This is a genomic window from Sphingobacterium sp. JUb20 (assembly GCF_004342035.1).
GTDB classification, from domain to species: Bacteria; Bacteroidota; Bacteroidia; order Sphingobacteriales; family Sphingobacteriaceae; genus Sphingobacterium; species Sphingobacterium anhuiense.
In genome coordinates, this window is record NZ_SLYV01000014.1 from 57,672 (window position 1) to 163,129 (window position 105,458).

Below are 105,458 nucleotides of genomic sequence, written 5' to 3' on the forward strand. Positions count from 1 at the left end.
AAAAAGAATTTTTGCTTTAGTAATCATTTTCATTGTTATTGCAGCAATATGGACAAATCCGAAAAAGGAACAACATGAACTTGTTGTGAAGGAAAAAGCCGAATATTTATTAAAAAATCAATTAGGTAAAAAAGAACAGAGCTTATTTGATATCGGCATGCAGTTATTCGGAAATAATGCAGTCGAAGATTTTGTTTCGAAAAACGTTCTCGTTGAAAACTTCTATCTTTTTTCATTAACAAAAATTAAATGGCAAGGTAAGGAGAACCCCATAGGTGTCGGTGCTTTCGGAAAAATATGGTTAAGCCCTAAGATTGACGAAAAAGCGACCGAAATAATCGATGCTATAAAGAACAATTAATCCAACATGTTAGAAATATTATATCAAGACGAAGATATCATTGCGATTAATAAACCACATGGTTTACTTGTACACCGTTCATCTATCGCGCGCGATGCTTCCGAATTTGCCCTTCAGCTCTTGCGTGATCAAATTAATCAAACGGTATACCCTGCACATCGCCTTGATCGAAAAACAGCTGGAATCCTCTTATTCTCTTTAAATAAGGATATGGATAAGGAATTGCAGCAGTTATTTCAGAACCAACAGGTCGATAAAAAATATCTAGCGATATTACGTGGCCATGCGCCCGAAGAGATGCACATTGACTATCCCCTGAAAAAAGATAACGGGGTAATACAGGAAGCACAAACCGATTTCAAAACAATCGCTCATACAGAACTTCCTTTTCCTTCAGGAAAATTTCCAACATCCCGTTATAGCTTAGTTGAAGCAAATCCTACAACAGGAAGGATGCATCAGTTAAGAAAGCACTTCGCACACATCTTCCACCCGATTATAGGTGATCGCCCTCATGGTTGTAATAAACAAAACAAGTTTTGGAAAGAGCATTTTGAAATGGACACCATGATGTTGCATGCCTCTGAAATAACATTTAAGCATCCCAAAACACAAAATAATATCATCATCAACGCAGGACTACAACCGGAATTTAAACGTGTCCTCGAGATCTTAAACATGGAGAACTCAATATGAAGAATATCATACTGGATTTTTTTCTAACCATCACCGGTATCAGTGCCGCGTCAGGGTTAGTACATCAAAATAATCACCTTTTTCTAATCGCTGATAACAGTCAATACTTGTACGACTTTGGACTAAATGACCGACTTCTAACAAGAATTCAACTTGACAAAAACACATCAGATCTAGAGAATATAGCGAAAGCTAGAAAACCAGATTTTGAATCCATAACTTTCGATCAGGATAAATATTATATTTATGGTTCAGGATCAACGCCAAACCGTAACCTTCGCATTACCTACCAAAAAGAGGTTCTAACCGAAGATTTTTCCAAAATATATCATCGCTTACAGCAGAAATTTCTAGTCGATCAGGACAATTTTAATATTGAAGGTGTTATTCATACGGAAGATGAGATTTGGTTATTCAATAGAGGTAATGGTCAAAAAGCTCAAAACGGAATCTTCAAAATCAACAAGTTCAACACTGAAAAATCCAGTTTTGATGCGATCAAATTACCGCTCATAGATCAAGTACAAGCAGGTTTTACCGATGCCATTCTGGTTGGTGACTTCGTTTATTTCATTGCTGCGGCCGAAGCATCAAACTCAACTTATTTAGATGGGGAAATTGCGGGCACAATACTTGGAAAATTTAATCGTAAAAATTCTCAAAGTATTGAAACTATCCGTATTCCGGGAAAGCACAAATTTGAAGGCATTACCTTAAAAGAGCAATCAGAAGATCAGATCACTTTTTTTCTTTGCGAAGATAAAGATGATGATAAAATGGAAACCACGATTTATTCTTTGACAATCGATCAGTAAATCGATTGCATAAATGCTAATCTTTAGGCTAAAATCCATGTTTATTTTGTAAATTTGTAAATAAATAAAACTTATCGTATTATGATCAAAAATACTGCCCTTACGGATACGCATATCGCTTTAGGAGCGAAAATGGTACCTTTTGCAGGTTTCAATATGCCTGTTCAATATTCGGGCATCAATGATGAACACGAAACTGTTCGTACAGGTGTAGGTGTGTTTGACGTTAGTCACATGGGCGAATTCATTCTAAAAGGAGAAAAAGCGCTAGACCTTATTCAGATGGTGTCTTCAAATGACGCATCTAAATTATATGATGGTAAAATACAGTATGGTTATCTTCCAAATGAAACTGGAGGGATAGTAGATGACTTTTTAACTTACCGCATCGACGAAAACACATATTTCTTAGTTGTCAATGCTTCTAATATAGAGAAGGATTGGAATTGGATTTCCAAATACAATAGTTTTGGCGTTGATATGAAAAATATTTCAGACGAAACTTCACTATTTGCGGTACAAGGGCCTAAAGCTGCTGATGCTTTACAATCTTTGACAGATATTGAACTAGCATCTATGGAATACTACTCTTTTGCTAAAGGTACCTTTGCTGGAGTAGAAAATGTGCTGGTATCAGCTACAGGTTATACTGGTGCTGGTGGTTTTGAAATCTATGTTGCTAACGAAGATGCTCAAAAAGTTTGGGATGCTATATTTGAAGCTGGAGCAGCTTACGGTATTAAACCAATCGGTTTAGGCGCGCGTGATACGCTTCGTTTAGAAATGGGCTTCTGCTTATATGGCAATGATATTGATGATACAACTTCTCCTTTAGAAGGCGGTTTAGGATGGGTAACAAAATTCACGAAGGAATTTGTTAACTCGGCGAATCTAAAAGCGGAAAAAGAAGCTGGTATCAAGAAAAAACTAGTAGGATTTGAAATGATTGACCGTGGTATTGCACGTCATGATTACGAAATCGTAGATGCTGAAGGAAACAAAATTGGTCGTGTAACTTCAGGAACACAATCTCCAACATTGAAAAAATCAATCGGTTTAGGCTATGTAGATAATGCTTTCGCTAAAGAAGGCACTGAAATCTTCATCAGTATCCGTAACCAAAGTATAAAAGCAAAAGTGGTAAAACCACCATTTGTTAAGTAATAATAAAAAGGGGGCAATTGAAAAATTAGCCCCCTTTTTATTGCTTGTTCTTTTCTAATCTTCTTCGCTCTTCCTCTTTCTTTAAATCAATCCTAACTTTCTTAATTAGTACACGTTTAAAGAAAATAAAGACGACCAATAGCGCGATCGAAATACCACAGACTAAAATGTTTCCTGCTTCATAAGACTTATAGCCATAATAAACTGCACCTACTATCAGTAAGTTGATTAGAATATTTAAAATAAAATTTTTTGTCATAAGATTACTTTTTACCAATTACCTTCTCCCTAAATTTGAAGAAATAAAATAGACCCGCTACTATATTGAAAAATATAATAAATAAAGCCAAGAGCATCCGCTCTGTATTTGAAATTCGACCAGAAAAAATGATTTCTCTCAGTACCAATACGACCCAGATTAAAGAGAGTAACAAAGATATACTAAAGAGAATAGGAAAAATTTCAAAATAAAAGAATTTTGATATTATTGAAATGCAATAAAAAGCAAGACTAAACAAAAAAGCTTGTTTAGTCTGATGCTCTAAGTTTTTCATTAAATACGATTGTTGATTGTAAACCTATTCGGTTATTGATTATCGATATTAAAAGTATAACCTTGATGGATGTATATTAATAAACATCGATCTCAGGATCGATCTCCTCTTTCCAAGCAAGGATTCCACCTTTTAAATTTGCTAAATTATCAAAACCTTGTTGCTCTAACATCATTACTGCTTGCGCAGAACGTTTTCCTGAACGGCATTGTACCACGACAGGTTTATCTTTAGCGATTTTATCTACTTCAATTAAGATTCCAGATAAAGGAATATTTAATCCTCCTAAATTAGAAACCTCATATTCAAATGATTCACGAACATCAATTAATTGAAAATCTTCGCCATTATCAATTTTTGATTTAAGCTCTTCTACTGTTACTTCTTTCATGATGATTACTATTTATATCAAACTTAGATAAATTGATTTTTATATGCAACATAATTTTGTCACATATAAAAACAATTTATGTTCTCTCCTCTGCCATTAAAAGCTATTAATTCATAGAGGAAATATACTACTTAATTACGAAAATAAACCGTTAAAGCGTGAGGTCTTTTTGCATAACATAATCATCCAAAATATAACCATAATAAGGGATGTCAACAACTTCCGTTACAACAAAACTCTGCTTTAAATAAAAATGATAAGCCGGATTACCCCGATTTACATTTAGCTCTAAAAGCTTTAGATCTCTTGATTTAGCCAGATCAGCTACAAAATTTAAGAACTTCGTTCCATAACCTTTTCCCTTATCTTCAGCTAACAGATAAAGTTTTTCTATTCTCAAAATCGATTGTTCCTTATTTTGAACAGCAACAAATCCTTTGGGCACAGCATCTTCATACAATAAATAAAAATCTTGACCACTGTCCATTAAAGCCTGAATTGCATCAACAGTGTAATTTTTATTCAACATAAAATCAATTTGTTCTTGCGTTAGAATAGCAGGATAAGTTTCATTATAACTTTGCCGTCCAATTTTACTAATAAATGCCGCTTCGTCCTTTCCTGCGGATTTAATAATTACTGCGCTCATAGTTTTTCTGTCAATAAACAATATTTTGGTGATGAAAATTCTAACCTAAAAAAACCATCTTCAATTGTTTTAAAGTGATTTTCTCCGATCGCTTGCAAACCACTTGTCTTCAAGTCATTCAGTACAGAACCTATAAAAAGCTCATCCCCAGCAGGCATCCATTTCTCAAATCCCGATTGAACAAAGATAGTTCGCGTTTCGTGATGCAACCATACAATATCAATCCTTGCTGCAAAATGTTCCAATACTGTCTGATCAAATCCAGATCCTAATATATTTACAGCTTTGTACCCCTCCTCAATAAGATAACTCAAAGCACTGGCTATAAAATTTTTTTCATAAATAACAGCCTTTACATGCTCCTGCGGGAAATCCATGAGCCCCGAAGTGAAGATGATATCGACCTTATAGGCCTGAGAAGTAACCGCTTCATAAGAGTTGACATCCGTAACGATCGTTGGAGACCATTCTAAAAGCTGTCCAACCAACTCTTTGTCAATACTATAAATATCCGTTATCAGTAGTGCCGGCTCTTGCCTTTCTCGAACAATATGATGTGACGACATAGACTTTACTGACCTAAACGTCTTAATGTCATATAAGCCATAAGACCAATGCTCAATTGTAATGCATCTTCATCAATATCAAAAGATGACGTATGAACAGCAGACTGGATACCCTTCGACTTATTTCCTGTGCCTAAACGGTAGAAGCAGGCATTTACTTCCTGCGAGTAATAGGAAAAATCTTCTGCCGCAGGCCAAAGATCTAAGTCTAAAACATTTTCTTTACCTAGATATTCTTCAGCATAACCTCTTGCTGCTTTTGTCAGTTCAGGATTGTTAATTAAGAACGGGTATCCTTTACGTACATCAAAATCACAAACCGCACCCATACTCTCTGCAATACCTGTTGCCATTTTAACCATCTTTTCATGAGCCTCAGCGCGCCAATCTTCATCAAACGTACGAAAGGTTCCTTCAAGATAAACTTCGTCAGGAACGATGTTTGTAGCTCCATTTGCAATGATCTTTCCGAAAGAAAGAACTGTAGGGGTTTTTGGGTCGGCAAATCGGCTCGCAATCTGTTGCAGTGCCGTTATGATATGCGCTGTGATAACAATTGGATCAATATTTTGATGCGGATGGGCACCGTGACCTCCTTTACCTTTTACTGTCACAAAAAGTTCATCACAAGAAGCCATATACTTCCCCTCTCTAAAGCCAACTTTACCTGCCTCAATAAAAGGCATAACATGTTGTCCTATAATGGCTGAAGGAATAGGATTTTCTAAAACTCCTTCTTTAATCATGAGGGATGCTCCACCCGGAAGACGTTCTTCTCCTGGTTGGAAAATCAATTTTACAACTCCTCCAAATTCCGATTTCAATGCGTGCAATATTTTGGCCACACCTAATAAAGATGAGGTATGCACATCATGTCCACAGGCATGCATGACACCCGGATTTTGAGAACCGTAAGTCCTGCCTTCCACTTCTTGGATAGGCAAAGCGTCCATATCAGCGCGTAAAGCAATCACTTCATCAGAAACGATGTCACCCGTTAAATAGGCAACTACACCCGTATCAGCCATTTCTTCAAAGGGAATTCCAATAGCATTCAAAACAGACTTGACATATGCCGAAGTATTATACTCTTCAAAAGAAAGTTCAGGGTGCTGATGAAGATGTCTCCTCATTTGAACTGTTTCTTGAAAAAACTGTTGGGCTAAGGCATTAACTTTATCTTTAATACTTGCCATTTTAATAAGATTATTGGTAAACAAAAACGTTTTCAGAGAATACGAAGACGTTCTTAAATTGTTGACGCAGCAAATTCATAAAATTATTTGCTTCAGATCGACTCCTAAAATCTCCTACTTTAACCCTATAATTAGGTTCATCGTAATTAATATAGGTATCAATATCTTTATACATATTTCTAAATCGCGCCTGCTCTGAGAAAGCACTGTTACGATCACTGCCTGCAAATATCTGAACCCTAAAACCACGAACCGTAGTACGCGTAGCCGCGCTTCTTACAGTCGGTTTAGTTGGTACAGCAACAGGTTTGCTTTCGACAGGATTGATACCCATATTTGCCCTAACGTGTTGTAATAGCGTAATTAATGTATCTTTTACGACAACTACATTTTCATTTTGTTGCGCCTTTACTTTCGAAAAAGTAAAAGCAACTAAAGCAAAAACAACTATCAATCCTCTCTTAAGCATTATTATATTTTTTTAAAACACTGCCTAGCTATTAACGCCGTGACAGTTTTTGTATTTCTTACCAGAACCACAAGGACAGTCATCATTGCGGCCAATTGCATTTTCATTGCGGATAGGCTGTGTAGGGCCCAAATCACGGGTATCTACATCCTCAGCACTTACTCCAATTGGAGATTCCAGCTCTGCTTTTGTCGCTTTAACCTGTACCGGAGCAGCTTGAACAGAACGTTCTGGAACACTTTGCATATTTTGTCCAGGGATCTCACCTTTAAAGATAAAGCTTACAATATCCTTATTCATGGTCGCTAGCATCGACTTAAATAAGTTGAATGCTTCCATTTTATAGATGATGATCGGATCCTTCTGTTCGTAAACAGCATTCTGAACAGATTGTTTTAAGTCATCCATTTCACGTAAATGCTCTTTCCAAGCTTCATCAATTAATGCTAAAACAATACCTTTTTCAAAAGATTTGAAAACTTCTCTTCCTTCTGTTTCTATTGCTTTCTTCAAATTTGTAGCAACTTGAATGCCACGAAGACCATCGGAGAAAGGAATAACAACATTTTCGACAACATTACCACGCTCTTCAAATACATTTTGCAATACTGGCATCGTATGTGCCGCTACCGTATTTAATTTAGTGTGGTACGCATTGATTATCTGATCAAACAAACGATCTGTTAACGCTTCGATCTTTAGACTTGTGAATTCTTCTTCCGAAATCTCTGGATTTACAGCAAATATACGGATTACTTCAATTTGAAAATCTTCATATGAACCGCCTTCTTTAGCATCAACAACAATTTCTTCAACAACATCAAAAATCATATTGTTCAAATCGACGTCTAAACGTTCTCCGAACAATGCATTCTTACGCTTTGTGTATATAACTGTACGCTGTGAGTTCATCACATCATCATACTCCAATAAACGCTTACGAATACCAAAGTTGTTTTCTTCTACTTTACGCTGTGCTCTTTCGATTGACTTTGTCAACATACTATGTTGCATCACTTCACCTTCTTCAACACCCATTTTAACCATGATGTTAGAGATACGCTCAGAAGCGAAAAGACGCATTAAGTTGTCTTCCAAAGAAACAAAGAACTGCGATGATCCCGGATCCCCTTGTCGACCAGCACGACCACGTAACTGACGGTCAACACGACGAGATTCGTGACGTTCTGTACCGATGATCGCTAAACCACCTGCAGCTTTCACCTCATCTGTTAATTTAATATCCGTACCACGACCAGCCATGTTTGTCGCAATAGTTACCTGTCCAGGTTGACCTGCTTCCGCAACAATATCGGCCTCTTTTTGGTGTAATTTTGCGTTTAAGACATTATGCTTTACCTTACGTAATTGAAGCATACGGCTTAATAATTCAGAGATCTCAACAGAAGTTGTACCGACCAACACAGGTCTTCCCGCTTCAGTTAACTTTTGGATTTCTTCCGCAACGGCATTATATTTTTCACGAGCAGTACGGTAAATAAAATCTTGACGGTCATCACGTAAAGCAACGCGGTTTGTAGGAATTTCTACAACATCCAATTTATATATTTCCCAAAGCTCACCAGCCTCAGTAGAAGCTGTACCCGTCATACCCGCAAGTTTGTGGTACATACGGAAGTAATTTTGTAAGGTAATCGTCGCATAAGTCTGTGTAGCATCTTCTACTTTCACATTCTCTTTTGCTTCGATTGCCTGGTGTAATCCATCTGAGTAACGGCGACCATCCATGATACGTCCCGTTTGTTCATCTACTATTTTAACTTTGCCTTCGTCAACAATATATTCAACATCATTTTCAAATAAAGTATATGCCTTTAACAATTGATTGATTGAATGAATACGTTCAGCTTTGATAGAATAATCACGTAATAATTCCTCTTTACGAGCAGCTTTCTCCTCTAAAGGAATATCCGCTTTTTCGATATCCGCAATTTCAGAACCTACATCTGGCAAGATAAAGAATGAAGGATCTTCTCCCGAAGCAGTAATAAGCTCAATACCTTTTTCCGTTAATTCTACTTGATTATTTTTTTCATCAATTACAAAAAACAATTCAGCATCAGCTTTAGGCATATTTTTATTCTGCTCTTGCATATAGTAGTTTTCCACTTTTTGCAAAATCTGACGGTGATTATCTTCACTTAAGTATTTGATCAAAGCTTTATTTTTCGGCAAACCGCGATAAGCTCTAAATAATGCTAAACCACCTTTTTCTGGATCGATATCTCCAGCTTTTACAGCTTTCTTAGCTTCATTCAATACCGTATTGATATATGCTTTTTGTGCATTTACCAAACGTTCGATACGTGGTTTTAATTGGTAGAACTCATGTTGATCACCACGTGGGATAGGACCTGAAATAATCAATGGCGTACGCGCATCATCAATCAAAACTGAATCGACCTCATCCACCATTGCAAAATGTAACTTACCCTGTACCAAAGCATCGGGTGTCTGCGTCATGTTATCACGCAAATAATCGAAACCAAATTCATTATTCGTACCGTAAACAATATCAGAAGCATAAGCTTTACGTCTTTGCGGCGAGTTTGGTTGGTGTTTATCAATACAATCTACGCTCAATCCATGAAATTCAAAGAGTGGTGCATTCCACTCCGAGTCACGACGTGCCAAATAATCATTCACTGTAACAATATGCACACCATTACCAGCTAATGCATTTAAATAAGTAGGAAGGGTTCCAACTAATGTTTTACCCTCACCAGTTGCCATTTGTGCAATTTTACCCTGATGCAAGACAACACCACCAATTAATTGCACATCATAATGCACCATGTTCCAAGTTACTTCAGTTCCTGCAGCTAACCATACATTTTTCCAAGTTGCCTGATTTCCTTCAATAACCACATTTTGCTTTTGCGCAGCAAGTTCTCTATCAAAATCTGTCGCAGTAACGACTAATTGTTTATTTTCTGCCAAACGTCTTGATGTTTCTTTTACCACAGCAAATGCTTCTGGTAAAATATCCATTAAAACCTCTTCTAATTTTTTATCACGGTCTTTCGATAATTTATCTACACTTTCGTATATCGCTGTCTTTTGTGACATGTCCAAATTATCATCTTCAGCTTCAGCCTTTAGAGTAGAAATCTCTTTATCAATATCTGCTAAATATCCTTTTATTCTATTTTTGAAATCAGCGGTTTTGCCACGCAATTCATCATCACTTAACGGCGAAAGTTGTTCGTACTCCGATTTGATTTTTTCTACAATTGGCTGGACCGCCTTAATATCTCGCTCGGATTTACTTCCAAATAATTTACTTAAAAATTTTAACATAATATTCTTTTCTATCTCAATTTATGACTTTCATTCAATAATGACTCCAAACTAAAATTGCAGACAAATTGACACTAATCGGGCAAATTTAGTTATTAGATATCATATCTAACACACTATATCTATATTTTTTACTATTTTTTATGACAAAAATAAATTCTTTTCCGTTTTAGGGATAAAGCCCATATCTTGAGCCTTCTTAAACATGATTTCAATCGCCGAACGCCCCTCTTTTCCAAGTTCTACAGAGTACTTATTGACATAAAGTTCAATGTGTTTATACATCACCTCGATGCTCATCTCCTGAGCATGCGATTTGATAAACTCGAGACCTGATGTCGGGTTTGCAAAAGCATATTCGACACTCGCTCTCAAAACGCGGTTCAATTTTTCTTTAATATCTTGAGGAATACTTCTTTTAACAACAATACCACCTAAAGGAATAGGACAATTTGTCGTTTTTTCCCAATAATCACCCAAATCAACCACTTTAAATAAGCCCTTTTCCTGATAAGTAAAGCGGTTTTCATGAATGATCAATCCCAAATCTATAACACCGGCTAACAAAGCACCTTCAATTTCTGAAAAAACAAGTTCCTTTTTATTTTTCAATTCAGGAAATGCCAAACCCAATAAAAAATTAGCTGTCGTATATTTCCCGGGATAACCGACCCGTAATTCTGCTAGTGCTTTCGTTAATACCGTTTTGGATGACAATAGTTCTTGAAGCTCTTTAGCCAGCTCTTCATCTTTCGTAATTAACATGGGTCCTACTCCAAAACCTAATGCACTACCGGCGTCCAATAGCTCATAATCTTCAACAGCATAAGCAAAAGCGTGGTAACTTAATTTTGTGACGGCCAAGTCTCCCCTAAAGGCTTTTAAATTCAAGGTTTCGACATCTTCATATACAATGTCAAACTCTAGTCCTTCTGTATCTATTTTATGATGAATAAGTGCATCAAAAATAAAAGTATCATTCGGGCATGGTGAAAAACCCAATGTCAATTTCATATGGATAATTTATGTGTAAGTATATAAAGTATGGTTGCTATAAATGTAGCGACCAAGACTCCTTTTGCTAAGGCACCTTTTTCTCCTTTAAACAAAAAACGTATAACCAATAAGTTCATAAATACCGCTATGGCATAAATTAACATCGGCTTTTCCGATATCGTTTTTTCAAAAAGCGTTGTATAGGTAGAAAGTAAATAAGCGATCATGGGTGCAATGGCACCCAACAAAATCCCTATGCCTAAATTGTTTTTCATATTAACTATCGAATCCCCAAGAATTTAATTCAGGAATAACATGATGAGCAGTCATATCAAACTGTGTGGGTACGATAGCAACATAACCTTTGCTTAATGCGTATGAATCAGTATCCTCTCCACGATCTTCCAACTCAAACCTGCCAGTCATCCAATAATAATCCCGATCTCTAGGATCGACACGCTCATCAAACTCTTCAACATAATGTCCACCTGCCTGACGACAGATCTTTATTCCTTTGGCTTCATCTTTAGGAAAATTAACATTCAACAAAGAACCTTTTGGAAGACCATTTGCCAACACCTGCTTGGTGATTGATACCAGATAGGATCTACAATGAGAAAAATCTGCATCGTAATCAAAATTATCTAAAGAAAATCCAATAGACGGAATTCCTTCTATTGCTCCCTCAACCGCAGCGGACATCGTTCCTGAATATAAAACATTGATCGAATGATTGAGCCCATGATTAATACCAGAGACACATACATCAGGCTTACGCCCCTTAAAGATCTTATTTACGGCCAATTTGACGCAATCTACCGGAGTTCCAGAACATTTATACATCTCAACCCCTTCATACAGATCAATACGGTCTAAACGCAAAGGTCGCCCGATCGTAATGGCATGTCCCATACCCGATTGCGGACTATCGGGAGCAACGACCACCACATGGCCAATTTTTTGCATTTCTTCAATTAAAACTTTAATCCCTGGAGCTGTAATGCCATCATCATTCACAACCAAGATGGTTGGTTTCTTCTTTGTCATGATGCTAATTTAGGAAGAAAAATAGAAAAGCGTTAGCTTTTAACCTATTGCTTTTTCTTTTTATACATTAAAAAGACCTTAACTCATATTTTTTAAAGGACATCTGATGCACATATAGGTATCTCATTAAATATTTTAGGAGATTTATATCAGGTATTATTTAGGTTTTATAGAGGGTTTCTATAGATTTACCTCTATGAACCCTCTAGAAACCCTCTATTACTCCTGTAGTATCACTACAGGAAATTATAATATGTTCAAAATATAATTGCCATATATCTACCAGCAGAACTGCATTAAAAAAAGATGATTTTTATCCGATATATATTCTAAAAAATATAAAGTAAATTTCTCTTTTGAGTAACTTCGACCATTCATATCGTTTTCCAATTAAAAATGGTCAATTTTATACTTATTATATTCTGTGTCTGTGCTGGTATGCTATTTAAGCATTTTAGATTAATTCCTGAAAATGCTTCAAAAAGCATTAATATATGGGTTTTATATATCGCCTTACCTGCCGTATCTTTTAAATATATTCCCCAGATCACCTGGAGTACGCAACTTTTTTTCCCTGTCCTATCCCCTATACTTGTTGTTGCGGGGAGTTGGCTCTTTATGGAACTGTATTGTCGCTATAAAGGCTATAGTCAGCGGTCAAGAAGTACGCTGGAATTGTCGTCGGCATACAGCAATACCTCTTTTATTGGTTTTCCTTTAATTATTGCCTATTATGGGGAGCAGAATCTAAGTATTGCTATTATTTGCGATCAGGTAAATTTCATGCTATTGTCTACCGTTGGGATTATTTGTGCCATCAAGGGAGACCGGAGCAATAATGAAGGGATTAAGGTTGGTGCCCTATTAATAAGACTTGTTACTTTTCCTCCTTTTATCGCCTGCATACTTGCCCTCGTATTGGCACAATACGTGGATTTGAGTGTTACCGAACCATTTTTTGATAAGATCGCATCTACAGTAGCGCCCTTGGCATTATTTTCTGTTGGGTTGCAGTTGCAATTTAAAGGCATGAAGAGAGAGATTTCTCAAATTTCGATGACCTTATTGTATAAATTGATGTTAGCGCCTGCGATTGTTCTTATCGCCGCATTGTTACTCAATGTTAAGGGGGATATCGCCCGTGTGAGTATTATGGAAGCGGCTATGCCGACTTTAATTACAGCCAGTATGGTGGTACAACAATTTAGGCTAAACACGAAATTAATCAATCTCATTATTGGCTTAGGAATTATCTTAAGTCTATTGACAACAGCCATCTGGTCTTATATCATTTCAATATTTATTTAAAGTCTCCGATATCGATTGCGAAGATTATTGTGGCTTATGATCTATTTATATGTTATTTTTAGCATGTTTCTTAAATACGCTAGAATATGAAAATGAATTATGAGTCGCGCTACTCAATTAGCCCAAATGAATGTAAAACACTTGATACAAAGTCTTTAAGAGAGAACTTTTTAATAGAAAATATTTTTGAAGCAGATCAGATACATTTTACTTACTCACACTATGACCGCTACATGGCTGGAGGTGCCATGCCGGTTGCTGAAAAAATAAAATTGGAAACGATTCCAGCATTGTTGAAAGAACCTTTCTTTCTCAGCAGAAGAGAGCTTGGAATTATTAATGTTGGTGGAGCTGGAAAAGTAGAAGTTGATGGTACCACCTACGAATTAGGCTACAAAGAGGCCTTATATATCGGAAAAGGTGTTGAAGATGTTTACTTCAATAGTAATGATCCCTCGAATCCAGCAAAATTCTATCTAAATTCAACTCCTGCTCACCATACTTTCCCCACAAAAAAAGTAACGAAAGAGTCGGCTAATAAAATTGAACTCGGATCTCTTGAGACAGCAAACCATAGAACAATCAATCAGATGTTACTGAATAAGATTGTTGATACCTGTCAACTTCAGATGGGTATGACAGAGCTAAAACCAGGATCTGTTTGGAATACGATGCCTGCACACACCCATGACCGTCGAATGGAAGTTTATTTCTACTTTGAAGTTCCCGAAGGTCAAGCGGTATCACATTTTATGGGTCCAGTAGATGAAACACGCCATATTTGGATGAAAAATGAACAAGCTGTGATTTCTCCCCCTTGGTCAATTCACGCTGGAGCAGGTACCAGTAACTATACTTTTATCTGGGGAATGGCAGGAGAAAACCTCGACTACGACGATATGGACAAATCTGCAATTACAGATTTAAAATAAATACTATGAAATCATTATTATCGGTGGCATTATTACTCGGTATTACATCTAGTTTATCTGCCCAAAATAAGAGCTCATTACTCATCCACAATACTTCTTCTTTTGAGAGAAAAGAAGTCGTGAGTATTCCTTACGAAAAATTTAAACAGCACTTTGAACTAAAAGACACCGTTTTTTCGATTTTGGAAGAAGAATCGAAAAAACCGGTCATCTATCAACTGGAAAAACGCGGAAAATCAACACCTCAAAATGTACTGATTGCGGTTCACATTGCTCCGAAAGCAAAAATTGAACTTGCAGTTACCGCCACTGCACCTGTAAAGACAGCAAGCAAAACATATGCGCGCTATGTTCCTGAACGAAAAGATGATTTTGCATGGGAAAACAATGTTGTAGCTTTTCGAGCATATGGTAAAGCTTTAGAAGGGACTTCTGAAGATGCACAAGGTTTTGATTTTTGGTCAAAACGGACCAACGATCTAATTATTGATGAGTGGTATAAAACAGGTGATTATCATGCCGATCACGGTAAAGGTCTCGACTATTATTCTGTAGGACAAACCCTTGGGGTAGGTGATATGGCACTATACTTTAATGGTCAAATTCAATACACAAAACACTACCGTCGATCAGAAGTCCTGGACAATGGTCCTATACGCAGTACTTTCAAATTAATTTATGAGCCTCAAGAAATAGAAGGTCAGATGATCAGTATTGAAAAAGAGATATCAATTGATGCCGAAAGTCAGTTAAGTAGAATTAATGTGAAGATGCATAATGCAACCGCTACTGAGACACCTATCGTATTGGGTATCGCCAAGCGAAAAGAAGCAAATCCTAATTACACGATTTATAAAAAAGAAAACTTCTTTGCTTACTGGGAACCAGAGAATAAAGGCAATATTACGGGAACAGCGATCATTTTACCACATGTAAAGAAAGATTTTATTGATACCCCAACTCAATTTTTATGGAATATAGCGGCTAAAAATAATCAGACCCTGACATATTATATTGGCGCAGCCTTCAACAAAGCCGGAAAAATTGAAAATATGGATGCTTGGAAAGCTTATTTGCAACAAGCATCAGAACAAATACAAAAACCATTAACCATTAGCTATAAAAAATAATGTCCATACTACAATCATTTGATTTAACAGGTAAAATAGCCCTTGTGACAGGTTGCAAAAGAGGAATTGGCAAAGCTATGGCCGAGGCATTAGCTGAGGCTGGAGCAGATATAATTGGTGTATCTGCAACATTAGAACTAGAAAATTCTGCTGTTCAAAAATCTATTGAATCTTTAGGTAGAAAATTCCATGCCTATCAATGTGATTTTTCAAAGCGAAATGACTTGTATGCATTTATTACTAAGGTAAAAGAACAACATCCTGTCATTGATATATTAGTCAACAATGCCGGTAATATCTTACGAAAACCCGCAGCAGAACATCCGGATGAGTATTGGGATGAAATTATCGAGATCAATCAAAATGCTCAGTTTATCTTAACCAGAGAAATAGGTAAAGACATGATTTCACGTGGAACAGGAAAGGTCATATTTACAGCATCTTTACTCTCTTTTCAAGGCGGAATCAATGTACCTGGATATGCGGCTTCTAAAGGTGCGATTGCATCGCTCACGAAAGCTTTTGCAAATGAGTGGGCCTCCAAAGGTGTCAATGTGAATGCTATTGCTCCTGGATATATTGCAACAGATAATACTGAGGCATTACGCGATGATCCGGAGCGTTCTGCTTCTATCTTAGGTCGAATTCCTGCCGCAAGATGGGGAGAACCTCAAGACTTCAAAGGACCTATATTATTTCTGAGCTCTGAAGCGTCTAACTACGTTCATGGAACAATTCTGACCGTAGATGGTGGCTGGATGGGTAGATAACAAATAGATGTAGAGAGATTTCTTTTTATTAGATCTCTCTACATTTTCTTAACTACTCGAAATCCAAGATTACTAAAAGATGCATTTGGATTGACCGAACCTATGTATTGCGAATTAAAGGATGCGCAACTATTTTTACTGCACCACCACGATCCCCCGCGTGCATGGGCAACTTTCCTACCTTTATCACGTTCTAATGCGCCTTCACAAAATTCAAACACATTACCATATACATCATATAAACCTAAAGGATTTGCTTTAAATGTTTTAATCGGTGATGTATAGAGATAACCATCCGTGGTATCGGCTACCAAATGATTTCTGCCATGCCATATATTGGCATAATTGATGATTTTTTCTAAATCTACCCCTTCAAAATACTTTGTCTCCGAACCTGCTCTTGAAGCCACTTCCCATTCATCCAATGAGGGTAAACGAACCCCTGCCCATTCGCAGTAAGCGACTGCATCCCGATAGGATATACAGGTAACAGGATGATTCATTTTATCTTTAATCCCGCCTCTACTTATTCCGTTTGGAAACCGCCAATATGCCGTACTATCCTGTATCCATCGAAATTCTTCTAATCCGGGTTCAAAGACCATTGCATTACGAAATCGTTCTGCCAATGTGACATAATGCGTAGCAGAAACAAATGCAGCAAATGCTTCATTTGTTAATTCGGCTTCAGCAATAGCAAAAGCTGGAATTGAAACGGATCTTTTAGGGTTATCCAAACTGATTGTATCACCTAAAATATAAGTACCTGCCTCCACCGCAATAAACTTTTGTTCTTGGGCAAAAGAAGTATTCATGTATAAAAAAAACCCAATCAATAATATCCGAATGCTCTTCATCATTTTGAAATTTTCTGATTATAATAGTCCTGTGCCGTAGATAAGAGAAATTGTTCGTTTGCTGTATTGAAACGAACTGATGTCATATAATTAGCATCGCCCAAATACAATTTTCCATACATCTTAGATTTCAGGTAAGGCGTGTACTGTTCTTTTTTTAATATTAAAGATAATACCGTCAAAACATCCCTATCTTTCCTATTTGTTTGATAATAGCGAATCATAGCCGGGATACTTTCCCATGCAGATATTTCCAGAAGGGCCGATTTTAAATTGACACCCATATGTTTCTTTACAGCTATGGTTTCAAAAATCAATGTCTGTACTGTATCGCGATTCTGTTTGAGAAACTTATATTGATCCGCGCTCCAGTCGACTCCTGAAAGACGAAAGGTAAGTAACCCAAAGATCTTTTGATCTTCACCCCGACTTGTCATATCATCTATACAAGCCTGACTATATACTTCTGGATGAATCATAACATAGGTAAACTGTTCTTTTAAATTCAATCGCTTAAATTCGTCCTTAGAAATAGCCGCGATGTAATCTGCAATCATGCCATCATCTTCTGGTTCTTTAATTTTTTTGATTAAAGATTCAACTTTTCTCAAACCAAACTCAGGTTTTGTCTCCTCCTCGCGGTATGCCCTATAGTTTCGATCAGCCTGCGTCGGTTCAACATAAACATGCTCTTGTGCAACTAATGTTGTACATAGACAAATCATAAAGAGGCTGACACTAATTATTCGCTTCATATTATTTCTTTTTTACTTTGTAGTAACGATTTGCCCGCTCACAAATTAAATCCTCATTTGCTTTATTATAGTTCAAGTAGGCATAATAACCAGCATCTGTACCATACAATTTCTGATAGGATACTGAATTGAGGAATTCTTCATATTCGCCACGTTTCATTAATAGCATCAGTAAGGTTAGTGCATCTTTATCCTTTGGTGTATTTTTAACATACGTAATGATAAAAGGAATCATGTTCCAAGCATTCATTTCTAAAATTGCTTCTTTGTAGTTAATGCCCATCCATTTGCTCCGTCCAACTGATTCTTGAATGAGTTTCAATACCGAGTCTCGATTTTCAAGAAGAAAGTCAGCTTGTCTCTGGCTCCAGCTCGCCTCATTAAATCCCGTTTCAAGCTGTCCGAAAATGCGTTTCTGAAGATCATTTTGATATTCTGGAATAGCACAATTCTGTTGAGAAAGTTCTGCATGGATCATTACATAAGTAAATTTCTCTCTTAGGCTCAGTCCATTAAACTGCGAAGCACTTATCGCCTCAAAACCTCCATCAGAGCTTCCTTCTGGATCTTCTTTAAATGTAATATTTGATATTAACGTCTTGATTTTCGTCAGTCCGTACGGCGGTATAGTCATTTTAGTGCGCAATTCGTATCCTTTTTCATCCCTAGTATAAGAACTTCCATCATCCTCGTTCGTCTGAGCAAATGATTTTATAAAGCCTGAAAAAACGAGAATCAATAATATTAAATGTTGTTTCATTGTTTTAATATAAGTTAGTCCAGTTGTCCATTTAAAATTTATTGAAGATATGAATAAACTGTTATATAAAAATACAGACCATAGTACTAGTCATTTCTCTTCTATTTGCAGTAAATACTAAATTATGATTATCTTAAAATAATATTTCTAAGCTAATACAAATAAACAAACAATGCTACATTCAAAAAACAGTCCAATTTTCAAGTTTTTTTTATTACTCGTACTTGTATCGTTCTCATTTATTTCGTGCCAAAACACGATTAAAGAAAAGATAAAGAATGATGATGTCATCGAATTCAATGGTGATGATCAAGCCATGAATCAGGCCATCCTCGAAGCAAATAAAACGTTTCAGAATTTTGAAACTTCTTTTAAAGATCCCCAGGAAGGATACGAGAGTTTTGCTATCAAAGTAAGATTCGATACAGAAGATGGGGGTGGTGAACATATCTGGGTGGGTAACCTAACCTCAGATGGCAAATCATATCGTGGTACCGTTAATAATGAACCGCAACTAACTAAGGTTGTAAAATATGGTGATCAAGTAACAATAGATCCGCAGCGGATCTCTGATTGGATGTATCTAGATAAAGGGGTCCTAAAAGGTGGATATACCATCCGTGTTATGAAAAAGAACCTATCTGAAGAAGAAAAAAAGGCTTTTGATCAGGAAGTTGGATTTATTATAGAAGATTGAAGTTCATAAAAAAGGCGAAACTTAAGTTTCGCCTTTTTTATGAATATAGTCCTTTTTTTTCGATAAACTCAATGACTTTATCCGGAGTATAGAATTTGATATTGCTCCCCTCTTTCACCGCTTGTCGAAGAAAGGTAGAAGACAATTCCATCATCGGTGTTTGTGTCAGGGTTATTGACGGATGTTCTTTCATTGTACCGCCATTATATCCAGGTCTTGGATAAACATAGATATGATAATCCCTTAAAATAATATCGTGATTCTTCCACTTTGAAAAGGTCTCTAAAATATCTTCACCCATAATTAAAACAAATTCATGCGTGGGATATTTTTCTGCCAGATGTGTTAAAGTATCGATGGTATACGAGGGTTGCGGTAAACTAAATTCAATGGAACTTGCCTTTAAATTTTCGGTCTCTTCAATTGCCAGATTAACCATCTCTAAACGGTCGTACATATTACCTAGGCTCTCTTTCTTTTTAAATGGATTTTGTGGGGATACCACAAACCAAACTTCGTCCAGCTCAGTATAGTTGGCCATATAATTGGCAATAATCAAATGCCCAACATGAACTGGATTAAAAGACCCGAAGAATAATCCGACTTTAGCCATTACTTTTTATTCAGAAAGTCCATTACCAATTTCTCTGCTTCCACAACAGCAACATCCAAATCATAATTTTTTAAAATCACATCAAACTTATCTGCATAGGATAATTCGGATTCAGCTTTTGCAAAACGTTCCTGCAATTTTTCTTCAGAGTCTGTTCCTCTACCACGCAGGCGTGCTTTTAAAACTTCTAAGGAAGGAGGTTGCACAAAAATAGATAAGGCTTCGTCTGGAAACTTTGAACGCAAACGAAGTCCTCCAATCACATCAATATCAAAAATAACATGTTTACCCTGTGCCCAGATACGTTCTACTTCAGAACGTAATGTTCCATAAAATGTACCTGAATATACTTCTTCGAATTCGATGAACTCTTGTTTCGCAATCTTATGTAGAAAGTCTTCTTTTGATATAAAGTAATAATCTTTGCCATCTATTTCTTCACCGCGCGGTTCGCGTGTACTAGCAGAAATAGAAAACTCCAACTTATCACCATGTTTACTTAATAGATTCTTTACGATTGTTGTTTTACCTGCTCCTGATGGTGCCGAGAATATAATTAACTTACCTGCCATTCCTATAATACGTTGAGCAATTGCTCTTTAATTTTTTCTAATTCTTCTTTCATTTTTACCACGATCTGCTGAATACCAGCGTGGTTGGCTTTTGATCCTAGCGTATTGATCTCTCTACCCATTTCTTGAGAAATAAATCCTAATTTCTTACCATTAGAATCAGATGCTTTCAAAGCTTTTTGAAAATAGGTACAGTGAGAGCGTAGACGAACTTTCTCTTCTGTTATATCTAATTTGTCGATATAATAGATCAATTCTTGTTCGAAACGGTTTTTATCAACGTTTTCCTTACCTACAGTTTCCTCCAGGTAATGGCCTATACGTTCGCGTATTAAAGGAATACGGTCCATTTCAACAGCTTCGGCTTCTGTTAAATAAGTTAAGATCAATTCAACACGATCAGTCAGGTCCTGCGAAAGAACTGCTCCTTCATCTGCTCTGAAAATATTAAATTGCTCTACTGCCGCGTAAAATGCTTCTAATAATAATCGTGATTCTTCTTCATCAACTTCATTATCATTATTAGCAATTACTTCGGGCATATTAAGAGCCAATTCGAAAAGAGAAACTTGTTTATCTCCCAGTTCAAAAGCAATTTGTTGTAATTGAGTATAGTATTTTTTTAGCAAATCTGCATTAATTGTCGATGCTTTTGCCGTTTGATCAGAATATTCAACGTTTACAGAAAGGTTCACCTTACCTCTTTCAATAAGTTTACTGCACTCTGTACGTAAAGTCAATTCCTTGTCCGAAACTGCTTTTGGTAAACGCAGATTTAATTCAAGAAATTTAGAATTCAAGGATTTAATCTCGACGCTGTACTTAACTTTTCCATTGTCTTTTACAGCTGTGCCGTATCCTGTCATTGATTTTATCATATGCAAAGGTAAGAAACATTCCAATAATGCATAATATCAAGACTATAAATTGATTAATTTACCAATCATGCTTGGCAATAATGACACATAAATAACTTTTTTGATGTCCTTTCTTTCCTGTAGTAACAAAACCAATACCGATATCATATAAAGAGGCATTCCATTCGTCCATCCCTAATAGATGTTTTCGATGATGATAACCGGGCGCTTCTTTACCAATAATTAACCCTTTTATTGCGTCTGTAGCACTTGGCCAATTCCAGGCAATAGACTCAAAATTATTTGCCCGCTTATTTTTTAGCCATTTGGCATTCAAATCATAACCTGCTTGCTGCATATAATAATTAGGACCTATACCATCTGGATTGACATGGTCAAAATAATTTCGCCTTGCCATATCCTTGGCCCGCGATTCGGCAACCTCAGCGAGCCTCTTATTCCAATTCAGTGACTTTCTTGTCACTTTATTCAAATTGAATAGACCGAGCTTCTTTTTATACCGTTCAGGATTTTTACGGATTTCATTAAGAAGATGATAGGCTTCTTTTGCCTGCTTTTTTTCGACTCTTACTTGTGCTGATGATAATGAAAATAGTAGACTTAAACTGAAAATTAATAGGTACTTCATGTAAATAAATAGATGCTTCGTGTGAAATTCTTTCACAAAATAGACTCAAAAAAGGATCTTAGGTTTAGACCGTAGTAGATTTTTTATGATTAAAAAACTGTACCAGCACAGGTACAGCACTAATGATGATAACCAGGAAGACGACCAAAGAGAAATTATTCCTAACCATTGGGATTTGTCCAAAAAAATATCCTCCTAATAAAAATAAAGTGACCCATAATAGCCCTCCAAAAATATTATAGGTACCAAATTTAACATAAGTCATATGGCTAACTCCTGCAAAAAAGGGTGCAAATGTGCGTACTATTGGAACAAAGCGGGCATAGATAATAGTTCTATTACCATGTTTAGTATAAAAAGACTGGGTGTTGATTAAATATTCGGGTTTAAATATTTTAGACTTTGACCTGAAAACTCGATGTCCCAAATATTTTCCAATTTCATAATTAACAAAGTCTCCTAAAACTGCCGCTGTCACTAACACCAACCAAAATAAAGACAAAGAAAGATCACTTTCTGGAAGAGCAATAATAGCTCCTAATGCAAATAATACCGAATCTCCTGGTAAAAATGGTGTTATAACAAGACCTGTTTCAGCAAACACAATTAAGAATATAATCAGATAAGTCCATCATTGATAATCATGAACAATTTGAATAAGATGTTTATCAATATGTAAAATAAAATCAATGAGATTTGTGATAATATCCATTTAAAATGCATGTTTAATAAAATCAAATACTTACTGTTTTGATCATCGAACCTTATTGGGTTACAAATACCTTATTTTATGATACGATACTAAAAAATTGCCTGTAATAAAAAAGGAAGCTTTTAGGCTTCCTTCTTACTTTTAAATTTTTCTTTTAAGACTTCAAAGACAATCGGCAATACTGATAATAAGATAATCAACAGCACTACTTTTGAAAAATTATCTCTGATGATCGGTATATTACCTAAAAAATATCCTGCTAATGTAATCCCTACGACCCAGAGAATTGCTCCAATAACATTATAAGTTATAAAAGTGCCATAATGCATTCTTCCAATTCCTCCTACAAATGGAGCCAGTGTTCTGACAATAGGCACAAAGCGTGCAATTACAATTGTTTTACTACCATACTTTTCATAAAAAGTATGTGTCTTTTGAATCTGCTCGTCTTTGATTACCTGCTTACCAAATAGTTTAAATTTGGTCATCTGCATTCCAAATCGCTTCCCGATGGCATAATTAAGAGAATCTCCCGATACCGCGGCTACTAATAAGATAGCAATCATCAACCAGACATTAAGTTCATTTGGCTGTGCTGCTAGCATTCCTGCTGCAAATAGTAAAGAATCGCCTGGTAAAAATGGCATCACAACAACTCCTGTTTCAACAAAAATAATCAGAAATAAGATGAGATATGTCCACGTTTTATAATCATTTACGATCTCAAGTAAATGTTTATCAATATGCAGAACAAAATCAATGATATGCGCTATAACTTCCAAAACAGTGCGATTAACCGATATTATTTAACATAACTGGCATAACCAGCATTAAAATATCTTCATTTTCTTCTGCTACTGCTGGAATTAGCAAACCTGCACGATTGGCTGTACTCATTTCAATGACTACTTCTTCGCTAGCTAGATTGTTTAACATCTCCACTAAAAATTTAGCGTTGAAACCAATTTCCATATCTTCCCCTTCAAACTGACATCCTAAGCGCTCATGAGCTTCATTAGAAAAATCAAGATCTTCAGCAGAAATATTCAATTCACTACCTGAGATTTTCAAACGTACCTGATGCGTTGTTTTATTCGCAAAAATAACAACACGACGTAACGTATTTAAAAATAGTAAACGGTCAACAGTTAACTTATTTGGATTCACCTGCGGAATTACAGCTTCGTAATCTGGGTAACGCTCATCAATCAAACGACAAATTAAATTGATGTTACCAAAACTAAAAAATGCATTTGTCGAATTATATTCAATCGAAACATTGATATCTTCTGATGGCAAAGATGATTTTAATAAAGACAATGCTTTTTTTGGAAGAATTAATGAAGCAGGCTTTTCTACGCCAATATCAGAACGTCTGTAGCGTACCAGTTTATGTGCATCTGTAGATACAAACGTTACGGCCTTATCTCCCAATTGAACTAACACACCTGACATTGCCGGTCTTAACTCATCATTACTAACAGCAAATATTGTTTTACTAATTGCCTCTGCTAGTATTGGAGCAGGCATATGAACAGTATGCGCATTGTCAATTACTGGAATTTTAGGGAAATCCTCAGGATTCTCACCACTCAACTTATATTTACCGTCACCGGCACTGATCTCGATCGCTAGCGTATTATTATCAACAAAAAAAGCAACTGGTTGATCTGGTAATGTTTTTAAGGTCTCTATTAAAATTTTAGAAGGCATCGCTACTTTTCCTTCTTCTTTAGCCTCAATTTGCAATGACGTAACCATGCTTGTCTGCAAATCTGTCGCAGATATCGTTAACGTATTGTCTTTTATTTCAAAAAGAAAGTTCTCTAAAATGGGTAGAACTGTACTACTACTTGAAGCGCCATTAATAGCTTGAAGTTGTTTTAATAAAATCGATGTGGATACTATAAATCTCATTTCCTAAAATTATGAATTATATCTGCAATATTACGCAAAAGAATCTACATTTTTAGAAGGTGTATATCCAAATAGCGGAAAATTAACTGTATAAACTTTATCTTGCTACAGGTTAGTAAATAATTGAATTTCAATAAAATTGACATCATATATCCCATTTATATTTTGAATATAAATAAATGCTGTCTATTATTTATTACATTTGTATAGACTAGGAGTAGTATATGCAATTTAGGGATATTATTGGACATGATTTAGTTAAAGCTCATCTGATCAGCACAGTTCGTGAAAACCGTGTGAGTCATGCGCAATTATTTCTTGGACCAGAAGGTTCTGGCTCACTAGCTTTAGCTTTAGCTTACGCACAATTTATTAATTGCGAAAATAAAGCCGAGTTTGATAGTTGCGGTTTATGCTCATCCTGTAGGAAATATAATAAACTTATACATCCGGATCTGCATTTTTCTTATCCTTTTATTGCGAAGCATAAGGAGGATAATGCTGCGACATTTATTGAGAATTGGCGAAAAGCATTTTTGAATAATCCGTACCTAAGTTTAGAAAATTGGCGACAACAACTTGATGCCGACAATAAGCAGGTTAACATCAATATTGCTGAAGCGCATGAAATAATCAAAAAATTAAGTTTAAAGTCTTTTGAGGCTGAATTTAAAGTTTTGATTATGTGGCTACCTGAATATTTAGAAAAAGAAGGTAACGCCTTATTAAAATTGATTGAGGAACCACCAGAAAAAACATTGTTCCTTTTGGTGGCTGAAAATCAGAATAAAATATTAAACACGATTATTTCGAGAACACAGCTCGTTAAAATTAATAAATTGAGTCATCAAGCGATTACATCGTATTTAATAGAAAATAAAAACCTCGAAGAATCTGAAGCAAGAGATATTGCTTTTATAGCTGACGGTAACGTACAGGAAGCTATAAATATGATCGATACGCAGACAAACAACCATTTCAATTTATTGGTTAAATGGTTACGGCTTATTGTTCAGGATTCTGGTCTAAATATCATCAGCATTTGCGAGGAGGAATTGGCTAAATTAGGTCGTGAAAATCAAAAAACGTTTTTGATGTATGCTATTAATATCATGCGTCAGATTATTTTAATTAAACTCGATCTTTCAAACTTAGTATTTCTATCCGCGCATGAACTTGATTTTGTAAACAAGTTTGCTACTCATTATACCATCGAACAAATTGAAGAAACAATTAATTTGTTTGAAACAACACACTATAGTGTGGAAAGAAATGCAAATCCTAAAATATTATTTTTAGATTTATCTTTGCAATTAGTATTAATGTTTAAATACAAAACGTTTCCGAAAGGAACTCAATATATATAGAAAACTATGGGATGTGGCAGTTGCTCATCCGGCGGAGGTTGTGGAAGTACGACGACAGTGGGCGGTACTCCAGCAGGTTGCCAAAATAATGGCTCTTGCATGACTAGCGGATGTAATAAATTAGATGTATATGACTGGCTATCTGATATGGATATGCCATCCAACTATAAACCTTTTGACATTGTAGAAGTTCGATTTAAGGGATCCCGAAAGGATTTCTTTGTCAATTCAGACAATCTATATTTAGAAATAGGTGAAATGGTTGCTGTAGAACCTACTACAGGCGGATATGATATAGGACACGTTTCTCTAACTGGCGAACTCGTTCGCTTACAGTTAAAGAAAAACAATGTGAGTTTAGAGAGTGTTACCAAAAAAATCTACCGTAAACCTACTGAGGCCGATGTTGAAAAATTCAATATGGCAAAAGATCTGGAATGGGAAACGATGCATAAAGCGCGTAATTTAGCTTTAGAATTGGGCCTTTCCATGAAAATTTCTGATGTAGATTATCAAGGTGATAAAACAAAGGCAACTTTCTACTATACAGCAGAAGGCCGTGTGGATTTCCGTGAGTTAATTAAAAGAATGGCGGAGTCATTCCGTATTCGAATAGAAATGCGACAGATTGGTATGAGACAAGAAGCAAGCCGCTTAGGTGGTATAGGTTCTTGTGGTCGCGAATTATGTTGTTCGACATGGTTAACAGATTTTAAAACTGTTTCAACTTCTGCAGCTAGATATCAAAATCTATCGCTTAATACGCTAAAATTAGCGGGTCAATGCGGTAAATTGAAGTGTTGCTTAAATTACGAATTGGATAGTTATATGGATGCTTTAAAGGATATTCCTAATAATGTAGACCGTATTGAAACTTTGAAGGGAAATGCATATTTGCAAAAAACCGACATTTTCAAGAAAATGATGTGGTTCTCTTATCCTGGAGCAGAGAGTTGGATTGCACTTCCTGTGGATCAGGTCAAAGAACTAATCGAGAAGAATAAACAGGGCATTAAAGTTGAAGAGTTGATCACAACTGTTGATACTGAGATCAAAGAGGAAAAAATTGTTAATTATGATTACGAGAACGTAGTCGGTCAAGATAGCTTAACCCGTCTGGACGAAAAAAACAAAAGAAAAAGAAATAATAAAGGTAGATCCAAACCTAATAATCGTGCAAAAACTGTTGCGGAACCTAATGTAAAAACGCAACCGGTAAAGCTGGAGAAACCGCAACAAAAGCAGGATAAAAATACAAAGGTTTTAAATGTAGACAAAACTACTGCTTCTGCCCAAAGTAAAGAAGGTACAGGAAGTAAGCCAAAAAGACGTTTCAATAAGAATCGAAATAATAGAAATAAAGGCAATAACACTGATCCTTCAGCTGAATAATAAGTTATTGCATTAATTGGCGAGAATAGCTATTCTCGCCAATTTTATAGACTTAAATAAGAATGAAAAACAACGCGTTTCTAATTGGCTTTATACTGATAATACTATTGGGTGCTTGCGATTCCAATACCATTATTGATAAAAATGTCAATATTAACAACAAAGAATGGCTCCATTCTGATAAACCAAGCTTTAACATACATATTTCAGATATCTCTAAAAAATATGACGTTTGGTTAAATGTTCGACACACGGCAAAATACCCTTATTCTAACCTTTTTGTTTTAGTACATGAAAAAGGTCCCAAAACTAAAGAATACAGCTATAGAAAAGCGCTCAAATTAGCAGAAGCTGATGGAAAATGGACAGGAAAAAGCGCAGGTTCTTTATATACGCAGCGTAGCCTTATTCATCAAAATTATACGTTCCCAGATACCGGTATTTACCAATTCACTTTTGAACAGAATATGCGCGACAATCCGCTTGTAGAAATAAGTGACGTTGGATTAAATATTATGAGCAAATAAAATGAATTCTCTTCGATTACTATTATTCCCTTTTGCAATACTATACGGATTTATCATCTGGATCAGAAATCGATTATTTGACCTCCAGATACTAAAATCTAAAACTTATTCCATACCGACTATCGTTGTTGGCAACCTTGCCATTGGAGGTACAGGAAAGAGTCCTATGACGGAGTTTATTATTAAAATCCTTAAAGATAAAAGATGTATCGCTACCTTGAGTCGGGGATATGGACGTAAAACCAAAGGTTTTAAATATGTTAACGTCTCTTCAACTGCTGATGAAGTAGGTGACGAACCTTTACAATTCAAAAATAAATTTTCAGATATTACAGTTGCTGTTTGTGAAGACAGATGCTTAGGGGTTGAAAAATTAATGGATAATCATGATGTTATTATTCTAGATGATGCTTTTCAGCACCGTAAGCTAAAACCTACATTTTCAATACTCTTATTCGACTATCATTCTTGCCTCAATCCCATGTTTGTACTTCCCATGGGTAATTTTAGAGATCTTCCGGGAGAATCTAAACGCGCAGATATGATTATGGTTACAAAAACTCCTGCTTCAGTTACGTTTCAAGAGAAAGCAATTATTAAAAGAAAACTAGAACGTAAAAGTGGTCTTTCAAATATTTTTTTCACTTCCATACACTACGGTGAGCTAGTATATCTGAATACAAATAGGATTGAAATGAACGCCAATACGACAGTATTATTACTTACAGGTATAGCGAACCCAAAACCTTTATTAGATTACCTTACAGGGCTTGTAAAAGGGATAGAGCATCTTGGTTTCTCTGATCACCATGCCTATACATCAAATGATATATTGACAGTCAAACAGAAGTTTAATCAGATCAAAAATCCTTCTAAATTAATTATAACTACAGAAAAGGATGCACAAAGAATCCGTACTCCTGAATACTTAGCTTTAGTAGAGAGCTTACCTATAGCTTACATTCCCATCGAAATAGCATTTGAAGATCAGGAATATCGAAATATTGTTGAACAACAACTTCTATCTATCTGTGACAGAAGTGTTAATGAATCTTAAATTTTTAATACACTTAAACTTTACTAAATATCATTTGTCTTCTTATTGGCGACTAAACTAGTTGACATAAAAAATAAGTAAACTAATAAAATGATATGAAAAGTTTAAAATCAAGTTTAATGGGAGCTTTTATGTTATTGGCTGTAACAGCTATGGCACAAGAAAGACAACGTAATGGTGGTCAGCAGCGATCTCCTGAAGACCAAGCTAAAAATATGGTAGAAAGATTAGATAAGCAATTAAAATTATCACAAAGTCAAAAAGATTCAATCTATGTATATAGCTTGGAACTATCCAAAAAGCAACAAGATATTTTTAAGAATACAGATGACCGTAAAGCAGCTTTCGAAAAATTGCAACCTCTTCGTTCTTCAACCGACGTGAAAATCAAATCATTTTTAAATGCTGAACAAAGTAAATCTTACGACGCATTACAAAAAGAAATGCTAGAACGTAGGCAACAAAGACAAAAATCAAACTAATTTGATTATAATTATTGACAAAAGGTTCAACTTCACGGTTGAACCTTTTTTTATTAAAAACTGATTTTCAATAACTTAAAACGTTAATTTTGTTAAAACTTTGTTAAAGTAACAGATTTGATACAATAAAAAGCAGTAGTTTTTAGTTTTAGTAGTAGAATTTAAGAATTGAATATTTACACTAAAAATAACAGTCATGAAAAAATTATTTTTAACAGGGATCGGGTTTTTATTAGCACTCAGTTTAACATTTGCCCAACAAGCTAGTCCAGAAGAAACAGCTACTCAGGTAACGACGGAATTAACGCAAAAATTAAGTTTGACAGACGAGCAGAAAACTGCCGCTTATACAATTACGCTAGATCAGGCAAAAGCTGAGGCTGCTTTACTGCAGGATACTACGGCTACTAAAGAAGTATTAACAGAACAATTTACTAAATTACAAGCTGATGCAGATGTAAAGGTTGATGCATTACTAACAGAGGATCAAAAAGAATTATTCAAAAAAGTGGTGGCAGAAAGACCTGCTAAAGTTATTCCAGAAGTAGCACCTAAGCCGGTCAAGGAAGAGCAAAAAGAAAATACAGAAGAAACAACACAATAGTATAAGAGCTTGTTCATAAACGTTATCCAATTTGGATAAAAAAAGGGATTCTAATTAGAATCCCTTTTTTGTCTTATATCTTTATGTATGGATGATATTAAGCTTTTAGCTTTTTCATAATATCATTTACATACGTTTTAAACTTCTTATCTGTCTCAATTAGATCTTCTACTGTCTGACAAGCATAAATTACCGTAGAGTGGTCGCGACCACCGAAGAATGAACCAATTGTTTTCAATGACGATTTTGTATGGTTCTTAGCGAGATACATTGAAATCTGTCTGGCTTGTACGATTTCTCTTTTACGAACTTTAGATTTAACCATTTCTACTGGAACTTCAAAATACTCACAAACGAGCTTTTGAATAAATTCCATTGAAATTTCCTTATGCGTGTTTTTAACAAAGTTCTTAAGCATTGATTTAGCTAGATTTAAATCAATCTCTTTTTTATTTAATGTTGACTGCGCTAATAAAGAAACCATAGCTCCTTCTAGTTCACGAACACTGTTGTCAATTTGATTTGCAACATATTCTACAACATTTTCTGGTAATTCAATTCCATCAGAATACATTTTCTTTTTCAAAATAGCCATTCTTGTTTCCAAATCTGGAATTTGAATATCTGCAGAAAGACCCCATTTGAAACGGCTTAATAAACGTTCTTCTAATCCTGCTAAATCTTTAGGAGCTTTATCAGATGTTAAGATTACTTGTTTTCCAGACTGATGCAAATGATTGAAAATATGGAAAAATATATCTTGTGTTTTCTCTTTACCAGCGAAGTTATGTACATCATCCATGATGATCACATCCATTGCCTGATAAAAATTCACAAAATCATTAATGGTATTATTTTTAAGTGAATCTACGAATTGTTGGCAAAATTTCTCACAAGAAACATAGATCACCAACTTATCTGGTAGATTTCTTTTGATTTCATTACCGATAGCTTGTGCTAAGTGAGTCTTTCCTAGTCCTACAGCTCCATAAATCATCAATGGGTTGAATGAGGTACCTCCAGGTTTATTTGCCACAGCAAAGCCCGCAGATCTCGCCAAACGGTTACACTCGCCTTCAATAAAATTATCAAAGGTGTAATTTTGATTTAATTGAGGATCAACCTGTAGTTTCTTTAATCCTGGTATTACAAATGGATTCTTGATATCTTTATTTAAAGATACAGGAACAGGTATAGATTGTTTCTTACCTTCTGCACCATTGCCATTGGAAGGGATATTTGTTGTATAAGGAATTGAAGCTGATGACTTCTCAACCACGATATTGTATTCCAACCTACCAAGCTCACCTAAAAACTTTTTAACAGTCTTACGAAGGATACCAACATAGTGCTCCTCCAACCATTCGTAAAAAAATAAACTAGGTACTTGAATAGTCAAAACGTCACCCTCCAAACGTACTGCTTTCACAGGCTCAAACCAGGTTTTAAAACTTTGCGCTGGTATATTGTCTTTGATGATTGCAAGACAATTATTCCAAACACTTGTACTCGTTTTTTCCATTCTAAAATTCTTAATAAGTTGATTTCCAATAAGCGACCAAAAAAATGTTGATAACTTTCTCTTAAGACGAAGATGACAAAAAAAAATCAGCTAAAAAACTAAAATTTAAAATTAATTTAAATTCATTATTAATCAACTAGTTACATTAAAAAAATCGCTTTTTTTTGCAACTAATTTTAGCCTTATTTTTTTTTATTAACATTCCAAATTTTTTGTTATTTTTTTTAAAAAAAAGTAGTTTTTGGTCTATAATTCATGCAATATTCCATCCGTATAACGTTGCAAAATAATGATCGAATCTAGTAAACTATAAAAAAGGGAACTGCTGCCGGATGAATCTTTATAAAGTTAAACAAAAAAAGAGGAATCATGATGATATGATTCCTCTTTTTTATTTTTTTTACCAAACGAATTTAGCTAACCATCGTATCCGTTTTTATACCTTTTACTAATTTTCGACATTCGGCCATTATAGCGGCACTGTCGTAGTATGCTATATTCCATTGATCTTTCTGTTCGGCATGCTCGATGATAGCATCAGGGATACCTAATCTTACAACTTTACGACTGTATTGATGATCGGCCATAAATTCTAGAACAGCAGACCCAATTCCACCCTGCAAACAGCCATCTTCAACGGTAATGATATTTTCAAATTTTTGAAAAACTTTATGTAACAATTCTTCATCCAAAGGTTTAGCAAATCTTAAATCATAGTGAGCCGGATATATTCCTTCTTCAGCTAATTGCAAAATTGCTTTACTGGCTTCGTTACCGATTGCTCCAAAAGTTAAAATGGCAACAGCTTCTCCATCCTGAATTAATCTGCCTTTTCCAATTTCAATTTCTTTAAACGGTTTTTTCCAATCGACCATCACGCCGTTACCTCTTGGATAGCGAATTACAAAAGGACCTTTATTTTCTAATTGAGCAGTATACATCAAATTGCGTAACTCCTCTTCATTCATTGGAGCGGAAACCGTCATATTTGGTATACAGCGCATAAAAGCAATATCGTAAGCACCGTGATGTGTCGGACCATCCGCTCCTACTACACCGGCACGGTCCAGACAAAATACTACATTAAGATTCTGTAAGGCTACATCATGAATGACTTGGTCAAACGCACGCTGCATGAATGAGGAATAAATATTACAGAAAGGCATTAGCCCTTGGGTTGCTAAACCCGCACTGAATGTAACAGCATGTTGTTCTGCTATTCCTACATCAAATGATCGTTCTGGAAAAGCTTTCATCATAATATTCATAGATGATCCAGAAGGCATAGCAGGTGTAATACCCACTATTTTATCATTCTTCTCCGCAAGTTCTACCAATGTATTTCCAAAGACATCTTGATATTTCGGTGCTGTCGGTTTATCATTGACAGATTTTTTTATCTCGCCTGTTATTTTATCAAATAAACCTGGGGCATGCCATTTGGTTTGATCTTTTTCTGCTAATGCATATCCCTTACCTTTAACAGTTACGCAATGTAACAACTTTGGCCCGGGGATATGGCGCAAATCTTCCAGTGTCTTTGCTAATTTTTTGACATCATGTCCATCAACAGGTCCAAAGTATCTGAAATTTAAAGATTCAAATAAATTAGCATTCTTGAGTAATGTCCCTTTTATGCTTTTTTCCAGCTTTTTAACAGCTCCTAAAGCATTCGGTCCCATCTCTGATATCTTGGATAAGACAGATGCAATATCGTCTCTGAAACGATTATATCGTTTTGAAGTTGTGATACTGGTTAAATACTCTTTTAATGCTCCTACATTAGGATCAATGGACATACAGTTATCATTGAGAATAACCAAAAGATTTGATTTCTCTATACCTGCATGATTCAAAGCTTCAAATGCCATACCTCCTGTCATAGCACCATCGCCAATAATCGCAATATGCTGACGATCTTTTTCTCCTTTGATCTGAGAAGCAACCGCCATACCTAATGCGGCAGAGATTGATGTTGACGAATGTCCTACTCCAAAAGCATCATAGATGGACTCTCCTCGTTTTGGAAAACCGGAAATACCATCGACAATTCTATTCGTATGAAAAGAATCTCTACGTCCTGTTAATATCTTATGTCCATAGGCCTGATGACCTACATCCCATATTAATTGATCATAGGGAGTATTCATGACATAATGTAATGCCACAGTCAATTCAACTACTCCCAAACTAGCTGCAAAGTGACCACCATTAACCGAAACTAAATCAATGATATATTGACGTAATTCCTGGCTCACTTGTTCCAGTTGGTCATCCTTGAGTTTTTTCAGATCAGAGGGATCATTGATTTTACTTAATAATTCTCCAGCATCAAACTGCATAGTATTGCTAATTACTTTAAAATATTGATACAAAATAACAACTAATTTATCACAACTTTCGTATTTATCATACTTTTTGTATTAGAAAATGAACAGTTGCAGAAGCTTTTAGTTTTAATAGTTTGAAATAAAAATGTTTGTATTATTATGTAAATTTGCTCTTGATATGCAAGTAGAAGAAGGATACGAAATAAAGTTACCCCAGTTTGAAGGCCCATTTGACCTTCTCTTATTTTTTATTGAAAGGGATGAATTAAATATTCATGAGATACCAATCTCCAAAATAACCGACGATTTCCTGTCATATGTCAACAAATTACAGGCTTTAGACATGGAGATGGCCAGTGAATTTATTTTTGTGGCTTCGACCCTGATGCGTATAAAAGCTAAGATGCTCCTCCCACGCCCGGAATTGGATGATGATGAAAATGAAATCGATCCTAAAGAAGATTTAATTCAAAAATTAATTTTATACAAGCAGTTTAAGGATACCTGTGAGGATTTAAAATTATTGGAAGATGAGCGGCTTAAACTTTATAAACGGGGTAATATCAATTACGATATTAAACTTGCTAGGCCGGAGTCAAATACAGGCGAAGAATTAAACAGTTTTGATCTGTATAAATTGATGATGGTATACGAAGGTGTCATGTTTCAATATACTAATAGACCTGCGGAAGTAAAACATACTGTTATAAAACATCCTTATAGTATAGATCAACAAAAAAAGGCAATAGCAGATTTGATAGAAATAAATAGGCAACTCGATTTTCAATATATTCTAAAAAACTCTGAAAATAAGGTACAGTTCGTTTACAATTTCCTCGCGATCCTTGAAATGCTTCAACAAAAATTATTGCAAATAGAAATAGGTTTCGGCTATAACGAATTCAGCATCCGAAAAAGACGTGAAGATGAATTCGATCACATCGATATTGAAGAAGAATTAGCATTATAAATAGAAGAGGCGATAATCTGAATTATCGCCTCTTCTATTTATAGTATACAATACCCTTAGTCTTTAAATGCATTCCAACCTTGCGCCGTTATTGGATAGACCTTTCCAGATTTAGAAATCATTTGACATCCTTCACTTGCTTGTGTAATATGCCCAATAACAGTAATATCCATCGATCCTTTTATTTTATCATAATCAGCTTGTGGAATCGTGAACAATAATTCATAATCTTCTCCTCCATTCAACGCACAAACGGTTGGATCTATTCCAAATTCACGAGCTGTCTCATAAGTCATCGAATCCAGCGGTATTTTATCTTCGTAAAGTTTACAACCTTTATCAGATGCCTCACAAATATGTATAATCTCTGATGCCAATCCATCTGATACATCAATCATTGCATTCGGCTTAATACCGATCTTTGCTAATAATTCAACAATATCTCTTCTAGCCTCTGGTTTCAGCTGGCGCTCTACGATATAATCCTTACCTTCTAGATCTGGTTGTATATTCGGGTTCTCCAAGAAGATATTTTTCTCACGCTCTAGTAATTGTAGTCCAACATAAGCAGCGCCCAAATCGCCTGAAACACATAACAAGTCGCCTTCCTGTGCACCTGATCGATAGGCAATCTGATCTTCATCAGCAAAACCGATACTCGTTACCGAAATAACCAATCCTTGAACTGAAGCTGACGTATCCCCGCCAATAAGATCCACATTATACTTTTTACAAGCAATCAGTGCACCTTGATAGATTTCTTCAACTGCTTCTAATGGAAATTTTGAGGATAACCCGATTGAGAATGTAATTTGCGATGCTGTTCCATTCATGGCATAGATATCACTCAGATTCACCTGTACAGCTTTATAACCTAAATGTTTCAAAGGAACATAACGCAGATCAAAGTGGATACCCTCCAACAGAAGATCTGTTGAAATTAAAGTTTTCTTATTTGAAAAATCTAAAACAGCGGCATCGTCCCCGATACCTTTAAGGGTACTGGGTTCATTAATCTCGACAGCTTTCGTTAAATATGAAATTAAACCAAATTCACCCAACTCTCCTAAATTTGTTCTTTCTGTATTATCAAATTCTAACATATCTGTCTTTGTTTTTTATTTTATAATCCTAATTGTGCGGATATTTCCAACATACGTTCAATAGGTCGTTTCGCACGGGCAATCACCGAATCATCTAGTGTTATTTCCGGACTTTCATACTTTAAGCAATTATAAAGCTTCTCCAAAGTATTTAATTTCATATGTGGACAATCATTACACGCACAAGCATTATTTGGAGGCGCAGGAATGAAAGTTTTACCTGGACTAGCCTTTTGCATCTGATGGATAATTCCCGACTCTGTAGCGACTATATATGTGGTCGCAGGATCATTGATTGTAAACTTCAGCATTCCAGAGGTAGAACCTACATAATCTGCACTTGCTAAGATATGATCTTCACACTCCGGATGAGCAATGAATTTTGCATCGGGATGTTCAGCTCTTAAACAATCTATTTTATCCTGAGAAAAAATCTCATGCACCATACATGCACCATTCCATAAAACAAGATCTCTTCCTGTCTTCTTCTTTACATAGGCCCCAAGATTACGATCTGGTCCAAAAATGATCTTTTGATCTTTCGGTAGACTCTCCACAATCTCAACTGCATTACTAGAAGTACAGACAATATCAGATAGCGCTTTCAATTCTGCAGTACAGTTTACATACGTGATGACCAAATGATCGGGATACTGCTCCTTAAACTTAGCAAATAGATGAGGTGGACATGAATCCGACAATGAACAGCCTGCTTTGGCATCTGGAAGTAAAACTTTTTTTGATGGTGAAAGTATCTTTGCTGTTTCAGCCATAAAGTGCACTCCAGCGAAAACAATCACATCAGCATCGGTCTTTGCTGCTTCCTGAGATAAACCTAAACTATCACCAATATAGTCAGCTATATCTTGTATTTCCGCTTCTTGATAGTAATGTGCTAAAATGACGGCGTTTTTCTCTTCCTTAAGACGTTTGATCTCTTGTATCAAATCTAAGCTAGGATCTATAGGAGCATCAATATAGCCCTTAGCTTCAATATCGTAATTTACTAAATCCATTAATTCTTCTTCTTAATTTGATTTACGTTACAAAATTAAGAATAGTTCTTCAATAAATCTTTCAAATAGAAAATGATGTTTATAATTCCAACTGTAACTAACTGATAGTTATAAATAGTATATTAATATTCAGCTAATTAACACACTTATCAACATTTCAATAAAGCGTATTTTTACTATGTGTTAATAACAGGTGAAATTCATTCTAAAAATCTAATGTAAATACTTATAATAAAGCTAATTAACATACTTATCAACATTTCTTAAAAGGTGAATTTTAAGACTACAAAAACTTATCTAAATAGCACTGTATAGCAATATGAGATTCAAATATTCAATATAGTTGTCCACATAAATATAAATATCGAATTGTAAAGGCCTCAAAATTCAAATTAAAGGCTCTTAGAATCGAATATTTGGAATTTCACTTCTAAAATTATCAAATATCGCAGTATTGATCACAATATAGAATGGTGAGAATATCAAAGAATTTTAATGAAATGCTATAAATTAAAAAATCAAAGATGATTTTAATGCAAATCAATAGGACAAAGCTAAACTATTTTGAAGCTATACAAATAAATTACAGCAAAATTTATTCACAAAGTTTTCAAATATTTAAATGTAAGGGACTTAATTTTTAATATAAACGCTTGAGAAAACCTATACATCAACAGAAAAATTTTAAAAAAACAAATATTGCAAGTAAAGCGCTTTTAAATACAAAAGATAAGGTTAGAAAAAAAAAATTACTGAAAAGTGGAAGCGGCTATGATCATCGGCTATTACGATCTGAAGATGATATAAAAATATTTGACTGCTAATTTTTAAAAAAAAATAAAGCGACCATAGATAGAATTTTTTGAAAATAAAATTCTGATGAAGTAAATAAGAGATCCTCAAGGCGCCTAAAATCAAATTAAAGGCTTTGAAATTACAATGTAGAATAATTCATTTTTTATAAAAAAGTATATTCAATTCTAAGCGAGCTTATTTATAAAATAAACCACTTTAAAAGCTCAAATTTTTACAAAATCCAAAAAATTTTATAAAAATTCAAAGCTAAACGACTTTAATCGTAATAACATTTTCAAAAAAAAATTGAAAAATTTATTTTTTCAATCTCAAATTTCAAAAATATGATTTTTAAGAAGATGGTATTTAAGATCGCCAGGAGAGATTTCAATTAAAAATTTTGAAAATGCTTTATACACAATTACAAAAAATACTAACCAAAGGGATCTCAGTGTAAAATGACCTAAAATTTTTCGTTTTAAATCTAGACCAAATTATAAAAAAGCAAATTTCAGGTATTTAAGATTCGATATTTAGAATAATAAAAAAATAAAATCAAAATATTGAAATCTAAAGCCATTAAAATAGCCGATTAAGCTGTTTAACAGTTCATTATTTAGATTTTTAAATTAAAAAATAAGATTTATCGCATTATAAAGGGGTTTAAAAATATTTTCAAAAGAAATAAAGCCCTTGAGAATTGAATATTTGATTTCAGTTTCAATACCTAATCAATAATCAAATTCTCAAAGCCTCAAATTCAACTTGACAAAACTAAACAAAGAAAATCAAACGTATTCCACATTCTTTTTTTTTAATAAATAATAATCTTTTTTATATAAAAAGGTCTTATTGTTTATTAGTGTGTGGAAAATGGGGATAAAAGTGTGATTTTTTATTTTGATATGAAGATTTTATAAAGTTATTAACAATTTATTCACATTAATTTCATTTTAAAGGCCTGATTTTTAATTATCTGATTTTTCCTTGATTTTGTTTTCAATAAAAAAATGTGAATTTTTTTGATGTTAATTTATGTTGATAAACGAGCAGTTTTGTGCTAATAACTTTTAAGAATTTTGTGAGAAATAGGAGATATCAACAATAAAAAAAAAGTTATCATTTTTATTTAACCTTTTATTTACACGTTTTCCACATTTTTTGTTAATTTGAATAGTCAAAATGTGCTGGTCACATGTAATATTATTTTATGTCAGAAAAAAAGGTAGATTTCCTTGTAATTGGGTCTGGAATAGCGGGATTAAGCTTTGCTTTAAAAGCTGCTGATCATGGTAAAGTATTGATTGTCACAAAATCTAACGAAGATGAATCAAATACAAAATACGCACAAGGAGGAGTGGCCGCAGTTGTGGATAAGTCTGATAGCTTTGAGCAGCATATAATTGATACTCAGATTGCTGGGGATGGTTTATGCGATGTGAATATTGTGGAAAACGTAGTTCGGGAAGCTCCAGAACGTATTAACGAATTGATTTCATATGGAACTTCATTTGATAAATCGGACAGCGGATTTTATGATCTTGCGAAGGAGGGAGGTCATTCTGCCAATCGTATCTTGCATTATAAAGATATCACGGGGTATGAGATTGAAAGGTCTCTTTTGCAGAAAATACACGAGCATCCAAATATCGAAATGTTGACGCATTATTTCGCCATAGATTTAATAACACAGCACCATTTAGGTGAATTTGTCGATAAGCAAAGGAGCGATATTAAGTGTTTTGGCATCTATGCATTCAATACAAATACGCATCAGGTTGATAAGATTTTGAGCAAAACTACGGTGATGGCTTCTGGTGGTGCTGGCCATATATATGCAAGTACAACCAATCCAACTATTGCCACAGGTGACGGAATTGCCATGGTTTACCGTGCAAAAGGTAAGGTGCGAAATATGGAATTTATGCAATTTCATCCTACTGCTTTGTATAATCCTAGTGACTCACCAGCGTTTTTGGTTTCGGAAGCTGTGCGTGGTTTTGGCGGTATTCTAAGACGTATTAATGGGGATGATTTCATGGCTGAATACGATAAACGAGCTTCATTGGCACCTCGGGATATTGTGGCTCGAGTAATCGATGCCGAGATGAAAAAGTCAGGAATTGATTATGTTTATTTAGATATAACCCACCGTGAGAAGGAGGATATTATTAAACATTTTCCAAATATTTACGAAAAATGCTTGTCTATTGGACTCGACATGAGTAAGGATTTTATTCCTGTTACACCAGCTGCGCACTACTTATGTGGGGGTATCTATGTTGATGATTTTGGACGTAGCAGTATTCAAAATTTATATGCTTGTGGCGAATGTTCATCGACAGGTTTACATGGCGCAAATCGCCTAGCTTCCAACTCCCTGTTAGAAGCATTGGTATATGCGCATCGTATTTACCTGGATGCTACAAAAGTGATTTCTACAGCCGATTATGCGGTAGGAGTGCCAGAATGGGATGATTCAAAAGCAAAGCTTTCCAATGAAGATATTTTGGTTACACATAATCTGCGAGAGTGTCAAAAAGTGATGAGTGATTATGTCGGTATTGTACGTTCAGATTTTAGATTAGAACGAGCACTCAATCGATTGCATTTATTGTATGGGGAGACTGAAGACTTTTATAGGCATACAAAATTGTCAGTTAAACTATGTGAGCTTAGAAATGTGATACAGGTGGCTTTCATTGTGACAAAATCTGCTTTATTAAGAAAAGAAAGTAGGGGACTGCATTTTACAACAGATTATCCGCAACATGCTGATACTTTAACAGATACTTTATTTTAGAACAATTATGGCCTGCATATTACCAGTAAAGGGTATTAGCCCTAAATTTAAAGATAACTGCTTTATAGCGCCTAATTGTACTATTGTAGGTGATGTTGAGCTGGGAGAGCATTGTTCAGTTTGGTTTAATGCTGTCGTAAGAGGAGATGTAAATTATATCCGTATCGGTAATTATACCAATATTCAGGATGGGGTTGTTATTCATTGTACCTATCAAAAGGCTGGTACAACGATCGGTAACTATGTGAACATCGGCCATCAGGCGATGGTACATGGTTGTGTTGTACATGATTATGTGCTGATAGGTATGGGGGCCATTGTTATGGATAATGCTGTGCTAGAAAGCCATGTTATTATTGCAGCAGGAGCTGTTGTTTTGGAAAATACAGTATGTGAATCGGGGTATTTATATGCTGGAGTGCCGGCTAAAAAAATAAAAGCGATAACTGATGAACAAAGGTTATTGTTACAGCAGTTACCGCATAATTATGTGCTTTATAGTTCCTGGTTTGATTAATTCAAGTCGTTCAGTTCCTGTAAACTGAACGATTCATTTTGCTCCCAGTTAGCACGTATTGTAAAGGTTTTGTTTAAATATACTAGGGGTTCTGGTTGCGTTGATTTATAAACTTCTCCAGGATCCCAAATGCCATTCTTGTTATCGTCGCGTATTATTCTGATGGAATATTTACCACCGGGGAATTCTTTATAAGCTACTTTCCCGATTGAATTATTGAGAATATCTCTTCGGAATACTTTTTCTTTTTTCTCATCAATAAGTTCTACGATGTACTGTCTTGCACTGTCAATGGCAGTAAAAGTAAACGTTATATCGCCGTAATTATCACTATCATCATAAGCAAGTGTCAGCTTTTTCTCTTTATTTTTTTCACCGAAATAGCCTTGCATTGCGCCTTCTTCAAGAATAATTTCATAGTTTTTTTGCTTTCTCCAATTGTATCTTAAGTGATAAAGATTGGCAACATTAGTATCCAATTGGAGTTGAAAATTTGTTTTAGCAATGCTATCTTCTATCAATTTTACTTTGCTTTTATCTATTAATTTTATAGGTGTTAAAGATGATATTGTTAGATGTTTTACGCGGTCAACTTTATCTGTAGATGGAGAAGTTGTTGGAACAATTGATCTATCTAATTTCAGATTCGATTTCTTTACCAATATGGTATCAAGTACTGTATTGTTTTCTGATAAGACAAATTTTAAAGAATCTCTTTCTAGGTTATTAATAAAAATTAACGCTGAATCCTGTGCTTCCGAGTACTTAACAATTTTTGATTTATCATTTTCATCATCATTTAGTAGCACTAAGTTTGGCTTTTTAATACCCCTATTGAAAACTAAATGTATCCGTCCTGTGTTTTCAATTTTCTTGTCAACTACTCTAAATTTAAGTGGTGTACCTTTTGATATTTGAAGATTAATATTCGTTAGGTCTTTGTCCAATACAATGGAGTCTTTTAAGAAACCGATTAGTTCATCTACGCCGTTATAGATACGGTCATTATTTGTTTCCTTTAGTGCATAAATGCGATAGGTATTAGCTCTTAGATTACTTATTTTAAAATTACCAATTGTATCTGTTTGCGCAAAAATATTGGCTTTCTTTTTGCCAAATATAGAATCCTGACTGACTGGAATTAGTAATACCCGGACTTCCTTTTCTTTCTCCTTTGTCAAAGCGTTGGTTACGTTTCCTGATATTGATAATGAATCAATCTGATCTCCTGTTGCAAATACATAACTGTAATTGATGATTGGATTACTCGCATTATAATCAACGAGACCCTTTCCAAAATTGATGGTATAGGTTGTATTCTGTTCTAAAGAATCTGGTAAGGTAATTTCGAGTACTTTCTTTTTAATTTTAAATTGTGGTGGCTTATCCATATCAGGAGAAACACTGATTTCCTTTTGCTGATTATTGAGTTTAATATACTCATCTAATGTGATGCTAATTTTTTTCTCTTTGAAATTTTTTGAGAAATTCTTAGGAAACTCATTGAGTACCACCGGTGCAATTGAATCTTTCGGTCCACCTGTTGGCTGCTTTATGCTTGCACATTGCACAGTTAATAAAATCAGAGAAGAAAACAAGCTTAAAAGCACTAACCTTGTGATTAGTGTGCTTTTAATGCTTTTTAAGCTTGTTTTATTTTTTTTTGAATGTTGACTCATAAATGAAATAATAATACTTTATATCGCTTTATTTTGCATTGATAATATTTATTATACAAGTAACTGTAAATCAGATTATTATGACATGTGTACCATTAAAACACTGATATCGGATGGTGATACACCTGATATTCTGGATGCCTGGCCCAATGTTCTTGGTTTTACCTGAGCTAGTTTTTGTCTTGCTTCTATCGACAACGAAACTAAGGAAGAATAATCAAAATCTGGATTGATTTCTCTATCTTCCATTTTTTTCATTCTGTTTACGATTTCCATTTCTTTCTCGAAGTAGCTTTCATATTTGACTTTGATTTCCGCCTGCTCTATTGTCTCTTTGTCAAACTGGTTTAAATAGGATCCAAAATCTGAATCACCTTTCGCGAGGTCATAGATATTGATTTGTGGTCTTCCTAGTAAATTAACCAATTTTGTTTTTTGTGAAATCAAGCTTGATCCAACTTCGTCTAAGATAGGATTCATCTTATCTACTGTTGTTGAATTTTGTTTAAGATACTGAATAATATGATCTGAATTTTTAATTTTCTCATTTACTTTATTCAGTCGCTCATCTCCTACTAATCCTAATTTATGGGCAATCGGTGTTAATCTGATATCTGCATTATCTTGTCTTAGCAGTAAGCGATGTTCTGCTCTGGAAGTAAACATGCGGTATGGCTCATCAGTTCCTTTTGTTACTAAGTCATCAATTAGTACGCCTATATAAGATTCAGATCTTTTTAAGATTAGTTCTTTATCATCATTAATGCGTTGGTGTGCGTTGATACCTGCAATGAATCCTTGCGCTGCTGCTTCTTCATAACCTGTAGTACCATTAATCTGTCCTGCAAAAAAGAGATGCTTTACAATGAGTGTTTCCAAAGTTAGATCAAGTTGCATAGGTGGAAAGAAATCATATTCTATAGCATAACCTGGTCTATACATTCTTGCATTTTCAAAACCTGGGATCAATTGTAAAGCTTTTTGTTGCACATCTTCCGGTAAAGAAGTGGAGAAGCCATTAACATAAATTTCATTCGTAGTCCATCCTTCTGGTTCTACAAAAATCTGATGTCTTTCACGTTCTGCAAAGCGATTGATTTTGTCTTCTATCGAAGGACAGTAACGTGGGCCAAGGCCTTTTATTCTACCTGTGAACATAGGTGATCTTTCAAAACCTGTTTTCAACATTTCATGTACCTTATCATTGGTATATGTGATCCAGCAACAGCGTTGCTCTGTCGGTAATGGAGTATCTGTATAAGAGAACCGACCTCGATTATCGTCGCCCCATTGCTCTTCCATCAAGGAATAATTTAAGCTTCTTCCATCGATTCGCGGAGGTGTTCCGGTTTTCATTCTACCGGACTCGAAGCCTAGTGATACAAGTTGTTCTGTTAAACCTGTTGCTGCCTTCTCTCCTGTTCTCCCACCACCGAATTTCTTTTCACCAATGTGAATGACACCATTTAGAAAAGTTCCATTTGTTAGGACTACTGCGTCTGCTTCTATTTCTATTCCTAAAGAAGTGATGACACCGCAAGCTTTTCCATTTTTAACGATCACTTCTTTCACGGTATCTTGCCACATGTCTAATGTTGGCAGAGCTTCCAGTTGTAATCTCCATTCTTCTGCGAATCGCATACGATCATTCTGCGTTCTGGGACTCCACATGGCAGGTCCTTTCGACAGATTAAGCATTCTAAATTGAATAGTTGATTTATCTGCGATGATACCCGTATAGCCACCCATGGCATCAATTTCTCTTACGATTTGTCCTTTTGCTACTCCACCTATTGCTGGATTACAACTCATCTGTGCGATTACTCCCATATTCATTGTAATGAGAAGTACAGATGAACCTAGGTTTGCAGCTGCCGCCGCGGCTTCACAGCCGGCATGTCCTGCACCAACTACGATAACGTTATATTTTTTAAACATCTTGTTTTATTTCAAAGTTCCACGTGAAACGGCGGAATTGATTTTTTTAGTTTTTATTATTTATTACGCTACGTTTCACGTGAAACGTAGCGTGTTGTTTTTACATCAGTTCTGCTAGACTCAACCATCTTTCAGATTTGACGTCTATACTATTTTGTATATCTTCTATTTCTTTTGCTATACTTGATAGTTGTACATGGTCCACCGTAGAATGAAGTGTATTGTTTTTTTCTACCAAGAGTTCTTCCAATTGCTGTATTTCTTTTTCCAGTTTATCGTACTCCAATTGCTCTTTATATGAAAGTTTTTTCTTTTCTTCCTTTACTTCTTCTTTCTTTTGAACAGGAATATCTTTTTTCTGTTTTTGTTCTTTTAGTAAGATATCCTGCTCTGTTTTATAATCGGCATAATTACCATTATAGATATCAATTTTTCCCTCTCCCTCAAATATGAATAATTGCTCTGTCAATTTATCTAGTAGATATCTATCGTGAGAAACTAATATAAGTACGCCATTATAGTTCATTAAGAAATCTTCTAGAACATTTAAGGTGTCAATATCAAGATCGTTTGATGGCTCATCGAGTATTAGGAAGTTCGGGTTTAACATCAGCACGCGCATTAGTTGTAAACGCTTACGCTCACCCCCACTCAACTTGCTTACAAAACCAAATTGTTTTTCAGGAGGAAACAAAAAGTGTGTCAATAATTGTGAAGCAGTGATCACTTCACCATTTGCCATCTTGATATATTCTGCTACATTTTTTACAACATCTAGAACTCGATCTCCTTCACTTACTTCTAAACCACCTTGTTTGTAATACCCATAAACGGTCGTTTCACCTACAGCAATACTACCACTAGTCGGTATTTCATTTTTGGTAATTAGATTTAGAAAAGTAGATTTACCTGTTCCATTCTTACCGGCTAATCCAATACGGTCACCTTTTTTGAAAACATAAGAGAAATCACTGATGATGACTTTATCTCCATAATTTTTAGAGATATGTTCCAATTCTAAAATTTTAGAGCCTTGTCTACTTATTTTAACACTTAACTGAACAGAGTCATTTGCTTTTTGAGCTTTGGATTTATCTTCAAGCTCATAGTAAGCATCTATTCTAGATTTTGATTTTGTACCACGTGCTTGCGGTTGTCTTCTCATCCATTCTAGTTCCCGACGTAATAGATTTCTACTTCTTTCTACCATTACTGCGTCGATCGCTTCGCGGTCAGATTTTTTCTCGAGGAAGTATGAATAGTTTCCTTTATAAGTAAACAGCTTTCCCCTATCCAATTCTCTGATCTCTGTACAAATGTTATCTAAAAAATAACGATCATGGGTAACCAGTAATACAGTTTTATTTCCTGTTATCAAAAGTTTTTCAAGCCATTCTATTGTTTCAATATCCAAATGGTTGGTAGGCTCATCTAGAATGTAAACATCCGGTTCGTCTATTAAAAGTTTTGCTAGAGCTAGTCGCTTACGTTGTCCTCCCGAAAGACTCTTTATATCTTGATGAAAATCGACAATATTAAGTCTATTCAAAATAGTCTTAATATTATACTCATACTCCCATGCATTGAGGGTTGTTATTTTTTCTGTCAGCTCTTCTAATTTATTCTGATCAATTTCTGGCATAGCCAAAAGCTCTTCATAATCTCTAATTAATCGCTGTTCTTCGTTGTCAGTTGAATATATAAAATCGTTAATGGAGGTTAATCCATCATATTTAGGATCTTGATCTAAAAAACCAATCTTGATACCTTTTTCTTTAACAACTTTTCCGGAGGTAGGCTCTAATTTGCCACCTAATATGGAGAGAAGGGTTGATTTTCCTGTTCCGTTGATACCTACTAAGGCTACTCGATCCCCTTTTAGAAGTCCAAAATGTAAATCTTTAAAAAGCCATCTATCATGAAATGAATGACTTACTTGTTCAGTTGCTAATATACTCACGTTAATTTCCTAATTTTTCTTGTTCAATAAATTGCATAATTTATACATGAGAAAAACATAAAATACTGATTATTAGTATTTTATGTTTTTCTTGTGTTTTTCAATACACCTCTATGTATTAAAAACTATGAATGTCTACCCTCTAGTATAAATAACTTTGATGGTAGTAAATTATATGCAAAAGTTAGCACATTGCTAACGTATTATTTTATTAAGAATAAATGACAGTTGGTCATTTAATAGGAGATTTTAAATGTTGGTCCCTAGCAACAGTATGTCCAAGTTATTCAAGCAGATTTTATCACATGTAAAATCAATCGCGATGAATAAGGAAGATATATGAATTTGATTATTTAGAAAATAATTTCCACTCACAAATGTATCACGCAAAAGTAAGTAATTTTCGCCTTTTATATGTAATCTTTGGAGAAGATCTGGATAAGATGAAATGCAGGTGATAATGATCTAGTTCAATACGTAATTTGCAATCAAGTTAAATCTAGGGATGTCAACTTTGAATGAAGAGTCGTCTATCAATTTGATCATATTAAAGTAACCTTCCATATAGCCCATCTCACTTTTTAAATTGCATCCTGATGTATATTGATGCATTTGACCTGGCTCAATAATGGGCTGTTCTCCGACCACACCGTCACCATATACTTCATTATGATCTCCGATTGAATCGAAAATATTCCAGTAGCGGCTCATGAGCTGAATACTTGAATCACTTAAGTTTTCTATACTTATTAGATAAGCAAACATAAAATGATCTCTTTCTGGATTAGAATATTCAGGTTGAAAAACGCATTCTACTGAAATTTTTATTCCTTCTGTTATTTGAGTTGTCATATATAGTTTTTTTTGCTATGCAACTAAGTTACTAATAATGAGTTTAAATACTCAAAAAAATGATAAGGTTTTACATTATATTGAAAAATGCATCTGTTATGAAAGACAATTTAGTAGGTTTGTAAATATGCAAAAAGGTATACTATTTTTGATTCCGGTTCCTCTTAGCGAGGAAGCATCAGCAAAATCTTTCACTTCCTATTTAGTGGAGACAATAAATAGCTTGGATGAATATATTGTAGAGAATGAGAAGACAGCACGTAAGTTTCTTAAACAAGCTGGTCTTAAGATTCCTCAAAAGGATTTGATCATTTATGATTATGGTAAGCATGCAAGAGATAAAGGAAACATTAAAGATTTTTTCAAGGGCTTACTAGCAGGTAAAAATGTCGGTCTCATGTCCGAAGCTGGTTGCCCAGGTGTTGCTGACCCCGGTGCTGATATTGTGGCTGAAGCACATCGTCAAGGAATTAAGATTGTGCCATTAGTTGGGCCTAGTTCTATTTTATTAGCATTAATGGCTTCGGGTTTTAGTGGACAAAAATTTGCTTTCCAAGGATATCTACCTATTGATAAAACAGATCGTTCAAGACGTATAAAAGAATTGGAACTACAGGCATCAAAGGAAGATCAGACACAAATTTTTATAGAAACTCCTTTCAGAAATAATCAATTACTGGCCGAATTATTAAAAACATGTAAAGGACAAACTAAACTTTGTGTTGCATGTGATCTCACAGATGATGCTGAATTTATTAAAACATTGACTATTGATCAATGGAAAAAGAGATCCGATGATTTTCATAAAAGACCTGCTATATTTTTGCTTTACTAGTAATGGTCTCCCCTACCCTAGTGTGGTAAGTTCGCATACTGAAATTAAAAACCTCACTGAGGTGTTTTAAATGGGGTGAAATGTGGTGAGTAAGTACTTATTTACTCTGTTATTTTATCTGTTGATAACGAATAGTTTTTGAAACGCGTTGTATTAAATGATTCCATGTAGATTGCAATCATTATCTCAGTTGTATACGGCATACTATGCTTTTGAAATACACGTCTGATTATTAATTAGATGTATTTTTTATATGAACTTTATTTTTCATAAAACTTGCTAAGTTGCAGGAATACAGTCGGATAATAATCTAATAAATCCCCCACTCTTTCACTATTTGGGAATAGGTTAAAGCTTTTAATATAAATATCATTTTAAGGGTAATTGATCAAAATCGACGAATAAAGAATTTAAAAGAATTGGTATCTTTACTGCATAACGAGAATTAGCACAGATGGATCAAGTAGAATTACAAGAACAGTTATTGAAGGAAATTTCAAAGCCGGAGTTTATCTATACAGTAATTGCAATTTATATTATTCGTATTGTTATTTGGCTGTTTTTAGCCAATACGATGAGAAAGACATTATTATTGGTGTCAGAAGAAAATCAATGTATAAAACCTAATCAGGTATTTGGTATCGCTATTCCTTTATTTAATATTTATTGGAATTTTGAAGTAGCAAGACGTTTACGGGATTCGTTAATTAATGAATTTTTTGATCGTAAAATCGCTGTAGATGAATCTCCGACATTTAAGAAAGGTTCACTATATGGCTGGATATATTTGGCGACAAATATTCCATTACCCCCATTTATATCTGTTGTTGCTATTATTTTTCATTTTGTAACCATGATTAATTATTGGGTTGATATCAAAAATTATAAGCGTATATTAGAGCAACATAATACTTTTAGGGATCAAGAAGAATTAGAGAATAAACATGAAGATTAAGGAAATTACTGCTTATCTGGAAAGGATAGCACCATTAGATCTACAGGAGTCGTATGACAATTGCGGTTTAATCGTGGGAGATCCGGATCAAGAACTTTCAAAAATATTGATTTCTTTAGATTGTACTGAAGAGGTAGTTGATGATGCAATTGCTAAAGGATGTAATTTAATTGTTTCTCATCATCCCATTGTTTTTAAAGGTCTGAAGAAATTTAATGGAAACAATTACGTGGAGCGTACTGTTATAAAAGCAATTCAACATGATATTGCGCTGTATGCTATTCATACGAATCTGGATAATATAACAGGTGGTGTTAATTCAAAGATAGCCTCCCTGTTAAATCTTCAAAATCAGGCTATTTTAGAACCTAAATCTAATCTTTTGTATAAACTTGTGGTCTATGTCCCACGAAGCCATGTCGAATTGGTTAGAGAAGCTCTATTTGATGCTGGCGCAGGTAAAGTTGGGACCAAATACGAGCAATGCAGTTTTAATACTGCCGGTTATGGTACATTTAGACCTCATGGCGAAGCACAACCAACTATTGGGGAAATTGGGCTACAAGAAAGAGTGGAAGAGACCAGAATTGAAGTTGTTTATACAAAAGCTATTGAACGTAAAGTTCTTTTGGCTATGTATGAATCACATCCTTATGAAGAAGTTGCTTACGATACGCTTAAACTGGAAAATAAAAATCAAGATGTCGGAGCTGGAGTTATTGGAAATTTAGAAAGTCCTATGTCTGAACAGGATTTTTTAGCCTATTTAAAAAATAATTTAAACCTGCAGGTTATTAGACATACTTCTCTACAGGGAAAACCTGTGTCAAGGGTTGCCGTATGTGGTGGTGCCGGTGGATTTTTATTAAATACCGCAAAGCGGTCTGGAGCGGATTTTTTTGTTACAGCCGATTATAAATATCATGAATTTTTTGATGCAGAAAATCAAATTGTGATTGCAGATATCGGTCATTATGAAAGCGAACAATTTACGCAAGAATTATTGTTCGATATAATTACAGAAAAATTTCCTAACTTTGCAGTCCTAATAACAGAAGTAGATACAAATCCTATAAAACACTATTGTTGATGGAACAAACCGTAGAACAAAAATTGAAAGCATTATGGTTATTACAGGCCATACATACTAAAGTAGATAAAATTCGCCAAATTAGAGGAGAATTACCTATCGAGGTTGCAGATCTTGAAGATGAAATTGCGGGTTTAGAAACACGTATCGAAAAGATCAGAACAGACTTAGATGAGTTAGAAGATTCGATCGTTAAGCGTAAGAACATGATTAAAGACGCTCAATTGGCTATCAAAAAATATGAAAGTCAACTGAACGAAGTAAAAAATAATCGTGAATATGATGCTATTTCGAAAGAAATTGAAATTCAAGGATTAGAAATCCAAGTTTGTGAAAAAAGAATTAAAGAATTTGAATTCGAAATTCGCAATAAAACAGAAAACTACGATACGACAGTATCTAATTTAGAGTATAGTAAAGGTGAGTTAGAAGGTAAAAAGAAAGAATTGGAAACAATTACTTCTGAAACTCAAAAAGATGAAGATGATTTGTTGGCTAAAGCTGAAAAAGCGGAAGCTAACATTGATGAACGCTTAAATAAAGTTTATTATCGTTTACGTAATTCATTCAAGAATGGTCTAGCAGTTGTTTCAATTGACCGTGATAGCTGTTCAGGATGTCATAATAAAATTCCTGCACAACTACAATCTGAGATTCGTCAACGTAAGAAAATTATTATCTGTGAACACTGTGGACGTGTTTTAGTAGACGAAGGTGTTGTTTTAGAAATAGAACAAGACTACGGTTTCTAAAAAACAGCCTTATATTGATATTTAAGCCCCAATTTTTTAATTGGGGCTTTTTTATTGCAACTTAATTGATATACATAATTTATTGATAAATTATTGGTTATTTTTACAGCACAATAAAAACCCTATTTTATCTTTAAATATATGTTAAAACCTAAACTTCGATTTTTAGGATTAGTAATGGCTTTATCGGGTGCTTTTTCAGTAGAAGCACAAGAAACTTTGTTATTGAGAAGTCCTAGTATTAGTGCCGAAAATATTGCTTTCGTATATGGAGGTGATATTTGGATCTCGGATAAATCTGGAGCAAATCCAAGAAGATTAACGACAAATCCTGGTGTTGAACAAAACCCCATCTTCTCACCGGATGGAAAACAGATTGCTTTTACGGGTAATTATGATGGTAATACAGACGTTTATGTCATGCCGATTGAAGGTGGTGAACCTAAACGTATTACTTTTCATCCCGCATCTGATGTGCTGCGAGGCTGGCTAAATAATAATGAAGTATATTATACCACAACCCGCGAATACAATTATGCATTAAGTCCACGTTTATATTCTTCATCTGTTACTGGATTGACATTGGACAAATCGCTTCCTATGCCAGAGGCTTATCAGGGTAGCCCTTCTAAAGATGGACGCTATTGGGCTTATATAAAAAATACAGATCCTACGGAACGTGACCGTGTTGCTTTTAAGCGCTATAGGGGCGGTGGTATGCCATCCATTTGGATTTTCGACACAAAGAGTAATCAAATCGAAATAATCCCTGGAGAGCGCTGCAATGACGTTAAGCCGGTATGGTTGGATAATAAGGTTTACTTCCTTTCAGACAGAGATAAAATTGTCAATATTTTCTCGTACGATGTCAAATCAAAAAAAATCGATAAAATTACCAATTTTACTGACTATGACGTCAGAACATTGACGGGCAACGGATCGGAATTGACCTTTGAACAAGAAGGAAGAGTACACATTTACAATATCAATTCAAAGTCTTCTACAGCATTAAAAATTAATGTGAGTAATGATGCGTTGTATAAAAGACCACATTATGATAATATGCGTGATGATATTCGCACTTTGAACATTTCCCCTACCGGGCAACGTGCTCTTATAGAAGCGAGAGGAGAAATATTCTCTGTACCTAAAGAAAAAGGCGAAGCGCGCAATATTTCAAATTCTCCAGGCGCACATGACCGCTTTCCAAGCTGGTCTCCGAACGGGAAATGGGTTTCCTATATTTCGAGTGAAAAAGGGAAATATGTACTTCAATTACGCGATCAATTTGGAAAAGATGAACCTCTAATGTATACTTTAGGTGAATCTAATTTTTATTTTGAACCTACCTGGTCTCCTGATTCTAAGAAATTGTTTTATAACGATTCTCACTTGAATTTTTTTTACATTGATATCGATAGTAAAAAGATAGTTAAGGTAGATTCGGATAGTGAAAGTGCTCAGACTGGACGTGTTTTTAATCATTTCCAACCAAGTTGGTCACCTGATTCGAAGTGGATTTCTTACATTAAAACACTTCCAAATTCCGTTTCGGCAGTATTTTTATATAATCTTGACAGTAAAAAAAGCACACAGATTACCGATGGTATGAGTGCGGTTCGATCGACTTCATTTAGTCGAGATGGTAAGTATCTTTTTTTCACAGCAAGTACAAATGTAGGACTAACAAATTCTGGACTGCATATGTCAGCAACGGAGCGTCGTGCTAATTATGAAGCATATGCATTCATTTTATCCAGTAAAACACCATCTATTTTCAAAAATGAAAGTGATGAAGAAACGATAAAAGATGAGAAAGAGGAGTCGGAAAAGCCTCAAGAAACAGCAAAGGCTAATAAAAAGAAAAAAGACGAGAAGAAAGAAGAACCAAACAAAGAAGCTTCAAAACCTGCGGTACAGCCTACAGAAATAGATTTTGATAATATCAATAATCGAATTGTTGCACTTCCATTAGGTGATGGTATTTATGGTATCAATGGATCTGTCGTCAATCAATTGACATATGTTAAGAATGGGACACTCTATGCTTATGATTTTACAGATTTCAAAGAAAAAGATCTTATCGCAGGTATCCGCTCATATGCTATCAGTGCCGACGGTAAGAAAATGATTATTCAGACCAGTGCAGGTATTAATATTGTAACAGCAGGTCAAAAAGTGGCAAGTCCTACAACTGGTGTATTGAAATTGGATAATATCAAACAATTAGTTGATCCTGTTGCTGAGTGGAAACAAATATTCGATGAAGTATGGGCAATGCAGAAAGATTATTTCTACGTTGAAAATATGCATGGAGCAGATTGGAATGCTGTAAAAACGAAATATGAGAAGTTCTTGCCTTATGTAAGTCACCGTTCTGATTTAGGTTATTTATTGAACGAAATGATGGGCGAAATGGTTGTTGGACATAATTATATTTATCCAGGTGATCAACCTAGTGGTCCTTCGGTTAGTGTGGGTGTTTTAGGAGCTGATTATTCTATTGATAAAGGTTTTTATAAGCTTGATAAAATTTTTACACGCTTAGATTGGAATCCATCATTTAAAGCGCCTTTGTCTGAACCGGGATTAAATATCAAATCGGGAATGTACTTAGTAGCAGTAAATGGTACAGCAGTTACTGCCGATATGGACTTGTACAGTTTATTTGATAATACTGTTGGTAAACAGGTAAGTATTAAAGTCAATACAAAACCGAGTTTAGTTGGAGCTAAAGAATATGTGGTTAAACCAATATCATTTTCTGATGAGATGAGTTTAAGAAGCACCGAGTGGATGGAGCGCAACAGAAAACGTGTGGAAGAATTAAGCAAGGGTCAGATCGCGTATATTTATATGCCTAATACCGGTGGAGAAGGATACACTGCTTTCAATCGCTATTATTTCTCTCAGATGGATAAAAAAGCGGTATTAATTGATGAGCGTAATAATGGTGGCGGTTGGGTGGCCGATTACGTTATCGATTTATTATCCCGTGATTTAATCGCTGGATGGGGAATACGTGACGGAAAGGGATTCAATACGCCAGGTAATGGAATTTATGGGCCAAAAGCAATGATTATTAATGAAAATGCGGGTTCCGGAGGAGATATGATGCCTTATATGTTCCGCCACAAAGGATTAGGAAAATTGGTAGGCCGTACCACTATGGGTATTTTAGTTGGTATCAGCGGTTATCCTCCTTTATTGGATGGAGGAAGAATCACTTCACCAAACTTTGGTGTATATGATTTGAAAGGCAATTATATCATCGAAAATGAAGGTGTTGCTCCAGATATTTTTGTTGAGCAAACACCTAAGGATTTGATAGAAGGTCGTGATCCACAATTGGAAAAAACGGTTCAGATCTTGTTGGAAGAAATGAAAAATTATCCCTACAAGAACATGAAAAAACCGGCTGATCCAATTCGGGTTAATTAATTGAAAAACATGGAAATCCCGTTTCATTTTAAATGAAACGGGATTTTTTTGGTTTACAGGTTTCTATATCCAGATAGACGTTGTTCTAGATGTAGCATGATAGCTTAAAGTAGATCTTTTAGAAGATTTTGAGGTAATAAATTTTAATTGTAATATATTTATAGAATAAATTAAAAGTACTACATGGAAGAATTAGTGACAAAGATAAATCCCGGAAAATCTTTATTTAGATTATTGCTTTACATGATCGTTTTGGGTGTAAGTATTCAATTGGTATTGATGGGATTATCACTATTGGTTATGAAGATTTTGTCTCCCGAGAGCCCGTTCAGTTTATCTTTTTTTCAAGAAAATACAGTGGCACTCAAAGGGATGTTGTTGATCAGTAGTGTTACAACATTTATTTTACCAGCTTGGATCTTATATCGTAGCGAATCAGGCATTCACCCCTATTTTGAAAGAATAAATAAGGTTTCATCATTACAATATCTTTTTGTCTTTGCGGCCATGCTATGTTTCATTCCTATGATGTCATTGCTTGCGTATTGGAATGAATCTATGCAATTGCCCGATAGTCTTCGAGGTGTACAGCAGTGGATGCGTGCTAGTGAAGATAGTGCCGCTGTAATGACTAAACAAATTGTAGAGGAGTCAACTTGGGGCGGTTTATTGATCAATCTGATCATTTTAGCAGTGGTGCCAGCCGTAGGTGAAGAAATGGTTTTTAGAGGCTGTCTACAAAACATTTTTGGTCGTTGGATATGGAATAAGCACGTGGTCATTTGGTTAGTAGCAATAATCTTTAGTGCATTTCATATGCAGTTCTTTGGATTTATTCCTAGAATGCTTCTTGGTGCCTTTTTTGGATATCTCTATGTTTGGAGTAGAAACATATATTTGCCTATTTTTGGCCATTTTATTAATAATGCAAGTGCCACCATTACAGCGTTTTATTATACAAGAAAAGGGATACCTTTCGAAGAAATGAATAACTTTGAACAAGAACCAATTTGGGTTTACCTTGCAAGCTTAATATTTACTGTTATTTTTGTAGTATTATATTATCGTTCAACTAAAAAAATCCCATATGGAGCAAGGCTGGAAGAAGATTAAAGTTTATACTAATGCAATAGAAGCTGAGATCGTTAAACAAATGTTAGAAGAAAGCGGGATACCTGCTATTGTATTAAATAAGCAGGACTCATCATACCTTGTATTTGGTAAGATTGAGCTTTATGTGAATCAACAAGATGAGCAACAGGCATTAGTTTTAATCGAATCTACGACAGAAAGCGAAGATTAGTATGAAAACTAGAGCTATTACAGGATTTTTCTTTATCATCGTCATGGTTGGGGCTATGCTTCTGGGCGACGCAGTTTTCCTTGGATTTTTTTCTTTATTAAGCGCCTGGTGTCTGTATGAGTTTTATGGTATTGTTAGCTCAGAAGATCGTAGACCAAGTAAAGCTTTAGGTATATTGACTACAGTTGTTTTATTTAGTACAACAGCGCTATATAGTTTAGGCATTTTTGAGGCGAAGTATATTTTGTTATGCATCCCTTTTCTTTTAGCGATCTATATACAAGCTCTTTATCAAAAGCGTGATTTTCCCTTTAATGATATCGGCTTTACCATTTTAGGTATTCTGTATGTTGGATTTCCTTTTTATTGTTTTACAAGATTAGGCTATATAGGTGGCTCATTTAATCATTTTTTACCTTTGGGTTTTATGATTTTACTTTGGACGAGTGATACAGGGGCTTATTTAGCTGGGAGATCCTTGGGAAAACATAAACTTTTTGAGCGAATTTCTCCAAAGAAAACCTGGGAAGGTTTTATTGGTGGTATTGTATTGGCAGTTCTTTTATCTTTATGTTTAGCACATTATTTTGAAACAATACCGCAATGGCAATGGATTATTGTATCAATGATAATTGCTGTATTTGGTACATTGGGTGATTTGGTAGAATCGATGCTTAAAAGAAGCTTAAATGTGAAAGATTCTGGACATATATTACCTGGACACGGAGGTTTATTAGATCGATTCGACGGTTTATTAATCGCTGGACCTTTGGTATATTTATTTTTGTTTTTAGTAAATTAAGATCATATTTATGGGACATATTAATCAAAATACGTTTAAATTTTTAAAAGATTTACAGGATAACAATACCCGCGAATGGTTTGCAGAAGAGAAAGAACGCTATGAAGCGGCTTTAGCTGATGTTCGTCTGTTTGTGGCTGATTTGATTAATAGCCTGTCTCAATTTGATCCTCATATTACGACCGATATTCAGGCCAATAAATGTTTGTTTCGTATCTATCGTGATACGCGTTTTTCAAAAGACAAAACACCCTATAAAAATTGGTTCGGTGCAGGTATTTCCAAAGATGGCCGTAAATTGGACGGACCAGAATATTATATCCACATCTCTCCAGATAATTCGTTTATTGCCTGTGGTTACTGGAGACCAGAAAAAAAACATTTAGATGCTATTCGTCAGGAAATAGATTATAACGAAGAGAAATTTAATGCAATTATAGCAGATTTACAGAAAAAAAGTGGTCTTACTTTAGAAGAAGAAGACAAACTAAAACGCCCCCCTGCTGGCTATGAGGCAACACATCCTTCAATTGAATTTTTAAAATTAAAGAGCTTTGTTGCACACAAAAGCTTATCCAATAGCGCTCTGACTGATAAAAATGCTTTGAATAATATCATTGCCTTATATAAAACAATGCTTCCTTTGAAGCAGTATCTACACGAAGCTATTGATAATGATTAGTTGTTATTGAGGTAAGCTAATTTTACCCATACAGACTGCAGGAGAATCTTTTATTTGACTTACATTGTCTCGGTCGCCAACCAATGTTTCATTAGCCAGTAGGGCAAATAACACTGCTTCTTTAGCGTCGGGATCAATGCCTAGTATTCCAAATGAGGAGACTTTATGATGAGGCAATCCTGCTTTGATTTTAGCGACCAATAGCGGATTGTGTAAACCTCCCCCACTGATGTAGATATGTACATTGCTTAATGTTTTTGACAGCTTATGGATTGCGTCAATGATGCATGTTGCAGTAAATTGATTTAAGGTGGCCATGATATCTTCAGGAATCATATGAAGATTATTGGATGCTATCTGACATCTTTTTAGATAATCCAAATTAAAGAGCTCCGGACCAGTTGTTTTAGGGAATTCATCTTGTAGAAATGGTTCTTTTAAAAGCTCATTTAAAAGTGCCTCATTGATAATTCCTTGTGTAGCGATGTTTGCATCCTTATCCATCTCTATATCAAATTTTTCTTTTGCAAACTGATTCATAATGGTATTTCCGGGGCCAATATCTGTTGCAAAAGCTTTCAAATCACTTTCTTGGCTAGGTATAAATGTATAATTAGCAATGCCACCGATATTCAATAAAAATCGATTTTCTTTCCTATCCGAAAACAATAAGTAATCGCCGTAGGCCGCCAGAGGTGCACCTTCACCACCTGCAGCGATGTGTTTTTGTCTAAAATCTGATAGTGTAATAATACCAGTTTTTACAGCAATATGATCACCATCCCCGATTTGAAGAGTGCTGTTAGGCATTAATTGATCATCTGTAAGGCTTTGTGGAGCGTGGTATACTGTCTGCCCATGGCTAGCAATACAATCAATTTCTGTATGCGGAATCCCCCATTTTTCAAGAGCCTGATTAATGAGTGCTGCATGTACATTTCCGACGTAAGCATGAAGTCCGCAGAGCAACTGTTGATCAATTGTACGCTTTGCAAAAACACCTCTTACGTATTTTCTAAACTCATCCTGATAGTCCATTGTAATAAAATTATCCACGCTAATTTGTGTAGACTTACCACTATTACTTATTCTACAAAGTGCAATATCAAGACCGTCCAATGAAGTTCCTGACATAAGTCCTATTATGAAACGACTATCTTTTTTTGCGATTTTGTAAAGCTTTTCAATCATTGAGTTCATACCTTAAAAGTAGGAACAAAATATGATAGAGTACACAAGATTTTTGTGATATAAATATATTTTGTAACTTCATGGCGTAATTAAATAGAAGATTAAAAAAAAGTAAAATGAATTTTCCAGCAGAATTAAAATACACTAAAGATCACGAATGGATTCGTGTTGAAGGTGATGAGGCCGTTATTGGTATTACTGATTTCGCACAACGTGAGTTAGGTGATATCGTATTTGTAGACATCAACACAATTGGTGAAGAAGTGGCTGCAAACGAAATCTTTGGAACAATCGAAGCAGTAAAAACGGTTTCTGATTTATTCATTCCTGTTACAGCAACAGTGTTATCTGTTAACGAGGCAATCGATGCATCACCAGAATTAGTAAACTCAGATCCTTATGGAGAGGGTTGGATTATTCGTATCAAATTAAATGATGTAGCTGACGTTGATGCTTTATTAACTGCTGATCAATATAAAGAAGAAATTAACGCGTAATTTTAACATTTACGTTCAATAAAACCACAAAAGAGCTGTCATTGACAGCTCTTTTGTGGTTTATAGGATTTCTATTTTGCTGGTGACTTCAACCTCTTCATTTTTTACTTTTGTTTCGAGCGTAAGCGCTTTTAAATAATGAGTTTTAGGATTTAATAGGTATTGGCCAGTGATTGATCCGACAGTTTGGCCTTCTGCCGTTATACTTCCTTCTGAAGTAATCGATATACCCTCTGCTGAGATACTTTTTAGGGTGTATGTTTGTTCTATTGGGCCTAGAGACTTATTATTTGCTGTTGCTTTCCATTGTTCTCCAACTTTTAATTCTCTATTTGGGTATTCAAACGCTGCTTCTTTGAGCATATTGGCATCAAACAGATCATTATCATCAGGTAAATCTTCGACATCTTTTATTTTTCCATTTAAACTCATCACAGCCACGATAGGGGTCTCCAGCAAAGTTTTAACTTTTTCATGGATCTGTTTGGAAAGTTCATTGGCTTCCGGATTCTTGGAATCATAGTTGACGGTCATCATTCCTGCATCCATTGCCATGATCATTTCTGTATATTTCGTTGCATAGGTCAATGTACTGTCTGTAGCATTGGTGTTTGTTGTCTCGCACAACATGGTTGCATCGATCATAGTACTTTGAGCACCAGCATTGACATCTATAGTCATGTGCATTTTTTGTGAAAAGGGATTATTAAGGTCGGGTTTCAGCTTTAATAAAACTTTGTCTTGAGCAATTAATGTCGTAATAATAAAGAACGACAAAAAAGCGAGCGATAGGGTCTTGATCATTTAAGATTAGTTAGTAAAATATCCCCTAAATTAAAAAAGACCTTTGGTATTACCAAAGGTCTTTTTTGATTTAAGCAATTAGATGCTTTTATTTTTTGATGTAAGCAACTTCTTTTACAGCTTTTACAACTTTAGCAACACTTGGAAGAGCTGCTTCAATTAATGTAGCTGCATATGGAAGAGGAACATCTGCTGCTGTAATACGAACGATTGGAGCATCTAAATAATCAAATGCATTACGTTGTACAGAATATGTTATTTCAGATGAAATAGACGCTAATGGCCAAGCTTCTTCCACAATTACCAAACGGTTTGTTTTCTTAACAGATTCGATAATAGTTGGGTAATCTATTGGACGAACAGAACGTAAGTCAATTACTTCCACATTGATACCTTCTTTTGTTAATTCTTCAACAGCAGGTAATACAACACGTGGAACCATTTTACCGAAAGATACGATGGTTACATCAGTACCTTCTTTAACAACATTTGCTTTACCTATTGGTAAGTAATATTCTTCTTCAGGCACGTGACCTTTATCACCATACATAACCTCAGATTCCATAAAAATAACTGGATCTGGATCAATCATAGCAGATTTTAATAAACCTTTCGCATCATAAGGATTTGAAGGAACAACAACTTTTAATCCTGGAGTATTTGCATACCAGTTCTCAAAATTTTGAGAGTGCTGTGCTCCCAATTGTCCTGCATTACCAGTTGGACCACGGAATACTATTGGAATAGAGAATTGACCTCCACTCATGGAACGAATCTTTGCAGCAGCATTGATAATTTGGTCAATCGCAACTAAAGAAAAGTTGAAAGTCATGAATTCAACGATTGGTTTTAAACCGTTCATCGCAGCACCGACTGCTATACCTGCAAAACCTAATTCTGCAATAGGTGTATCTATCACGCGTTTAGCTCCGAATTCATCCAGCATACCTTGGCTCACTTTATAAGCACCATTGTATTCTGCAACTTCTTCTCCTAATAAAAATATTGTTTCGTCTTTACGCATTTCCTCGTTCATCGCTTCACGAAGTGCTTCTCTGAATTGTATCTCTCTCATCAGTTGTAAAATAGTGTCAAATTTTAGATTACAAATCTACTATTTATTATTGATATTTTGAAGGTTATTCATCGCTAAATATCTGCTTTTATGTCATTTTTTAATAACAGGATGGCGAAAACAGTAATAAAATTCAAAAATTAAACTTTATATATTTTAGACAAAATTTCGAAAAGAACCGCATTGCTATTGTGGATAGCGAGCGGTACGTTCCACGTGGCACGATTTCGCTTCTCTACATAATTAGATATTCCACGGATCTGTATGGTTTGAATTTTTGCTTCAGATGCAACTAAAAAAACAGACCCTCCTTCCATGGATTCAATCAGAGCATTGGGTATTTGTATCAGTAATTTCGAAATTTCTAATTCATTTCCATGCACCTTATTAACTGTTACACCTAGCCCTGTTGTTAATGCATGCACCAGTTCCTTAGTTGTCTTATTTTGTGTGGCCACATAATGAGCGTTACCAAATCCAAGTTCATCAATCGGAATGAATCGCTCATCATCTTCTGCTCCTAATTCTGAGAAGATCTCGCGATCGATTGAAACGACCGCCCCTATTGGTAATGATCGATTAAAGCAGCCACCAATACCGATATTAATGATAAGATCATATTGATTATTTGCAAGATGTTTTCCAAGCCGATAAGCTGTTTGTACCATACCTACTTCCGTTATTAAATAGTCGGTATTCGGATATGCAGCAATACGATCAAGGAAGGGTTGAATTTCGAATCGAGTTGCTGCTACTATAAGTGTTTTCATGTGGGATAACATTTGTACAATATTAATCAATATTTACGCAAATGTGATGGTAATCATTTCGTTGAAAGCGATATTTTGGTTGCAAACACGTATCTTTGTGGTATTATGGTATATATCACTCGTCGTGAGCGCTTTTGCGCTGCACATAAGCTTTACCGCGAAGATTGGAGCATTGAGAAAAACGAAAATGTTTTCGGAAACTGTTCAAATGTTAATTGGCATGGTCATAATTATGATTTGTTTGTGACGGTCAAAGGTGACGTAAATCCAATAACAGGTTTTCTGATTGACTTAAAATTGATGAAAACCATTATTTTGGAAAATATCGTAAATAAAGTCGATCACAAAAATATTAACCTTGATGTTGATTTTATGAAAGATAAGATGGCTTCTACAGAAAATATAGCAATTGCTATATTTGAGGTATTGAAACCATTATTTGAAGAACAAAAAGTGCAGTTGCACAGCATTCGCCTTCATGAAACAGAAAATAATTACGTCGAATATTTTGGCGACTAATCTTATACACTAATTTATTTAATTACTATGAGTAATCACTCATTTGAAGAAGAAGAGTTAGACGGCTACGTGAAAATTGATCAATATAATCAAGAAAAAGTTGGTCGTATTGCCGCTCATTATACAGATATTTTAGAATCTCTAGGAGAAGATCCGAATCGTGAGGGATTATTGAAAACACCAGAACGTGTAGCAAAAGCTTTGCAGTTTTTAACTCATGGATATGATATTGATCCTGCTAAAGTATTACAAGGTGCTATGTTTGAGGAAGACTATAGCCAGATGGTTGTGGTGAAGGATATTGAAGTGTATTCGATGTGCGAACACCATATGTTGCCATTCTTTGGTAAAGCGCATATTGCTTATATTCCTAATGGTCATATCGTCGGATTGAGCAAAATTCCACGCGTTGTAGATATCTTTGCACGTCGACTACAAGTTCAAGAACGTCTTACCAATGAAATCCGTGACTGTATTCAAGAAACCTTAGGAGCAAAGGGTGTGGCTGTGGTGATCGAATGTAAGCATATGTGTATGGCTATGCGAGGCATTCAGAAGCAAAATTCTGTCACTACAACATCAGCATTTACAGGAGCTTTTCAAAACGATGTAACGCGTTCGGAATTCTTAAAACTAATTACTGCAAACTTGACGTAATTCAATAAAAAAATAACAAAATTTAAAGTCCAATCTTCCTATGATGATTGGACTTTTTTTTCTTTAAAAATTCAAAGAATTTAAAAAATCACGATTTTTTAAAAGTGTCATTATGCTTCATAAAGGCTGATGCGATTTTTTATGTAACATTTGATCAAATATTAATTACCTAATTATCAGTAGTTTGTGTTTTATTTTTTCTGATTATAAATCATGTTCAGTAATTTTGTTGTTATGGACATTTGTAATGAGCATTTAGAATCTTACTTAGAGCGCACATGTGACGAAGAAAATCCGTTGCTAAAAAGCGTCAATAGGGAGACCTATTTGAAGGAAACAATGCCTCATATGTTATCCGGACATTACCAAGGAAGGGTGCTTGCTATGCTTAGTAAATTAGCTGCTCCAAATACTATTTTGGAAATCGGTACGTTTACTGGATATGCTACTTTATGCCTTGCAGAAGGCTTGTCTAAAAAAGGGATTTTACATACGGTAGATGTTAATGCAGAACAGGAGGAGCGTGTACAGGGATATTTTGACAGATCTGAATATGCGTCTCAAATTAAATACCATATTGGTGATGCTGCAGAAGTAATTCCGAAGATCGAAGGTAGCTTTGATCTGGTTTTTATAGATGCTGATAAAAAACGTAATCATTATTATTACGAATTAATTTTAGATAGAGTCCCGTCTGGAGGGCTGATTTTAATCGATAATGTCTTGTGGAAAGGCAAAGTATTAGATGAAAATCCAGACAATCAAACAAAGCAAATCATAGATTTGAATGAACAATTAGCTCAGGACCAGCGCATCGAAAAGGTTTTATTGCCGATTCGAGATGGACTTTTTGTATTACGCAAAAAGTAATTAGTGGACTAAATGATTCTTTATGAATTTTAAAACATTAAAAAACTATGTTGCTGTATTAATTTTGATCGTCAGTAGTTATGCTACTGCATCCGCTCAAAGCAATCAATTTTATATTGATAAATACAGCCCCGTAGCACAAGAGATGATGCAAGAACATGGTGTTCCAGCATCAGTAATTTTAGCTATTGCAATGCATGAAAGTGCACATGGAAATAGTAAGATTGCAAAAAATTTAAATAATCACTTCGGTATTAAAGGAAAAAATAATAGCAAAGTGATTAATTCAGCATATAAAGGTTATAAATCAGTACTTGATTCTTATAATGACTTTATATCGTTGGTTAAAAGAAAGAAAACCACGACTCCCTTATTTGAGGAAAATCGAGGACAAAACTACAAAGCTTGGGTAGGTGCTTTAGCAAAAGCAGGATATTCAAGAACTAAAGATTGGTCTGCTAAGGTTATCAAAACAATTGAAATGTATGATTTAGATAGTTTTGATAAAAATCCGACCACAATATCTAGGAAACTCACCGCTTCTAAGTAATGCTACTCATCCAATGAAAAAAATTGCTTTTATCCTACTTGCCCTTACTGTTTTTTTTAGTTCATGCTCATCCAAAAAAAACACCGTCTATAAAAGCAAAAATCATCAAGGCTCTACCTCTTCCAATCGTCCTAGTAAGTTAAGACCAGCTGTTTCAGGAAATGCTTATGTTGAGAAATATAAAGATATTGCTATTTCAGAAATGAATAAGTACGGTATTCCTGCGAGTATCAAATTGGCACAAGCATTATTAGAATCTGGAAATGGCAATAGCTATCTCGCTACCGAAGCCAATAATCACTTTGGAATCAAATGTGGAGGTGTATGGAAGGGAAAATCCATTAATCGCCCAGATGATAATATCAATGACTGCTTTCGCGTTTATGAAAGCCCGGAACAGTCTTTTAGAGATCATTCTGAATTCTTGTTGCGTAAACGTTATTCCGATTTATTCTTGCTCAATAAGAACGATTATAAAGGCTGGGCCAAAGGTTTGAAAGCCGCAGGCTATGCCACCAACCCGCGATATCCAGATTTATTGATCGATATGATTGAACGTTATGAACTCTACCAATATGACCGTGTGGAAACTCGTGTTGAGAAGGAGAAAAGAGAAGTTGTTGTTGAGCGGGAGATTGTACACAATGCAGTCGAAGCTCCTGTGGTACAAACAGAGCAAATCAAGAGTCCTGTAGCAATGCGTATTCATGAAGTACAAGGGAAAGACACATTATACTCGTTGAGTAAACAATACGGTATCACTGTTGATCAAATAAAAGAGTTAAATGGCTTGACTGACACAAACTTAGCCATCGGGCAGCTATTGGTAATTTCAAAGTAAATCATCAAAAGATGTTAAATATTTCTATTTTGATAAGCTAAAACGTAGTTTTACGAGAGTGAAGACTCTGCAAAATATCGTAATACTCATTCTTTTGTTTGCACTAGCACCCGATGCTTTTGCACAAAAGCGTATAGAGGGTATTGTTTCTGATTTTAATACCAAACAACGTATATCAAAAGTAACAATCCGCAACACTAGGACCAACGAAGAAGTCTTTAACAATAGTAAGGGGGAATTTTCTATTATGGCCGACAAAGGAGATGCATTGATCGCGACTTCTCGAGAATACTATCCTGATACCGTCATTGTAAATACCTCTCTTGTTATACTGTTCCATTTGAAGCGTGAATCGATTTATATTGATGAAGTTTCTGTAGTTGCAAAGAAAGATCCAGATGAGATTTTAAAAAAGGCAAGAAATGATTATGAGAAAGCCTTTCGGCTTTCTGATCCAGGAGATCTGTTTTCAGTAGGGCAAAATGGTGCAGGGCTCAGTATCAACTCCATCTATAGTCTGTTTAGCAGAGAAGCTAAAAATGCAAAAAGATTAAAGAAATTGATTGAGAGTGATTATAAAGATAATGTTATCGAGTATAAGTTTTCAGAACAACTGGTGAGTCGTACAACAGGTTTAGAAGGAGAAGAGCTTAATAAATTTAGACGGATCTTTAAACCAAGTTACTTTTTCATCATTAGCTGTACACAGTATGAACTGACAAATTATATCAAAGAATGTTATGAAAAGTATCAAAAAAATCCTTCTCGATATTTTATTGAGCCATTACCAACAATAAATCCTATTTTAGTACCTTAAATTAAGAAAAGAAAAAAAAGAGTTGATTGATATGAAGTTACAATCCTTATTTGCCTTATTAATTATTGGCTTATCGTGTGGTACGGTTAGCGCTCAGGTTAATTTGAAAGACCTTAGAGTAAAGCCAGATTCAGTTATTTCGGAGAATAAACAAGAAAATATCTCCTTAAAAAATATTCGTCCAGTAGTACCAAAATTAGAATTACAAGTTGATTATTGGAAGCATTGGACTCGATTTGGCGTAACTGCAAATCAAGCTTATTTTAATGAGGATTGGCAAGGTGGGGGGGTAAATTCACTTGCAGTAGGTTTTAATGTTTATCATAAATCAGACTATACCAAAGATAATTTTAATTTCATAACAGAATTAGATTTGAGATATGGAAAAGTGAAGAATAGGGACCAAATGTCTAAAAAGAATAATGATCGTATTTTTTGGGATAATAAAATATCTTATAAACTCTCAAAAAACTGGTCATTATTTACATCCCTTACTTTTGAATCTCAATTTGATGTAGGTTATACTTATGAATTTAAAAATGGGCGTGATTCAATTACAGCAACAGTTTCAGCTTTTATGGCACCAGGTTATTTTACTGAGTCGTTGGGTTTTGAATACAAACCAAGTAATGAATTCTCATTACGTTTAGGAACAGGTACCGCTCGTCAGACATTGATTTTAGATGATCGTATCAAGCCCTTGACAGTTGAAGAATATAAGCAGAAATATCCAGATCGTAAACCAATTGATAAAGATCAAGAACGCTATGGCATTGAGGCAGGTAAGATGTTTAAAAATGATTTAGCTTTCCAAATCACAGCTAATTTAGATAAAAATATAGCCAAAAATTTAAATTTAAAGAGCAGATATAACTTGTTTGCTAATTATAATAAATTGTCTGATCCAGCTCATCGTTTGGATGTTACTTTAACAGCTAAAGTAACATCATTGGTTAATGTCACTTTAAATGGAATTGTTGTATATGATTCTGAGGTAGTTTCAAAAGTACAGGCGAGTGAAAGTTTAGCATTAGGTATTACCTATAGTTTACCTCGATAATGTTTGAAAAAAAAAATCTTTGGATTCCGTTTATACTTTGTTTTGCTCTATCCATTATTGGATGTAAGAGTAAGTCAGGCATGGTTAAAAAGGGATCTATAGAGCAAATTGTACCTATAAAGATAGATACGATCATCCAAAAGGTGATCGTACACGATACCGTTCCCAAATTAAGCCAGGGAGAGCACAAAGTATGGACATTGGGAAAGGCTGGCATACATGCTAATATACGTCAGGAAACGGCCATACACTATGATGTGCGCAAACCAAACTACGTTATTATCCATCATACAGCACAGAATAGTCTGGATCAAACCATCAGAACATTTCAGGTAGAGCACACAAAGGTAAGTTCACATTATGTGATTAGCCGTAATGGCGTAATCGTTCAGATGCTCAATGATTATGTAAGAGGTTGGCATGCGGGACTTTCCAAGTGGGGAACGATCACAGATATGAATTCGATCTCCATTGGAATAGAACTGGATAATAATGGAAAGGAAGCATTTCCAGATGCCCAGATTGAAGCGTTAATGGTTGTCTTGGATACATTAAAAGCTAATTACGTTATTCCCGCAGCAAATTTCATTGGTCATGCTGATATTGCTCCAGCTCGTAAAAATGATCCAAGTGTATTTTTTCCTTGGAAAAAATTGGCAGATCGCGGTTTTGGTATATGGTATAATCCTGCAGAATTGGTAACAGCCCCAGAAACCTTCAACCCAATTGATGCCTTGAGAATCATTGGTTATGATACACGCAATTTGAAAGCGGCAATTATTGCATTTAAAAGGAAGTTTGTTGTCAACGATGTGAGCCCAGAACTCACGATTTATGATAAAAGTATTCTTTATAATCTATATCAAAATTATTAAGCTATTCGATTGAATGGCTTTTTTTTGGTATCAAGTTTTCTAATAAGTAGGCGATGAACATGACCGAGATACAGCCAATGACATTGAGCCATAAAAAGGCTATGACATCTATTTTCCAGATCGTAAAAATAATCACTTCAGTTATTATTGCAGCATAAAACACGGCTTTCCCTCCTATACTCTTCATATAGAAGGCGACAATAAAAATGCCCAAAATAGTACCATAAAATAATGAACCTAGGATATTAACCGCCTCTAGGAGATTGCCCAGTCTACTCGCATATAAGGCAACAGCGATAGAAAATACACCCCAGAAAAGCGTGAATATACGTGACCAGAATAGATCCTGTTTATCGCTAGAATTTTGGTTTATAAATCGCTTGTAAATATCAACGGTGCTTGTAGAAGCCAAAGAATTGATCGCACTTGCTGTAGATCCCATAGATGCAAGAAAGATAACAGCGATAAGCAGACCTATTAAGCCCTTAGGGAAAGTATTATTTACAAAAGATAGAAAGATGTAGTTATTGTCATTTGTTTCGGCAGCGGGATTATTCTTCTTTATTAATGCGACAACTTCTGTACGGATACCGTTTAGTTTTTCATTTGAATTCTTGAGTGTAAGCCTTGCTTCGTCTATTGTAGATTGATCCTCATCATCAATGGCTTTAGTTAAACGATTGATTGTTTCCTTCTTTTCATTACTAATAAAAGCCTGTTGCTTTTCCAGAGCCGTATAAGTGCTGTTATATTCACTTTGTTTTAGCTTATCTACTTCAACCTGGTTGAAAAAGATTGGCGGTGTGTGATATTGATAATAAACAAAAACAAGAACGCCTATGAGCAGAATACAAAATTGCATAGGTATTTTGAGTAAGCCATTCATAAGTAGACCAAGTCTGCTTTCTTTTATAGATGAACCCGTTAGATAACGGCCTACCTGACTTTGATCCGTACCAAAATAGGATAGCTGTAGGAAGAAACCACCAATAATACCTGTCCAAACAGTATACTGGTTATTCAGGTCAAATGTAAAGTCGATCGCATTTGTTTTTCCAGATTTACCTGCAATATGAAGCGCTTTATATAAACCAATGTCTGTAGGTAAGAGTTTGACAACAAGTATTCCGGCGACAAGCAACACTCCAAATATGATGCTCATCTGGAGCATTTGCGTGTGTGAAACTGCTTTAGTACCACCATATGTCGTATAGATCACCACGATACTGCCGATTAAAAGCGTAGTGAGAGGAAGGTTAATATGTAAAATGCTGGCTATAATAAGTGCCGGAGCAAAAATACTGATGCCTGTTGATATACCGCGCTGGATCAAAAACAAGAAAGCCGTTAATCCGCGGGTCCGAATATCAAACCGTTTCTCTAGAAATTCGTAAGCTGTAAAAACGCGAAGTTTATGAAAGATTGGTACAAAGGTGATACAGAGTACAATCATGGCCAAAGGAAGACCGAAATAAAACTGGACGAAGCTCATTCCTGAACTGTAAGCCAGGCCTGGCGCAGAAAGAAAGGTGATGGCACTCGCCTGAGTGGCCATCACCGAAAGTCCGACATGGTACCAAGGTAAGGATTGATTACCAAGTAAATACCCATCAATATTTTTGATTCCTCTACTTTTGTACATGCCATACAGCACAATAATCAAAAGAGTCAGAATAAGAACTATCCAATCAATCGTACTCATGAAAAATAGCTCGTGAATAGATAAAGGAATAGTATGACCACAAGCAGGCTACACGCTACTAAAATATAAAAGCGCTTCCATTTTTGTGTTAAGGGGTTATTTCCCCTATCTGTCATGCGGTGTTTGAGCGTAAAGGAAGCTATTGAAGAAAGCTGCGATAATTAAACCAACAACAGCCCCACCTATGATACTTAAAAAAGTCTCGTTTGCAGTGAATGAAATTAAAGCTCCAAATATCACACCGATTAATACGATTAACCCTTTTGGATTAGGTGCGCATGCGTTGTTTTCAACTTGATTTTCCATTGAATTGTATGTTTTATTTTGATTTTGATAACAAATTTACAAATAATCTGTAAGCTCCAGGAACTCCTGCAGGCAATTGTCTGAAAAATGACAATGATGTATAGACAAATCTACCACTTCCATAGTTAGTAATCAATAGCGATCCATTGTGAAGGGGTTCATTTTTATCCTGCATCTGTATAGGTGTCTGATAACGACTGTCAATATCTTCCGCAAAATACAGACCCCGTTCTTGTACCCAGTTGTCGAAATCAGATTTGATGATTTTATTTGGATAGTTAAAAATTTGATTTTGTTCATCAAATTTTACTACAGCAAGTTCTTCCGTCACCCTGCTGTTGCCTAAACGGAATGGATATGGACCAAATTGATTAGAGAGCAACTTGTTGTTTACATTATACTGTTCCAAAACTGTACCGCCATTTTTAACATATTCATTTAGTTTAGCACTAATCTGATTCATCGATTTTAAGACGTTAAAAGCCCTTATTCCTACTATGACGGCATCATATTGTGCGAGATTTTGATGCAGAGCCTGTGTTTCATTTAGAAGATCTACAGAAATACCAATTGCTCTTAAAGACTCAGGAATTAAATCTCCCGCTCCAACCAGATATCCAATTTTTTTGATAGGAACTTGAAGTTGCAGATTGCTGACTTTTACTGTAAGATCAGGAAACCACGTGATGGCTGGTATATGGTCATAATGTATATCGCGGTTTATTTTGACTTTTTCATTTGAACCATAACGGAAGGAAAGTGTATCTAGTCGTGTATCTCTGGTCTGTGCCTGAACGGTAAATTCCTGAATTATTTGTTGCTGGTTTTCTGAATATTCGAGCTTAACCAGATTTGGAGTTACGATCCAATTTTTGTTGACAACAGGAGAAACATTTTCTGTTCTATTTTTTGTACTGCCTTCATTTACAAATGTTACCCTTACCTTTTGTGGGGTGTTATTTTGACTTAGTACGATCGTCTGGTCCGTAGATGCGGTTATGGCTGGTGAAATCACGATAGGATTGTAGATTTCTCCCCTAACAGGATCTGTAAATTTATATTGGATGGTTTTTTTATAGTTAAGCGCCTTTCCATTGATGACCAGTTCATAGTCAACAGCTGGATAGTCTGGATTTTCAGGGGCTCCAGTTTTATTAAAGTCTGCGAATTGAAATCGACCTATAAGATTTGGAGCATCCAACCAGTATGGTTGTGTACTAAACCGCGCAGGGTAAGAACTAGTAAAACTTGTTAGGGTATTATTTTCGAGATTTTGATTGATATTTTTTCCATTGATCTTAGCAACCTGTATCGCAGGAACATCAGCTCTTACAATCAGTTGATTTGTAACCTTTATCGTGTCTTCAATAGCATAATGCGGCTTTGCTGCGATGCTTTCTATTCTTACTCCAGCACAGGCAAGGATTAAATCATTGATTTCATTTGTTTTTATTTCTTTCCAGTAGTTATCCGCTATCGCCTTGACCAGTGTCAGAGCTTCGAATAGGTCAGGAATTGATTTTTCCGGGTGGTCGAGCTGAAAGGAAGCATTAATCTGTTTTATTTTCGTACTGATAGCAGCGGTATGAGGGATTCTTGACCAGGTATCGTCAATATTTTCGAAAAGATCTTTATTCGTTGCTTCTCCTGCTATGTATTCAAAATATTCTGTAGACTTTCCAACCTGAGCAGCACTTCCAAATCCCTGACTTTTATGCGATGACCTACTTTCGGCAGCAACTTCTCCATAGGATTTGCCGATCAAGGGATTGTATTGTCCTATTTCAATCTGTATTTGATCATCACTAATTGTATTTTGATTGCCAAAATTGTACGTATTCCATAGCAAACGAGTTGCTTTCCATGGCTTGACCTGTTTCAACTGTTCTGGAAACCGTGTTGGGTCTGCAGCGGCAACAAATGCTTCTTTTGCTAATATTGCAGAAGCTTGGTGATGACCATGTCCCCCTCTCGCATCAGGTGGAAATCGGGTTATAATGACATCAGGTCGGAATTTTCGAATGATCCACACCGCTTCTCGAAGTACTTGTTCTTTATCCCAAAAATTAAAGGTCTCTTCCGAAGTTTTTGAAAATCCAAAATCAAAAGCAGAAGTAAAGAACTGCTCTCCTTGATCGATTCTTCTTGCTGCTAAAAGTTCCTGTGTCCTAATCAGACCAAGCTCTATTCCCTGTTCCGTACCGATTAAGTTTTGTCCCCCGTCTCCCCTTGTTAGGGACAGGTATCCCGTTTTATAATGTTTTTCCTGAGCTAACCATGCTATTAATTTAGTGTTCTCGTCATCCGGATGGGCTGCAAAATATAGAACAGACCCTAGAACATTTAATTTTTCTAATTTTGATTTTATGTCAGCACTGTTCCAGCTATTTGTTGCCTTTTGAGCTTGAGCCTGTGGCAGAAAGGTTAAACAAATGAATATGTTGGTAAATAGGATTGATTTTAACATAGATTAAAGGTAATTAATATTGTGGTTAAATAAAAAACGGAAATTCTGTAGGGAGAATTTCCGTTTCTAACAATTAAAATATTATCTTAAAATCTACCCTTTTATAGTTTGTTCATCAGGATAGCAAATTCTTTAAGTGGTAACCTTTATTACCGCTAAAGATAGTACAATCTTTATTGGACTTTAGCATTAAATGAGAACAAGTTTTCCACAAAAAGCGGATTATACACATTCATATTAAAAATGAAGTTCTTGTTGCAGTAATTGCTATTGCTAAAGGCTAAAAGATTTATTTATCAATTGAACCTAAAACACGTTTCATAAACATGTTCATAGCGTCCTTTTTACTATTTCCTTCTTTAATTAGTTTATCAACTTCAACAGCACCATAAAGATTTGAAATCAATTCACCGATTACATCAAGCTCTTCATCTTTTAAAGGAGCTTCTACCAAGGATTCTAATGTCTCGATGGTCTCTAATACATAGTCAACATCGTTCTGTTCGATAAACTCGGTGATATGTTTAATTACTGGAAGCTTCATTGAATAAGTCGATTAAGGCGTCAAATTTATTTGTTTGTACTTGATTTACCAATTTTCCATTCTTGAAAGCCGCAAAAGTAGGCAAGTTATTGACATTTGCTAGTTTTCTAGATTCCGGAAATTTTTCTGCATCAGCGATTACGAAAGTTACATTTTCATTTTCAGTCGCCAATTTTTTGAATTTCGGTTTCATAATTTTGCAGTTACCACACCAAGTAGCTGCGTATTGAACCATTACAATATCATTACTGTTTACAATTTCTTGTAAATTATCGTTTTCTAATTCCTGTACCATGATTTTTTTGTTTATTTATTGAGAAAGATGAATAAACAAAGGGGGCAAGGGATTACCCCCTTTGTAAAAAGACCAATGTAGTCTTTTCAGTATTGTTTTTAGTTACCAGCTAAATAGCTAGCTACACCGTCACGAGTTGCGTGCATTGCTTCTTTTCCTTCTTCCCAGTTAGCAGGACATACTTCACCAAAATTCTGAACGTGAGCATAAGCATCGATTAAACGTAAATATTCTTTTACGTTACGACCTAATGGCATATCGTTTACAGATTCGTGGAATACGCGACCTGTTTCATCGATCAAATAAGTAGCTCTGTAAGAAACTGCAGAACCTTCAACTAAAGTACCGTACTCAGGGTGCTCTACTTCTTTAATGTCTAAAATACCTAATACAGAAGATAGGTTACGTGTAGTATCTGCTAAAATTGGGTAAGTTACGCCTTCGATACCACCGTTATCTTTTGCTGTATTTAACCAAGCGAAGTGAACTTCGTTTGTATCACAAGATGCACCGATAACGATTGTATTACGTTTTTCAAATTCTGGTAAAGCTTCTTGGAAAGCATGTAATTCTGTTGGGCAAACAAAAGTGAAATCTTTTGGGTACCAAAACAATACTACTTTTTTACCTTCTTGAACTGCTTTTTCGAAAACGTTAATTTGTAAATTATCGCCTAAATAATCGATTGCATCTACTGTGATGCTTGGAAAACTTTTACCTGTGAAACTCATAATAATATCTTTCTTTTTTTGTTGATACAAAGATACCTCAAATAAGGTTAAAAAAGTATTGATTTTTTCAATGAGCTATCGTTAAAATCTATTTTTACATTAAGGGTACAATAAGTTTTCTCGATAGGTTTATTTTAAATAAATTTTGCATTTATCAGACAAAATTCTACCTTTGTAGCGTTCCACAAGGAAATTGAGATACAATAAATCTTAATTCTTTAGAAGTCAACAAATTATACTGGGGGGGTTCCAGAGCGGTCAAATGGGACGGACTGTAAATCCGTTACTTCGGTTTCGAAGGTTCGAATCCTTCTCCCCCCACAGTATTTTTTCTCTCCTCTTTTTTCAGTAACATTTTAATAAATAAGTTTGGGATTAAGCAATATATTTGAAATATTTGCATACGCTTTGTCGGCCCTGTAGTTCAACGGATAGAATAGATGTTTCCTAAACATTAGATAGCAGTTCGATTCTGCTTGGGGCTACAACAAAAAATGCGAGACTGTTAAATAGTCTCGCATTTTCTTTTTTTATCACATCTGCCATATGGTTAATGAATAATCTTTCTTTTACCTGTTATCCCTCCCTGAAAACTTTCAGTTTACTTACCATAATAAACATGAGGACACCGAAGAAAGCAAATACACCGTAAGAATATCGTAAACTTGTCAGCTCTGCGATATAGCCGATTAAAGGAGGGCCCATTAAGAAGCCCAGAAAGCTAATGCTAGATACCATCGCCAAGGCTACCCCTGGAGTAACCTTTTTGTTCTGGCCAGCAACACTATATACCGTCGGGACATTGCACGCAACACCGATACCCACCATCATAAAAGCCAATGTGCTAATATAAAAAAGAGGGAAGATAACAGAGGTCATCATGCCGACAAACATCAATATACCGCTAATTTGTAAGGTTCTTTTTCTACCGAGCCTACTGATGACCGCATCCCCAATAAATCTTCCCAGCGCCATCATGACCATGAAAGACGCATAACCAACAATAATAAATTGTTCTGGAGCGTGAACTATTTCCTTAAAATAAACGCCGCTCCAGTCAAACATAGCACCCTCGGTGGCCATGCTGAAAAAGCCGATGATACCCAGTTGTACTAAACTGCTTTCCGGTTTGGAAAAAAATGATGTTTTTTTAGCCTCTGTAGCGACACCAGGAATCAAGTAACGGTAGTTGATGGTCGTATTAATCACAATGAGAACAAAAATAATGATAAAATGAGGAATGGTGTCTACAGCTATATTCATAGTGAGTAACCCGATGAGGGCACCAGTAAATCCGGCGATGCTCCAGGCTCCATGAAAAGATGACATGATTGATTTTTTGAAAATCTTTTCTGCAGCAACCCCCTGTGTATTGACAGCTATGTTGCACATGTTTCCAATTACCCCAAAGAAAAATAAGATTGCTCCTAATTCCCATGCGTTTTGTGCAAAACCTATTAAACATAAAATAAGGGCATAAATAATCGCGACTATTCGTAGTACTCTAGCACTGCCGTAAGTGGTAACCAGTTTCCCGGATAACGCCATGGTGACCAGTTGACCGACAGGAAGCATCAATAAAATTGTGCCTAATTGACCTTCTGTAAGATTCAGACGTTCTTTGATAATTGGAATACGGCTTGCCCAAGAAGCAAATGCCAGGCCCTGGCAAAAATAAAATAAGGATACAGCAATCCGAATGCGATTACGGTTTTGGTAAAGCTCTTCTTCAGAGTAGGTTAAGGATGCGTTCATTGTTGTAATGATGTGTCAGCAAAGGTACATGTAAGAAATTAATAATGACAGTGATGATGTTTCATCTTTTGGTATTTATGCAAAAAATATTAAAATTAATGGGTGCACATTGATAAAGAACACGTGATATTGAAAACTGTTTTTAATGCTGGGGTAGGTTTTTTTAATAACGATTGATTATTTCATTGTTTTCTAACGAGTAGCTGATTAACTTTGGCATACAGGTATTTAATCGATTAGCCTCCTTGAAAAGTATGATTAGAAAATTGTTATTGGGCACTTGTCTTGCCTTAGGTGGAACCATGCATGCTTTTGCGCAGCAACAACCCACATTTTTATCCCATCCGACTTTAAGTCCTGATGGAAAAGTCCTTGTTTTTAGTTTTGAAGGTGATCTGTGGAAAGTTGAAAGTGAAGGTGGGGTTGCAGTGAGATTAACAGGTATGGAGGGCAATGAAATCAATCCACGGATATCGCCTGACGGCAAACAGCTTGCATTCTCAGCAAATCAGAATGGAAATATGGATGTATATATCATGCCTTTAGCTGGTGGTGATATCCGTCAAATTACACATCACGATGGTGCTGATGAAGTGGACAGTTGGAGCTGGGACAGTAAAACGTTATATTTTACATCAACCCGCTACAATCGGATGAGTAGTTATCAAGTTGATGCTACAGGGGGGACTGCAAAGCGACTATTTCCACATTATTTCAATTATATAAGTCAAGTTGTAACCACACCATCTGGAGAACTATTGTTTAATGATAGTTGGGAAGGATATAGTTCAACTAACCGTAAGCGATATAAAGGAGCATTCAATCCGGATATAAAATCTTATAATCCTAAAACAAAAACATTTAAGCAATATACCGATTACAATGGTAAAGATTTCTGGCCTACTGTTGATCAAAATGGTGTGATCTATTTCGTATCTGATCAAGGAAATGCCGAATATAACCTGTATCAGATGAGCGGTGATAAACCCGTGGCTTTGACTTCATTTAAGGAATCTATCAAGAGACCTGCTGTAGCTGCCAACGGGAAAAAGATTGTTTTTGAAAAAGGATATCAATTGTTTTTATATGACGTTGCATCAAAGAAGGTTACACAGCCAACTATCGCATTGAGCAGAAATCAGGTATTAGGCAAGAGCAAGGAATTTAATGTAAATGGTAACATCAGCTATTTTGATGTAGCACTTGACGGTAAAAAGATGGCATTTGTATCGAGAGGCGAGCTCTTCGTTTCCGATAGCGAAGGTAAATTTATCCGTCAGATGCCTAGTCAGGGACAGCGCGTTATGGAGGTGAAATGGTTAAAGGATAACAAAACATTACTTTACAGTCAGACCCATCAAGGTTACCTGAACTGGTACACCCGTAGCGCAGACGGATTGGGCGAACCAAAGCAGTTGACACAAGATCTTCGCAATAATAGAGAGTTAACTTTCAACGCTGATAAATCACATGCTGTTTATTTAAGTGGGCGAGATGAAGTACGTCTTTTAGATTTGACAACTTTAAATAGTAAAACTGTTGTTAAGGATGAACTGTGGGCATTTCAAAATTCTTCTCCCTCTTTTTCTCCAGACGGGAAATATATTCTTTTTACTGCTATTCGAAATTTTGAGCAAGATATTTTTGTTCATCATATCGGTTCAGGTCAAACAACAAATCTGACCAATACTGGTGTCACTGAAGCCTCCCCATCGTGGTCACCAGATGGAAAATATATTTATTTTGCCAGTAACCGCACAAAGCCGTCCTTTCCTACCGGCATGCAGAACTCCAGTATTTTTAGAATGGCATTGGAGAATTTTGACGAACCTTATCGCATTAGCAAATTCAATGAGCTCTTTAGTCAGCCTGTAAAGAAAGATACCATTACGGACAATAAGAATGACAATAAAACAAAGGCGAAGGCTAAGAAAGAAGAAAAAGCAACAAGTTCTTCTACCGACAAAAAAGTGCTGGTTACAATAGATGTTAAAGGGTTACGTGACCGTATTGAACAAGTAAGCCCTGCTTTTGGAACGCAATCAGATCCCATTGCTATCCAAAAAGGAGAAAAAAACTATGTTTTCTTTTCATCCAATCACGAAGGAAAGTACGGATTATACAGAACGATCTATGAACCTTTTGAAGCTGTTAAAACCGAAAAGGTTGTTGACAATGGAATTAACCAGTTTATCGAATCTGGAGGTAAGTATTTTATCCTTAATAGAGGGATAATTCAAAAATATAACCTTGACCAAAATAAACTTGATGCGGTAACAATCAATTTTAGATTTAACCGTGATCTGGAAAATGAGTTCAAACAGATGTTCTATGAGACTTGGGCTGGACTAGAAGAAAACTATTACGATAGTACTTTCCACGGTATCGATTGGACGGCGATGAAGAAGAAGTATGAACCGTATCTTTCTGGTATTAATGACCGTAGTGATTTACGCATATTATTAAATGATATGTTAGGAGAGCTAAACTCTTCACATTTGGGCTTTAGTTCGATGGGAGCAGAAGAGCGCAAACCATTTGGGGACGTAACTAATGAAATTGGTGTTTTATTCAATCAGGATAATCCTTATCAAATAGCACAGATTATAGACAACAGTCCAGCTTCCCGTAAAGGAGTAGATCTGAAAGAAGGCGATGAGATCATGGCTGTTAATGGAAATAAAGTAAATCCTAAAGAAGATCGGGATCAGTATTTTACATGGCCGTCCCTTGCAGAGGAAATACAGTTGACTATACTACGTGGCGGTAAAGAAATTTCAGTTTTTATTCGGCCCTTAACCAGTACCGCTTTTAAGGACCTGATTTATGACGAATGGATGAAAGGCAATCGAGGGAAAGTTGATCAATGGAGTAATGGCAAAATTGCATATTCACATATGAAAAATATGGGAGGGCCGGAGTTGCAACGCTTTTTGATCGATATGGCCGAGCAAGAGAATAATAAAGATGGTATTATTTTGGACCTGCGATACAATACAGGAGGTAATGTGCACGATGAGGTGTTACGTTTTCTGTCACAAAGACCTTATTTGAAGTGGCAGTATCGTGGCGGTCAGCGGGCTCCGCAAAGTAATTTTGCACCAGCATCGAAACCTATTGTACTTTTGATAAATGAACAATCTCTGAGCGATGCAGAAATGACCGCAGCAGGGTTTAAGGAATTGAAATTAGGTAAGATTATTGGAAATGAAACCTATCGTTGGATTATCTTTACATCAGCAAAAGGTTTAGTAGACGGATCTAGTTATCGCGTGCCAGCCTGGGGATGTTATACTTTAGCTGGTCAAGATTTAGAGTTATCAGGTGTAGCACCGGATATTGTGGTTAAAAACACAATCGCAGATCGTACGAATGATAAAGACCCGCAACTGGAACGCGCAGTGCAAGAAATATTGAAAGACTTGAAATAAGAAATTTTTAATAATAAACCAGATTCAGAGATGAATCTGGTTTATTATTTTTGAACAGTACCTTGATTTTTATTCAATTATTCTTTAATGATAAACATTAGAAATCAAGATTAGAGTAGGATAAAATAATGACTATTTCGTTTCTTTTATAAAGAAAACAGTCAAACTTCGTGCTCCCTGTGCGCCGCGTACCAAGTAAGCTCCAATATCTGCGGTAGCTGAAGGGCCCATAACAAAACAACCATAAGTAGAGGCTTGAAAATCAATATCGCTGTAAGCTGTATGCATATTTTCTGTAATCGCATCTGGATCAAGTAATATAGCAAGATGCTGTGATAGAAATCCCAGAGAGTTTACCTTCAATGAATTTTCAGTAAGCCATATCATCCCCATTTCTGCCACTCCAAATTCTGCTCTTATAATTCCTAAATCTACGTCGTCTAGATCTCGAGGATGTGCAATAGCATTAAGCGATTTGGTACCCTCCCATTCTGGGGCTGCAGAACAACTAACCCGTGTATCAGGAAGGTTTTTGAGCATGATTTCTTGCGCTTCTGCAATACTTTCTACGTCATAGCTTTCTCCTCCGGCAAGCCCAAGGTTTACTTTAAATTGATCTTTCAGATTAGTTCCCTGTTTCTCAAAAGATGGCAACTCAGGATAAGCAACCTTTTGAGCAGGAAGATTTTGACGGATAGCCGCTAATATTTCGTCTAGTGAACTCATTTTTTCAATCTATTTTTAATATACCAATCGCGGAAAGTCTCTTTTTTAATTTCCGGCAATTCGCGGTGTTTACCCCAAGCATTTAATTTGGTGTTATATAATAACCAATTTGGTGTAAGTTTCATACCATAGTATGCCGCCTTCTCTGCCAATCGGAATAATTTGGGATTAGCAAATACTTTTTCTACCGCTCCAAACGCATAGTGAAGTGCTTTGGAAGATTCATTGATATTGACCATGCGCTGTCTCCATAGCCCAATTTGCTCAGCAATATTAATCCGAACTGGACAAACCTCAGAGCAAGAACCGCAAAGTGATGAGTGGAAAGGAAGCTCACTGAATTTTGATTCATCAAAAGTCGGATCGATAATGATACCGATCGGCCCCGAATAAGTGGCTCCATATGCTAATCCCCCACTTCTACGGTATACCGGACAGGTATTCATACATGCTCCACAACGAATACATTTCAAGGATCTCCAGAAATCCTCCATTCCTAAACGACGGCTTCTTCCATTGTCCGTTAGTACAATATGCATTTCGGTTCCTGTTTCTCTAGGTCCCATAAAATGAGAAGTGTATCGAGTGGCTGGAGTGCCTAGAGCACTGCGTGACAGTAAACGGATAAATAGGGCAAGATCTCTCGTTTTGGGAAGAATTTTTTCAATTCCAATACTGGCAATGTGTAACGGTGGTATACTTGCTGTAAGGTCGGCATTACCTTCGTTTGTACAGACTACAAAAGCACCTGTTTCTGCGATAGCAAAATTTGCTCCCGTTAAACCTGCATGCGCTTCCAAAAATTTAGGACGAGCATTGTTTCGCATAGCTTCTGTTAATTGTGTAGGATCATCCTCATCTGGATTCGTACCGATTGTTCTTGCAAAAAGTTCAGCCACATCTGCCGTCGTTTTATGAATAGCGGGCATGACAATATGGCTTGGCATTTCCCCAGAAAGTTGTTGTATCCTTTCGCCAAGATCTGTTTCGATCATTTCGATACCTCTAGCCTCAAGAAAAGCACCCATTTCACATTCCTCCTGGAGCATCGATTTACTTTTGACTACTTTGGTGGCATTGTGACTTTTTAATATGTCGTATACGGTTTGATTATGTTCTATATCGTCTTTCGCAAAATGTACAATTACACCACGTTTGGTCGCTTCGGTCACAAACTGTTCTACATATTGGTCAAGATGGGTTAGTGTATGCTCTTTTATTTGTGAGGCAAGATCACGCATCTGCTCCCATTCAGGAATTCCAGATGCGGCAAGATCCCGTTTCATGCGGGCATTCCATAAGTTTTTATCGTGTGTAGGCTGGTGGATGTCATCCATGTAGATGAAATCTGCCGCATTTTGGTCAACTCTAACTTTACTCATTTTGATTTTCTTTTAAAAAGGACCATTATTTAAAACTTGAGCGATGTGTACAAATTTTAAAGGTGCTTTTCCGCGTTTAGCAATCCCTTCCTGATGCATCAAGCAAGACATATCAGGTGAGACGATACAATCTACTTCGTGATTCAGGTAATCAGCAACTTTATCCTGCCCCATTTTGACACTGACAGCTTCATCAGTAACACAAAATGTGCCCCCAAATCCACAGCACTCATCTGGGCGGGTAATCTGTTTAATGGTCACCCCCTCTACCATCGTTAATAGCTGCTCCGTTTTATTAAAGTAGGGTTCTTGCCACTCAGAGCGAGATTGTATATGCAAACCCCGTATAGCGCTGCAACTATTATGAATGGCCACTTTATGTTTGTAAGAAGCCCAAGGGAACTCTTTAACCTTTAATATATCTGTTAGAAACTCAACAAGCTCGTAAGTTGTTTTGCGTACATGCTTTACTTTTTCGGTTTGTGGAATAGCATCGAAGTGCATGCGTACGTGTTTTACACAGCTTCCTGCCGGACCAACGATGTAATCAAAACCTTCAAAATTATCGCAGAAAAGCTGCTCTGATGAAGCCGCATTTTTTTGATCACCTTCATTGCCCATCGGCTGGCCGCAACAGGTTTGATTTAATGGCACTACCACTTCTACTCCGAGGCGCTCCAACAGTTCTAGTGTTGCAATTCCTACTTCGGGATAGATCGCATCGATATAACAAGGAATAAATAATCCTACACGCATATTGTTGATTTAAATTGATGGGCTAAGTTTACAAATAAAATTCGAATTTACTGTTCTTAACTATCATGGAGTAGCAATAAAATTACTTAATTGCTTGAATTTTTATAAAACACTATTGGTAACAATTGAAAAAGGTATCTGTATTTTTTGCCAATGCACAAATATTTTTAAGAAACGATGAAAAACTTAAAAGAGCTTTTTTCCAAAATAAAAAAGCTCTTAACTTTTTTACTTGTTTGCTAAAAAAAATAGGAATCTATTTTTTCTGTGCGAGCAATGCTTTAAGAACCGCGATCGTTTCATTTTTTGCTTCGATCGTTTCTTTGAGCGCTAGAATGGTTTCTTGCTGTCCAGAGTTGTCAGGAGTTGTCGCTGAGGTTAATTGCGAGGTTTCGTTAGCCGATAAATATAGCTGATTACTTGCTCCGATCAGGTAGTCTGCATTGATATAATTGTATGATATTTTCATATCATGAATATGCTGAATACTCACTTTTTTTCGTTCGGTTTTTAAATCATTGATTCCAACTTTCGATTCATTGATTAATTTACCAAGTTCTACGTATGTTTTTAATTCGCCTTTTTTCTTTAGAGCCTCAAACAAGAGAAAGAAACGTTCGTTGTATGTAATGGACATGCTGTTTGGGTTGTTTATGCTTTTGTTAGGGGATAGATGATATACTCATACTATCGCCTTTTTATATGCGTGCAAACATACATTTTTAAGTTTATAATAGTATGAAATATTATAACTTATTTTTGAAAATTAGGATTCATCGATAAATTAGCTGACAAAAGCATTGGTTATTCATACCATAGTTAGCAGTGCATCGCATGGAACTATTTCTTGTGCAGACTAAGAATAAATTGATACGATCTGTGTATTATCGGTATATGATCAAAATAGATAGAGCTATTAAAAGGTCTTTATATGCCATATTCGTAAGATTTACTTGACGATACTATTCCAATATTAATTGGCTTTTACTAGAGACAGAAGGACAAATTGGGATTATATTTGTATAAGAAGGTGAAAATTTTCACCTTCTTATTTATCAAAATTTGGACATATTGGGAAATAAGTGTCCCAATTTATAAAGATAAAGCATCGGTAATGACTTCATAAATATAATCAAGATCCGCGTCGCTAATGCAGTAAGGAGGAACAAGGTAAATAATATTGCCTAATGGTCTTATTAATATACCTCGCTGTAAGAAATAGGGATATACAATTTCATTTATATTACTAAAATAAGATGTTTCTTCACGCTGTTTTAATTCGATTGCCATTATTGTTCCCGTTTGTCTAACATGCTTAATCTTAGGCTCATTTTTGATCTTAGTAAGAAAGATGCTGTGTTTCCTTGTGATGTTTGCAATACGGGCTAAAGTTTCTTTATTTAATAATAACTCCATGCTTGCCAGTGCCGCTGTACAAGCTAAAGGGCTGGCGGTAAAAGAGTGGCCGTGAAATAAGGCCCGTTGTTTTTCGTCCGAATAGAAAGCTTCATAGATCGTATTGGAGCAAGTTGTCATGCCCAATGGCATCGTTCCACCTGTTAAACCTTTGGAAAAACACATTATATCTGGTGATTCAGACAGATAATCTGCCGCAAACAGTTTTCCTGTGCGGCCAAAACCGACAAAAATTTCATCTTGAATCATTAAGATACCCTTAGAACGGCAATAGTTCATTAATGTACTCAAGTATTCTGGTTCATGCATCAACATTCCTGCTGCCCCCTGTACCAGCGGTTCGTAGATGAAACAAGCGACCTCTGTCGCGTGTTTATCAATTTCCTGACGTAGGAATTCAATATTTTTATTTGTGGGAACGTCTATAAAAATAACATCAAAAAGCAGATGTCCGAATGGCTCTGTCCATACTCCTCTGGCACTCACTGACATCGCTCCAAAAGTATCACCATGGTAAGCATTGCGGAAGGCTAGAATTTTTGATTTCTTTTGACCTTTGTTTGCATGGTACTGTATGCACATCTTTAGAGCAACTTCGACAGCAGTAGATCCATTATCGGTATAGAATACTTTTTGTTGATTATTAGGAAGTAGTTTTAGTAAGTTTTCAGCTAATTGAATAGCTGGTTCATGTGTAAATCCTGCAAATATAACCTGCTCCAGCGTATTTAACTGTTTAGAAACACGGGCTGCAATATAGGGGTGGGCATGCCCATGTAAAGATACCCACCAGGACGATACAGCATCAATATATCGGTTACCTAGATCATCATATAGATATGTCCCTTCGCCCCGAATGATAGGGATGATGTCCGATGCACTCTTCATTTGAGTGTAAGGATGCCAGTTAACGTTCTTGTCCCGTTCTTTTAATGTGCTGTGCATGCTTCGTCCTTCATGTGTTTGACCATCGGTTTCAATCCCAGTGTCTGGAACATTTTCATGTCCTCAGATACTCCTGGATTTGGAGTCACCAGTAATGTCTCTCGCTCACCTGTAAAAATGGAATTGGCACCCGCCATAAAACACCAGGCTTGTTCTGTTTCATTCATCTCTATACGGCCGGCACTTAACCTAACCATTGATTTTGGCATCACTATACGGGCTGTGGCGATCATTCTGACCATATCCCAGATATCAACTTTGGCATTGTTTTCCAATGGGGTTCCCTTAACACGTGCGAGTGCATTGACCGGTACAGATTCAGGATGCTTGGGCATAGTCGCCAATGTTAAAAGCATCGCTATCCGGTCTATGTGTGACTCACCTAGACCTATGATACCCCCTGAACAAACGGTTATTCCAGCCTTACGCACATGGTTGATGGTATTGATGCGGTTATCAAACGTGCGGGTAGAGATGATCTCATCATAATACTGTTCAGAGGTATCTAGGTTATGATTATAGGCATGTAGGCCTGCCTCCTGAAGCCGAATAGCCTGCTGTTCCGTTAGCATTCCCAATGTACAGCAGACCTCAAGACCTAGATCATTTACGCCTTTTACCATGTCTATAATACGGTCAAAATCACGATTGTCACGAACTTCTCTCCAAGCGGCCGCCATACAAAATCGGGTAGAACCATTATTTTTTGCCTTTTGAGCATGCTCGATCACGGTTTGTGTGGGTAAGAGGGCCTGTACTTTTATATCGGTGTGATAGCGTGCGGCCTGGCCACAGTATGAACAATCTTCTGGACATCCGCCTGTCTTTACAGATAGTAAGGTGCACACCTGTACTTCAGCGGCATTATGATATTCGCGGTGAACCGAAGCGGCGTGATAAATGAGCTCCATAAGAGGTTGGTCATAGATCTGTTGAATTTCTTCCTTGGTCCAGTTATTTCGGATTGTAGTTTTCATCTGTTATTAAATTGCTTTAAGAGTTAAATGGATCGGTTATTTTTCGTACAGCTTCTGCCGTTACTGTTTCTAGCTGCGGGATATGAATAATTTGCGTATGTTCAGGTATTTGGAGGGAGATCACCCTTTCGCTATCGGTATCGATACCACCGTTAAATATCAAGTATTTTAAATCTATATTTCTTTGCTTTATGGCATTTATTGATAGTAAACTATGATTAATGCACCCTAAATAATCTTTGATAACCAGCGCGACTGGAATTGTTAAGGCTTGTATTAAATCAATGATATAACAGGTGTCACTGAGTGGGACAAATAAGCCACCAGCACCTTCTATAACAAGATTATTTGTCGTCTCGGGAATTTTAAAATCTTCGAGCGATATCGATGTGTTTTCTAATAAAGCGGACTTATGTGGAGATGCAGCTAGTTGTAACTTATATCGTTCGGGATGGATACGGACATCACCTTGAAGGAGATCATATATGCGCATGCTGTCTGTGGCATGTAAATCTCCAGATTGGACAGGTTTCCAATAATCCGCTTTTAGATATTGAGTTAATATAGCGGAACAGACGGTTTTGCCAATTTCTGTTCCAATTCCCGTTACAAAAATCTGTTCTTTCATATTGTTTTTTATTTTAATTCTATCTGGTTTGGGACTCAAAACAAGTATTTTGATATGTTTCTTTCTCTATAAGTCAAGACTCGATTTTATGCTTTGTGTTAGCAAGAGAATATCGTTTTTCTGATTAAATGTGTGTAGGCAAATACGTAAACGTTCTGTTCCTAATTTTACTGTTGGTGAAAAAACAGCATAGGTTTGTAATCCTTTTTCAGACAGGGAGTTCCTTAAGTTCAACAACTGTTTGTTGTCAGGAACTATAAGCGATTGTATCGGACTATCTGTGCCTGATATTGTGGGCACCTGCTGTGTTCGGAATAGGCGAATGTTGTGCCTTAAATTTGAAGCTAAGGCAGGGTGATTGTCAAGGAATTCATATCCCATACGAATCTGTCTCCAGATAAGATCTGGAAGGGCTGTACTGTATATAAAGGGAGAGCCAAAATTGATGAGGTAAGTTTTGATAAGTTTACTGCAGAGTAGTGCTGCCCCATGTGATCCCATAGCCTTACCATAAGTGATCAAAGTTGCAAATACGCTGTTTTGTAAACCCAATTGATGGACAAGGCCATAGCCAAATACACCAAATGCATGTGCTTCATCGACGATGAGAGATGCTCCATATTTATCGGTCAATTTGGCGATTTCTGTTAAAGGGGCAAAATCTCCTTCCATAGAATATAGGCTTTCAACAGCCACAAAGCACAGTCCCCTGGCTCTTTTTAACTTGGCTTCTAGATCTTCAAGATTATTATGTCTAAATTTCCATTTTATAGCTTTAGACATAACACAGCCGTCGTGTACAGAACGGTGTATATACTCATCTACAATAATGGTGTCTTGCCGTTGCGGTAGACAAGAGAATAGAGTGAGATTGGCCGCATATCCCGATGTGAATAATAAAGCTGATTCGGTACGATGCTTTTGTGCAAGAATGGATTCTGTTTCATGCACCTCTGCCGAGTGACCGCTGATGAGTCTTGAACCAGTGCTACCCGCAAGTATTTTGGGGTCTGACTGTATGGTTTCTAGCATCATCTTATGAAAAACTTTATTTCTAGCCATGCCCAAATAGTCATTGCTCAGGAAATCGGTCTCACTGGCATTTATGCTGAGCTTTCGAAGTGATGCGGACTCTTTTCTTTGCAATAACCGTTTCTCCCATGTATTGTACATCGCCGGACATTAGTTTAATTGACTTGCTATTGCGCTGATCCATTCCGTATGTAAGGCTCGCTCTATAGCCTGTACATGGTTGGCATACTGCTCCCATTGAGGAGAAAACTGCGCCAGTTGATCAATCATTTCCTCCAGATGCCCTTCCTCTTCAAGAATTATAGATTTGACCATAACCTTGCTTTTCATTGTATCAAGCGTATGCTGGTATATGGGATATAGCTCGTCGGCACGGACCTCAATGGCGTAAGTAACAAATAGGTAAGCGGCATGCTTAAGAGCTGCGCCGCTAAGATTAAAAGTTTCTTTGAGGTAGCGGCAAGATTTAATATCCAATTGATGCAGGTATTGTTTTGTGTATACTGGAGCGATTAAATATTTATCCTCATAGGTCGAGCAGATGGCTGTTCCAAGTTTAACGATCTGTTTTTTCAGGTAATAAGCGTGCCTATGCTCCTCTGCCGCATGTTTTAGCTGTATGATACTAACTTCTGTAGGATGTTCACATTGCGATATTTTTCTAGCGCCAGCGTTTTCCATAAAAGAAAGTGTATTCAACCATCTGGCATGCAGTTCATCTTGCTGCACTATACCACGAAGCACATTTTGAATATCCATAGCTTTAAATTTTGAAACAAAGGTATTGTCCCGCATGAAGCTCATCGTGTACCAGTTTTCATATTTCGCCTAGTCCGGTAGCGTTTTCACAGTAAGTTTTTACATTTCTAGATTGTATTTTTCTTTCTTTTTTAATGTACTGTAGGCTGTAAACTATTCTATAATAACATTAATACCGGCCATTTTAGCTTTATATTTGATCTTTTCAATAAGGCCGTAATAGCTCCAGTTGCGGAGTAAGAATTCATCCTCCTTGGCGATCTCCTCTTTGTTGGATTGATTGACTAGAAGAAGTGTTCCTGCCTGAGATTTGATACAGATATCAATGAGTCTTCTGCTATAGAGATGTAGTCTACTATCAACATAATTCTTTTCTTTCTGATTATAATGATCTAGACTTTTGAGTTTTCTTTTACGGCCATTGCCACCTCTATTATAAGTTATGGCTCTTTGTAGTCTATGTCTTGCCGCTTGAATAGCAATACGACGGTATAAAAACTCTTCTTTTGTCCCGATTTGGTAGCAATCTTTATCTATACTCAATGAAATAGGATGTTCAATAGATAGCGATGCTTCTGCAATAAGATGCTCCTGCAGAACATGGTCTTTTTGAGGCATTTCTAATGATAATAGAAGAAATATTTTACCTTTTATAACCTTTATAGCGCTAGAACAAGCCTTAATCTGCCCGACCAGTACCCTTTGTAACAGTATGCGTTTATCAGACCTATCTTTACCAAGATAAGTTCGAAAAGGAAGTTTAAATAAAGAAATTTTAAAATCTCGTCCTTGTTCATCATTACTTAATTTCATAGATTTTGAAGAAAAAGGAATAGGAATATCTTTTTTGTAAGTTCTTAACGAGCGCTCTCCCTTCCAGTAAGCTTTACGATCCGATTGAAAATTTTTGTATAATGTTGTATTGAGCGTAGATAGGATATCGGTTGGTATTTCGCCTTTAAAATAAGCTGAAAGAAGCCGATAGGTGGTATTCATTCTTGATGTATTCAATATTCCTTCTTCATCGGTATTACGGTCTGCTAATTTTACTTTCACTTCAGTAGTTAGATAAATGAGATCTTTTAAGCTATCCTGCAGAAATTGATGGGAGAGTACAATATTGGATGCTCTAAATATTATATTTTGCCAATCGAATAGCCTATCGTAATATGTAGCTCTTTTCTTTTTATCATCACAATCGATATAAATCTGTATTTTCCGGGTTAAAATAGTTGTGTTGTTTTCCATAATAAAGGGGTTTAAGCAGTTTTCTTGCGGGGTTTTATTTTACTGTGTGCCTCGATAAATATTTTTTTGACAGCTGTAGTGTTTAAATGCAATTGTTTTGATATTTGTTCAAAAGAGAATTGCAATTCATAGCGCATGCGGAAAATTTCTACCTGTTCGTCTGTAAGTTCTACTTGTGCAATAATCTTTTTATTTGAGATTGCCTTATTTATTTTTTCATAACTATTTAAAATTGAACGAAGAACTGCAATCGTCTTTTCTACTTTTAGACTCACTTCATAGTCCGATATGCCGCCCAAGTAATAGGCAATACGCTCATAATTGAAGCTGTACTGAAGACTGAGTCTGATGAATAGTTGGTGTTCGAGGTTTAAAAATGGCAGTACTTTGTTAAGTTTATCTAATTGATGCTGCTTTTCATTGTCTAATTTATCAAGATAAACTAAGTCTTCATGAGCGTCATCATCTTCTTCATATCCAGCAAGAAATTCCTGATAATTTTCTATAGAATCTAATTGGAGGAGGCTACGGTGAAAGCGGCTCCGGGGGTTGCTATAAAAAATATGAATAGCTTTTTTAATTTGCATTTTTAGGAAATGCAAAAGATCTTCTTCAGAATGAATATTTTCCCGATATAGCCATAACCTTAAGAAAGCTTCATGTGTAATACTAGTTGCAATACAGGTGTCCCGTGTCGCACGGTTAGAGCGGAGGTAGAAATACGGATAAAACTTCTCATAGAAATAATTTAATCCTGCTTCAATCCCTTTGTTGAGTTGGATAAGTTGTTTTTTAGTATTTTTTTGACTGTAAAGTTTGTTCATATTTCGCTTTATTTAGTGGGTAAACTTTTGAAACAACTTCTTGCAGCTTCTTTTCTGGCGATTTTAACCATGAAGCTGCCTCAGTTGAAAGATTTATGAATAGAACTTATTGGTATTGACGGTAATCTTGTTTTAGTCGTTTTGCGATTTTCTTAAAGGAATTTGTGAAGACCTTATCATGTTGAAAGCGTTCGTGAAAAGATGTTTTAACTCAAAATTCAATATTGTATAAACGCTCCAAGAAGATATTAATGAATAAACCGGTTCAAATTTAGTGTAATGGCAGACCTTCAATTGTATATCCCTAGCAACATGTAGCTTTATCTTCGTTGAATAATTTAATTCTTGGTAGGTATTTAGTGAGCGACAAGTGTCCTCACCCTACGGCTGTACAAGCAGCCTCGCTAAATATTTTAATAGCTGATTCGTATAAATAACCTGCTTATAAGCTGATATTCTTACCTCATAATTATAAATAGTGCATGATTGTATATACGTAGTAATTTATTCATTTTGTTAGTCCAGCTTATTGTTTATACATAACCAATAGTCTTGTGTTCAGGAGCTAATGATTGAGTTAACCTTAATATATGGGTAGAGAAGAGATGTTAATCATTATAAAAATCGGATGAGTAACCCATAAAGATTGTTAACCCATTATTGTTCTAGCAAGTTACAGTTAATACAGATTGTACAGCTTGAAAAAAATAAATTGGAAAGTATTTAGTGAGTAGTTTAAACCCTCACCCTACGGCTTTACAAGAAGCCTCATTTTGTCTTTAATATCTATTTTATTATGGAAGTGATTTCGCAGTGCTTCTATAGGGCTGTTTTTATAAAGTTTATTTACAGCTATAGATTTTAAGTCTCCTTATCTTAGTAAGAACCTAGTTGTGTACTACTTTTATTTTTTCTCTTTAAAATACTTCGTATGCAATAAAAAGAGCAGCTTTCTCCATATTGTAATCCAACTGTAGTAAGAGCTTTTGCATGTAATTTTATAGTCCTTTGCTGTATGTACAATTCAGTTTACAAAGTTGACGAACAAAGGTTATTGCAAGTTTTTTGTAGACCATGTACTTAATGAGCAGCATTTGCTCTCATCTTGCGGTTTCACAAGGAACCTCTTCTCTCGGGCTACTAAAGGAGTGTAGGTCGTAAGCGTAATGTTTACCAAGGTAGATGATGGGTACGTAAACTTATGATATCTTTCTAAATCTATTATTAAATTATAATGTGCCCTTTAAAAGCAATAATAAGAAAAATTGATTTATAATCTTAATGAACCCGTAGGATAAATAAACATAAACATAGTTGTGTATCACTTAAAAATTAGGGACAACAAACAAGACCAAATATGAGAAGATCCCTAACCATGTATTAACCAAGTATGACTTTGGAAAACAGAAATTGGCAACATATTATTAATATCTTTTTTTAATGAAGAAAAAATACGAAGTTGTTTTCAGTGTATTTGGCAAGTGGAACTATCCCTTGCCTTACGGCTTCACAAGAAGCCTCTTTTTTATCAATACCAATAAGTCAAAGAACAAGAACGGTGAATATATCGCTGTGCTGATATCACCTTAGAACACTTAATTTTTGAGAATCCTAGGTTTTGATGAATATTTCATATCGATCATAATTGGTTACATATACCATAGGACGAAAGGTAATTTCTCCCTTATATACACAAAAGTAATATTATAAAAGGAATTGCGCAAATTAAATCATCTTTTTATTTGTATTTATTTTGCGCAAATATTTACTCTATTTGTTACGTGTCAAGAATAAATGAAGATATTATCCTGAATATTGGTCAAAAATTTCGAGAGCGTCGAGATGAATTAGATTTTACGCAAAGGGACGTTGCACATATGACTGACCTTACCATTAATACCATTGCTGCGGTAGAAAAGGGAAAAGGTACGACTATGTATAACTTCTTGCTAATTTGCCGCGCACTGAATATCCAGCCCAGAACATTGTTTGAGAAGAACATGGATCTGACGCCACTATATAAAATCGAACCTGAATCTAAACGACGTATAGAAACAACACAAAAGTTGGATCATTTAGTTTATCACTCGGATTTTTTTAATACACCCAAACGTGTGGCGGAGGTATTGGCAGAATTGAATTTGGATAAAAACGATAGCAATAAATTTTCCGTTTATTTAACGGGATATTGTAAAGAGCATGTGTTAGAATATAGAAAAGAAGGAAATTTTAAGCTATATAAGAAAAAGACGAATAAAATATAGAAAACACACAAAGCCGATACTTCCTGTGTAATTTGGCTGATTGAGGCTAGCGATTAAAAACAGCAGTTTGAGTTCATGTCTATATTTGTTATCGAATTCATATACTTCATTTATGGATTTTCAATTTGATAATGAATGTCTTAAAAAGATTATATTAATATATCTTGTTTTTTCATTTTTATGTTTGATATAAAAAAAATCTAAGTTACATTTGAGTATAGACTTGACTTTGTAGCTCAGCTGGTAGAGCAATTGACTCTTAATCAATGGGTCGAGGGTTCGAGCCCCTCCGAGGTCACCTCCTGTAAAAAAGCCATTTTTCTATATGAAAAGTGGCTTTTTTATTCTTCGCGACTTTTGATACTTGAGATTGATTCGTTTTTTTTATCCTCAAATGATTTGTTTTACATTTTTTGCAATTCATAAACTTGGACATTTGTGATTGAATCAATCATCCTGTTAAAATCGTTTTTTCGGCTAATTTAAGACCTCTAGTAATCAATTAACTACAAAATTTTGGTGGTTTCATCGATTAAAAGTCATTACTAAACGTTCATTAATCTAAATTTATTAGCCATTTTCGCCCTAAAATTAATACTTACTATATTTTAGGATGATTAAAAAAACCAGAACTACAAAGACCAAATTTTTAAAGAAGGTAGTTTATTTTATTATAACATTTTTGGTTGTATACGCATGTCGTAAAAACCAGATCAGAATAGATCAGAACGCTGTACACTTTACAGCAACGATCGTTGAAGAGAATCAAAATAGAGCAATAGGTACTACATGGCAAAAAGGAGATGAGATCGGTATATTTATGATCGAGTCAGGAATGCCATTATCGACTAGTTCCATTGTCAACGGTACTAATAATCATATGTTTTTTATAAACGGATCAGTATTTCAAACTACAGATGAACTTTTCTTACCTGAAAAATCGGTAGATTTTATTGCCTATTATCCTTTTAAAATAATTAGCGATTATCAATACATACTTGATATAACGGATCAGTCTAATCAGGCGAAAATAGATCTCATGTACGCAAAAAATGCGAAGGCAATCAATAAAGGGAACAATAATATTCCACTTATATTTGAACGTCAATTATCAAAAATATCCATTAAATTAACGGTAGCCAATATAGATGAACACGGGTATGAAGAGATGAAAGTCGTAATGCCGAAACTAAACACGCTTGGCTCCTTTGATCTGGTAACAGGCAAGTTAGCAGTTAACAAGGACAGCCAGAAAGATATTGAGGGAAAAGTCATAAACAACCATGATGGGACTGCTTTTGTCGAATTCTTCCTTTTTCCAGGAGAAAATATTACTGGAAAAACCATACAGTTTTTAACTTCAGACAACACGAAGTTTACCTGGAAGCTACCAAAAGTAAATAAACTGAAAAGAGCGAATCAGTATTCTTTTGATGTAAAAATTGATAACGGTATTTCTGATGGAGGCATTGTCGCAACGCAACCTTACTTAGAAATTCCAGGAATAACGACGTTGAAAAAGGACGAGGTTTTTATTCAGCACTTTTTACCTGATGATCCGAAACGCCGTAATTATACCATGCTGTACGATAAGGTGAAAAAAATGGCCTATTGGGTTGCCTACCCGTTGCACAGTAGTTATCTCGGTAATGCCAAACGTACCGATGACTGGCAATACGACCCGGCTATAGCAATGGAGTTTCAGCCCACTTTATTTAAAGGTTTTGGTACTTCAGGTTACGATAGAGGGCATCAGTTGCCTAGTGCGGACAGAAATTTTAATAATGCTCAGAATAAGACTACGTTTTACTTTTCAAATATGACCGCACAGGTATCTAAACTGAATCAGGGTGTATGGGCAAACCTAGAAAATAAAGTGCGTACATGGACGGCACAATGTGATACGCTATATGTGGTAACAGGAGCGATGCCAAATACAAAATCTAACACAGCGATTGAATATATCATCGATAATAAAAACATAGAAATCGCCAGGCCCAAGTATTATTTTAAAGCGCTAGCAATGAAGAAGGGAAAGAATTATTATACCATTGCCTATAAGATGGACAATGAAACACCAAGTTCTAACAAATTTGAAAAGTATCAAATGACAGTAAGCGAATTAGAGAAAGTGACAGGATTTAATTTGTTCCCGGATTTAAATGCAACGCAAAAACAAAATATTGATGCAAACATTTGGAGATAAATCTTACCATTCATTGCATTGTAAAACACACACAAGACCTTGAACAGCACCATATATATTGGTGAGTTGTTTGTTAGAAGATTGCTTTTAAAAGAAATATCAGGGGGATCTAGGCAAAATTAAGCTCAGATTCCCATTCTTTTTTAATGATAAAACCAAACGATTTTAGACATTAATTGTTTTGGAGGTACTGATTAATGGTTATACTTTGTATTTTAGCTAGATGAATATAAAAGGATTTGCTTTCATTCTTATTGGGGTATTGTCCTGTCTAAGTGTGGCAGCGCAAAAGAACCCATTACCGGCACATAACAATTGGATATTTGGACCTTCTATTGGTTATCAATATCAAAGCGGAAGTTTTTTGAAAGCATCTGCCTGGGGGTTATTTGCACCAAATGAGTCGCAGTATATGAAAATTGATGCTGGCGCAAATTTCACTTGGATGGGCGGTAAAACAACTGTAATTCCCGAGTTGGGATTTACTTATTATGTCAATGATTTTGTTCTATTACCTTTTGTCAAAGCCGAATTGACCCCGTATACGGTAACGCCAAAAGTTGGTCTCAGTCTTTTCTCTCTCATTGATCTGGGAGTAGGTTATGGGTTTGATATTAATACCAAGAAAGATTTTAAACAAATTAAAGGAGTGAATTTATCCTTAGGAGTCAATATTCCTTTAAACTTTCATTTATATTAGACTCTATGAGAAGAAATATTGTTGTTAAATTGATCTGTCTTGTGCTATTTAGCTTCAGTATGCAGGTAAAAGCTCAGGAGATCTTATATGGTCCTACAATTAGTTATCAATATCAAAAAGGAAGTGCTGTAAAAACAGGAGGGTATTTTGCATTTGCTTTTCTCGGTGAAAATATTTTAAAAACAGATGTTACCGCTAATTTTACATGGACACAGAAAAAGTTTGCGGTAATTCCTGAGCTGGCGCTGTCTTTCTATCCTGAATCCTGGGTAGTTGCTCCTTTTGTACGGACAGAATTCACTCCATATACCTTTACACCAAAAGTAGGTGTTACAATGGCCACTCTTTTGGACTTGGATTTTGGATATGGATTTTCAATCGCCGACAAGCAGGATTATCGTCCACTGAAGGGTTTTACGGTTTCGCTCAGATTTAATATCCCGCTCAACTACAAACTCAATATGTAGTGTTTTTTGTTATTTGAGATAACAACCTATTATTTATAACAGAGTCTATTTCCCGGTAATTTTAAAGTGTAATATTGATAATGAAAGATTTTACCCATTTGCATCAGCCAACAGGTCGGGTGATCAGTGATGAAGAAAGGACGTATCTCTTTTTTGGCGGAACTTCCTATCTGGGCTTATTGGTTAATGAGGCTTATATCGATGTATATAAACAAGGAATTTCTATTTATGGACTGAATAACGGAACCTCCCGTAATAATAATATTCAGCTTGGTATTTTTGATATTGCCGAGGAGGCTGCAGCTTTACGATTTGGCTTTGAAGATGCGATGCTAGTTTCAAGTGGTTATTTGGCTGCACAATTGGTTGTGAGGGTACTTGCTTTACAAGGAACACTTCTATATGCTCCCAATAGTCATCCAGCATTGTGGTTTGATGTCAATCCAGGAGTGAGTGGTCTTATGGCTTCTTGGCTAGAGGATGCGGTAAAGCATATCAATGCCTCTAAAGAAGAGTCTTTCGTAATTGTGAGTAATGCACTGGATAATTTAACACCCCAGCACTACGATTTTAGTCCATTACTAAAAATAGATCCCAATAAAAGGATCGTGCTTTTAGTGGATGACTCGCACGGAATCGGGGTGGTTCGCAAAAATAAAGTTTCTACGGAATTGTCTATGTTTGATAATACAGGAATTGATGTCGTAGTGGTTGCATCTTTGGCAAAAGGTATGGGAACAGATGCGGGTATCATCTTGTCATCCAATAAGTGGATTCAAAGGTTTCGTAAATCATCTTTTTTTACAGGAGCCTCCCCTGCTTCTCCCGCTTTCATGTACGCTTTTACAAATTCACAGGAAATATATTCGGATGAATTCAATAAACTCCAACAGAATGTCAAGCTATTTAGCGATTTAATCGGCAGTAGCCTAAGTCATATTCCTAATTTTCCTGTTTTCAGCTCCACGAACCCTGAACTTTATCAAAAATTAGTAAAAGAGGGATTTTTGATTTCAAGTTTTCCTTATCCTTTGGAAACAGATCCACCATTAAACAGAATTGTGCTGAGCAGTCTTCATAATGCCGATGATTTAAAAAAAATAGCACAGGTTATTTGTGAATAAAATTTAAGTCATAGGCTTATCATTTGTTTCACGTGAAATGATAAAAATAAAATTAAAGGTTTGATTTTCAGTAATAAAGTGTATTTTTGTGCTTCTTTGAAAAATGAGTTTAGCGATGCAATATGGCTAAGCTGTTGTAAATGATCTCTTTTGGAATAATTTTAAAATAAAAAAAATGTTTAAATTATTTCCAAACGTCATTTTAAAGAGATACTTTTGCAACCCCAAAGTATATTTGGTTAAAGGTTGAGAAATAAATAATTACAGTAAAATTGATATGACTAAAGCAGAAATTATTGCAGAAATCTCTAACAAAACAGGCTTAGAGAAGGTAGATGTTCAAGAGACCGTTGAGGCATTCTTCAAAGTGGTTAAAAACGCAATGGTGGGTGGAGAAAATGTATACGTAAGAGGTTTTGGTAGCTTTGTTGTTAAAAAAAGAGCTGAAAAAACTGCTAGAAACATTTCTAAAAACACAGCGATCATCATCCCTGAACATTTCGTTCCTAGTTTCAAACCGGCAAAAGTATTTGTTGAGAAAGTAAAAAACGGCAATAAATAATCTTAAAAACAGATTAAAAATGGCAAAAACCAAACAGATTATAGTAGTAGGCGTGGTTGCAGCATTAGTTGCGGTACTATTGGCACAACCTATCAAAGGTTTGGTGAACGAGAAAGAAGAATCTGCTCAAACGGAGCAATCTTCTTCCGAAATTAATTTGGAAAACATATCGTTAATGACAAAACAAGGATTAGATGCAAATTTAATCAAAGATATTTCCGATATTGAGACCCAAATTGCAAAGGCATCTGGAGAAGAAAAGATTTCTTTACTTCAAAAGTTGGCTGTAAAGTGGGATGATTTGGCGAAGCCAGCTCCGCAAGGATTCATTTATGAAGAAATGGCTAAAATTTCTCCAAAATATGAGTACTGGTTGAAAGCGGGTAACTCTTATCGTACTGCTTACACAAATTTACAAGACTCTACTTTAGCTCAGGCTTTAACACAAAATGCAATTCGTTCTTACGAAGCTGCGTTGAAATTAAATACTGCTAGTTTAGAAGCGAAAACAGGATTAGGAGCTGCTATGGTTTCGGGTACTAATAACCCGATGGCAGGAATTGCTTTACTTCGTGAAGTTGTTCAAGCAGATCCAAAAAATGTAGAAGCAAACAAAACTTTGGGATTGTTTTCATTACAATCTCGCCAGTTTGATAAAGCGATTGATCGTTTCAAAACAGTTATTGAATTGAAACCAGATGCGGAATCTTACTTTTATTTAGCCACAGGCTATGAAAATATTGGGATGAAAAGTGAGGCGGTTGCTGCTTTTAAACAAAGTAAACAACTAGCTGCTGACCCTTCCCTTTCACAATTTATCGATCGCAAGATCGCTGAGTTGAGTAAGTAATTAATTTAGTTTATAATCATTTAAAAAAAATTAGCTATGCCAAGCGGAAAAAAAAGAAAAAGACACAAAATGGCTACTCACAAACGTAAAAAACGTTTAAGAAAAAATAGACACAAGAAAAAATAGTCTTTCTTGTATAAGACTCCAATAGGTTGTTGAGACATGAAAATAACGCAATAATCGCATTGAAGTTTGATGATCTACACGTAATTTATTACGTGTAGATTGTTTTTTTTTATAAAAAAACGTTCTTTAAGGTTTAATCAGATACAACAAAGTTAGCAGGGTATGCTAATTTGTATCGTAAATATGTAGCTGTTGGTAAAGGAATTAATTATCGATTCTACTCCTGAAAAAGGAGTTACTATTGCTTTGCTACAGGATAAGCAGCTTGTTGAACTAAATAGGGAAACGGTTAACAATAATTTTTCAGTTGGAGATATTTATCTTGGGCGAATCAAAAAAATTATGCCGGGATTAAATGCAGCATTTGTAGACGTAGGATACGAAAAAGATGCTTTTCTCCACTATTTGGACTTAGGTCCTCAGGTTCAATCTTTGCTAAAACTTACTCGAATAGTAAAGAATGGCAGTTATCAAGAGAAACTGCTAAATAGTTTAAAACTTGAAAAGGACATCGATAAGGCCGGTAAGATATCTGATATCTTAAGCAAAAACATGCTTTTACCAGTTCAAATCGCAAAAGAACCAATATCAACAAAAGGACCTCGATTGAGCTCCGATCTATCTATTGCAGGTAGATTTGTAGTACTGGTACCTTTTTCAAGCGCGGTTTCCATATCCAAACGAATCAAAGGAAGTAATGAGCGGACACGTCTCAAGAAGATTGTCGAAGGAATAAAACCTCCTAATTTTGGAGTTATTATCCGAACGGTGTCTGAAGGTAAAGGCGTAGACGAACTACAAAAGGATTTATTGGATCTAATCTCTAAGTGGGAAATATTTACCAAGCGACTTCGGACAGCAGAACCTCCTCAAAAAGTATTGGGTGAAATGGATAGAGCTTCTACCATCTTACGCGATTTATTAACAGATGAATTTACACATATTCATGTAAATGATCCTGTGATATATGAAGAGACAAAATCTTATGTCCAAGATATCTCTCCTGATCTAGAAAAAATTGTAAAACTTTATAAACATAAAGAACCAATTTTTGACCATTTTGGGGTTGAGAAACAAATCAAGGCTGCTTTTGGAAAAACTGTTACATTACAAGGTGGTGCTTATCTCGTAATCGAGCACACTGAAGCACTTCACGTCGTTGATGTTAATAGTGGTAATCGTTCTGCTAATAAAGAGAACCAAGAGGATAATGCGCTCCTGGTTAATATGGAAGCAGCAAAAGAAATTGCGCGTCAATTGCGCTTAAGAGATATGGGCGGGATCGTTGTTGTCGATTTTATCGATATGCATAAACCTACTCATCGCAAAGAGCTGTACAGCTTCTTGAAAGAATGTATGGCCACGGATCGTGCGAGACACACAATCTTGCCTCCAAGTAAATTTGGATTAGTGCAGATTACGCGTCAACGTGTTAGACCAGAAATGAATATCGTTACAAATGAGAAATGTCCCGCTTGTGATGGTACTGGTGAGATCCGGTCAAGTATTGTCCTGATGGATGATATTGAAAATAATTTAAGTTTTATTCTTCAAGAACAAAATGAAAAAGGAATATCACTATGTGTACATCCTTATATAGCCGCTTTTATTAAATCTGGCTTTATTTCAAAAAGAATAAAATGGTTTTTGAAGTTTCAAAAATGGATCAAAGTTGTTCCGGTTACTTCATATTATTTAACGGAATTCCATTTCTTTAATGCTAAAGACGAGGAAATCAAGTTATAATCGAAAGAAATTAAAAAGGGTTGATCCATCTGGTCAACCCTTTTTCTGTTTATAAACTCTGATACTTTTAATCCAACCAATTGATGACAATGCCATCTTTTTCCATCTTACGGAAATAAGTCATCTGCCTTTTTGCATAGCGATGAATTTCTGTTTCCAATTTTTTATAAAACTCTTCGTAGTTTAATTCGCCTAATAGGTATTTAGATATATATTTATATTCCAGACCATAATATTGCAGTTCTGTATGACTAACACCAGATTCCAATAATGCCTGTACCTCTAAAATAAGTCCTGCCTCTATTCTTTGATCCAGTCTTTTGGAGATCTTTTTTCTTCTTGTGGATACATCAGGATTTAAGCCTATTACAAAGGAATCTAAACTTTCATTATTAGGTATCATTTCTGGATTATTCTTAAGCCATTCTAAAATTTCTATCCCGCGAATGATTCTCTTTTTAGTAGATAAATCGATAAATAGATCATTGGGTTTGTTATACTTGGCTAATCTATCGATAAGTTCATCCTTTTCAAATTGATATAGAGCCTCTTTAAAACCAGGTTGGCTAGGAGTTTTAACATATTTACTGCCTTGAATAACACTTTGAATGTAGAGCCCAGTGCCCCCGCAAAGTATGATACGTTTTTTTTGTAGCAATAGGGATTGATAGATTTGTTGGAAATCTTCTATAAATTGTCCTAGATGATATTTTTCTCCTGGATCACAGATGTTGATGAGATGATAAGGAACATCGCCGTATTCGGATAGATCTTTACCAGTACCTATATCCATTTGACGATAGACCTGGCGGGAATCTGCACTGATAATTTCGGCCCCGATTTCTTTTGCTATTTTGACTGCTAGAGCTGTTTTCCCAGAAGCTGTAGGGCCTAAAATAACGATGACTTTCTCCCTTGGCAAAGAGGAGATTGCCAAAGAAGAAAGTAATGTTTGTTGTTTAGTTATCACACAACAAATTTAGTCCATTTTTCAGAACCATTGTTGTTGTTGACAACATTTTCTATAAAAGCCATGCCGCGTACACCTTCGTGTACTTGAGGGAAATCCAACATTTCTGCCGTTGGTGTCTTACCTTCTAATTTCGCAGATACAGTTTGAGCAAAATTGCGGTAAATATTACCAAATGACTCTAATAGACCTTCTGGATGCCCAGATGGAATACGCGTATTGTGTGTTGCAAATGAACTTAACTGATTTGGAGCATTATACGCATTTCCGGTACGGAATACTTGACGAGGTTCGCCTAACATTTTGATTGTTAAGTTATTCGGATCTTCGTTAGCCCATTCTAACCCGCCATTTTCACCATAAATACGAATGCGTAAAGCATTCTCTTCTCCGGCTGCTACTTGTGAAGCCCAAAGCATTCCTTTTGCTCCTTCTTCAAAACGCAATAAAACAGAACCGTCATCATCTAGATGTCTTCCCTCGACGAAAGTCGTTAAGTCGGCACATAATTCTGTAATTTTTAATCCTGTGATATATTCTGCTAGGTGAGCTGCGTGTACGCCGATATCGCCCATCGCTAAAGATTTTCCAGATTTAGTAGGATCAGCACGCCACGCCGCACCGGCATTTCCTTCACGCTCAGTCAATTTACTCAACCATCCCTGAGGATATTCGACAACAACTTTACGGATTTTACCAAAGTGACCAGCTTTAACCATTGCTTTCGCTTGTTTTACCATCGGATAACCGGAGTAAGTATGTGTTAAGCAAAGTGTTTTATTCGTACTTTTTATTATTTCTTCTAAAGATTTTGCTTCTTCTAATGTTAAGGTCATCGGTTTTTCAATGACAACATTGAAACCATTTTCCAAAGCCATTTTTGCAGGAGGATAATGCATGAAATTGGGTGTAACAATCGTTAAGAAATCCATGCGCTCTCCTTCTGGAAGCTGGCTTTCTTTTAAAATCATTTCCTCATAATTTGCATAGCAACGATTTTCTGGAATGAATAGATCTTCAGCAGACTGTTTGTTGATTTCAGGATTGATGCTGAATGAACCACATACAAGTTCGATTTTACCATCCATATTTGCCGCGATACGGTGTACAGCTCCGATGAAAGCATCGTTGCCCCCTCCGACCATACCCATTCGTAGTTTTCTCTTCATGTGATATATTTTATTATTTACTGTTTAGATTAATTGACAAGATACAAAAAATGATTTTATTTTATAGATAGAATCAGTTTAAGACTGCCCAAGTTTTCTTTTAAGTAGCCATCAGGAAATTCTTTTTGTAGGTTCTTATATTGATCTTCATCTCTAATGAGCACTCTTGATGTTCCATTTACCCAAAATTTAAGGGGTTCGAGTTCTGATTTTTTGACAAAACCAATTTTTTCTAATGAAGAATCTTGACTCCAATCCTTATCGGTATAGGTCATAATATCCTGAGGGTTGAAATCGTTGATAAATGCTTTAAGCAATTTGCTGATTCCCCCTACTACATTATAACCAAGTTTATTGCAAAATCTGATGAGTTCAAATGACCGATAGTTTTCAATCTTTAATTCAGGCATTTTTCTTCCTCCGCTAAATACGGCAAGAGAAACTAGTTCACCCTCTAAAAATAGACCGTACCGATATTTTCCCGGCATTGCCCCCTGCAAATGGTTTTCTTCCAAGAATGCGATTGTATTTTTTTTATCGACACGAGCTACAACGGTATTTCTAGCGTAAGCTTTTTTCTGATGTAAGGCGATTGCCAGTATTCTTTTTAGAATGATAGCATATTTGCTAAATAATATATCTTCATCAATATGTACGATTTTTTGATTTTCTTCTGAAACCCGCTTCGTGATATTAGATCCGTAAAGATGAATTTTAAAAGGAAGCTCCTCTCCCGTTATTACCGTAAATACGGGGGATTTTTCGGAGACTAAAATCTGTGAATCGAAGCTCTTTCGCAATGCATTACAAAAGCGTTCTACTATTTGATGGTATGAATCTGTCATTTTCGAATAACAAAAATATGATTTATTAGAAACAAACTGTGGTTTTCGATTGAATTTTAATACGTATCTTTGTCCTTCAAAAAAAAATAAAGTATGAAACTTCCAATTGTGGCTTACGGAGACCCAGTTTTGCGTAAGGTAGCAGATGAAATAGATGAGGATTATCCAAACTTGAAACAACTTATTGCAGATATGTTTGAAACCATGTATGCTGCAAGTGGTGTTGGGTTAGCAGCCCCGCAAGTTGGTTTGCCAATTCGTCTTTTTGTAATCGACGCAACTCCTTTTGCTGAAGATATTGAAGAAGAGAAAGAAGTGTTGACAGCTTTCAAGAAAGTTTTCATTAATCCGATCATGGTTGAAGAGTCTGGTGAGAAATGGGCCTTTAATGAAGGATGCTTAAGTATTCCTGATATTAATGAGGATGTTTTGAGACACTCGAATATTAAGATTAATTATCTGGATGAAAACTTTGAGGAGCACGAAATTGATTTGTCCGGTTTAGCAGCGCGTGTTGTGCAGCATGAATATGATCATATCGAAGGGAAATTGTTTACTGATAAATTGTCTACACTGAAAAAAACAATGTTGAAAGGAAAACTGGATACAATTTCTAAAGGGATGATCCGTGTTGGATATAAAATGAAATTTCCATTTCAAAAGAAAAAGCGTTAGTTATAATTAACGCTTTTCTAATTATTTCTCCACCTTATCCACCCACTATCGGAAGGGAGAATTTATATTTTACGGCTAAGATCCGAACTGTAAAGATCAACAATGCACTTAAAAAAGCATTTATGCCCTCGGAAAGTCCAAAATAAGGTAAGGTTACGTAAAGTATAGCCCCTGATAAACAAGCTGTTGCGTAAATTTCTTTTCTGAAAATTAATGGCGTTTCATTCATAAGGGTGTCCCGGATGACCCCTCCCATTACAGCCGAAAACATGCCTAGAATTACAGCCGCAATTGTAGAGCTTTCATAGGTAATGGATTTCTGTAAGCCAACAATAGTAAAGAAAGCGATCCCCATGGCATCAAAAAGTGTTAAAGTTCGGGAGAATCTATCTAATTTGTCGTTAAGGACTGCTGATAGAAAAACCCCGATTAGTATAGCAATTAAATAATTCCCATCGTCAACCCAAATGGGACGAAGGTTTAGAAAAACATCCCGGAGTGAACCGCCCCCTATTGCTGTAACAAATCCTGTAAAAGTTGCACCGAAAATATCAATTTTTCTCCGATTAGCTGCCATGGCTCCTGAAATGGCAAAAAGCATTGTGCCCATTAAATCAGTATAGTATATATAATCAGGTCCTGTCATTTATGCTTATTCTATTGTTTTGGCGCTTAGTTGTATAGGTTGATTCGTATTTAATATACTTTTTTATCGTTTTATGATCCTGATTTTAAAAATGATTTTCCGATCACTTAATCTAATGTTTCGTCTATTCCAGCAGTAAATATAGTTTTTTATTTTACATCACGATAATGCTTAGCGCTAGTTCTGATCAATTTGTCTACAGCATGGTAAGAATCAATATCTTCTTTTTTGGAAGTTTGGAGATACCGACTATTACATAATCTGACTTTTATAATATAGTTCATAGATTTTATTTTTAAAATCTATGAAAGAAAAAATTACGTATTCGATGCAAATTGATTTTCCATTAGCTGTTTGAGCGTGATTATAAAGCAGCTCTTTAAACCAATTGAATCTGGAGAAACCTACTATTATTGTTGTTAGCAGGGTGATACCATGTTATAAGCAACTGGGTACCTGGTTCGCATATAATGGAGGTATAACAGAGGGATAAGAGGGGGTTTACAGGGGGTTAGTAGGGGTAAAGCTCTATTAACCCCCTATAAAATCTCAGTAATCTCTCTATAAATCCCAGCCTAAGTAATAATCAGTTCCCTTTCAGTTCCCGAGCAGGTTATAATATGCCTTATTCCGGAGTATTTTAACGGAGGATAGCTTGGCTATATCAAAACACAACCACCTTTTTGGCTCCTTTTGTAGTATATACTTTATAGTATAAAGTAGATGTCGACCCTGCGGGCAGCATGAGCAGACATGAATCACCTTATCAGCTATAGTGATAGTGTCGATGATGCCGCTGTACTGAAAAAGATATAATTTCTGCGGAACCATTTCCTAAAAGCATACTGCATCCATAAAAGACAGTCCAGGACGAACAATCCCCTGCTACCCTTTTTTACAGTTCATAGCCAGGATTGTCCGTTTCTCAGCCCCTGTAATAGGTCGTAGGTAAATTTATTGGTCAGGTTATAAGCTGTTTACCGGTTTACGGCAAACTATTTCCGGAAAAGATTAGGAAGTGATTATAAAAAGTCGCTATCTTTGCACCACTCCGCAAGGGAGGAACGGCTGATCCGAAAGGATAGGCACTGAAAAAAGAAGGGTTTAATTCAGGTTAAACGCAGAAACAG

101 protein-coding genes, 3 tRNA genes and 1 pseudogene (1 of these 105 only partly in view) are annotated in these 105,458 nt (G+C 35.7%); 50 read left to right on the forward strand and 55 right to left on the reverse strand.

What is annotated here, in order from left to right; all coding sequences use genetic code 11:
- From EDF66_RS21255 to gcvT, 4 genes are all read left to right on the forward strand, one after another.
- Positions 1-361 carry the 3' portion of a DUF4359 domain-containing protein gene (locus EDF66_RS21255; RefSeq protein WP_021189168.1) on the forward strand. It extends 8 nt beyond the left edge of the window, so the window shows 361 of its 369 coding nt (coding positions 9-369); its start codon lies off the left edge, out of view; it ends in the stop codon at positions 359-361.
- Positions 362-367: 6 nt separating this feature from the next.
- Entirely contained in the window at positions 368-1,057 is a 690-nt protein-coding gene (locus EDF66_RS21260; RefSeq protein ID WP_132844920.1) for a pseudouridine synthase, read from the forward strand.
- Positions 1,054-1,872: a DUF6929 family protein gene (locus EDF66_RS21265; protein ID WP_132771723.1), complete on the forward strand. Its 819-nt coding sequence runs from the start codon at positions 1,054-1,056 to the stop codon at positions 1,870-1,872. Before EDF66_RS21260 ends, EDF66_RS21265 begins: the two co-directional genes overlap by 4 nt.
- Positions 1,873-1,956: 84 nt before the next feature.
- Positions 1,957-3,036, forward strand: coding sequence for a glycine cleavage system aminomethyltransferase GcvT (gene gcvT / locus EDF66_RS21270; protein ID WP_183918386.1), 1,080 nt, complete (start codon positions 1,957-1,959; stop codon positions 3,034-3,036).
- A gap of 37 nt (positions 3,037-3,073) precedes the next feature.
- Here gcvT and EDF66_RS21275 read toward each other — a convergent pair whose 3' ends face one another.
- The 10 genes from EDF66_RS21275 to surE form a co-directional block, all read right to left on the reverse strand.
- Positions 3,074-3,295, reverse strand: a complete 222-nt coding sequence (locus EDF66_RS21275; RefSeq protein ID WP_132771725.1) for a DUF6358 family protein — start codon at positions 3,293-3,295, stop codon at positions 3,074-3,076.
- 371 nt (positions 3,296-3,666) lie between these two features.
- Positions 3,667-3,981 carry a rhodanese-like domain-containing protein gene (locus EDF66_RS21285; RefSeq protein ID WP_021189171.1) on the reverse strand — a complete coding sequence of 105 codons (315 nt, stop codon included), beginning with the start codon at positions 3,979-3,981 and terminating at the stop codon, positions 3,667-3,669.
- A 151-nt stretch (positions 3,982-4,132) separates the two neighbouring features.
- On the reverse strand, positions 4,133-4,630 hold the full coding sequence (locus EDF66_RS21290) for a GNAT family N-acetyltransferase (protein ID WP_132844924.1): 498 nt from the start codon (positions 4,628-4,630) through the stop codon (positions 4,133-4,135).
- On the reverse strand, positions 4,627-5,196 hold the full coding sequence (locus EDF66_RS21295; protein ID WP_132844926.1) for a thiamine diphosphokinase: 570 nt from the start codon (positions 5,194-5,196) through the stop codon (positions 4,627-4,629). Before EDF66_RS21295 ends, EDF66_RS21290 begins: the two co-directional genes overlap by 4 nt.
- 5 nt (positions 5,197-5,201) lie before the next feature.
- Entirely contained in the window at positions 5,202-6,392 is a 1,191-nt protein-coding gene (locus tag EDF66_RS21300; RefSeq protein ID WP_132844927.1) for a M20 family metallopeptidase, read from the reverse strand.
- Between the two features lie 10 nt (positions 6,393-6,402).
- Positions 6,403-6,861, reverse strand: a complete 459-nt coding sequence (locus EDF66_RS21305; protein WP_021189175.1) for an SPOR domain-containing protein — start codon at positions 6,859-6,861, stop codon at positions 6,403-6,405.
- 24 nt (positions 6,862-6,885) lie between these two features.
- The gene (gene secA, locus EDF66_RS21310) at positions 6,886-10,182 is read right to left on the reverse strand and encodes a preprotein translocase subunit SecA (protein WP_132771729.1); all 3,297 of its coding nucleotides are present in this window, start codon (positions 10,180-10,182) and stop codon (positions 6,886-6,888) included.
- A 141-nt stretch (positions 10,183-10,323) separates the two neighbouring features.
- Positions 10,324-11,196, reverse strand: a complete 873-nt coding sequence (locus EDF66_RS21315; RefSeq protein WP_132844929.1) for a menaquinone biosynthesis family protein — start codon at positions 11,194-11,196, stop codon at positions 10,324-10,326.
- A complete protein-coding gene (locus tag EDF66_RS21320) occupies positions 11,193-11,453 on the reverse strand; it encodes a hypothetical protein (protein WP_132844931.1) in 261 nt (86 codons plus the stop codon). Before EDF66_RS21320 ends, EDF66_RS21315 begins: the two co-directional genes overlap by 4 nt.
- Position 11,454: 1 nt before the next feature.
- The gene (surE, locus tag EDF66_RS21325) at positions 11,455-12,225 is read right to left on the reverse strand and encodes a 5'/3'-nucleotidase SurE (protein WP_021189178.1); all 771 of its coding nucleotides are present in this window, start codon (positions 12,223-12,225) and stop codon (positions 11,455-11,457) included.
- Between the two features lie 396 nt (positions 12,226-12,621).
- Between surE and EDF66_RS21330 the strand changes: the two genes are divergently transcribed.
- The 4 genes from EDF66_RS21330 to EDF66_RS21345 all read left to right on the forward strand — a co-directional run bounded on the left by EDF66_RS21330 (position 12,622) and on the right by EDF66_RS21345 (position 16,365).
- Positions 12,622-13,533 (forward strand): AEC family transporter, encoded by a 912-nt coding sequence (locus EDF66_RS21330; RefSeq protein ID WP_132844933.1) that lies wholly within the window; start codon positions 12,622-12,624, stop codon positions 13,531-13,533.
- A gap of 86 nt (positions 13,534-13,619) precedes the next feature.
- Positions 13,620-14,465 carry a 5-dehydro-4-deoxy-D-glucuronate isomerase gene (gene kduI / locus EDF66_RS21335; protein WP_132844935.1) on the forward strand — a complete coding sequence of 282 codons (846 nt, stop codon included), beginning with the start codon at positions 13,620-13,622 and terminating at the stop codon, positions 14,463-14,465.
- Between the two features lie 5 nt (positions 14,466-14,470).
- On the forward strand, positions 14,471-15,595 hold the full coding sequence (locus EDF66_RS21340) for a DUF4861 family protein (protein ID WP_132844937.1): 1,125 nt from the start codon (positions 14,471-14,473) through the stop codon (positions 15,593-15,595).
- Positions 15,595-16,365, forward strand: a complete 771-nt coding sequence (locus EDF66_RS21345; RefSeq protein WP_132844939.1) for an SDR family NAD(P)-dependent oxidoreductase — start codon at positions 15,595-15,597, stop codon at positions 16,363-16,365. Before EDF66_RS21340 ends, EDF66_RS21345 begins: the two co-directional genes overlap by 1 nt.
- Before the next feature lie 38 nt (positions 16,366-16,403).
- Here EDF66_RS21345 and EDF66_RS21350 read toward each other — a convergent pair whose 3' ends face one another.
- The 3 genes from EDF66_RS21350 to EDF66_RS21360 are packed head-to-tail and all read right to left on the reverse strand — an operon-like array spanning position 16,404 to position 18,737.
- A complete protein-coding gene (locus EDF66_RS21350; protein WP_207898713.1) occupies positions 16,404-17,225 on the reverse strand; it encodes a formylglycine-generating enzyme family protein in 822 nt (273 codons plus the stop codon).
- The gene (locus EDF66_RS21355) at positions 17,222-17,977 is read right to left on the reverse strand and encodes a hypothetical protein (RefSeq protein WP_132844941.1); all 756 of its coding nucleotides are present in this window, start codon (positions 17,975-17,977) and stop codon (positions 17,222-17,224) included. The genes EDF66_RS21350 and EDF66_RS21355 overlap by 4 nt, the downstream gene beginning before the upstream one ends.
- 1 nt (position 17,978) lies before the next feature.
- The gene (locus EDF66_RS21360; RefSeq protein WP_132844943.1) at positions 17,979-18,737 is read right to left on the reverse strand and encodes a hypothetical protein; all 759 of its coding nucleotides are present in this window, start codon (positions 18,735-18,737) and stop codon (positions 17,979-17,981) included.
- 172 nt (positions 18,738-18,909) lie between these two features.
- Here EDF66_RS21360 and EDF66_RS21365 point away from each other — a divergent pair, with 172 nt between their 5' ends.
- The gene (locus tag EDF66_RS21365) at positions 18,910-19,434 is read left to right on the forward strand and encodes a YegJ family protein (protein ID WP_132844944.1); all 525 of its coding nucleotides are present in this window, start codon (positions 18,910-18,912) and stop codon (positions 19,432-19,434) included.
- A 37-nt stretch (positions 19,435-19,471) separates the two neighbouring features.
- Here EDF66_RS21365 and nadD read toward each other — a convergent pair whose 3' ends face one another.
- The 7 genes from nadD to dnaN form a co-directional block, all read right to left on the reverse strand.
- Positions 19,472-20,047, reverse strand: a complete 576-nt coding sequence (nadD, locus tag EDF66_RS21370; RefSeq protein ID WP_021190413.1) for a nicotinate (nicotinamide) nucleotide adenylyltransferase — start codon at positions 20,045-20,047, stop codon at positions 19,472-19,474.
- Entirely contained in the window at positions 20,047-20,619 is a 573-nt protein-coding gene (gene gmk / locus EDF66_RS21375) for a guanylate kinase (protein ID WP_132771738.1), read from the reverse strand. Before gmk ends, nadD begins: the two co-directional genes overlap by 1 nt.
- 2 nt (positions 20,620-20,621) lie before the next feature.
- Complete coding sequence (locus tag EDF66_RS21380; RefSeq protein WP_132844946.1) at positions 20,622-21,497, reverse strand: YicC/YloC family endoribonuclease; 876 nt, start codon at positions 21,495-21,497, stop codon at positions 20,622-20,624.
- Between the two features lie 58 nt (positions 21,498-21,555).
- The gene (locus tag EDF66_RS21385) at positions 21,556-22,125 is read right to left on the reverse strand and encodes a CAP domain-containing protein (RefSeq protein ID WP_132844947.1); all 570 of its coding nucleotides are present in this window, start codon (positions 22,123-22,125) and stop codon (positions 21,556-21,558) included.
- A gap of 64 nt (positions 22,126-22,189) precedes the next feature.
- Positions 22,190-22,729 (reverse strand): VTT domain-containing protein, encoded by a 540-nt coding sequence (locus EDF66_RS21390; protein ID WP_243656110.1) that lies wholly within the window; start codon positions 22,727-22,729, stop codon positions 22,190-22,192.
- A gap of 230 nt (positions 22,730-22,959) precedes the next feature.
- Positions 22,960-23,619 (reverse strand): DedA family protein, encoded by a 660-nt coding sequence (locus EDF66_RS21395; protein WP_021188231.1) that lies wholly within the window; start codon positions 23,617-23,619, stop codon positions 22,960-22,962.
- A 10-nt stretch (positions 23,620-23,629) separates the two neighbouring features.
- Complete coding sequence (gene dnaN / locus EDF66_RS21400; protein ID WP_021188232.1) at positions 23,630-24,754, reverse strand: DNA polymerase III subunit beta; 1,125 nt, start codon at positions 24,752-24,754, stop codon at positions 23,630-23,632.
- A gap of 224 nt (positions 24,755-24,978) precedes the next feature.
- Between dnaN and EDF66_RS21405 the strand changes: the two genes are divergently transcribed.
- The 6 genes from EDF66_RS21405 (at position 24,979) to EDF66_RS21430 (ending at position 30,183) form a co-directional block, all read left to right on the forward strand.
- The gene (locus EDF66_RS21405) at positions 24,979-26,121 is read left to right on the forward strand and encodes an ATP-binding protein (RefSeq protein ID WP_132771742.1); all 1,143 of its coding nucleotides are present in this window, start codon (positions 24,979-24,981) and stop codon (positions 26,119-26,121) included.
- 6 nt (positions 26,122-26,127) lie between these two features.
- Complete coding sequence (locus tag EDF66_RS21410) at positions 26,128-27,513, forward strand: stage 0 sporulation family protein (RefSeq protein WP_206368615.1); 1,386 nt, start codon at positions 26,128-26,130, stop codon at positions 27,511-27,513.
- Positions 27,514-27,575: 62 nt separating this feature from the next.
- Positions 27,576-28,040, forward strand: a complete 465-nt coding sequence (locus EDF66_RS21415; protein ID WP_132844949.1) for a gliding motility lipoprotein GldH — start codon at positions 27,576-27,578, stop codon at positions 28,038-28,040.
- A gap of 1 nt (position 28,041) precedes the next feature.
- Positions 28,042-29,097, forward strand: a complete 1,056-nt coding sequence (gene lpxK / locus EDF66_RS21420; protein ID WP_132844950.1) for a tetraacyldisaccharide 4'-kinase — start codon at positions 28,042-28,044, stop codon at positions 29,095-29,097.
- A gap of 95 nt (positions 29,098-29,192) precedes the next feature.
- Positions 29,193-29,579 (forward strand): hypothetical protein, encoded by a 387-nt coding sequence (locus EDF66_RS21425; protein ID WP_132844952.1) that lies wholly within the window; start codon positions 29,193-29,195, stop codon positions 29,577-29,579.
- Positions 29,580-29,775: 196 nt separating this feature from the next.
- Entirely contained in the window at positions 29,776-30,183 is a 408-nt protein-coding gene (locus EDF66_RS21430) for a hypothetical protein (RefSeq protein ID WP_132844954.1), read from the forward strand.
- A 97-nt stretch (positions 30,184-30,280) separates the two neighbouring features.
- On the opposite strand, the gene dnaA is transcribed toward EDF66_RS21430, so the two are convergent.
- Entirely contained in the window at positions 30,281-31,705 is a 1,425-nt protein-coding gene (gene dnaA, locus EDF66_RS21435; RefSeq protein ID WP_132771747.1) for a chromosomal replication initiator protein DnaA, read from the reverse strand.
- Between the two features lie 413 nt (positions 31,706-32,118).
- Positions 32,119-34,047, reverse strand: a complete 1,929-nt coding sequence (dxs, locus tag EDF66_RS21440) for a 1-deoxy-D-xylulose-5-phosphate synthase (protein WP_132771748.1) — start codon at positions 34,045-34,047, stop codon at positions 32,119-32,121.
- 133 nt (positions 34,048-34,180) lie between these two features.
- Here dxs and EDF66_RS21445 point away from each other — a divergent pair, with 133 nt between their 5' ends.
- Positions 34,181-35,005: a segregation and condensation protein A gene (locus EDF66_RS21445; RefSeq protein WP_310438671.1), complete on the forward strand. Its 825-nt coding sequence runs from the start codon at positions 34,181-34,183 to the stop codon at positions 35,003-35,005.
- Positions 35,006-35,061: 56 nt separating this feature from the next.
- On the opposite strand, the gene thiL is transcribed toward EDF66_RS21445, so the two are convergent.
- Together thiL and nadA are read right to left on the reverse strand one after the other, a co-directional pair.
- A complete protein-coding gene (thiL, locus tag EDF66_RS21450; protein ID WP_021189297.1) occupies positions 35,062-36,108 on the reverse strand; it encodes a thiamine-phosphate kinase in 1,047 nt (348 codons plus the stop codon).
- A gap of 20 nt (positions 36,109-36,128) precedes the next feature.
- Positions 36,129-37,124: a quinolinate synthase NadA gene (gene nadA / locus EDF66_RS21455; protein ID WP_132844956.1), complete on the reverse strand. Its 996-nt coding sequence runs from the start codon at positions 37,122-37,124 to the stop codon at positions 36,129-36,131.
- Between the two features lie 2,005 nt (positions 37,125-39,129).
- On the opposite strand from nadA, the gene nadB reads away from it, so the two are divergent.
- Both nadB and EDF66_RS21465 read left to right on the forward strand, forming a co-directional pair.
- Positions 39,130-40,722 carry an L-aspartate oxidase gene (nadB, locus tag EDF66_RS21460; protein WP_132844958.1) on the forward strand — a complete coding sequence of 531 codons (1,593 nt, stop codon included), beginning with the start codon at positions 39,130-39,132 and terminating at the stop codon, positions 40,720-40,722.
- A gap of 7 nt (positions 40,723-40,729) precedes the next feature.
- A complete protein-coding gene (locus tag EDF66_RS21465) occupies positions 40,730-41,239 on the forward strand; it encodes a gamma carbonic anhydrase family protein (protein ID WP_021189295.1) in 510 nt (169 codons plus the stop codon).
- Here the strand turns inward: EDF66_RS21465 and EDF66_RS21470 are convergent.
- The 4 genes from EDF66_RS21470 to apaG all read right to left on the reverse strand — a co-directional run bounded on the left by EDF66_RS21470 (position 41,236) and on the right by apaG (position 47,668).
- Positions 41,236-42,810, reverse strand: coding sequence for an Ig-like domain-containing domain (locus tag EDF66_RS21470; protein ID WP_243656111.1), 1,575 nt, complete (start codon positions 42,808-42,810; stop codon positions 41,236-41,238). The two genes, EDF66_RS21465 and EDF66_RS21470, sit on opposite strands and share 4 nt — an antisense overlap.
- A 186-nt stretch (positions 42,811-42,996) precedes the next feature.
- Positions 42,997-44,856 carry a tRNA uridine-5-carboxymethylaminomethyl(34) synthesis enzyme MnmG gene (mnmG, locus tag EDF66_RS21475; RefSeq protein ID WP_132844962.1) on the reverse strand — a complete coding sequence of 620 codons (1,860 nt, stop codon included), beginning with the start codon at positions 44,854-44,856 and terminating at the stop codon, positions 42,997-42,999.
- Positions 44,857-44,956: 100 nt separating this feature from the next.
- Positions 44,957-46,816: an ABC-F family ATP-binding cassette domain-containing protein gene (locus EDF66_RS21480; protein WP_132844964.1), complete on the reverse strand. Its 1,860-nt coding sequence runs from the start codon at positions 46,814-46,816 to the stop codon at positions 44,957-44,959.
- 465 nt (positions 46,817-47,281) lie between these two features.
- The gene (gene apaG, locus EDF66_RS21485; protein ID WP_132844966.1) at positions 47,282-47,668 is read right to left on the reverse strand and encodes a Co2+/Mg2+ efflux protein ApaG; all 387 of its coding nucleotides are present in this window, start codon (positions 47,666-47,668) and stop codon (positions 47,282-47,284) included.
- A 127-nt stretch (positions 47,669-47,795) separates the two neighbouring features.
- On the opposite strand from apaG, the gene EDF66_RS21490 reads away from it, so the two are divergent.
- The 9 genes from EDF66_RS21490 (at position 47,796) to EDF66_RS21530 (ending at position 57,528) form a co-directional block, all read left to right on the forward strand.
- Positions 47,796-48,503 (forward strand): SAM-dependent methyltransferase, encoded by a 708-nt coding sequence (locus EDF66_RS21490; RefSeq protein WP_132844967.1) that lies wholly within the window; start codon positions 47,796-47,798, stop codon positions 48,501-48,503.
- Between the two features lie 454 nt (positions 48,504-48,957).
- Positions 48,958-49,458, forward strand: coding sequence for a hypothetical protein (locus EDF66_RS21495; protein WP_021189291.1), 501 nt, complete (start codon positions 48,958-48,960; stop codon positions 49,456-49,458).
- Entirely contained in the window at positions 49,448-50,548 is a 1,101-nt protein-coding gene (locus EDF66_RS21500; protein ID WP_132844969.1) for a Nif3-like dinuclear metal center hexameric protein, read from the forward strand. The genes EDF66_RS21495 and EDF66_RS21500 overlap by 11 nt, the downstream gene beginning before the upstream one ends.
- Complete coding sequence (locus EDF66_RS21505) at positions 50,548-51,300, forward strand: zinc ribbon domain-containing protein (RefSeq protein WP_021189289.1); 753 nt, start codon at positions 50,548-50,550, stop codon at positions 51,298-51,300. Before EDF66_RS21500 ends, EDF66_RS21505 begins: the two co-directional genes overlap by 1 nt.
- 141 nt (positions 51,301-51,441) lie before the next feature.
- Positions 51,442-54,741, forward strand: a complete 3,300-nt coding sequence (locus tag EDF66_RS21510; protein WP_132844971.1) for a S41 family peptidase — start codon at positions 51,442-51,444, stop codon at positions 54,739-54,741.
- Positions 54,742-54,924: 183 nt separating this feature from the next.
- Complete coding sequence (locus tag EDF66_RS21515) at positions 54,925-55,854, forward strand: CPBP family intramembrane glutamic endopeptidase (RefSeq protein ID WP_132844973.1); 930 nt, start codon at positions 54,925-54,927, stop codon at positions 55,852-55,854.
- A complete protein-coding gene (locus EDF66_RS21520; RefSeq protein ID WP_021189284.1) occupies positions 55,829-56,044 on the forward strand; it encodes a DUF2007 domain-containing protein in 216 nt (71 codons plus the stop codon). Before EDF66_RS21515 ends, EDF66_RS21520 begins: the two co-directional genes overlap by 26 nt.
- Position 56,045: 1 nt before the next feature.
- Positions 56,046-56,846 (forward strand): phosphatidate cytidylyltransferase, encoded by an 801-nt coding sequence (locus EDF66_RS21525; protein WP_132844975.1) that lies wholly within the window; start codon positions 56,046-56,048, stop codon positions 56,844-56,846.
- 10 nt (positions 56,847-56,856) lie between these two features.
- Positions 56,857-57,528, forward strand: coding sequence for a DUF2461 domain-containing protein (locus EDF66_RS21530; protein ID WP_132844976.1), 672 nt, complete (start codon positions 56,857-56,859; stop codon positions 57,526-57,528).
- A 3-nt stretch (positions 57,529-57,531) separates the two neighbouring features.
- Here the strand turns inward: EDF66_RS21530 and EDF66_RS21535 are convergent, their stop codons facing one another.
- On the reverse strand, positions 57,532-58,728 hold the full coding sequence (locus EDF66_RS21535; protein ID WP_132844978.1) for an anhydro-N-acetylmuramic acid kinase: 1,197 nt from the start codon (positions 58,726-58,728) through the stop codon (positions 57,532-57,534).
- Between the two features lie 107 nt (positions 58,729-58,835).
- Here EDF66_RS21535 and gcvH point away from each other — a divergent pair, with 107 nt between their 5' ends.
- Positions 58,836-59,216: a glycine cleavage system protein GcvH gene (gene gcvH / locus EDF66_RS21540; protein ID WP_132844980.1), complete on the forward strand. Its 381-nt coding sequence runs from the start codon at positions 58,836-58,838 to the stop codon at positions 59,214-59,216.
- A gap of 60 nt (positions 59,217-59,276) precedes the next feature.
- Here gcvH and EDF66_RS21545 read toward each other — a convergent pair whose 3' ends face one another.
- The 3 genes from EDF66_RS21545 to mqnB all read right to left on the reverse strand — a co-directional run bounded on the left by EDF66_RS21545 (position 59,277) and on the right by mqnB (position 61,865).
- Positions 59,277-60,020, reverse strand: coding sequence for a DUF6263 family protein (locus EDF66_RS21545; protein ID WP_132844981.1), 744 nt, complete (start codon positions 60,018-60,020; stop codon positions 59,277-59,279).
- Between the two features lie 88 nt (positions 60,021-60,108).
- Entirely contained in the window at positions 60,109-61,095 is a 987-nt protein-coding gene (locus EDF66_RS21550; protein WP_021189278.1) for a pyruvate dehydrogenase complex E1 component subunit beta, read from the reverse strand.
- Between the two features lie 140 nt (positions 61,096-61,235).
- The gene (gene mqnB / locus EDF66_RS21555; protein WP_132844983.1) at positions 61,236-61,865 is read right to left on the reverse strand and encodes a futalosine hydrolase; all 630 of its coding nucleotides are present in this window, start codon (positions 61,863-61,865) and stop codon (positions 61,236-61,238) included.
- Between the two features lie 105 nt (positions 61,866-61,970).
- Here mqnB and EDF66_RS21560 point away from each other — a divergent pair, with 105 nt between their 5' ends.
- From EDF66_RS21560 to EDF66_RS21595, 8 genes are all read left to right on the forward strand, one after another.
- Positions 61,971-62,384 carry a 6-pyruvoyl trahydropterin synthase family protein gene (locus EDF66_RS21560; protein WP_132845022.1) on the forward strand — a complete coding sequence of 138 codons (414 nt, stop codon included), beginning with the start codon at positions 61,971-61,973 and terminating at the stop codon, positions 62,382-62,384.
- A gap of 27 nt (positions 62,385-62,411) precedes the next feature.
- Positions 62,412-63,041 (forward strand): GTP cyclohydrolase I FolE, encoded by a 630-nt coding sequence (folE, locus tag EDF66_RS21565; RefSeq protein WP_132771763.1) that lies wholly within the window; start codon positions 62,412-62,414, stop codon positions 63,039-63,041.
- Between the two features lie 234 nt (positions 63,042-63,275).
- Positions 63,276-63,911, forward strand: a complete 636-nt coding sequence (locus EDF66_RS21570) for an O-methyltransferase (RefSeq protein WP_132771812.1) — start codon at positions 63,276-63,278, stop codon at positions 63,909-63,911.
- A 22-nt stretch (positions 63,912-63,933) separates the two neighbouring features.
- Positions 63,934-64,461, forward strand: a complete 528-nt coding sequence (locus EDF66_RS21575) for a glucosaminidase domain-containing protein (protein WP_021189273.1) — start codon at positions 63,934-63,936, stop codon at positions 64,459-64,461.
- Between the two features lie 13 nt (positions 64,462-64,474).
- Positions 64,475-65,302, forward strand: coding sequence for a glucosaminidase domain-containing protein (locus EDF66_RS21580; RefSeq protein WP_132844985.1), 828 nt, complete (start codon positions 64,475-64,477; stop codon positions 65,300-65,302).
- A gap of 58 nt (positions 65,303-65,360) precedes the next feature.
- The gene (locus tag EDF66_RS21585; RefSeq protein ID WP_132844986.1) at positions 65,361-66,119 is read left to right on the forward strand and encodes a hypothetical protein; all 759 of its coding nucleotides are present in this window, start codon (positions 65,361-65,363) and stop codon (positions 66,117-66,119) included.
- A gap of 31 nt (positions 66,120-66,150) precedes the next feature.
- The gene (locus EDF66_RS21590; protein WP_132844988.1) at positions 66,151-67,179 is read left to right on the forward strand and encodes a DUF3078 domain-containing protein; all 1,029 of its coding nucleotides are present in this window, start codon (positions 66,151-66,153) and stop codon (positions 67,177-67,179) included.
- On the forward strand, positions 67,179-68,054 hold the full coding sequence (locus EDF66_RS21595) for an N-acetylmuramoyl-L-alanine amidase (protein ID WP_132844989.1): 876 nt from the start codon (positions 67,179-67,181) through the stop codon (positions 68,052-68,054). Before EDF66_RS21590 ends, EDF66_RS21595 begins: the two co-directional genes overlap by 1 nt.
- 1 nt (position 68,055) lies before the next feature.
- On the opposite strand, the gene EDF66_RS21600 is transcribed toward EDF66_RS21595, so the two are convergent.
- The 6 genes and pseudogenes from EDF66_RS21600 to EDF66_RS21625 form a co-directional block, all read right to left on the reverse strand.
- The gene (locus EDF66_RS21600) at positions 68,056-69,756 is read right to left on the reverse strand and encodes a sodium:solute symporter (RefSeq protein ID WP_132844991.1); all 1,701 of its coding nucleotides are present in this window, start codon (positions 69,754-69,756) and stop codon (positions 68,056-68,058) included.
- Between the two features lie 105 nt (positions 69,757-69,861).
- Complete coding sequence (locus tag EDF66_RS21605) at positions 69,862-70,062, reverse strand: hypothetical protein (RefSeq protein WP_021189267.1); 201 nt, start codon at positions 70,060-70,062, stop codon at positions 69,862-69,864.
- A 1,933-nt stretch (positions 70,063-71,995) separates the two neighbouring features.
- Positions 71,996-72,529, reverse strand: a pseudogene (locus tag EDF66_RS26640) (PIG-L family deacetylase); the annotation flags it as partial.
- Between the two features lie 289 nt (positions 72,530-72,818).
- Positions 72,819-73,073 (reverse strand): DUF6952 family protein, encoded by a 255-nt coding sequence (locus tag EDF66_RS21615; protein ID WP_021189266.1) that lies wholly within the window; start codon positions 73,071-73,073, stop codon positions 72,819-72,821.
- Positions 73,054-73,368, reverse strand: coding sequence for a thioredoxin family protein (locus EDF66_RS21620; RefSeq protein ID WP_021189265.1), 315 nt, complete (start codon positions 73,366-73,368; stop codon positions 73,054-73,056). The genes EDF66_RS21615 and EDF66_RS21620 overlap by 20 nt, the downstream gene beginning before the upstream one ends.
- Positions 73,369-73,466: 98 nt before the next feature.
- On the reverse strand, positions 73,467-74,099 hold the full coding sequence (locus tag EDF66_RS21625; RefSeq protein WP_021189264.1) for a peroxiredoxin: 633 nt from the start codon (positions 74,097-74,099) through the stop codon (positions 73,467-73,469).
- A gap of 240 nt (positions 74,100-74,339) precedes the next feature.
- Here EDF66_RS21625 and EDF66_RS21630 point away from each other — a divergent pair.
- Positions 74,340-74,420 (forward strand) — tRNA-Tyr (locus tag EDF66_RS21630).
- Positions 74,421-74,512: 92 nt separating this feature from the next.
- Positions 74,513-74,584: transfer RNA gene (locus tag EDF66_RS21635), tRNA-Arg, on the forward strand.
- A 91-nt stretch (positions 74,585-74,675) separates the two neighbouring features.
- Here the strand turns inward: EDF66_RS21635 and EDF66_RS21640 are convergent.
- Positions 74,676-75,854: an MFS transporter gene (locus EDF66_RS21640; RefSeq protein ID WP_132844994.1), complete on the reverse strand. Its 1,179-nt coding sequence runs from the start codon at positions 75,852-75,854 to the stop codon at positions 74,676-74,678.
- A gap of 254 nt (positions 75,855-76,108) precedes the next feature.
- On the opposite strand from EDF66_RS21640, the gene EDF66_RS21645 reads away from it, so the two are divergent.
- The gene (locus tag EDF66_RS21645; RefSeq protein ID WP_132844995.1) at positions 76,109-79,285 is read left to right on the forward strand and encodes a S41 family peptidase; all 3,177 of its coding nucleotides are present in this window, start codon (positions 76,109-76,111) and stop codon (positions 79,283-79,285) included.
- 132 nt (positions 79,286-79,417) lie between these two features.
- On the opposite strand, the gene EDF66_RS21650 is transcribed toward EDF66_RS21645, so the two are convergent.
- The 11 genes from EDF66_RS21650 to EDF66_RS21700 form a co-directional block, all read right to left on the reverse strand.
- Positions 79,418-80,011 carry a lactate utilization protein C gene (locus EDF66_RS21650; RefSeq protein WP_132771771.1) on the reverse strand — a complete coding sequence of 198 codons (594 nt, stop codon included), beginning with the start codon at positions 80,009-80,011 and terminating at the stop codon, positions 79,418-79,420.
- A complete protein-coding gene (locus tag EDF66_RS21655; protein WP_132771772.1) occupies positions 80,008-81,393 on the reverse strand; it encodes a lactate utilization protein B in 1,386 nt (461 codons plus the stop codon). The genes EDF66_RS21650 and EDF66_RS21655 overlap by 4 nt, the downstream gene beginning before the upstream one ends.
- Positions 81,394-81,405: 12 nt before the next feature.
- The gene (locus tag EDF66_RS21660) at positions 81,406-82,149 is read right to left on the reverse strand and encodes a (Fe-S)-binding protein (protein WP_132771773.1); all 744 of its coding nucleotides are present in this window, start codon (positions 82,147-82,149) and stop codon (positions 81,406-81,408) included.
- Positions 82,150-82,405: 256 nt separating this feature from the next.
- Positions 82,406-82,786, reverse strand: coding sequence for a hypothetical protein (locus tag EDF66_RS21665; protein WP_132844997.1), 381 nt, complete (start codon positions 82,784-82,786; stop codon positions 82,406-82,408).
- A 455-nt stretch (positions 82,787-83,241) separates the two neighbouring features.
- Entirely contained in the window at positions 83,242-84,510 is a 1,269-nt protein-coding gene (bioA, locus tag EDF66_RS21670) for an adenosylmethionine--8-amino-7-oxononanoate transaminase (protein ID WP_132844999.1), read from the reverse strand.
- Entirely contained in the window at positions 84,495-85,487 is a 993-nt protein-coding gene (bioB, locus tag EDF66_RS21675; RefSeq protein WP_021189255.1) for a biotin synthase BioB, read from the reverse strand. Before bioB ends, bioA begins: the two co-directional genes overlap by 16 nt.
- A gap of 16 nt (positions 85,488-85,503) precedes the next feature.
- A complete protein-coding gene (gene bioD / locus EDF66_RS21680) occupies positions 85,504-86,154 on the reverse strand; it encodes a dethiobiotin synthase (protein WP_243656112.1) in 651 nt (216 codons plus the stop codon).
- Between the two features lie 27 nt (positions 86,155-86,181).
- Positions 86,182-87,288 (reverse strand): aminotransferase class I/II-fold pyridoxal phosphate-dependent enzyme, encoded by a 1,107-nt coding sequence (locus EDF66_RS21685; protein WP_132845000.1) that lies wholly within the window; start codon positions 87,286-87,288, stop codon positions 86,182-86,184.
- Between the two features lie 9 nt (positions 87,289-87,297).
- Positions 87,298-87,906 (reverse strand): hypothetical protein, encoded by a 609-nt coding sequence (locus EDF66_RS21690; protein WP_207898715.1) that lies wholly within the window; start codon positions 87,904-87,906, stop codon positions 87,298-87,300.
- Positions 87,907-88,059: 153 nt separating this feature from the next.
- Positions 88,060-89,154 carry a hypothetical protein gene (locus tag EDF66_RS21695; RefSeq protein ID WP_132845002.1) on the reverse strand — a complete coding sequence of 365 codons (1,095 nt, stop codon included), beginning with the start codon at positions 89,152-89,154 and terminating at the stop codon, positions 88,060-88,062.
- A gap of 11 nt (positions 89,155-89,165) precedes the next feature.
- Entirely contained in the window at positions 89,166-89,978 is an 813-nt protein-coding gene (locus tag EDF66_RS21700) for an RNA polymerase sigma factor (protein WP_132845004.1), read from the reverse strand.
- A 1,440-nt stretch (positions 89,979-91,418) separates the two neighbouring features.
- Here EDF66_RS21700 and EDF66_RS26140 point away from each other — a divergent pair.
- The 10 genes from EDF66_RS26140 to EDF66_RS21745 all read left to right on the forward strand — a co-directional run bounded on the left by EDF66_RS26140 (position 91,419) and on the right by EDF66_RS21745 (position 100,023).
- Positions 91,419-91,568 (forward strand): hypothetical protein, encoded by a 150-nt coding sequence (locus EDF66_RS26140; protein WP_165902486.1) that lies wholly within the window; start codon positions 91,419-91,421, stop codon positions 91,566-91,568.
- Between the two features lie 191 nt (positions 91,569-91,759).
- Complete coding sequence (locus EDF66_RS21705; protein WP_165902487.1) at positions 91,760-92,242, forward strand: helix-turn-helix domain-containing protein; 483 nt, start codon at positions 91,760-91,762, stop codon at positions 92,240-92,242.
- A 225-nt stretch (positions 92,243-92,467) separates the two neighbouring features.
- A tRNA-Lys gene (locus EDF66_RS21710) sits at positions 92,468-92,540 on the forward strand.
- Between the two features lie 315 nt (positions 92,541-92,855).
- Positions 92,856-94,448 carry a DNA/RNA non-specific endonuclease gene (locus EDF66_RS21715; RefSeq protein WP_132845007.1) on the forward strand — a complete coding sequence of 531 codons (1,593 nt, stop codon included), beginning with the start codon at positions 92,856-92,858 and terminating at the stop codon, positions 94,446-94,448.
- 223 nt (positions 94,449-94,671) lie between these two features.
- Positions 94,672-95,148, forward strand: a complete 477-nt coding sequence (locus tag EDF66_RS21720) for a hypothetical protein (RefSeq protein ID WP_132771783.1) — start codon at positions 94,672-94,674, stop codon at positions 95,146-95,148.
- Positions 95,149-95,153: 5 nt separating this feature from the next.
- The gene (locus EDF66_RS21725; RefSeq protein ID WP_132771784.1) at positions 95,154-95,615 is read left to right on the forward strand and encodes a hypothetical protein; all 462 of its coding nucleotides are present in this window, start codon (positions 95,154-95,156) and stop codon (positions 95,613-95,615) included.
- Between the two features lie 80 nt (positions 95,616-95,695).
- On the forward strand, positions 95,696-96,739 hold the full coding sequence (locus EDF66_RS21730) for an aminotransferase class I/II-fold pyridoxal phosphate-dependent enzyme (RefSeq protein ID WP_132845009.1): 1,044 nt from the start codon (positions 95,696-95,698) through the stop codon (positions 96,737-96,739).
- 277 nt (positions 96,740-97,016) lie between these two features.
- Positions 97,017-97,301, forward strand: coding sequence for an HU family DNA-binding protein (locus EDF66_RS21735; RefSeq protein WP_021189241.1), 285 nt, complete (start codon positions 97,017-97,019; stop codon positions 97,299-97,301).
- 19 nt (positions 97,302-97,320) lie between these two features.
- Positions 97,321-98,151, forward strand: coding sequence for a tetratricopeptide repeat protein (locus tag EDF66_RS21740; RefSeq protein ID WP_021189240.1), 831 nt, complete (start codon positions 97,321-97,323; stop codon positions 98,149-98,151).
- A gap of 318 nt (positions 98,152-98,469) precedes the next feature.
- On the forward strand, positions 98,470-100,023 hold the full coding sequence (locus EDF66_RS21745; RefSeq protein ID WP_021189239.1) for a ribonuclease E/G: 1,554 nt from the start codon (positions 98,470-98,472) through the stop codon (positions 100,021-100,023).
- Between the two features lie 67 nt (positions 100,024-100,090).
- On the opposite strand, the gene miaA is transcribed toward EDF66_RS21745, so the two are convergent.
- From miaA to EDF66_RS21760, 3 genes are read right to left on the reverse strand one after another with little or no spacing between them, the layout of a single operon-like run.
- On the reverse strand, positions 100,091-100,993 hold the full coding sequence (miaA, locus tag EDF66_RS21750) for a tRNA (adenosine(37)-N6)-dimethylallyltransferase MiaA (protein WP_132845011.1): 903 nt from the start codon (positions 100,991-100,993) through the stop codon (positions 100,091-100,093).
- On the reverse strand, positions 100,990-102,162 hold the full coding sequence (locus EDF66_RS21755; RefSeq protein ID WP_132771787.1) for a Gfo/Idh/MocA family protein: 1,173 nt from the start codon (positions 102,160-102,162) through the stop codon (positions 100,990-100,992). The genes miaA and EDF66_RS21755 overlap by 4 nt, the downstream gene beginning before the upstream one ends.
- Before the next feature lie 56 nt (positions 102,163-102,218).
- Positions 102,219-103,007, reverse strand: a complete 789-nt coding sequence (locus EDF66_RS21760; RefSeq protein WP_132845013.1) for a hypothetical protein — start codon at positions 103,005-103,007, stop codon at positions 102,219-102,221.
- 93 nt (positions 103,008-103,100) lie between these two features.
- On the opposite strand from EDF66_RS21760, the gene def reads away from it, so the two are divergent.
- Positions 103,101-103,682, forward strand: coding sequence for a peptide deformylase (gene def / locus EDF66_RS21765; RefSeq protein WP_132845015.1), 582 nt, complete (start codon positions 103,101-103,103; stop codon positions 103,680-103,682).
- Positions 103,683-103,716: 34 nt separating this feature from the next.
- On the opposite strand, the gene EDF66_RS21770 is transcribed toward def, so the two are convergent.
- A complete protein-coding gene (locus tag EDF66_RS21770; RefSeq protein ID WP_132771790.1) occupies positions 103,717-104,328 on the reverse strand; it encodes a trimeric intracellular cation channel family protein in 612 nt (203 codons plus the stop codon).
- Between the two features lie 149 nt (positions 104,329-104,477).
- Positions 104,478-104,612 carry a hypothetical protein gene (locus EDF66_RS26480; RefSeq protein ID WP_259194733.1) on the reverse strand — a complete coding sequence of 45 codons (135 nt, stop codon included), beginning with the start codon at positions 104,610-104,612 and terminating at the stop codon, positions 104,478-104,480.
- Positions 104,613-105,458 lie beyond the last annotated feature (846 nt).

Excerpts from the sequence above, each read along its gene's own strand:
- EDF66_RS21260 (WP_132844920.1), top strand. The coding sequence starts at position 368 with ATGTTAGAAATATTATATCAAGACGAAGATATCATTGCGATTAATAAA.
- EDF66_RS21265 (WP_132771723.1), top strand. The coding sequence starts at position 1,054 with ATGAAGAATATCATACTGGATTTTTTTCTAACCATCACCGGTATCAGT.
- EDF66_RS21275 (WP_132771725.1), bottom strand. The coding sequence starts at position 3,295 with ATGACAAAAAATTTTATTTTAAATATTCTAATCAACTTACTGATAGTA.
- EDF66_RS21285 (WP_021189171.1), bottom strand. The coding sequence starts at position 3,981 with ATGAAAGAAGTAACAGTAGAAGAGCTTAAATCAAAAATTGATAATGGC.
- EDF66_RS21290 (WP_132844924.1), bottom strand. The coding sequence starts at position 4,630 with ATGAGCGCAGTAATTATTAAATCCGCAGGAAAGGACGAAGCGGCATTT.
- EDF66_RS21295 (WP_132844926.1), bottom strand. The coding sequence starts at position 5,196 with ATGTCGTCACATCATATTGTTCGAGAAAGGCAAGAGCCGGCACTACTG.
- EDF66_RS21300 (WP_132844927.1), bottom strand. The coding sequence starts at position 6,392 with ATGGCAAGTATTAAAGATAAAGTTAATGCCTTAGCCCAACAGTTTTTT.
- EDF66_RS21305 (WP_021189175.1), bottom strand. The coding sequence starts at position 6,861 with ATGCTTAAGAGAGGATTGATAGTTGTTTTTGCTTTAGTTGCTTTTACT.
- secA (WP_132771729.1), bottom strand. The coding sequence starts at position 10,182 with ATGTTAAAATTTTTAAGTAAATTATTTGGAAGTAAATCCGAGCGAGAT.
- EDF66_RS21315 (WP_132844929.1), bottom strand. The coding sequence starts at position 11,196 with ATGAAATTGACATTGGGTTTTTCACCATGCCCGAATGATACTTTTATT.
- EDF66_RS21320 (WP_132844931.1), bottom strand. The coding sequence starts at position 11,453 with ATGAAAAACAATTTAGGCATAGGGATTTTGTTGGGTGCCATTGCACCC.
- surE (WP_021189178.1), bottom strand. The coding sequence starts at position 12,225 with ATGACAAAGAAGAAACCAACCATCTTGGTTGTGAATGATGATGGCATT.
- EDF66_RS21330 (WP_132844933.1), top strand. The coding sequence starts at position 12,622 with ATGGTCAATTTTATACTTATTATATTCTGTGTCTGTGCTGGTATGCTA.
- kduI (WP_132844935.1), top strand. The coding sequence starts at position 13,620 with ATGAAAATGAATTATGAGTCGCGCTACTCAATTAGCCCAAATGAATGT.
- EDF66_RS21340 (WP_132844937.1), top strand. The coding sequence starts at position 14,471 with ATGAAATCATTATTATCGGTGGCATTATTACTCGGTATTACATCTAGT.
- EDF66_RS21345 (WP_132844939.1), top strand. The coding sequence starts at position 15,595 with ATGTCCATACTACAATCATTTGATTTAACAGGTAAAATAGCCCTTGTG.
- EDF66_RS21350 (WP_207898713.1), bottom strand. The coding sequence starts at position 17,225 with ATGATGAAGAGCATTCGGATATTATTGATTGGGTTTTTTTTATACATG.
- EDF66_RS21355 (WP_132844941.1), bottom strand. The coding sequence starts at position 17,977 with ATGAAGCGAATAATTAGTGTCAGCCTCTTTATGATTTGTCTATGTACA.
- EDF66_RS21360 (WP_132844943.1), bottom strand. The coding sequence starts at position 18,737 with ATGAAACAACATTTAATATTATTGATTCTCGTTTTTTCAGGCTTTATA.
- EDF66_RS21365 (WP_132844944.1), top strand. The coding sequence starts at position 18,910 with ATGCTACATTCAAAAAACAGTCCAATTTTCAAGTTTTTTTTATTACTC.
- nadD (WP_021190413.1), bottom strand. The coding sequence starts at position 20,047 with ATGGCTAAAGTCGGATTATTCTTCGGGTCTTTTAATCCAGTTCATGTT.
- gmk (WP_132771738.1), bottom strand. The coding sequence starts at position 20,619 with ATGGCAGGTAAGTTAATTATATTCTCGGCACCATCAGGAGCAGGTAAA.
- EDF66_RS21380 (WP_132844946.1), bottom strand. The coding sequence starts at position 21,497 with ATGATAAAATCAATGACAGGATACGGCACAGCTGTAAAAGACAATGGA.
- EDF66_RS21385 (WP_132844947.1), bottom strand. The coding sequence starts at position 22,125 with ATGAAGTACCTATTAATTTTCAGTTTAAGTCTACTATTTTCATTATCA.
- dnaN (WP_021188232.1), bottom strand. The coding sequence starts at position 24,754 with ATGAGATTTATAGTATCCACATCGATTTTATTAAAACAACTTCAAGCT.
- EDF66_RS21405 (WP_132771742.1), top strand. The coding sequence starts at position 24,979 with ATGCAATTTAGGGATATTATTGGACATGATTTAGTTAAAGCTCATCTG.
- EDF66_RS21410 (WP_206368615.1), top strand. The coding sequence starts at position 26,128 with ATGGGATGTGGCAGTTGCTCATCCGGCGGAGGTTGTGGAAGTACGACG.
- EDF66_RS21415 (WP_132844949.1), top strand. The coding sequence starts at position 27,576 with ATGAAAAACAACGCGTTTCTAATTGGCTTTATACTGATAATACTATTG.
- lpxK (WP_132844950.1), top strand. The coding sequence starts at position 28,042 with ATGAATTCTCTTCGATTACTATTATTCCCTTTTGCAATACTATACGGA.
- EDF66_RS21425 (WP_132844952.1), top strand. The coding sequence starts at position 29,193 with ATGAAAAGTTTAAAATCAAGTTTAATGGGAGCTTTTATGTTATTGGCT.
- EDF66_RS21430 (WP_132844954.1), top strand. The coding sequence starts at position 29,776 with ATGAAAAAATTATTTTTAACAGGGATCGGGTTTTTATTAGCACTCAGT.
- dnaA (WP_132771747.1), bottom strand. The coding sequence starts at position 31,705 with ATGGAAAAAACGAGTACAAGTGTTTGGAATAATTGTCTTGCAATCATC.
- dxs (WP_132771748.1), bottom strand. The coding sequence starts at position 34,047 with ATGCAGTTTGATGCTGGAGAATTATTAAGTAAAATCAATGATCCCTCT.
- EDF66_RS21445 (WP_310438671.1), top strand. The coding sequence starts at position 34,181 with ATGTTTGTATTATTATGTAAATTTGCTCTTGATATGCAAGTAGAAGAA.
- thiL (WP_021189297.1), bottom strand. The coding sequence starts at position 36,108 with ATGTTAGAATTTGATAATACAGAAAGAACAAATTTAGGAGAGTTGGGT.
- nadA (WP_132844956.1), bottom strand. The coding sequence starts at position 37,124 with ATGGATTTAGTAAATTACGATATTGAAGCTAAGGGCTATATTGATGCT.
- nadB (WP_132844958.1), top strand. The coding sequence starts at position 39,130 with ATGTCAGAAAAAAAGGTAGATTTCCTTGTAATTGGGTCTGGAATAGCG.
- EDF66_RS21465 (WP_021189295.1), top strand. The coding sequence starts at position 40,730 with ATGGCCTGCATATTACCAGTAAAGGGTATTAGCCCTAAATTTAAAGAT.
- mnmG (WP_132844962.1), bottom strand. The coding sequence starts at position 44,856 with ATGTTTAAAAAATATAACGTTATCGTAGTTGGTGCAGGACATGCCGGC.
- apaG (WP_132844966.1), bottom strand. The coding sequence starts at position 47,668 with ATGACAACTCAAATAACAGAAGGAATAAAAATTTCAGTAGAATGCGTT.
- EDF66_RS21490 (WP_132844967.1), top strand. The coding sequence starts at position 47,796 with ATGCAAAAAGGTATACTATTTTTGATTCCGGTTCCTCTTAGCGAGGAA.
- EDF66_RS21495 (WP_021189291.1), top strand. The coding sequence starts at position 48,958 with ATGGATCAAGTAGAATTACAAGAACAGTTATTGAAGGAAATTTCAAAG.
- EDF66_RS21500 (WP_132844969.1), top strand. The coding sequence starts at position 49,448 with ATGAAGATTAAGGAAATTACTGCTTATCTGGAAAGGATAGCACCATTA.
- EDF66_RS21505 (WP_021189289.1), top strand. The coding sequence starts at position 50,548 with ATGGAACAAACCGTAGAACAAAAATTGAAAGCATTATGGTTATTACAG.
- EDF66_RS21510 (WP_132844971.1), top strand. The coding sequence starts at position 51,442 with ATGTTAAAACCTAAACTTCGATTTTTAGGATTAGTAATGGCTTTATCG.
- EDF66_RS21515 (WP_132844973.1), top strand. The coding sequence starts at position 54,925 with ATGGAAGAATTAGTGACAAAGATAAATCCCGGAAAATCTTTATTTAGA.
- EDF66_RS21520 (WP_021189284.1), top strand. The coding sequence starts at position 55,829 with ATGGAGCAAGGCTGGAAGAAGATTAAAGTTTATACTAATGCAATAGAA.
- EDF66_RS21525 (WP_132844975.1), top strand. The coding sequence starts at position 56,046 with ATGAAAACTAGAGCTATTACAGGATTTTTCTTTATCATCGTCATGGTT.
- EDF66_RS21530 (WP_132844976.1), top strand. The coding sequence starts at position 56,857 with ATGGGACATATTAATCAAAATACGTTTAAATTTTTAAAAGATTTACAG.
- EDF66_RS21535 (WP_132844978.1), bottom strand. The coding sequence starts at position 58,728 with ATGAACTCAATGATTGAAAAGCTTTACAAAATCGCAAAAAAAGATAGT.
- gcvH (WP_132844980.1), top strand. The coding sequence starts at position 58,836 with ATGAATTTTCCAGCAGAATTAAAATACACTAAAGATCACGAATGGATT.
- EDF66_RS21545 (WP_132844981.1), bottom strand. The coding sequence starts at position 60,020 with ATGATCAAGACCCTATCGCTCGCTTTTTTGTCGTTCTTTATTATTACG.
- EDF66_RS21550 (WP_021189278.1), bottom strand. The coding sequence starts at position 61,095 with ATGAGAGAGATACAATTCAGAGAAGCACTTCGTGAAGCGATGAACGAG.
- mqnB (WP_132844983.1), bottom strand. The coding sequence starts at position 61,865 with ATGAAAACACTTATAGTAGCAGCAACTCGATTCGAAATTCAACCCTTC.
- EDF66_RS21560 (WP_132845022.1), top strand. The coding sequence starts at position 61,971 with ATGGTATATATCACTCGTCGTGAGCGCTTTTGCGCTGCACATAAGCTT.
- folE (WP_132771763.1), top strand. The coding sequence starts at position 62,412 with ATGAGTAATCACTCATTTGAAGAAGAAGAGTTAGACGGCTACGTGAAA.
- EDF66_RS21570 (WP_132771812.1), top strand. The coding sequence starts at position 63,276 with ATGGACATTTGTAATGAGCATTTAGAATCTTACTTAGAGCGCACATGT.
- EDF66_RS21575 (WP_021189273.1), top strand. The coding sequence starts at position 63,934 with ATGAATTTTAAAACATTAAAAAACTATGTTGCTGTATTAATTTTGATC.
- EDF66_RS21580 (WP_132844985.1), top strand. The coding sequence starts at position 64,475 with ATGAAAAAAATTGCTTTTATCCTACTTGCCCTTACTGTTTTTTTTAGT.
- EDF66_RS21590 (WP_132844988.1), top strand. The coding sequence starts at position 66,151 with ATGAAGTTACAATCCTTATTTGCCTTATTAATTATTGGCTTATCGTGT.
- EDF66_RS21595 (WP_132844989.1), top strand. The coding sequence starts at position 67,179 with ATGTTTGAAAAAAAAAATCTTTGGATTCCGTTTATACTTTGTTTTGCT.
- EDF66_RS21600 (WP_132844991.1), bottom strand. The coding sequence starts at position 69,756 with ATGAGTACGATTGATTGGATAGTTCTTATTCTGACTCTTTTGATTATT.
- EDF66_RS21605 (WP_021189267.1), bottom strand. The coding sequence starts at position 70,062 with ATGGAAAATCAAGTTGAAAACAACGCATGCGCACCTAATCCAAAAGGG.
- EDF66_RS21615 (WP_021189266.1), bottom strand. The coding sequence starts at position 73,073 with ATGAAGCTTCCAGTAATTAAACATATCACCGAGTTTATCGAACAGAAC.
- EDF66_RS21620 (WP_021189265.1), bottom strand. The coding sequence starts at position 73,368 with ATGGTACAGGAATTAGAAAACGATAATTTACAAGAAATTGTAAACAGT.
- EDF66_RS21625 (WP_021189264.1), bottom strand. The coding sequence starts at position 74,099 with ATGAGTTTCACAGGTAAAAGTTTTCCAAGCATCACAGTAGATGCAATC.
- EDF66_RS21640 (WP_132844994.1), bottom strand. The coding sequence starts at position 75,854 with ATGAACGCATCCTTAACCTACTCTGAAGAAGAGCTTTACCAAAACCGT.
- EDF66_RS21645 (WP_132844995.1), top strand. The coding sequence starts at position 76,109 with ATGATTAGAAAATTGTTATTGGGCACTTGTCTTGCCTTAGGTGGAACC.
- EDF66_RS21650 (WP_132771771.1), bottom strand. The coding sequence starts at position 80,011 with ATGAGTTCACTAGACGAAATATTAGCGGCTATCCGTCAAAATCTTCCT.
- EDF66_RS21655 (WP_132771772.1), bottom strand. The coding sequence starts at position 81,393 with ATGAGTAAAGTTAGAGTTGACCAAAATGCGGCAGATTTCATCTACATG.
- EDF66_RS21660 (WP_132771773.1), bottom strand. The coding sequence starts at position 82,149 with ATGCGTGTAGGATTATTTATTCCTTGTTATATCGATGCGATCTATCCC.
- EDF66_RS21665 (WP_132844997.1), bottom strand. The coding sequence starts at position 82,786 with ATGTCCATTACATACAACGAACGTTTCTTTCTCTTGTTTGAGGCTCTA.
- bioA (WP_132844999.1), bottom strand. The coding sequence starts at position 84,510 with ATGCACAGCACATTAAAAGAACGGGACAAGAACGTTAACTGGCATCCT.
- bioB (WP_021189255.1), bottom strand. The coding sequence starts at position 85,487 with ATGAAAACTACAATCCGAAATAACTGGACCAAGGAAGAAATTCAACAG.
- EDF66_RS21685 (WP_132845000.1), bottom strand. The coding sequence starts at position 87,288 with ATGTACAATACATGGGAGAAACGGTTATTGCAAAGAAAAGAGTCCGCA.
- EDF66_RS21690 (WP_207898715.1), bottom strand. The coding sequence starts at position 87,906 with ATGGATATTCAAAATGTGCTTCGTGGTATAGTGCAGCAAGATGAACTG.
- EDF66_RS21695 (WP_132845002.1), bottom strand. The coding sequence starts at position 89,154 with ATGGAAAACAACACAACTATTTTAACCCGGAAAATACAGATTTATATC.
- EDF66_RS21700 (WP_132845004.1), bottom strand. The coding sequence starts at position 89,978 with ATGAACAAACTTTACAGTCAAAAAAATACTAAAAAACAACTTATCCAA.
- EDF66_RS26140 (WP_165902486.1), top strand. The coding sequence starts at position 91,419 with ATGAAGAAAAAATACGAAGTTGTTTTCAGTGTATTTGGCAAGTGGAAC.
- EDF66_RS21715 (WP_132845007.1), top strand. The coding sequence starts at position 92,856 with ATGATTAAAAAAACCAGAACTACAAAGACCAAATTTTTAAAGAAGGTA.
- EDF66_RS21720 (WP_132771783.1), top strand. The coding sequence starts at position 94,672 with ATGAATATAAAAGGATTTGCTTTCATTCTTATTGGGGTATTGTCCTGT.
- EDF66_RS21725 (WP_132771784.1), top strand. The coding sequence starts at position 95,154 with ATGAGAAGAAATATTGTTGTTAAATTGATCTGTCTTGTGCTATTTAGC.
- EDF66_RS21730 (WP_132845009.1), top strand. The coding sequence starts at position 95,696 with ATGAAAGATTTTACCCATTTGCATCAGCCAACAGGTCGGGTGATCAGT.
- EDF66_RS21735 (WP_021189241.1), top strand. The coding sequence starts at position 97,017 with ATGACTAAAGCAGAAATTATTGCAGAAATCTCTAACAAAACAGGCTTA.
- EDF66_RS21740 (WP_021189240.1), top strand. The coding sequence starts at position 97,321 with ATGGCAAAAACCAAACAGATTATAGTAGTAGGCGTGGTTGCAGCATTA.
- EDF66_RS21755 (WP_132771787.1), bottom strand. The coding sequence starts at position 102,162 with ATGAAGAGAAAACTACGAATGGGTATGGTCGGAGGGGGCAACGATGCT.
- EDF66_RS21760 (WP_132845013.1), bottom strand. The coding sequence starts at position 103,007 with ATGACAGATTCATACCATCAAATAGTAGAACGCTTTTGTAATGCATTG.
- def (WP_132845015.1), top strand. The coding sequence starts at position 103,101 with ATGAAACTTCCAATTGTGGCTTACGGAGACCCAGTTTTGCGTAAGGTA.
- EDF66_RS21770 (WP_132771790.1), bottom strand. The coding sequence starts at position 104,328 with ATGACAGGACCTGATTATATATACTATACTGATTTAATGGGCACAATG.
- EDF66_RS26480 (WP_259194733.1), bottom strand. The coding sequence starts at position 104,612 with ATGAACTATATTATAAAAGTCAGATTATGTAATAGTCGGTATCTCCAA.